86 protein-coding genes and 3 pseudogenes (1 of these 89 cut by a window edge) are annotated in these 115343 nt (G+C 46.1%); 44 read left to right on the plus strand and 45 right to left on the minus strand.

Features of this window, described 5'->3' with window-relative positions; translation table 11 throughout:
- Positions 1-66: the start of a DUF2071 domain-containing protein gene (locus ACNFVB_RS06865; protein WP_430736976.1), read on the minus strand. Its footprint begins 723 nt before the window's first position; only the first 66 of its 789 coding nucleotides appear in the window; its start codon is at positions 64-66; the stop codon falls past the left edge of the window.
- A 348-nt stretch (positions 67-414) separates the two neighbouring features.
- Positions 415-2427 carry a TonB-dependent receptor gene (locus ACNFVB_RS06870; protein WP_430736977.1) on the minus strand — a complete coding sequence of 671 codons (2013 nt, stop codon included), beginning with the start codon at positions 2425-2427 and terminating at the stop codon, positions 415-417.
- A gap of 313 nt (positions 2428-2740) precedes the next feature.
- Between ACNFVB_RS06870 and ACNFVB_RS06875 the strand changes: the two genes are divergently transcribed.
- Entirely contained in the window at positions 2741-3691 is a 951-nt protein-coding gene (locus ACNFVB_RS06875; protein ID WP_430736978.1) for a helix-turn-helix transcriptional regulator, read from the plus strand.
- A gap of 267 nt (positions 3692-3958) precedes the next feature.
- Here the strand turns inward: ACNFVB_RS06875 and ACNFVB_RS06880 are convergent.
- A pseudogene (locus tag ACNFVB_RS06880) lies at positions 3959-4234 on the minus strand (IS3 family transposase); the annotation flags it as partial.
- Between the two features lie 21 nt (positions 4235-4255).
- Positions 4256-5146 (minus strand): LysR substrate-binding domain-containing protein, encoded by an 891-nt coding sequence (locus tag ACNFVB_RS06885; RefSeq protein ID WP_430736979.1) that lies wholly within the window; start codon positions 5144-5146, stop codon positions 4256-4258.
- Positions 5147-5293: 147 nt separating this feature from the next.
- Here ACNFVB_RS06885 and ACNFVB_RS06890 point away from each other — a divergent pair, with 147 nt between their 5' ends.
- A complete protein-coding gene (locus ACNFVB_RS06890) occupies positions 5294-6157 on the plus strand; it encodes a DMT family transporter (RefSeq protein WP_430736980.1) in 864 nt (287 codons plus the stop codon).
- A gap of 183 nt (positions 6158-6340) precedes the next feature.
- Here the strand turns inward: ACNFVB_RS06890 and ACNFVB_RS06895 are convergent, their stop codons facing one another.
- The 6 genes from ACNFVB_RS06895 to ACNFVB_RS06920 form a co-directional block, all read right to left on the minus strand.
- Positions 6341-6670, minus strand: coding sequence for a hypothetical protein (locus ACNFVB_RS06895; RefSeq protein WP_430736981.1), 330 nt, complete (start codon positions 6668-6670; stop codon positions 6341-6343).
- Positions 6671-6969: 299 nt separating this feature from the next.
- Positions 6970-7341, minus strand: a complete 372-nt coding sequence (locus ACNFVB_RS06900) for an MliC family protein (protein WP_430736982.1) — start codon at positions 7339-7341, stop codon at positions 6970-6972.
- Between the two features lie 176 nt (positions 7342-7517).
- The gene (locus ACNFVB_RS06905; protein WP_430736983.1) at positions 7518-8369 is read right to left on the minus strand and encodes a DMT family transporter; all 852 of its coding nucleotides are present in this window, start codon (positions 8367-8369) and stop codon (positions 7518-7520) included.
- A gap of 108 nt (positions 8370-8477) precedes the next feature.
- A complete protein-coding gene (locus ACNFVB_RS06910; RefSeq protein WP_025644264.1) occupies positions 8478-9002 on the minus strand; it encodes a TIGR00645 family protein in 525 nt (174 codons plus the stop codon).
- Between the two features lie 21 nt (positions 9003-9023).
- The gene (gene creD, locus ACNFVB_RS06915; protein WP_430736984.1) at positions 9024-10577 is read right to left on the minus strand and encodes a cell envelope integrity protein CreD; all 1554 of its coding nucleotides are present in this window, start codon (positions 10575-10577) and stop codon (positions 9024-9026) included.
- A 221-nt stretch (positions 10578-10798) separates the two neighbouring features.
- On the minus strand, positions 10799-11218 hold the full coding sequence (locus tag ACNFVB_RS06920) for a hypothetical protein (RefSeq protein ID WP_430736985.1): 420 nt from the start codon (positions 11216-11218) through the stop codon (positions 10799-10801).
- A gap of 142 nt (positions 11219-11360) precedes the next feature.
- Here ACNFVB_RS06920 and ACNFVB_RS06925 point away from each other — a divergent pair, with 142 nt between their 5' ends.
- Entirely contained in the window at positions 11361-12044 is a 684-nt protein-coding gene (locus ACNFVB_RS06925) for a DUF421 domain-containing protein (protein ID WP_430736986.1), read from the plus strand.
- Positions 12045-12088: 44 nt separating this feature from the next.
- Here the strand turns inward: ACNFVB_RS06925 and ACNFVB_RS06930 are convergent, their stop codons facing one another.
- A complete protein-coding gene (locus tag ACNFVB_RS06930; protein ID WP_430736987.1) occupies positions 12089-12688 on the minus strand; it encodes an AAA family ATPase in 600 nt (199 codons plus the stop codon).
- Positions 12639-13382, minus strand: coding sequence for a nicotinamide riboside transporter PnuC (gene pnuC, locus ACNFVB_RS06935; RefSeq protein WP_430736988.1), 744 nt, complete (start codon positions 13380-13382; stop codon positions 12639-12641). Before pnuC ends, ACNFVB_RS06930 begins: the two co-directional genes overlap by 50 nt.
- 287 nt (positions 13383-13669) lie before the next feature.
- Between pnuC and ACNFVB_RS06940 the strand changes: the two genes are divergently transcribed.
- From ACNFVB_RS06940 to ACNFVB_RS06965, 6 genes are all read left to right on the plus strand, one after another.
- Positions 13670-14815: a beta-ketoacyl-ACP synthase III gene (locus ACNFVB_RS06940; RefSeq protein WP_430736989.1), complete on the plus strand. Its 1146-nt coding sequence runs from the start codon at positions 13670-13672 to the stop codon at positions 14813-14815.
- 267 nt (positions 14816-15082) lie between these two features.
- Positions 15083-16174 carry a peptide chain release factor 1 gene (gene prfA / locus ACNFVB_RS06945; RefSeq protein ID WP_105245729.1) on the plus strand — a complete coding sequence of 364 codons (1092 nt, stop codon included), beginning with the start codon at positions 15083-15085 and terminating at the stop codon, positions 16172-16174.
- Between the two features lie 113 nt (positions 16175-16287).
- On the plus strand, positions 16288-17826 hold the full coding sequence (gene lysS / locus ACNFVB_RS06950) for a lysine--tRNA ligase (RefSeq protein ID WP_105245731.1): 1539 nt from the start codon (positions 16288-16290) through the stop codon (positions 17824-17826).
- A gap of 191 nt (positions 17827-18017) precedes the next feature.
- A complete protein-coding gene (locus tag ACNFVB_RS06955; protein WP_430736990.1) occupies positions 18018-19277 on the plus strand; it encodes a hypothetical protein in 1260 nt (419 codons plus the stop codon).
- A 69-nt stretch (positions 19278-19346) separates the two neighbouring features.
- Entirely contained in the window at positions 19347-21254 is a 1908-nt protein-coding gene (gene dnaX / locus ACNFVB_RS06960) for a DNA polymerase III subunit gamma/tau (RefSeq protein ID WP_430736991.1), read from the plus strand.
- 235 nt (positions 21255-21489) lie between these two features.
- Positions 21490-22389 (plus strand): LysR family transcriptional regulator, encoded by a 900-nt coding sequence (locus ACNFVB_RS06965; protein ID WP_105245737.1) that lies wholly within the window; start codon positions 21490-21492, stop codon positions 22387-22389.
- 110 nt (positions 22390-22499) lie between these two features.
- On the opposite strand, the gene ACNFVB_RS06970 is transcribed toward ACNFVB_RS06965, so the two are convergent.
- Both ACNFVB_RS06970 and ACNFVB_RS06975 read right to left on the minus strand, forming a co-directional pair.
- Complete coding sequence (locus ACNFVB_RS06970) at positions 22500-23681, minus strand: aspartate aminotransferase family protein (protein WP_430736992.1); 1182 nt, start codon at positions 23679-23681, stop codon at positions 22500-22502.
- A gap of 42 nt (positions 23682-23723) precedes the next feature.
- Entirely contained in the window at positions 23724-23939 is a 216-nt protein-coding gene (locus ACNFVB_RS06975) for a DNA gyrase inhibitor YacG (protein WP_288995825.1), read from the minus strand.
- Positions 23940-24295: 356 nt separating this feature from the next.
- On the opposite strand from ACNFVB_RS06975, the gene ACNFVB_RS06980 reads away from it, so the two are divergent.
- A complete protein-coding gene (locus ACNFVB_RS06980; RefSeq protein ID WP_430736993.1) occupies positions 24296-24973 on the plus strand; it encodes a DUF938 domain-containing protein in 678 nt (225 codons plus the stop codon).
- A 140-nt stretch (positions 24974-25113) separates the two neighbouring features.
- Here the strand turns inward: ACNFVB_RS06980 and ACNFVB_RS06985 are convergent, their stop codons facing one another.
- Positions 25114-26508: an ABC1 kinase family protein gene (locus tag ACNFVB_RS06985; RefSeq protein ID WP_430736994.1), complete on the minus strand. Its 1395-nt coding sequence runs from the start codon at positions 26506-26508 to the stop codon at positions 25114-25116.
- Positions 26509-26794: 286 nt separating this feature from the next.
- Positions 26795-28132: a phosphoribosylamine--glycine ligase gene (gene purD / locus ACNFVB_RS06990; protein ID WP_430738486.1), complete on the minus strand. Its 1338-nt coding sequence runs from the start codon at positions 28130-28132 to the stop codon at positions 26795-26797.
- 439 nt (positions 28133-28571) lie between these two features.
- Here purD and ACNFVB_RS06995 point away from each other — a divergent pair, with 439 nt between their 5' ends.
- Complete coding sequence (locus tag ACNFVB_RS06995) at positions 28572-33437, plus strand: NAD-glutamate dehydrogenase (protein WP_430736995.1); 4866 nt, start codon at positions 28572-28574, stop codon at positions 33435-33437.
- A gap of 183 nt (positions 33438-33620) precedes the next feature.
- On the opposite strand, the gene ACNFVB_RS07000 is transcribed toward ACNFVB_RS06995, so the two are convergent.
- From ACNFVB_RS07000 to ACNFVB_RS07025, 6 genes are all read right to left on the minus strand, one after another.
- Entirely contained in the window at positions 33621-37550 is a 3930-nt protein-coding gene (locus ACNFVB_RS07000) for an AAA family ATPase (protein WP_430736996.1), read from the minus strand.
- A gap of 64 nt (positions 37551-37614) precedes the next feature.
- Positions 37615-39207, minus strand: a complete 1593-nt coding sequence (locus tag ACNFVB_RS07005; protein ID WP_430736997.1) for an exonuclease SbcCD subunit D C-terminal domain-containing protein — start codon at positions 39205-39207, stop codon at positions 37615-37617.
- Between the two features lie 179 nt (positions 39208-39386).
- The gene (gene cysG / locus ACNFVB_RS07010) at positions 39387-41003 is read right to left on the minus strand and encodes a siroheme synthase CysG (RefSeq protein ID WP_430736998.1); all 1617 of its coding nucleotides are present in this window, start codon (positions 41001-41003) and stop codon (positions 39387-39389) included.
- 246 nt (positions 41004-41249) lie between these two features.
- Entirely contained in the window at positions 41250-41888 is a 639-nt protein-coding gene (locus ACNFVB_RS07015; protein WP_430736999.1) for a phosphoadenosine phosphosulfate reductase family protein, read from the minus strand.
- Positions 41889-41939: 51 nt separating this feature from the next.
- Entirely contained in the window at positions 41940-42530 is a 591-nt protein-coding gene (locus tag ACNFVB_RS07020) for a DUF934 domain-containing protein (RefSeq protein ID WP_192993100.1), read from the minus strand.
- A complete protein-coding gene (locus ACNFVB_RS07025) occupies positions 42523-44208 on the minus strand; it encodes a nitrite/sulfite reductase (RefSeq protein ID WP_430737000.1) in 1686 nt (561 codons plus the stop codon). The genes ACNFVB_RS07020 and ACNFVB_RS07025 overlap by 8 nt, the downstream gene beginning before the upstream one ends.
- Before the next feature lie 355 nt (positions 44209-44563).
- Between ACNFVB_RS07025 and sat the strand changes: the two genes are divergently transcribed.
- Positions 44564-45832: a sulfate adenylyltransferase gene (gene sat, locus ACNFVB_RS07030; protein ID WP_430737001.1), complete on the plus strand. Its 1269-nt coding sequence runs from the start codon at positions 44564-44566 to the stop codon at positions 45830-45832.
- Between the two features lie 124 nt (positions 45833-45956).
- Here the strand turns inward: sat and ACNFVB_RS07035 are convergent, their stop codons facing one another.
- Positions 45957-46469, minus strand: a complete 513-nt coding sequence (locus ACNFVB_RS07035; RefSeq protein ID WP_430737002.1) for a hypothetical protein — start codon at positions 46467-46469, stop codon at positions 45957-45959.
- A gap of 288 nt (positions 46470-46757) precedes the next feature.
- Here ACNFVB_RS07035 and ACNFVB_RS07040 point away from each other — a divergent pair, with 288 nt between their 5' ends.
- The 4 genes and pseudogenes from ACNFVB_RS07040 to ACNFVB_RS07055 form a co-directional block, all read left to right on the plus strand.
- Entirely contained in the window at positions 46758-47855 is a 1098-nt protein-coding gene (locus ACNFVB_RS07040) for a sulfate ABC transporter substrate-binding protein (RefSeq protein WP_430737003.1), read from the plus strand.
- Positions 47856-48060: 205 nt separating this feature from the next.
- On the plus strand, positions 48061-48945 hold the full coding sequence (gene cysT, locus ACNFVB_RS07045) for a sulfate ABC transporter permease subunit CysT (RefSeq protein ID WP_198335798.1): 885 nt from the start codon (positions 48061-48063) through the stop codon (positions 48943-48945).
- Position 48946: 1 nt separating this feature from the next.
- The gene (cysW, locus tag ACNFVB_RS07050; protein ID WP_430737004.1) at positions 48947-49912 is read left to right on the plus strand and encodes a sulfate ABC transporter permease subunit CysW; all 966 of its coding nucleotides are present in this window, start codon (positions 48947-48949) and stop codon (positions 49910-49912) included.
- A gap of 94 nt (positions 49913-50006) precedes the next feature.
- Positions 50007-50726: pseudogene (locus ACNFVB_RS07055) on the plus strand (sulfate/molybdate ABC transporter ATP-binding protein); the annotation flags it as partial.
- Between the two features lie 123 nt (positions 50727-50849).
- On the opposite strand, the gene ACNFVB_RS07060 reads toward ACNFVB_RS07055, so the two are convergent.
- Positions 50850-51167 carry an ArsR/SmtB family transcription factor gene (locus ACNFVB_RS07060; RefSeq protein WP_100749628.1) on the minus strand — a complete coding sequence of 106 codons (318 nt, stop codon included), beginning with the start codon at positions 51165-51167 and terminating at the stop codon, positions 50850-50852.
- Positions 51168-51452: 285 nt separating this feature from the next.
- Between ACNFVB_RS07060 and ACNFVB_RS07065 the strand changes: the two genes are divergently transcribed.
- The 3 genes from ACNFVB_RS07065 (at position 51453) to bfr (ACNFVB_RS07075) (ending at position 53019) form a co-directional block, all read left to right on the plus strand.
- The gene (locus tag ACNFVB_RS07065; protein WP_075100851.1) at positions 51453-51644 is read left to right on the plus strand and encodes a (2Fe-2S)-binding protein; all 192 of its coding nucleotides are present in this window, start codon (positions 51453-51455) and stop codon (positions 51642-51644) included.
- Between the two features lie 330 nt (positions 51645-51974).
- Positions 51975-52463 (plus strand): bacterioferritin, encoded by a 489-nt coding sequence (gene bfr, locus ACNFVB_RS07070; RefSeq protein ID WP_192993110.1) that lies wholly within the window; start codon positions 51975-51977, stop codon positions 52461-52463.
- 73 nt (positions 52464-52536) lie between these two features.
- Positions 52537-53019 (plus strand): bacterioferritin, encoded by a 483-nt coding sequence (bfr, locus tag ACNFVB_RS07075; RefSeq protein ID WP_192993112.1) that lies wholly within the window; start codon positions 52537-52539, stop codon positions 53017-53019.
- 167 nt (positions 53020-53186) lie between these two features.
- Here the strand turns inward: bfr (ACNFVB_RS07075) and ACNFVB_RS07080 are convergent, their stop codons facing one another.
- Positions 53187-54563: a DHA2 family efflux MFS transporter permease subunit gene (locus ACNFVB_RS07080; protein ID WP_430737005.1), complete on the minus strand. Its 1377-nt coding sequence runs from the start codon at positions 54561-54563 to the stop codon at positions 53187-53189.
- A 490-nt stretch (positions 54564-55053) separates the two neighbouring features.
- On the opposite strand from ACNFVB_RS07080, the gene yghU reads away from it, so the two are divergent.
- The 7 genes from yghU to ACNFVB_RS07115 all read left to right on the plus strand — a co-directional run bounded on the left by yghU (position 55054) and on the right by ACNFVB_RS07115 (position 65287).
- Positions 55054-55923 carry a glutathione-dependent disulfide-bond oxidoreductase gene (gene yghU / locus ACNFVB_RS07085; RefSeq protein WP_430738487.1) on the plus strand — a complete coding sequence of 290 codons (870 nt, stop codon included), beginning with the start codon at positions 55054-55056 and terminating at the stop codon, positions 55921-55923.
- A gap of 538 nt (positions 55924-56461) precedes the next feature.
- Complete coding sequence (locus tag ACNFVB_RS07090) at positions 56462-57571, plus strand: DUF1176 domain-containing protein (protein WP_430737006.1); 1110 nt, start codon at positions 56462-56464, stop codon at positions 57569-57571.
- A 480-nt stretch (positions 57572-58051) separates the two neighbouring features.
- Positions 58052-59695: a DEAD/DEAH box helicase gene (locus ACNFVB_RS07095; protein WP_430737007.1), complete on the plus strand. Its 1644-nt coding sequence runs from the start codon at positions 58052-58054 to the stop codon at positions 59693-59695.
- Between the two features lie 262 nt (positions 59696-59957).
- Positions 59958-61202, plus strand: a complete 1245-nt coding sequence (locus tag ACNFVB_RS07100) for a DUF819 domain-containing protein (protein ID WP_207992097.1) — start codon at positions 59958-59960, stop codon at positions 61200-61202.
- Between the two features lie 217 nt (positions 61203-61419).
- The gene (gene uvrA, locus ACNFVB_RS07105) at positions 61420-63978 is read left to right on the plus strand and encodes an excinuclease ABC subunit UvrA (protein WP_430737008.1); all 2559 of its coding nucleotides are present in this window, start codon (positions 61420-61422) and stop codon (positions 63976-63978) included.
- Positions 63979-64034: 56 nt separating this feature from the next.
- Positions 64035-64778 (plus strand): zinc-dependent peptidase, encoded by a 744-nt coding sequence (locus tag ACNFVB_RS07110; RefSeq protein ID WP_430737009.1) that lies wholly within the window; start codon positions 64035-64037, stop codon positions 64776-64778.
- A gap of 143 nt (positions 64779-64921) precedes the next feature.
- Positions 64922-65287, plus strand: coding sequence for a helix-turn-helix transcriptional regulator (locus ACNFVB_RS07115; RefSeq protein ID WP_430737010.1), 366 nt, complete (start codon positions 64922-64924; stop codon positions 65285-65287).
- 174 nt (positions 65288-65461) lie between these two features.
- Here ACNFVB_RS07115 and ACNFVB_RS07120 read toward each other — a convergent pair whose 3' ends face one another.
- The gene (locus tag ACNFVB_RS07120; RefSeq protein WP_430737011.1) at positions 65462-66118 is read right to left on the minus strand and encodes a hypothetical protein; all 657 of its coding nucleotides are present in this window, start codon (positions 66116-66118) and stop codon (positions 65462-65464) included.
- 154 nt (positions 66119-66272) lie between these two features.
- On the opposite strand from ACNFVB_RS07120, the gene ACNFVB_RS07125 reads away from it, so the two are divergent.
- Positions 66273-66773 carry a hypothetical protein gene (locus ACNFVB_RS07125; RefSeq protein ID WP_430737012.1) on the plus strand — a complete coding sequence of 167 codons (501 nt, stop codon included), beginning with the start codon at positions 66273-66275 and terminating at the stop codon, positions 66771-66773.
- Between the two features lie 502 nt (positions 66774-67275).
- On the opposite strand, the gene ACNFVB_RS07130 is transcribed toward ACNFVB_RS07125, so the two are convergent.
- The 7 genes and pseudogenes from ACNFVB_RS07130 to ACNFVB_RS07160 all read right to left on the minus strand — a co-directional run bounded on the left by ACNFVB_RS07130 (position 67276) and on the right by ACNFVB_RS07160 (position 78261).
- Positions 67276-69579: a TonB-dependent receptor gene (locus ACNFVB_RS07130; protein ID WP_430737013.1), complete on the minus strand. Its 2304-nt coding sequence runs from the start codon at positions 69577-69579 to the stop codon at positions 67276-67278.
- Positions 69580-69874: 295 nt separating this feature from the next.
- The gene (locus tag ACNFVB_RS07135) at positions 69875-70849 is read right to left on the minus strand and encodes a siderophore ABC transporter substrate-binding protein (protein WP_430737014.1); all 975 of its coding nucleotides are present in this window, start codon (positions 70847-70849) and stop codon (positions 69875-69877) included.
- Positions 70846-71622 carry an iron ABC transporter ATP-binding protein gene (locus ACNFVB_RS07140; RefSeq protein WP_348548395.1) on the minus strand — a complete coding sequence of 259 codons (777 nt, stop codon included), beginning with the start codon at positions 71620-71622 and terminating at the stop codon, positions 70846-70848. Before ACNFVB_RS07140 ends, ACNFVB_RS07135 begins: the two co-directional genes overlap by 4 nt.
- Positions 71619-72542, minus strand: a complete 924-nt coding sequence (locus ACNFVB_RS07145; protein WP_430738488.1) for an iron chelate uptake ABC transporter family permease subunit — start codon at positions 72540-72542, stop codon at positions 71619-71621. Before ACNFVB_RS07145 ends, ACNFVB_RS07140 begins: the two co-directional genes overlap by 4 nt.
- A gap of 23 nt (positions 72543-72565) precedes the next feature.
- A complete protein-coding gene (locus tag ACNFVB_RS07150) occupies positions 72566-73507 on the minus strand; it encodes an ABC transporter permease (protein ID WP_348548393.1) in 942 nt (313 codons plus the stop codon).
- 343 nt (positions 73508-73850) lie between these two features.
- Positions 73851-75197 carry a putative histamine N-monooxygenase gene (gene basC, locus ACNFVB_RS07155; RefSeq protein WP_430737015.1) on the minus strand — a complete coding sequence of 449 codons (1347 nt, stop codon included), beginning with the start codon at positions 75195-75197 and terminating at the stop codon, positions 73851-73853.
- Positions 75198-75292: 95 nt separating this feature from the next.
- Positions 75293-78261 (minus strand): annotated as a pseudogene (locus tag ACNFVB_RS07160) (condensation domain-containing protein).
- Between the two features lie 89 nt (positions 78262-78350).
- Here ACNFVB_RS07160 and ACNFVB_RS07165 point away from each other — a divergent pair.
- From ACNFVB_RS07165 to ACNFVB_RS07175, 3 genes are all read left to right on the plus strand, one after another.
- Positions 78351-79994 (plus strand): (2,3-dihydroxybenzoyl)adenylate synthase, encoded by a 1644-nt coding sequence (locus ACNFVB_RS07165; protein WP_430737016.1) that lies wholly within the window; start codon positions 78351-78353, stop codon positions 79992-79994.
- A gap of 48 nt (positions 79995-80042) precedes the next feature.
- A complete protein-coding gene (locus ACNFVB_RS07170; RefSeq protein ID WP_430737017.1) occupies positions 80043-80912 on the plus strand; it encodes an isochorismatase family protein in 870 nt (289 codons plus the stop codon).
- A gap of 98 nt (positions 80913-81010) precedes the next feature.
- On the plus strand, positions 81011-82876 hold the full coding sequence (locus ACNFVB_RS07175) for an AMP-binding protein (protein ID WP_430738489.1): 1866 nt from the start codon (positions 81011-81013) through the stop codon (positions 82874-82876).
- A 245-nt stretch (positions 82877-83121) separates the two neighbouring features.
- On the opposite strand, the gene dhbA is transcribed toward ACNFVB_RS07175, so the two are convergent.
- From dhbA to ACNFVB_RS07210, 7 genes are all read right to left on the minus strand, one after another.
- Positions 83122-83880 (minus strand): 2,3-dihydro-2,3-dihydroxybenzoate dehydrogenase, encoded by a 759-nt coding sequence (dhbA, locus tag ACNFVB_RS07180; RefSeq protein ID WP_430737018.1) that lies wholly within the window; start codon positions 83878-83880, stop codon positions 83122-83124.
- Between the two features lie 30 nt (positions 83881-83910).
- Entirely contained in the window at positions 83911-85074 is a 1164-nt protein-coding gene (locus tag ACNFVB_RS07185) for an isochorismate synthase (protein WP_430738490.1), read from the minus strand.
- Positions 85075-85200: 126 nt separating this feature from the next.
- Positions 85201-86058, minus strand: a complete 858-nt coding sequence (locus ACNFVB_RS07190; protein ID WP_193011453.1) for a 4'-phosphopantetheinyl transferase family protein — start codon at positions 86056-86058, stop codon at positions 85201-85203.
- Positions 86033-86803 (minus strand): thioesterase II family protein, encoded by a 771-nt coding sequence (locus ACNFVB_RS07195; RefSeq protein WP_430737019.1) that lies wholly within the window; start codon positions 86801-86803, stop codon positions 86033-86035. Before ACNFVB_RS07195 ends, ACNFVB_RS07190 begins: the two co-directional genes overlap by 26 nt.
- 157 nt (positions 86804-86960) lie before the next feature.
- Positions 86961-88544 (minus strand): ATP-binding cassette domain-containing protein, encoded by a 1584-nt coding sequence (locus ACNFVB_RS07200; protein ID WP_430737020.1) that lies wholly within the window; start codon positions 88542-88544, stop codon positions 86961-86963.
- A complete protein-coding gene (locus tag ACNFVB_RS07205) occupies positions 88541-90151 on the minus strand; it encodes an ATP-binding cassette domain-containing protein (protein WP_430737021.1) in 1611 nt (536 codons plus the stop codon). Before ACNFVB_RS07205 ends, ACNFVB_RS07200 begins: the two co-directional genes overlap by 4 nt.
- A 193-nt stretch (positions 90152-90344) precedes the next feature.
- Complete coding sequence (locus tag ACNFVB_RS07210; protein ID WP_430738491.1) at positions 90345-91484, minus strand: histidine decarboxylase; 1140 nt, start codon at positions 91482-91484, stop codon at positions 90345-90347.
- A gap of 463 nt (positions 91485-91947) precedes the next feature.
- Here ACNFVB_RS07210 and ACNFVB_RS07215 point away from each other — a divergent pair, with 463 nt between their 5' ends.
- Positions 91948-94053 (plus strand): condensation domain-containing protein, encoded by a 2106-nt coding sequence (locus ACNFVB_RS07215; RefSeq protein WP_430738492.1) that lies wholly within the window; start codon positions 91948-91950, stop codon positions 94051-94053.
- Between the two features lie 585 nt (positions 94054-94638).
- Here ACNFVB_RS07215 and ACNFVB_RS07220 read toward each other — a convergent pair.
- The gene (locus ACNFVB_RS07220; protein ID WP_430737022.1) at positions 94639-95685 is read right to left on the minus strand and encodes a hypothetical protein; all 1047 of its coding nucleotides are present in this window, start codon (positions 95683-95685) and stop codon (positions 94639-94641) included.
- Between the two features lie 289 nt (positions 95686-95974).
- Between ACNFVB_RS07220 and ACNFVB_RS07225 the strand changes: the two genes are divergently transcribed.
- From ACNFVB_RS07225 to ACNFVB_RS07250, 6 genes are all read left to right on the plus strand, one after another.
- Positions 95975-97030, plus strand: coding sequence for a LysR family transcriptional regulator (locus ACNFVB_RS07225; RefSeq protein WP_430737023.1), 1056 nt, complete (start codon positions 95975-95977; stop codon positions 97028-97030).
- 278 nt (positions 97031-97308) lie between these two features.
- Positions 97309-98616: an NRAMP family divalent metal transporter gene (locus ACNFVB_RS07230; protein ID WP_430737024.1), complete on the plus strand. Its 1308-nt coding sequence runs from the start codon at positions 97309-97311 to the stop codon at positions 98614-98616.
- 433 nt (positions 98617-99049) lie between these two features.
- Positions 99050-99943, plus strand: a complete 894-nt coding sequence (gene prpB, locus ACNFVB_RS07235) for a methylisocitrate lyase (RefSeq protein ID WP_430737025.1) — start codon at positions 99050-99052, stop codon at positions 99941-99943.
- Between the two features lie 111 nt (positions 99944-100054).
- On the plus strand, positions 100055-101185 hold the full coding sequence (prpC, locus tag ACNFVB_RS07240; RefSeq protein ID WP_430737026.1) for a bifunctional 2-methylcitrate synthase/citrate synthase: 1131 nt from the start codon (positions 100055-100057) through the stop codon (positions 101183-101185).
- Positions 101186-101284: 99 nt separating this feature from the next.
- The gene (acnD, locus tag ACNFVB_RS07245) at positions 101285-103924 is read left to right on the plus strand and encodes a Fe/S-dependent 2-methylisocitrate dehydratase AcnD (protein WP_430738493.1); all 2640 of its coding nucleotides are present in this window, start codon (positions 101285-101287) and stop codon (positions 103922-103924) included.
- 181 nt (positions 103925-104105) lie between these two features.
- On the plus strand, positions 104106-104351 hold the full coding sequence (locus tag ACNFVB_RS07250; protein ID WP_430737027.1) for a type II toxin-antitoxin system Phd/YefM family antitoxin: 246 nt from the start codon (positions 104106-104108) through the stop codon (positions 104349-104351).
- 3 nt (positions 104352-104354) lie between these two features.
- Here the strand turns inward: ACNFVB_RS07250 and ACNFVB_RS07255 are convergent, their stop codons facing one another.
- Entirely contained in the window at positions 104355-104507 is a 153-nt protein-coding gene (locus ACNFVB_RS07255) for a hypothetical protein (protein WP_430737028.1), read from the minus strand.
- Positions 104508-104594: 87 nt separating this feature from the next.
- Between ACNFVB_RS07255 and prpF the strand changes: the two genes are divergently transcribed.
- The 5 genes from prpF (at position 104595) to ACNFVB_RS07280 (ending at position 109753) form a co-directional block, all read left to right on the plus strand.
- On the plus strand, positions 104595-105845 hold the full coding sequence (gene prpF / locus ACNFVB_RS07260) for a 2-methylaconitate cis-trans isomerase PrpF (RefSeq protein ID WP_430737029.1): 1251 nt from the start codon (positions 104595-104597) through the stop codon (positions 105843-105845).
- Between the two features lie 18 nt (positions 105846-105863).
- Positions 105864-106586, plus strand: coding sequence for a hypothetical protein (locus ACNFVB_RS07265; protein WP_430737030.1), 723 nt, complete (start codon positions 105864-105866; stop codon positions 106584-106586).
- A gap of 80 nt (positions 106587-106666) precedes the next feature.
- Entirely contained in the window at positions 106667-108490 is a 1824-nt protein-coding gene (locus ACNFVB_RS07270; protein ID WP_430738494.1) for an ABC transporter ATP-binding protein, read from the plus strand.
- 425 nt (positions 108491-108915) lie between these two features.
- Positions 108916-109536, plus strand: coding sequence for a GNAT family N-acetyltransferase (locus ACNFVB_RS07275; RefSeq protein WP_430737031.1), 621 nt, complete (start codon positions 108916-108918; stop codon positions 109534-109536).
- Positions 109537-109609: 73 nt separating this feature from the next.
- On the plus strand, positions 109610-109753 hold the full coding sequence (locus ACNFVB_RS07280) for a hypothetical protein (RefSeq protein ID WP_430737032.1): 144 nt from the start codon (positions 109610-109612) through the stop codon (positions 109751-109753).
- Positions 109754-109793: 40 nt separating this feature from the next.
- Here ACNFVB_RS07280 and ACNFVB_RS07285 read toward each other — a convergent pair whose 3' ends face one another.
- Positions 109794-110564 (minus strand): SDR family oxidoreductase, encoded by a 771-nt coding sequence (locus ACNFVB_RS07285; protein WP_430737033.1) that lies wholly within the window; start codon positions 110562-110564, stop codon positions 109794-109796.
- Between the two features lie 198 nt (positions 110565-110762).
- Between ACNFVB_RS07285 and ACNFVB_RS07290 the strand changes: the two genes are divergently transcribed.
- Entirely contained in the window at positions 110763-112130 is a 1368-nt protein-coding gene (locus ACNFVB_RS07290) for a DUF2868 domain-containing protein (protein WP_430737034.1), read from the plus strand.
- Between the two features lie 66 nt (positions 112131-112196).
- Positions 112197-113810: a DUF3482 domain-containing protein gene (locus ACNFVB_RS07295; RefSeq protein ID WP_430737035.1), complete on the plus strand. Its 1614-nt coding sequence runs from the start codon at positions 112197-112199 to the stop codon at positions 113808-113810.
- Positions 113811-113814: 4 nt separating this feature from the next.
- Here the strand turns inward: ACNFVB_RS07295 and ACNFVB_RS07300 are convergent, their stop codons facing one another.
- Positions 113815-114852, minus strand: coding sequence for an ArsA family ATPase (locus ACNFVB_RS07300; protein ID WP_430737036.1), 1038 nt, complete (start codon positions 114850-114852; stop codon positions 113815-113817).
- Positions 114853-114904: 52 nt separating this feature from the next.
- Positions 114905-115216 carry a cory-CC-star protein gene (locus ACNFVB_RS07305; RefSeq protein WP_430737037.1) on the minus strand — a complete coding sequence of 104 codons (312 nt, stop codon included), beginning with the start codon at positions 115214-115216 and terminating at the stop codon, positions 114905-114907.
- Between the last annotated feature and the right edge of the window lie 127 nt (positions 115217-115343).

Here is a 115343-nt window from a genome sequence, read left to right on the forward strand (position 1 = left end):
CACATCTATGCCAGTAGGCTCAGGTCTCTCCTGTAGATAATCTTCGAAACGTCTCAGTTGTTGCATACCATCTCCTAAAGTTAGAGTATGATTCTATCAAATTTAGTGCAGTATTTTGCAAAAAAATTTGAAGTGCGCAGGCCTCTCAAGTTATTCAAGTTATGTTCAACTGGAACCCATTAAAAATAAACCCTATTTGTTTTTTAAACAATAAAAAAGGCTGGACTAGCAAGCGCTAATCCAGCCTTTTACTTTTTACTTTATAAAAACCTGAACCGCCCCGATATATCGTAGAGTGGATTACTTGAGTCAGACAGCTTTATCTGACTCAGTAAGACTATCATAGTATCGTCTTTCAAACTCAAAAGGCGACACATAACCAATCTTGATGACATGCCTTAAAACGTTATGGTATTAGAACTTATAATTAATACCCACACGGTATTCGCGACCACGCTCGGCATTCCAGTTGGTTAAGTCGGTAAAGCGCGTGGAGCGGAAGTTGCTTTGGTTGTAATACATTTTATCTGCAATGTTGTTGATGCCAGCGTTGAGGCTCAGGCTGTCATTGTTGAAAGGTTGCCAGTTGGCGAAGACATCGGTGACCCAATATTTTGGCATGGTGCGGTCTTCAGTTTCGCCCGCTTCACGGTATTGGTATTCATCCATGTGACGATGTTTGACACCAATCTCAAGCTGGGGGTCGTCAAACTGATAAGAAACCGACGCAACATATTTGTCACCCGTTGGAATAACGTCGAGGGCATAGCCGTAATATTCGCCATTTAACTCAGGGTCATTGTGCGACATACCAAGATAGGCTTTGATGCCGTTGTTTTGGTAGCCTAGGTTGAGCTCGTAGCCTTGGTTTTTGAGTTCGCCTTGGTTGGCTTGTACGGTGTCGTAGGTGTTGATGTAGTCTTTAAAACGTTGGTCAAAGACGCTTGCGCCTGCCATAAAGCCATTGTCCCCCATCCATTCAATACCGATTTCTGCGTTTTGCGCTTTACCAGCTTCTAAGTCATCGGCAAAGCTGTGTTGGTCGCCATTGGCCAATGCCAGAATTAGAGATTCATAAAGCTTTGGAGATTGGATGGCTTGAGACCAGCTGGCGTTAAGAGATAAGTTGTTATTTACAAACCAAGTGGCAGCAATGCTGGGGCTGACCATGCCATCGCTTAGGTTTTGCTCGGTGTTGTTGGTGATGTCGTAATGGTCGTAGCGTACGCCTGTGATCAGCAAGATGGGGTCAAAGTCCCAGCGCATTTCAGCAAATACACCGTATTCTTCCTTTTCTTCTTCGCCAGTGCCAACTGTATAGGCATCTGCGCTGATTTTGCTGTCTCGATAGTTGATACCAGTGACCAGTCTGTGCGCATCTGTCACTGGGTAGGTGACGGACAGATTTGCCCCTGTGGTTTCTGCTTCAGAGTTTAGCGGGTCTGGAATGCGGGCAGAAAGATTGTCGATTTGTTTACGCTCGTCATCGGTCTTGCTATAAAAAGCATTGGCATCGATATCAAGAGCGTAGATACCACCAATGTCATAGCCTTGATAGGCTAGGTTGGTGGTGTCTTGCGTGGTTTCGGTATCAAAAATGGTCTGGTCGCCGAAGGTGCCGATAAGATTGGGGCGAAAGCCGATGTCACCGCTCATTTGCTCACGGCGATGACTCAGCTCAAGGCGGTTGTCTGGGTTGATGTTCCAGCCAAGTTTTGCCAAATAGCCTTCTTGGTCTATTTCGGTATAGGGCACTTCGTTGCCATCGCCATCTTCGTAATTGTCATTATGAACGATGTTGCCCATGATGATGCCATCAACTGCACCGTTTGAGCTGCGTCCATAAGCGGCTGTCACCCCGTTCCAGCCTTCATTGCTGCTATAGCCGCCACCAATCATTGAGCCAACATCTTTACCAGATTTTAGCATGTCATTGGCGTTTACTGTTGTCATACGAATGGCTCCAGCAGTAACACCAATACCCGAGCTGGCTGCGCCTGTGCCTTTTTCAATGTTGATGGATTTAAGCAAGGCGGGATCAAACATAAAGCGAGATTGATGGTGAAATACTTGCGCACTGGTACTGACATTGTCCACGCTAAAGGTCAGCTCGTTTTCTCCCATATTACGAATGTATAGCTGCTGTGCGACACCGTTGCCACCACTGACGGAGAGGCTGGGTTGGTCTTTTAACACGTCTTTCATGTCGAGAATGGTGCTTTTTTCTATGATTTGCTGATTGACCGTCGGTGTCACACCGCCAGAGCTGGCGGTGACGGTGATGGTGTCTAGAGTGGTGGTTGGTATATTATCATTGCTTAGATCTGTGCTGTCTGATGCTGAAAAGGCAACGGTGCTTAGCGTAGCCAATGAGCCGAACATGAGTGTTTTTACAGCAAAAGAAAGTGGGGTGCGAAGAGCAAGCATGGTCAAACCTCAAAAATATACAGTCAATTTAATGAGAATGATTATCATATAATTTTGTGAAGATTTGTGTCACAATCAGGAAAGAATTGCTATCAAAATCAGGAATAATGGCAAGTTAAAGCAGCGAGTCAAAAAATTGTAGGTATACATTTTCGTCAGTGAAAGACCAGCTCATCAAAAGATGACTGTGTTTGTTGTCAGAGTTTGATGCCGTGCTTTTATGCTGGGTTGATGTTTTGGTGAGATGAGTGGATTAACTGAAAAGTGATATTTAAGACAGTTTGAGATGGATAGAGGTCAGAGGAGCAGTCATATGAGTGTGGCGATTGAGGCACTGCCATGGCAAGACCATGAGTTAGGAAGTATGCACATACGCGAGCTGATAGGTGGGGAGCAGGCAGAGCCTGTCAAAGCGTATCAGGAGAGTTATCAGATAGCCGATGGGTTTACTCTGGTGCGAGAGCAAATGCAAACAGCGACCCCAATTGTGTATCCAGAAATGAATAGCGATGGCTATGTGGGGGTGTGCTTTGCGTTTGCAGATGTGAACAAGACAGATAAACAGATTGCGTTTCCGCATTTATATCATGAGCAAATGAATGTGACCAATGGTTATCATTACCCTGAACAAAAGCACGATGCGCTGAATAAACCTAGCTATTATACTAGCTTGAAGTTTCGTCCTGAATATCTGTGGGCATTACATGAGCAGCAGCCATTGCCCAGTTGGCTATTGCATTTGGTGGATGGCAGTTGTAAGCAGGTTGTGACTCGGATACAAGTGCCGACCAGCTTAAGAGAGCTAGGCTGGCAGATATGTCGCATGCCACGCAGTGAAACGCTCAGTGACTGCATGCGCATACAGGCAAAAGCGCTGTCTTGGCTGGCGATGCTGCTAGAAATACCAGATCAAATCAATCGAAGTCATTACCAGCAGCAAGATGTTATGATAGCAAAGAAGATACAGCAGGCCATTAATATTATTCAAAATGAATTTCATACCGAGCTGACCATTACTAGTTTGGCTAGCCGAGTGGCCTTAAATGAGTGTTATTTAAAAAAAGGCTTTAAAGATAAGACAGGGCTTGGTATTCATGAATATTTAACAGAATATCGTTTAGAACAGTCTTGCCAGCTACTGCGCTGTCGCCCTGATTTAAGCATTAAAAGTGTTGCCAGTATGTGCGGGTATCAACCAAGCTACTTTAGTCAGGTATTTAAATCGAGGTTTGTGATATCACCGAATGATTTTCGCAAACAATGAATACGGTAAAGAGCTCATTATTCACTTCAGCATAACTCGTAAATGTAAATATGGTCTAGGGCGTGTCCCTAATTCAAGCGTTTATGACTAAATGGGCTAAAAATGGCTAAATCTTTGGCAAACGGTGTCAAATATAGTCAATACACTCTAAAAATGTCATAGCGCTACTGGGATGAATTTTGCGCAGCCTCTGGGAACGCAGCACGCAAGTAAAATTTATACCAGTAGCGCGTTTAAATCCATAACAGTTTTACATTCAGCTAACTATAGTCTTTTTTTATTAAACCAATCTACCCACTCAAAGGTTGCTAGTTCAACGTCTTTCATACCGTGCTATTGCTGTTGTAGATACTCGATCACCTCAGACTTATGCAGTCCATTGACCGTTTCAGCCAATGCGTTGTCATAAGAGTCGCCTGTTGTACCAACAGAGGCAATCACGCCAGAATCCGTCATCCTAGAAGTATAGCGAATGGATAAGTACTGAACCCCTCGAGCACTATGATGAGTCACATCTTTGGGATGGTTTCTATCTGCTATTGCTTATTTAGGACAGCCCCTTTTTTAATTACATTGGGATTCCAGCCATTCGCTTAATTTAATAATATCATCCTGATTATTCCTTAATTCCTTACAAACGAAGTAAAAGTTATCCCCTGTTAGAAATTCATGCATTGGAACTCTAACGAGATTTTGTTTATAAGCATCATCCTGCATCATATAATTATTGGTAAGAGTAATACCCAGATTGTACCGTGCGGCTTCTATCGCTAATAGTACATGACTAAAATGATTTATCTTTATATCGCTTGGTAATTCAAATCCGCCTGCCTTACACCATCGCAGCCAATCCTCCGCTGTATTCTCGCTCGTATCTGCATATCTCACAGACAATATTGGATGCCGCCACAATGCGTCAGGAAGGGGTTTATCTCTTATTTTCTTCCAAAGCTTTTGACCACAAACAGGATATAAAGTTTCAGCAAATAAAAACTTACTGATGAAAGCATGTGGAGGAGGATCGACGGTGATATAACAATCGGCCCTTTGCTCATTATAATCAGAGGGATGATTAACCATGTCTAAAGTAAGTTCTATTTCTGGATACTGTCTATAGAAGTCTTCTAGTCGAGGAATCAACCAATTCACTGCGACTGAACTGTACAGAGCTAAGCGTATATGCCCAGGTTTTCCATGTTTAATAATCTGACTACTATCTGAAAGAATACCCAATGCGCGACTCACATCTGTGAAATAACACTCACCAACCTCTGTCAATGAAAAAGTCCGGCCTTGCCTGTAAAACATTACTTCCCCAAGATACTCCTCAAGGATGCGTATTTGGTGACTGACTGCACTTTGTGTCACATTGAGGCTTTGTGCTGCTTTTGAAAAGCTGTTAAGCCGTGCAACGGACTCGAAGCACTGTAATGCACGCAGCGGTGGTAAATCCATTATTACCTCAGTTAATACTAAATATGTTTTATATCATTATACATCATACTCTTACTTGAATATACTGCCTGACAGATCGTTAAATCAGCATAAACCCATGGGGGTTTTAACAGTTTCTGAATTTAGAGTAGGGTGAGGAGGCTAAGAATGCCAAAGATGAGTGTTGCATTTGCCATGACGCTATTGGTACTAGGAAATATCATTGCAGTCTTCTCAGACGCCTTGATAAAGGCCTTGCCCTCTGAGACGGCGGTATATCAATTTATCCTGTTTCGTCAATGCACAGCGGTTTTAATGCTGTTGCCATTTTCCTTAATTAATAAAAAGAACAAGTTATTCAGTAATATAAAATGGCACTTTGTTCGTAGTCACGTGTGGTTATTGGGTGTGATATTCATGGTACTGTCTCTTCAAGCACTGCCTCTTGCGACTGCGAATGCTATTTTTTATGCCGCCCCTTTATTTGTATTACCACTGGGTTTTTTATTTTATAAAGACAGATTAAACTTTCCGACTATCGCAGCCTCTATGTTAGGTTTTGCTGGTATCCTCGTTATTGTACAACCGAAACAGATCAATTTAGGGGCGGTGTTTGCCCTTATAGTGGCGGTAACCATGGCGCTAAACAATCTGTTAGTTCGGAAACTTCCACAACATCATACTGTCTATCAAACGCTACTTTTGACCAATTTATTAGGAATTCCATTCGCGCTTGGTTTGGCTATTTGGGAAGGACAGCCATTTGATTGGCGCTCATTGATTGCGGCCGCCAGTTCAAATATATTCATTTTGATTTATGCAGGTATATGCGTACAGGTGTATCGACACATTGAAGCGTACAAAGTCTCTAGTGCGGAATACTCAGGTTTAATAGGAGCGGTGGGGGTTGGAATCATATGGTTTAATGAAGTACCAAATATGACTTTGTTGGTAGGGTCTGCGCTGATTATCCTACCTTTGATATGGCTAGCTACTCTCGAATCTATGAGGTTTAGACAAAAAACTGGGTAGGATAATAGCTTTTAAAACCTAATCAAGCTGATGTGCCATAAATAATATGAATATTTATTACATTATGCATAATTGAACAAAAATTTTTGGTTATCATTTATCTCGAGAGGTAAAGCTTGAGGGTTTAGCGATGCAAGGTGATGGGTAGGTCGGCATAACGGACATCCCCATCACTACGATTGGCTAATGACCGATATTCTCTGTCAGTACGCCCATACTATGCAAAATAAAGGCAATGACTGCGAGTGCTACGATAAATGGGGTAAATATCCAGATCAAGATATTAATCAGCAATGAAGGTAACAAACCATTAAACAGCTCAGTGTTTGGGGCAAAAAAATTCATCATCGCATCGACGGCCCGTTTGGCAATGGGAAAAAGTACGGTACTCAGGGCCAGTATATAGACATATTTGCTAAAACTGGGATCACTTAGCAGCACCATAAAGTAAAAGCCGACAAAAAAAGCAACGCCCAATGTCCAGCATTTGATAGTGTAGCTTAAATGAATCATAGCAGCCTCCCATATATTCTGATGGATACGTAATAGACGCATCGCAATATATTTATTAATTAGAATATATTATATGTTATATATCGAATATATAAGAGAAGTCAATCATTTTTTATCAAAAAGCACCGTAAAGCCACGTCTTTTTAGAGCGTGGATGTCAGGTATCAGTCATTGTCTCCCAACATTGGGATTGTCTTGATTGCGGTTGGTACAATAAAAAAGAGCCAGTAGCTTCACTACTGACTCTCATCATTCATAAGTGTAAAAACACTAGTCAATACATTATTTATAGTCAATAACTATAGTTGGCAGTTTACTTGATACTGTTGACCATTGTCTGAGGTGATGGTCATAATGCCAAAGTCTGCTTTGGTATGCCAGTCATAGGTGGTCTTTGGGTTTACATTGTTTACATAACGTACGCCAGAGCCTGATACTGCTTGCTCTAACGTGATTTTTGCGTCTTGTAGACCTACTTTTGGCAAGGTGATATTTAGGTTGGCCGCTTGACCATCCGCTGCATAGGCGGCAGTAATCATGCCGTCGTCTTCACAGGTAAATGACTGAACGACTGGTTTGGCAGCAGTGGTTGGGGCAGTGGTGGTCGGAGCGTTGGTTGCACAAGCGGCTAACAAAACGGTAAAAGGAGCAACAGCAAGTAACTTTTTCATAAACGATATTCCTCAAGTTGGTAAGTGAATGTGAGTTGTTATACTGAGCAATATGATACATGCTCGAATGTAATTTCGTGTTATGGTTAGAGTTTACTAAGGTAATTATTTCTGTCTTTTTCGTGATTTGCTAAGTCCTGATCGATTAAGTGATTGAGCGATATTTGGTTTTTTGTTTACACTGTTTTTTTGTTTAAGATAAACACCAGTACCGCCCCTAAGATGACTATACTAGCGATAATAAAGCGTAAACTCAGACTCTCTGACAAAAACAAAACACCTCCTAGTGCTGCGATTATCGGTACACAAAGCTGCACCACTGCCGCTTGAGTACTTTTTAACAAGGGCACAGCCACATACCACATACAGTAGCCGAGGCCAGAAGTAATCGCGCCTGATATGACTGCTAGCACCACGCCTTGCATACTTATCCCAACCCAATGGCTGATAGCGACTATCAACAAAAAAGGGATAGCGACTAGGCTTCTGATAAAATTAAAGCCCGTAGCTCGTAGCGGAGAGAGACAAGCTTGGCCGCGTATACTATAGATGCCCCAAGCGATACCGCTAAGTGCCATAGTCAGAGCGCCTGTAAAAGAAGGTATGGCTACTGAAGGGAGCATCAAATAGACAAAGCCAATCAGCGCGCAAGCTAGCGCGAGCCACTGCAGTACAGTTAGTTGCTCCTTTTGGTAAATACCCCAACCTATCATCGTCAGTTGCACAGCAGCAAATAATATGAGCGCCCCAGTGCCGGTATCTAGATTCACATAAGCAAGCGAAAAACAAAGCGCGTAGACCACTAAACTGACACTACTAAGCCAGCTGCCTTTATCCGCTAAAATAGCAGCAACAGCAGCGTTATTATTGTCAGTGTTAAAGTCGCTGCTAAAAGAAGTCGCGGTTTGTGTCTGATGTTTTAGACGATGAGTATGAAGGGTGATGATAATACCTAAACAAATAGCGCCGCTCAGTAGTCGTAAAATCGTAAAGTTCCAAGGATCGATAGCCCCTTCCATCAATGCCATTCGGCATAGTAGAGAATTGGTAGCGAAAGCGACAAGGGCAATAATAGTATAGAAAGTCGCTGTCAAGAGAACCCTTTAGAATTAGAATATTATAAGTAATGACATTGATTAATGCTTTTTGGTGTCGCCTACGATTTTATCCATGAATGCAAACAATAAACCTGAGAGTACAAAAGCCATGTGAATAATCACTTTCCACATGAGCTTATCAGCATCGAGATCACTCATCTTGCTAGATATATCCATAAACGACTTGAGAAGATCAATGGCTGAAATAGCAACTATCGCGCCTATTACTTTTAGCTTTAGGCCTGAAAAGTCCACTTTGCCCATCCAGCTTGGACGATCGTCGCTTGTGCCCGTATCGATTTTGGAGACAAAAATCTCATAGCCGCTAAAGATAATAATGAGCAATAAACTAGCTACCAAAGAAATATCAACTAGTACCAAGATATCTACAATAACATCAGATACTGGGGCGTCTACTACATAAGTCATCATTCCTACTAGCTTTTGTACGAACTTAATAAATAGCAAAAAGATACCTATTACTAAGCCTAAATAAAACGGTGTCAGTATCCAACGACTATTGAAGATGGTCTTTTCTAAATAAAATTCAATTTTTTTTATCATTGAGGTCTCTTTAGTGTTAGGTCAAGCGATCTTATACCAGTCAATTTTACGGGTCATAACCATCACGCAGGCAAGTAGTATAAAGCAGAATACCGCACCTAACAGTAAATTTAGATCTTCAGTGGTGAGAATGCCATAAAAGGCGGCGTAGAGACCGGCTAAGATAGCGGTAAAGATAACCGCTCGCCTGACACCGCCGAGCACATAATAAGTGTACCAACCGATGAGTCCAACGCAGCTACTACCTGCAATAGCATAAGCTTGCCAAAAAGCGATTTGCTCAGCTAATGGTAATAACAAAACGTAAAAGGTCAATAGCGCGCAGCCTACTAACAAATACTGAATCGGATGGATACGGCTTGATTTAATCACTTCAAATAAAAAGAAAGTGCCAAATGAGATCAAAATTAATAGTAGAGCGTATTTCATGGTACGTTCTGTTTGCAAATAAACATCGTTAGGTTCTGCGAAACTGACCCCAAAGCTATTAAGACGCACGCTATTTAGGTTGCCGTGATTGGTGCTACCGGCAACTTCTTGTACGACGGCTGCTGCCGCCCCATAATCAGCAGGATTGCCACTGTCTAAGCGCGCTCTGCTATCAACGGTGCAGCTATTGTTTGCCGTGCTCAAGCACTGCGATAAATATTGATTATTAGCCACAGTCAGGTACTGGTTTTGCCAGCTAGCAGTAAATCCCTCAGCACTAAAGTCTTTAGTATTCGGCAAAGCTTTACCTATAAAGTTTGGTGCATGCCAGTTGCTTTGCATACTCAGCTCAAAGTTTGAGCCGGTAGGGACTGTGTTTAGGTTACTAATACCGGCAAGCGGTAAATCAATAGTAATATCAATAGCTTGGTTGGCGTTAATATTACTATTTGCGGTATGGGGCAAAGCCGTAGCATTGGCTTTTAATTGCGTTACGGTGTTTTTTGGTAAGGCGACTTCTACGTAGCTTAAGCCGTTGAGCATAGACACGCTTGGATAAGTGGCTTTTAGAGTTTGCTTATCTATTGTGACAGTAGGCAAGGTGGGCACGCCGCGTAAGTCTGATACCGGAATAATGAGCTTAGCTTGCTTCCAGTGCGTGATTGTCTGCTTCGCCATTGTTATAGTGTTATGTACTGCAGTAGTATTCGGCATATCGGTTTGCACATCAGCAGTCTCAATAGACTCTATAGCTGCCTGCGGCTTATAGCTTTGCTTAAAACTGATATCGCCACTATAGCTAGTCGCGTGATAGATGCCGCGCTGATAAGTGTCAGTACTGACGTCAAGGTTTTGAGTCGCCAAGCTTTGCGCCGCAAAAATTGTATCTATGGTTGTGAAGGACGGCGCACATTTATTGGCTTTATTAGTAGCGCTTGTACATTCTGGTGTCGTTGTGACGGGTATGGCGATGAAAGGGGTAATAATCTCTTGCGGGTTGACATGCTGATCGGCGATTTCTCGAACCACGGAGTCAGCATAGTACTGTCTTTCAGTAATAACGCTACTGAACATCGTCAGACCAATGGCAAAGAGCACACAGAGGCTAGCGATGACAGTGAGTTTTATAAATAGGGTTTTTTGCATGCGAACGTCCTCAAGCTGATGATTTGACTAGCGACTCAGATAACAAGTCCGTAAAGTTAAATAACAGCGTAGAGGAGCCATGCTAAAAAGCGGTGCAAGAAAGATGGAAAAATTATGAAAATGAATGGAGGCACTGGTATTGGCAGGTTTTGACGTTGTCTTAATAGCTATCTTTGATAAATAGCCTAAGCAAGATTAGCTTGATTCTTGTAACCATACTGCTACTTGCCGTACTCGTGACATTCTGTCGCCACCGATACGCCGAAACCCTTTGCCATAGTCATTAAGCTCATCCTCAAACCGTGCACTAATAGCCTTGCGCTCGAAAGGACTATCACGTAGATCGTCAGCTGTACTGCCGAAAACAAAATCAGCGCGCCTGTGCCTGTATCTAATGCTGTATATGCAATCGAAAAACACAGCGCATAAACCACCAGACTGATGCTACTTATCCAGCTACCTTTATCTTGTAAAATAGCGTCATCAGTCGCGGTATTTAGATGTAGGTTTTTTTGATGTGGTTTTTGCTGATGCAGCCAGTAGGTGTGCACCGACATCACCACCGCCAAGCTCATCGCGGCACTCAGTAGGCGAAGGGTGGTGAAGCTCCAAGCATCGATATAGCCCTCCGCCAGCGCCATCCTGCAAAATAAAGAGTTTGCGGAAAATGCAATTAACGCGACTATGGTATAAAACGTGGCTTTTAAAAATAATGCCTATAGTGATTGACGCAAGTTTTGCATAAAATAGAGCGTTATTAAAAATAACAACAAGGAACCATTTATGGATTGGGCGAGTATTTTTATTTATGATACCACGTGGGCATTTGTCCTAGAGATATTGGTACGTGTGACTGTGATGTTTGTACTGATTATTACGTTCTTGCGCTTTACGGGTAAGCGCGGCGTCCGTCAGTTATCTATATTTGAGCTGACTATCATTTTGTCATTAGGCTCTATCGCTGGCGACCCGATGTTTACTGAGGATTTACCGATCATCCAAGCGGTGCTGATTATGAGTACCGTCATCTTGCTGTATCGCTTATGTACGTGGGCGATGATGAAGTTTCAGCCGTTTGAAAATTTGCTAGAAGGAAAATCGCTGTATATCGTAGAAGATGGGATGCTGGTGCTCGACAAAATCAAAAAAGGCAAGATGTCGCACGATGAGTTTTTTGCTGAGATGCGTCAGCAGGGCGTGGAGCATCTAGGGCAAGTGCGTACCGGCCTGCTAGAAACCGATGGCAATTTTAGCGTCTTATTATACCCACCTGAGCAAACAGGCTACGGTATGCCGCTTTTTCCTAAGCAGTATCAGCCAGTGGAGCAGGTAGAGTCAGGCGTGCATTATGCTTGCATGTACTGCGGTTATATCGAGCATATCACAACCCCTAATCAAATATGCTCGCGCTGTCAGAATAACTGCAAAAACTGGGCAAAAGCGCTCGATAGCCAGATTGTCAGATAAGCCATACCAGTCATTGTTTTTATTAAAATAGCCTAAGCAAAAATTTACACACAATCAAAATTGTTTAACCACTCTGCTACCTGCATAACACGAGTCTGTCTACCACCACCAATACGTCTAAATGACTTGTGATGAACACTAAGCTGATCTGCAAAGTAGCGGCTAATCTCATCACGCTCATGCGGCGCATCACGCAAATCATCGGCGACCCACGGCGTATCGACCTCAGTCAGTAGTATCAGGTCATAATGATGCGCCAGTGCCGCCTGAGTCAGGGCAAGAGGACAGTCGCCATAGTACCAGTTTGAATAAACCATCAGCTCAAACAAGCTGGTATCACAGAATACATAACGCTGGCCAGCAGGTAGCTGTGCCGCTTGCATTGCGCGTTTGTTCTCTAACTCAATCTGACCTTGCGCGATAGGCAATAAATCCTCCCACGTACAGGTCAGCTGCTCGTTATCCCATTTGGCTTGTAGGTAAGTGCGCATATACTCTGGCACCCAAGGACTGGCAAAATGCGCCGCCAGATCTCGGCACAACGTGGTCTTGCCAGTGCTTTCAGCGCCCAATACTGCAACATTGACGACGGATTTAGGCGTATGCTGTTTGAGGTTGTTTGCGATAGCGTTGTTGCCATTCATAATAAGCCCAGATTGCAATCAGAGTGAAGACTACGTATTGTAGTGCAGTAAAGGTGAGACCTTTATAAAAGTATAGCGGTACGGAGATGGCATCGGCGACGATCCACAATAGCCAGTGCTCAATTTTGCGTCGTGCCATCAGCCACATCGCCATCAAAAACAGCGCCGTGGTTAGCATGTCGGTGTAGTCGATCCACGTAAATAACTGCAGTCCCAGCACGGTACCCTCAAAGCTAAAGCAATTGTTTATCACGGGGCGGAAGTAATACACCAGAGCCACAAAGGCCATGGTGGCCGCGGCCAGACTCGCTAGTATGGGCAAGTCTCTTGTGCTTAGCCGCTCAATTTGGATGGCGCTCTCAGCCTCCTTGAGCGCGCGGTCTTGCTGGCTGGTAGGGTTGATATGGTCTGAAACGGTGTTATTTGCTTTGTTTTTTGACCAATTAATCCAGCCATATAGGCTCATTACGGTATAATAGGCATTGATAAACATATCGCCAAACAGCTGCCACTTCCATAGGAGATAGACAAATATGGCGGTGCTAATCAGGCCGATGGGGAAAACAAGGATGTTGGTTTTGCTGGCGAGCATGACGCTGGCTACGCCAAATACCACCGCAATCAACTCTAAAGTAATAAATAAGGCGGAGTAGTCAGCGTATTGTCCAAACAACCAGTTAAAAATCTCTACCATTAGTATTCCTAAATATAAACGCTTTGACTGTTTGCGAGCGCTCAATAGTCGCATATCACGCCCTGAGCCTCGTAATTATAGCGTAGACGCCCACAAATAAAGGCCGTCTTTGCTTATTTTTCGTCACAAATGCATTATTTGTAACAAAGTATTAGAAAAATAATAATATTCAGGCATAATAAAGGCTCTGATTTTAAGTTTACAGTTATTCACCGAAAGTAAAACATCCTTATTTTTTCACTTTTACGCTTATCCAAGCACTACCGCAGTAGACAAGGAAGCTTATTATGACGACTTGTATCACGGGCACCGGCCTATACGTTCCTCCTTATAGCATCAGCAATGAAGAGCTGGTGGCTTCATTTAACCAGTATGTCGAAAACTACAACAATGAGCATGCCGACGAGATCGCAGCAGAGACTGTGACCGCACTGCAGCCTTCATCAGCTGCATTTATCGAAAAAGTATCTGGCATCAAATCACGCTATGTCATGGAAAAAGACGGGATCTTAGATCCTGAAATCATGGCACCTGTGATTCCTTATCGTAAGCTTGGCGAAGAGCTATCGGTTATGGCTGAGATGGGCGCCGCCGCACTAAAAGACGCTTTAGCGGATGCAGGGCTGGAGGCTAACGATTTGGACGGTATCATCCTTGCGTGCTCAAACTTTCAGCGTACGTATCCGGCAGTCGCCATTGAGATTCAGAACGAAATTGGCATGGTAGGCGGTTTTGCTTATGACATGAACGTTGCTTGTAGTGCCGCGACGTTTGGGTTATCGCAAGCCCACGGCTCTATCATCTCAGGTCTGGCCAAACGCGTAGCTGTGGTCAACGTCGAGATTACCTCAGCGCATTTAAACTGGCGCAACCGTGATAGTCATTTTATCTTTGGTGATGTGGCGACGGCTTCTATCGTCGAAGAGCTAGAGACGCCTAAAGGTTATGAGATTATCAACTCAAAACTGTTTACTCAGTTTTCAACCAACATCAAAAACGAATACGGTTTTATGGATCGCTCCGAGTTTTTGGCGGCGCAGACTGAGATGTATCCTGATATCAAAGAGCCGGTCACGGATAAGCTGTTTTTGCAAAACGGCCGTAAAGTGTTCCGTGAGGTTTGTCCGAAAGTGTCGGAGATTATCACCGAGCATCTAACAGAAAACGAGCTATCAGCGGATGATGTGAAGATGATGTGGCTGCACCAAGCAAATGCCAATATGCTTGATTTAATCTTGCGTACTGTCGTTGGGAAAGAGGCGGACAAAGCCATCGTACCAAGCGTCATCGATGAGTTTGCCAATACCAGCTCAGCCAGTCCGATGATTGTCTTCCATCGCTACAAAGACAAGCTGGCATCAGGTGATTTGGGTGTGATTTGCTCGTTTGGCGCTGGTTACTCAATCGGCTCGGTGCTGGTGCGCAAGGTATAAACGACAGCGATACTGCTAGCACGGCGGCTGATAGTTACTGTTACCTGTTGTTCACTACCGACAACAACAAATAGCTAAGAGCAATCTTGGCTATTTTTTTGTGTCAGTAGGATATGGTATCAAGCTATTGATTTCTATCACTTCTGCTCGGCCGCACAGGCGGTAATTTATGAGTATAATAGGCAGATTGCTGACAGGTTTTAATTTAAACGGAAAAATTTGCTATAATCACTCTCTTATTCCCCTCATTTGATTAAAAGTCCTTTTATGAAAGAATCCTTACGCCTGCGTTTAGACCAGATGGTAGACCGTTATGAAGAGGTCACCGCCTTATTATCCGATCCTAGTGTCATCAGTGACAATAATAAATTTCGTGAGCTGTCTGTTGAGCATAGTGACTTGATGGATATCACCACGTTATGGCAGAACTATGGGCGTGCAGAAACCGATCAAGCAGATGCTGAGGCGATGCTGGCTGACGCCACTGATCCTGACATGAAAGAGATGCTGATCGATGAGATCGACAGTGCTCGTGAAACCATCGCTGAGATGGAAGAGGCGCTCAATGTCATGATGCTGCCCAAAGACCCGAATGATAAGGTACCAGCGTTTTTGGAGATTCGCGCTGGGACGGGCGGCGATGAAGCGGCGATTTTCTCTGGTGACTTGTTCCGCATGTACCAAAAGTATGCACAAAACCAAGGCTGGACTGTTGAGGTGCTATCGGCAAATGAGGGCGAGCACGGCGGCTACAAAGAAATCATCACCCGTGTCTCAGGCACCGGCGTCTATGGACGTCTAAAGTTTGAGTCAGGCGCGCATCGTGTCCAGCGTGTACCAGAAACAGAAAGTCAAGGCCGTGTCCACACCTCTGCGTGTACGGTGGCTGTCATGCCGGAAGTTGAGATTGATGATACAGTAGAGCTCAATCCTGCTGATATCAAGATGGATACGTATCGCTCAAGTGGCGCAGGTGGTCAGCACGTTAACACCACCGACTCAGCGGTGCGCTTGACGCACATACCGACAGGCGTGGTGGCAGAGTGTCAGCAAGAGCGTAGCCAGCACAAAAACCGCGCAAAAGCGATGCAAATGCTGATATCACGCATTCAGCAGGCCAAAGTACAAGCGCAGGTCGATACCGCAGATGAGATGCGTCGTGACCTCGTCGGTAGCGGCGATCGTAGTGAGCGTATCCGCACCTATAACTTCCCGCAAGGGCGTATGACCGACCACCGCATCAACCTAACTCTCTATAAGCTCGATTCAATCATGGAAGGCGATTTAGATGAGCTACTTGATGCGCTACTGCGTGAGCACCAAGCAGACTTGATGGCCAGTATCGGTGGCGGCGATTAATAGCCGCGCGTCGCAAAGATTGATAAGTACCATCTAAACGGGCAGTGTTCTTAGCTGCTCTACTATTATTTTTATGTTTTTTATTTCATTACCTAATCATTTTGAGAAGTATTATGTCAAAGCACAATAATCAAAACCAAGAGCAAGCGCCCACATTAGAAGAATCCAATGAGCTGATTGCCCAACTGCAAGCCAAGCTAGACGCTATCACAGAGTCGGGCAAGCCGGCGTATCCAAACACCTTTAAACGCACAGATTACGCCAAAGATTTGCAAACCGCCTTTGAAGGTATCTCAAAACAAGAAATCGAAGACAACGTCGCAAAAGGCGAAAAAACTCAGGTCAACGTGGCAGGACGCGTCATGTTGAACCGCGGCGCGTTTATTGTCATTCAAGATATGACGGGTCGTATTCAGCTATATGTCGCTCGTAAAGAGCTGGATCCAGAAACACTTGCCACCATCAAATCATTGGATTTGGGTGATATCGTTGGGGTGTCAGGCTATATCGGACGCTCGGGTAAAGGCGACTTATACGTCCATATCGAAGAGTTCACGTTATTGACCAAGTCGCTACGCCCGATGCCAAACAAATTCCATGGCCTCGCCGATGTAGAGGCGCGCTATCGCAATCGCCATCTTGACTTGATGACCAATGAGACCACACGCGATACCTTTATGGTTCGCAGTCAAGTGATCAGTGGTATTCGCAAGTTTATGCTGGGTGAGCGTTTTATGGAAGTAGAAACGCCGATGATGCATCCCATTCCAGGTGGCGCAGTGGCGCGTCCATTTGTGACCCATCATAACGCGCTAGATATGCCGTTATATTTACGCATTGCGCCTGAGCTTTATCTAAAGCGCTTAGTGGTCGGTGGTTTTGAAAAAGTGTTTGAGATCAACCGCAGCTTCCGTAATGAAGGGGTATCGACCCGTCATAACCCTGAATTCACCATGATTGAGTTTTATCAAGCCTATGCTGATTATCATGATTTGATGGATTTGACCGAGCGTTTATTTAACGAATTGGCAATGGATATCTTGGGTACCACAGAGCTTACTTACCAAGGAGAAGCCATCAGCCTAAAAGCGCCATTTGTGCGTCTGTCTATGTCTGATGCGATTGCCAAATACGCCGAAAACTTCGACATGTCACGCATCAATGATCGTGACTATCTGGCAGAGTATGTATCAACAACGCTCAAGCAACCAGTAAAAGACGTGTTTGGTGTGGGTAAACTACAAACCATTATCTTTGAAGAAACGGCCGAGCATCAGCTGCGCCAGCCAACCTTTATCACTGAGTACCCAGCTGAGACTTCACCGCTGGCGCGCCGCAGCGATGACAATCCAGAAATCACCGATCGCTTTGAGCTGTTCATCGGTGGCCGCGAATTGGCCAATGGCTTTAGTGAGCTTAACGACCCAGCAGACCAAGCAGAGCGTTTTCACGGTCAGGTCGCCGAAAAAGACGCGGGCGACGACGAAGCCATGCATTTCGATGAAGAATACATCGAAGCCTTGTCTTATGGCTTGCCACCGACTGCCGGTGAAGGTATCGGTATCGACCGTTTGGTGATGCTGTTTACAGATTCGGCGAGTATTCGTGATGTGATCTTGTTTCCGCACATGCGTCGCAAGCTAGAAAGCTAGAAAGCTAGAAAGCTAGAAAGCTTAATATATGCCGTGCGCTTAGCGGCCAAAAAACAAGCGAAAAGGGCTTTGCTTGCCATCAATCTGTACTGAGACTAAACTAAACATAAGCAGGTTTTTCTGCTTTTGTAAGTTTTTCTACTTTTAAGGAATAGGCTCAGAATTTTAGAGCGCACATTTATAGGGATATTATGGATACTCAGCAAGCTGCCTCTTCAATTTGGCAACAGATGGTTCAGCAAAGCTTTTTGTCACTGTATGAAACTGCAAACGATGACTCACCTACCTCTGATCAGTTTCAGGGGTATGATTTTGTCTTTGAGTTCTCTGACGCGCGTATTTATCTGCTGGTCAATGATGTCATGAGGCAAGCAAGTCAGCATGACATCGATAGCAGCCAAGTTCGCGAATGGCGAAAAGAAGTCGTCAATCAGCTGATCAGGCGTCATGCAGCGCTTTATCAAAAAAACGATAAATCTCTGACAAATAGCGATGTGCAGAGGGATAAAGCCGTGTACTTCATCGGTCTGACGTCGCTTGCAGTCCAGCACCATGCTGGCCGTGCAGAGGCACCGACTTATGCTATTGGCTATGAGTATGGCAGTCAGTTTTTTGCTGAAGACTGCGTGCTAGATTTGGATGATGAGCAAAGTGTCCTGCAGGTTTTTAGTTATCAAAACTTTATCGATATCTTGCGGCAACTGGTGACGCCAAGTGATTTGACCGCCTTTTTAGACTTTCATCGCCGTCAGTTGACGAGTTTTGAATCCTTTCAAGATGAGTCAACGCTGCTGGCGCAGTTTTTGCAGTCGCCAGATTTTCATCAAAGAGCCATCGCTGTACAAGAGCAATTGGTCAAGTATGAGCTGATTGACCAGATTGAGCCGCGCTTACTTAAGGCCACAGAGCCTGGGCAGATGGCTTTTGCGGCGGCTCTAATGGCAGAGATCCAAAAAAACACGGGCATGTGGTATAAGCTGTTTAATGATCTGATTAAAGACGCTTATGAAGCGCAGCACCCGCTACCAAAAGAACAGGTCGATACATTGGTTGATGAATCGATGTATACTTATGCGTGTTTGATAGAAAAAATCCTCGCTTATAGAACCATGGATCAAGACTCACGCTGGAATGGCTATGTCCGCCACGAGCACTCTTATAGGGTGTTTGGTCGTCATTATCTGATGGTGTTTTATGCCCAAGATCCTCATGGCTCGCTAAGCGCCGAGCAGGTGCGCGGTGCACATCAAGATCTGTTGGCGGAGCTCAATGCACAAATGCAAGCGCCTGTGATGGAAGATTTGTTTTTGATCGGTGTCGAGTTTAGACCCTGCGAGGACAGCGTAAACACTGAGGTACATTTGGATGCGTTTTATCAAAGTGGTGCGCTCATCGATGCAAACACTAAGCGCTTATACCAGCAGCTGGCACAGCTAAAAGCCCAGTTATAAATCAGGCGGGCTGTTGATCGCTGGGCGGATGCGCTATTTATCTTTGTATTATTCAAATTGGCATTTATTATGACGCAGCAATATCAAGTTTTAGCTCGCAAATATCGCCCAAAAAACTTTCATGAGTTGATTGGACAAACGCACGTCTCGCAAGCATTGATTAATGCGATAGATTACAATCGTCTGCATCACGCCTATCTGTTTACAGGAACGCGCGGGGTGGGTAAGACGACGATTGCGCGTATCTTATCAAAATGTTTGAACTGCGAGACGGGTGTGACGAGCACGCCTTGCGGTGTGTGTGATAACTGTGTGGCCATCGATCAGGGACGTTTTATTGACCTGATTGAGATTGATGCGGCCTCTCGTACCAAAGTCGAAGACACCCGTGAGCTATTGGACAATGTCCCTTATGCGCCAAGCCAAGGGCGCTACAAAGTGTACTTGATTGATGAAGTACACATGCTATCGACCCACAGTTTTAATGCCTTATTAAAAACACTAGAAGAGCCGCCCGAGCACGTCAAGTTTTTGCTGGCGACCACTGATCCACAAAAACTACCGATCACTATCATCTCACGCTGCTTGCAGTTTGTACTGCGTCCCTTGCCGCAGACGCTACTTAGTGAGCATTTGGCAAATATCTTGACCAAAGAGCATGTGGCTTATACCCAGCCTGCACTTTGGCAGTTGGCCAGTGCTGCCAAAGGCTCGGTACGCGATGCTTTGTCACTGACCGATCAGGCCATCGCTTTTGGTCAAGGTGGGCTTGATGATGCGACTGTTAATGCCATGCTTGGGTTAATTGATTCAGCTGACTTGGTTCGTCTTATCACCGATATCTATAACCATGATAAGCCTGCTGTCGCCGCCCACATTGAGCAGATGCGCACGCAGATGGTCGATGCAACCAGCATGTTTGATGGGCTCGCTGAGCTGTTGCATCAATTGGCTTTGAAGCAGCTGTTGCCTCAAGTGGCGCTCAACGTTAATGAAGTACAAGCACAAGATATTCATACCCTAGCGCAGCATATCAGCCCTGATGTGCTGCAGCTATACTATGAAATCGTTGTGCAAGCGCGTGAAGGGGTCAAGCTTGCAAGTACGCCCATGCAGGCGCTTGAGATGTGTCTACTGCGTCTACTGGCGTTTCGTCCGCTCGCAGCTGATGAGGTGCTGACAGAAACCCCTCCTACGCTGCCGCAGCCGCCTAGTGAGGTGAAAGATTCACCGACAGCTTCTACGGCTGAGTATAATGTTTCAGCAATACCGCTACCAGATGACGATGTAGATTATCAACATGATCTTAGTCAGCAATTGCCGTCAGCTGCTTATGATCCTGAACCGATCGTAGAGCCTGAACCAATTGCAGAGCCTGAACCAATTGCAGAGCCTGAACCAATTGCAGAGCCTGAACCAATTGCAGAGCCTGAACCAATTGCAGAGCCTGAACCAATTGCAGAGCCTGAACCAATTGCAGAGCCTGAACCAATTGCAGAGCCTGACGGAAATAATTCTCAATTGGCTATGACGGCGGATGATCCTCGCACGTTATTGCGTTGCCCACCACAGGAGCTGACTGGCGAGTGGACGCCAGACAAATGGGATTATTGGCTACAGACCGCTCGCGAGGCTGAGAGCTTGGCGCAAGACGAGCTAGCATTGGCGCGTCAGGGCATGATGACTGGGCTGTGTAATGGCAAATCGACCTTTGTGACCAGTGTGGACAGCCGCCATTTACAAGCCACCTTTCAACACTTAGCGGCAAAACTGCAGCAGCAGTTTGAGCAAGCCGAGATCGACCTAAAAATCGACAGCAGTGTCATGCAGGCTGAAGACAAAACCCCAGAGCGCCGTCAACAAAAGCGTATGGTGCAAGCAAAGTCACTGGCAGAAACCAAATTGCTTAACACCCCTGTGATGCAGTACCTACTCGAGCGCGGCGAAGGTAAAATGGGTAAGGTTCAGCTATACTAAACAGTCAAATTTTTTTTGTATTGAAACCGATTAACAGTCTATATGGCTACTAAACACGATTGCTATCCAAAAATATCAAGGCGATGATTGCTATCACCTTGATATTTTTGTTTTTATTAAGAGTGGTGCGTCATTTTAGATAAAAAAGGATGGTATTTAATCACTGTAAGGCACATTAAAATTCGTTATAATAGTTAAGCTATATTAAAAAACCAAATGCAGGTTAGGTGAGAATATGTTGGATAATTTACGCGGTATGGCTGTGTTCGCCAGTGTGGTTGAACATGGCTCCTTTAGTGGCTCAGCCCGTGAGCTTGGTATTACAACCAGTGCAGTCAGTCAGCAAATCCGCTCATTAGAAAACGAGCTGGGTGTGGTGTTATTGCACCGATCTACTCGAAAGCTTAGCTTAACAGAGGCAGGCGAGAGTTTTTATGAAGCGGCAAAAGATGTGGTCAGCGCGGCCGAGCAAGGGCGCATCAAAGTCAATCAATTGCGAGATGAGCTTGCTGGTAGCTTGCGAGTGGCGACCACCCCTGAGCTGGGCGTCAATCATATTTTGCCTGCGCTCTCGACGTGGATGGCCGCCCACGATGACTTGAGCATCACCTATTTGGCAGACAACCATTATATCGACATGATCGACGAGCGCATTGATATTGCGGTTCGTATGAGTCCAACCATCAATGACTCGAGCCTGAGTAGCCATCCATTGACTGATGTACGCCAGTTGCTGGTTGCCTCACCGCAGTATTTGCGTCAGCATGCCAAAATACAAAGCCCAAAAGACCTCAATGATCACCAGCTGATCTGTATCGAAATCATGAAAGACGCCAATCAAATTGATCTGGTTCAGACAGAAACGGGCAAAAAAACCCGCATAAAAATGAACTCTCGTATCTATACCAATAACGTTTTTATGGCGACGACATTGGCCAAAGAAGGCCACGGTCTGGTGCGAATGCTGGAGATGGATGTTAAAAAAGAGCTAGAGAGCGGTGAGTTGGTAGAGGTATTGACCGGTTATCAGCTGCCAAGCTTTGTGCTATATGCCGTTACTTTAAATCGCGAACAGCAGCCCGCAAAAATAACCCGTTGCCTTGAAGTATTAAAGAAGTATTTTCATGCCAACTAAAGCGCGATGCATCATCAGTGCGATGATGGCTTTAGCATAAAAAAGAGCCTATAGGTTTCGATTATCTATAGGCTCTTTTTTTACATGTCACAGTCAATTACTTTATCGCTTTACCATGAGGTCTTTAATAGCTCAATCAAACGATCAGCGACCTGTGCACTCTCATCACGTCTCATATTTAGTGGCGGTAATAAGCGTATCACGTGGCCACCCGTGACGTTGATGATAAGCTTTTGCTCATCGCGTGCACGATCCACCAGCTGAGTACAGTCCATGTCCTCAGGTAACACGACACCGATCATCATACCTGCGCCGCGCGCACTGACGCCATACTGTCCTAGTGCATCGACTAGCGTCTCACGGATGAATTGCCCTTCGGTGACGGCATTATTCATGATGTCAGTATTGGCGAGTACATCATAAACACTATGCACCACACGACTTGCCAGCGGCGTACCGCCATAAGTTGAGCCATGGCTGCCCGCGCCAAACAGCCCATTGGCACGACCACGTACCATACAAGCACCTACAGGAAAGCCATTTCCCAAGCCTTTTGCCGTTGTCAAAACATCAGGGCGGGCATTGCTGTGCTGATAAGCGAAGTATTTGCCAGTACGGCCATTACCGGTTTGTACTTCATCGAGCATAAACAGCCAGTTGTGAACGTCACATTCAGCCTGTAGTGCTTCTAAATAACCAAAGCCATTTGCGGCGGTATTTAGACCACCTTCTCCTTGAATAGGCTCTACCAAGATAGCGCAAATCTCATCGTATTTTTGCGCGGCTTGTTTGATGGCTTCAATATCGCCAAAGGGCACACGGATAAAATCTTCATCTAGAGTGTAAAATCCTTCGCGAGCTTTTGGGTTGGCGGTGGCTGACAACGATAGCAATGTGCGGCCATGAAACGACTGTTCCATGACGATGACTTTTGGACGGGCAAAACCTTGCTGGTGGGCGTATAAGCGTGCAAGCTTTAAAGCGGCTTCGTTTGCTTCAGCACCGCTATTGGCAAAAAACACACTGTCCATCTGCGCGGCGGTGCATAGCGCTTCTCCAGCGCGCTCTTGCCAATCGATACCAAATAAGTTGCTGGTATGAACCAAAGTCGCGGCTTGCTGCTGAATGGCGTCTGTCACTTGTGGATGGCAATGCCCTAGGCCACAAACGGCAATGCCCGTTAGCGCATCTAAATACGGGGTATCGTCTTTGGTATACAGCCAACTGCCTGAACCACGAGTAAAGCTGATTGGTTGACGGTTATAAGTGGGCATCAGGTAAGTTGCAGACATAGTAAACATCCTTAAGATGATAAGTGAGTAAAAAAGTAAGTGTTAGAGCTCGTCAGAAAAAGGCGTAGTTTCTGCAGGTAAGGTGTATTCTTCGTTTGCCCAAGCGCCTAGGTCGATCAGTTTGCATCGACTGCTACAAAATGGCTTGTACTTATTGTCTTGCCAAGCGGTCTGCGTGCCGCAGCGGGGGCAAGGATAAGTCTTGGGAGGCGCACTTGGATTACTTGAATTGGCTGGGTTGGAGGTTGAGTGGGTCATAGTCGGTATACATGCATCCTTAAATTTATGATTGTCAGCTTGGCAAGCGTATGGATCAGTCATCAGCTGATTGAGGTCAATCTAATGCTACCAACATGCGCCCTCAGTCTGCCGAGTAAACAACAAATAGTAAAGAACTTCTAAATATTTGCCAGACCAGATAGCATGAAGGTATCAGTGCTATTTGTTTGATGGTTATCTATCTCAGTTTTATCGATTTTTTGATAAGAAGACATTCCCAAAACAGGGAGGTGGGAAGCATGACTTGCCAGCGTTATATTACTATTGTCGCGGATTGACTATATAATAGCATGTGGCCGAATAATGGCAAAAGACAAATGCTTTAAGGATAGTAGATGACCGAACATATCGAGCTTACGCACCGACAGCAGCGTGCCTTTCAACCAAACAAGCTCTCAGCACCGCGCAGCTTTTGTATTCCTCCAATCATACAACAAACAACAACCCCTGCGCCCTTACTCTTAGAGATTGGAGCGGGGAAGGGCAAGCATGCGCTCAGCTTTGCCGCCGAGCACCCAGACCAGCACTTGATTGCCATTGAGCGTACGCGCAACAAATTCGATGCTTTTGCAAAACTGGCCGAGCGCCAAGCGCTGCCGAACCTAGATGCGATACATGCTGATGCGATCGCCTGGATTGTCCATGCGATAGAGCCGAATAGTATCGCCAAGATATTTATTCTGTACCCCAATCCTGAGCAGCATAACCTCAATCAGCAGTGGTTAAACATGCCGTTTTTTGAGTTTTTATTATCACGTTTGCAGGTAGGTGGAGAGATCATATTGGCCACCAATATTGAGAGCTATATGGATAATGCTGAGCAGCAGGCGACGAAAGTATGGTGCTTACCCAATGAGCGCTACAAGGTACCACAAGATAGCCAGCGTACCCACTTCGAAGTCAAGTATCTGGCGCGCGGTGAGATATGCTGGGAGCTCTGTATGCGTAAGCCTGCCGGCTACAATACCAGATTTGATCAATGGCGAGCGAATCTAAGTACTCATAAAAGTTAAGAATAAATAGCCTAAGTAAAAATAGAGGGCAAAGCTTGCATAAACCTACAAGGCTAAATAAACTATATAAAATAGCCTAAGCAAAAAAATTAAAAAAATAAAACCGCCTCTAAAAGAAGGCGGTCAAAAAATCGCTAAAATTATAAATAAGGCTTTACCAATTTATCAGAATCAGTATAAGCATCTAATACTGTCAAAAATGTATAGGCACCAATAAACTTACGACTGATAAACATAAACTCTTTTGGCGGTAAATTAAATTCAAAAGACTGCATGGCACGGCTAGCCTTTGATGAGAGGCGAGAATGCAGCTTACTATTTGCCCAGATATAGCGGTTGTCAGCATCTAGACATTCCGCTGGAATATCAGGGTTGGTCGCAGGATTGCTAAAGGGTTCGGTGGCTAATAAGAATAGGGCAGCAATATCAGATTTGACCTTTTGACTCATACTATCAAAGAAGTCATAACCAGTCATGGCTCGCATCATGGCCTGATGATCATGGTAATAGCCAGCTTTTAGTAAACCATGGGCGATGGTCAAAAGATGGTTGTCAAACTGACGTATCGCGCCAAAATCTAATAACACCAATTTGTCGATATCGTCTTCGTTTTCACTAACGCGTACCAGATAGTTGCCAAAATTAGGATCTGTCTGCATCTCGCCCCAAACAAAAATCTCTTTCATCATGATTTCGATAGCGGCTTGACCAATGGCGTTACGGCGCTGATGCGACAACTGTTGCAGCGATGTAGAAACCACTGTGATACCTGGCTCATAGGACATGCACAGCAGACGTTTTTTAGAATACGTGCGATTGATTTTGGGTACGATATAACGTGGATCATCTTTTAGACGCTCATAAAAACGCTCTGTCGTGGCCGCTTCTGCTTCGTAATCTACCTCATGATGGAGTAGGTCGCGTATCTCCTCAAACCAAGCATCAAGCGCTCGCGTTTGCGGCACGATGTTACTAACCTTTAATAACTGTTTAAACAAAGCCAAGTCTGAGTTGATGGCATCCGCGACGCCTGGATACTGGACTTTTAGCACGACTTGCTCACCTGTGGCAATAACGGTAGCACGATGTACTTGAGCCAAAGACGCTGTACCGATAGGGGTCGGATCAATCGTCAGCTCGTTTATTTTATCGCCTAACAATGTATGAAGCGTTTGCTCAATCGTTGGCCATGATAGCGTGGCGGTATCATCATTGAGCGTTTGCAGCGCACGCGTAATCTCGGGAGGCAGTATGTGCTCACCATATATTGCGAGCATCTGACCGATTTTGACCACGGAGCCTTTTAGTTTGCCAAGCTCGTTAGCAAGATAGTTTGCTTGTGTCTCCATAAAGGCTTGGTTGCGTGCGGTGCGTGCTTCTTTATTTAAAAACATACCAGACACGCTGTTGCCCGCCCAACGACGCCCAATATTTAAGGAGGTTTTGGCAATCGACATCCGGCGCTCAAACCCTGAGGTTTTTAGGTTATCGATAGAGTGCTTGGTACTAGAGGGTTTAGACGTATCGTGTGCCATAAATATAATCATTCATCCGGTTGCTATTGATTTGCGGGCATAAAACCTACAATACAAGGGAGATGCGATGGTCGGTACAAAATTGTATCATAGAAACCGCCTTGGGTTGATGAGGCGATGCGCTCTGATAGCAGTTACTTTGTAAGCTCAGTACATGAAGCTAGTCATCACAGATGCAGCATAAAGAAAATCAGATCTAGCATGACACTAGATCTGATCAGAGTTGCGATAATAAGCTAAAACATTAAATGGGGTAGGCTAAAGTTGGCCCGTATTTATCACCATTTTATGAGCGGCTGTTTTCGCGAGCGATAGCATGATGACCAATATCACGGCGATACTGCGCCCCATCAAAACTAATCGCACCAGTCACTGCCAACGCCGCTTGTTGCGCGTCCGAAATGCTATCTGCCAAGGCAGTCACGCATAGGACGCGGCCACCGTTGGTCACGACTTCTTTTTGATGATTGGCGTTTTGATCTTGCGCCTCTGCGTCAGAAAACGCGGTGCCAGCATGGAAGACTTTGACTGAGTTGGCATTGTCGGTATCAAGCTTTGGCAAGCCTGCAATGATATCGCCTTTCGATGAGCTTTCAGGATAGCCTTTAGAGGCAATGACGATACCAAGGGCAGGGCGCGCGTCCCATTTGGCAGCACTCGGCAGCTGACCTGCCAGCCCTTGCGCGACCAAGTCGACCATTGATGACTGCAGGCGCATCAAGATTGGCTGAGTTTCTGGATCACCAAAACGGCAGTTGAACTCGATAACATAAGGGTCGCCTGATTTATCAATCATCAGACCTGCATATAAAAATCCGGTATAAGGATGACCTGCAGCTTTCATGGCATCAACCACAGGTTGAATCACTTTTGCCATCACTTTATCATGCACCGCTTGGGTGACGACGGGGGCAGGAGAATATGCGCCCATGCCGCCAGTGTTGGGGCCTGTGTCACCTTCATAGGCGCGTTTGTGATCTTGGCTGGTCGCCATAGGCAAGATGTTGTCACCATCAATCATACAAATAAAGCTGGCTTCTTCGCCCTGCAAAAACTGCTCAATGACCACGCGGCTGCCAGCATCGCCAAACTTGTTGCCTGCCAGCATATCATCGATGGCTTCGTAGGCTTGTTTGATCGTCTCTGCTACGATAACGCCTTTGCCTGCGGCCAGACCGTCTGCTTTAATAACAATCGGCGCGCCTTGCTCATCGACATAAGCTTTGGCAGCAGCGGCATCGGTAAAGCCTTGATAGGCGGCAGTTGGGATGTTGTTTTGCGCCATAAATTCTTTGGCAAAGGTTTTTGAGCCTTCTAGCTGCGCGCAATATGCCGTCGGCCCCCACGCTTTGATACCAGCATCGCGGCAAGCATCGACGATGCCTGAGACCAGCGGTGCCTCGGGCCCAACGATGACCATATCGATGGCGTTGGCTTGACAAAACTCAATCACACCGCTGTGCTCGCCATCGGTGTCATTTAATATGACATTTTGGCATTTGGGCTCTAGAGCAGTACCTGCATTACCTGGTGCGATATAGACATTTTTGACAGTGTCGTCTTTTGCACATTGCCATGCCAGCGCATGCTCGCGGCCACCTGAACCAATCACCAAAATATTCATCATACATTTTGCCCTTAGTATTATTGCCTTTAGTATTCGCCGTATTCAGCAAGAAATGTGAACCATTGACGCACTGTTAAATATACTGCCGTATTCTAACAAAAAAAGCGCAGCGATTGCCATGAGTATCCGCCCGCCAGCCTATATTGCACCATCTGAGTCTAAAACCACTGACTGTTTCATTAGTAAAGGTTATCGACATCGCGCTGATTCATGAAATGATGTTGTACGCTTTAGCTGACGCCTGAGGTGCGTTAAACTGCCATAGATTAACGGTGTTAAGGCTGACTGGCTATATGTTTTTTAACAGACGCATCAAAAATAGAAAATGCACACGAATCAGATATAAAAAACGATAGCGTTATGGACAGCGAAATAGCACAGATTAATAAACTCAATAAATATCAGTATGTTACATATATAAAAAAGGACAAAGGACATGCCAAACTCTCTGAATATCGCCGAAGAGCGAATCAGCCAGATAAGCGATATCGCCACCAGTTATGTACAAAAGGATAAATCGTCATTCGATCGCTTTATTCATAGCTATTATCAGCCGCTCCATCAAGAGACGGCGAAGGATATCAGCAATGCTGACTTAGCTGGCATGGCACTTCATCACTTTACTTTGCTCAAGGCTTATGATGGCAGCAAGCCGCAATTGTCGGTGCTCAACCCAAAGGCCGAAGAGCAGCATTTTCATAGCTCACATACCGTCATTCAAATCGTCGCCTATGATCGCCCGTTTTTGGTCGATACGATTTTGATGAGTCTAGAGTCCGAAGGTATCGATGTTCATCGCACGTACAACATCATTATCAATGTTGAGCGCGACGCTGAGGGAAATCTCACTCACATTCATAACGCGCATGAAAGCGCCACCTCGCACCTATCGATGATTCATTGCGAAATCGCCTATCAGGACAGTGAAGACTTGGCCGCCCTCCAGCAAATGCTACTAAATAAAATCGACACACTCGATACAGTCGTTGGCGACTGGAAACAAATGCGTGCGCAATTGATGGAAGTCAAAAATGAGCTGGCTTGCAAGCCCTTGCCGGAGGTGTTTTATTCTCAGCAAGAGATTCAGGCGTTTTTAGAATGGATATTGGACGATCATTTCATCTTTTTGGGCTACCGCGAGTATCGTCTGGAGGGCGGGCAAGCCATCGAGGTAGATAGTGTCGATAATAAGGACAACGTCAATTCTCATGATAAGCCTGCGGACTTAGATTTGTTTGCGATCGGCAATAGTGGCCTTGGGCTACTGCGCGGCGCGGAGGAAGACAAGCTATCAGAAAGCTTTAGCCAACTGCCCACCGTCCTAAAGCAGCTACTGACCGAGCCGCGCGTCTTGATGCTGTCCAAATCAAGCCGCGTCTCGCCTGTACATCGCCCTGTTTATATGGACTTTTTGGGTATTCATAAGTTCGATGACAGCGGCAAGCTGGTCGGTGAATATCGCTTTATTGGGCTACTGACCTCACAAGCCTATCAGCTCACTGTGCAGCAAATACCGCTACTGCGCGAAAAAGCCAATAAAATCATGGCAATGGCGGATCTACCGCGCGATGGTCACGCCCATCACAAAATGATGCATGTCATCAACACCTTGCCTCGCGATGATCTGTTTCAAGCCAGCGTAGAAGAGCTCTATCCTATCGTCTCTGGCATCAGTCAGCTACAAGACAAAAAAAGCCTGCGCTTATTTAGCCGCGTCGATCATTATCAGCGTTTTGTCTCCTGTTTGGTCTATATCCCGCGCGATAAGTTCAACACTGAGCTGCGTATCAAGGTACAAAACGTATTAAAAGAAGCTTATGGCGGCACATCATCTGGCTTTACCACGGAATTCAACGAATCGGCCCATGCCCGCGTACACGTCCATGTGCGCACCGTGCCAGGTCAAGTAAAAGAGGTCAATACCGCCGCGCTTGAAGACAAGCTCTCAGCGCTGATGCAATCTTGGAGCGACAATTACCAAAAAATGCTGCTAGATAATGTCGGCGAGCAGCAGGCCAATGCCTTAAACCGCCGTTTTATGAGTCATATCCCAGCTGCGTATCAAGAGCGTTTTGATGCGCACACTGGTGTGGAGGACATCAAACGCTTGTCAGGCTTGAGTGATGAGCAGCCGATGATTTGGCACCTATACCAATCAACAGGCGACGCTAGTAATCAGCTACACTTAAAGCTCTACGGCCGCGAGCAGCCAGTTATTTTATCAAAAGTACTGCCTATCCTTGAGAACTTTGGGGTGTCGGTGATATCGGCGCAGACATATGAATTTGACTTGCCAGAGCAGCCCATCTGGATGCAAGAGTATGAGCTTATGCTCGAACACGTGGATGCAGTCAATATGCAAGTGGTGCGCGGTCAGTTTGAGGACAGCCTTAAGCAGATTTGGGCAGGGCTGGTCGAGAGTGATTCGTTTAACGAGCTGGTGCTCACGACCAAGCTAGATACCTTTGATGTGGTGGTGCTGCGCGCCTTATCACGCTATATGGTACAAGCTCGTGCGCCGTTCTCTAGTACCTATATCCAGCAAACGGTGGTCAAAAACAGTGATATCAGTGTGGCACTCGGTAGCCTGTTTGATGCACGCATGAACCCCAAGCATGATGATGAGAATCGTGCCAAAAAAACCGCTGAAATCGAAGAGCAGATCTTATCAGCGCTGGCAGATGTAGATAGCCTCGATGAAGACCGTATTTTGCGTTGGTATTTGGATCTCATCAAAGCCATGGTACGTACTAACTTTTATCAAACCGATAGCGAGGGTCAGCGTAAAGATCGCTTGTCGTTTAAGTTTTTGGCAGCCGATATCCCCAATCTGCCCAAACCCAAGCCCATGTTTGAAATATTTGTTTATTCGCCGCGCGTAGAAGCGGTGCATCTGCGCGGCGGTAAAGTGGCACGCGGCGGTCTGCGCTGGTCAGATCGTATGGAAGATTTTCGTACCGAAGTGCTCGGCTTGGTCAAAGCGCAGATGGTCAAAAACGCGGTGATCGTTCCTGTCGGCTCCAAAGGTGGTTTTATCGTCAAAACCAAAACCATGGCTGATGGCCGCGATGCCTTCCAAGCAGAAGGGATTGCCTGCTATCAGACATTCCTGCGCGGTATGCTTGATGTCACCGACAATATCGTCGATGGACAGATCGTCCCGCCAGCCAACACCGTGCGTCATGACGAAGATGATGCGTACTTGGTCGTCGCCGCTGACAAAGGCACAGCAAGTTTTTCTGATATTGCAAACAGCATAGCAAGCGAGTATAACTTTTGGCTTGATGATGCCTTTGCCTCTGGTGGCTCGGTTGGGTATGATCACAAAGCCATGGGTATCACTGCCCGCGGCGGCTGGGAGTCGGTCAAGCGTCACTTCCGTATGCGCGGCATGGATATCCAAAACCGCGATGACTTTACTGTGGTCGGTATCGGTGATATGAGCGGTGATGTATTCGGTAACGGCATGCTCAGATCCACTCATACTAAGCTGGTCGCCGCCTTTAACCATTTGCATATCTTTATCGACCCCAACCCAGACACTGCGACGTCGTTTGCAGAGCGTGAGCGCTTGTTTGAGATGCCGCGCTCGACGTGGGATGATTATGACAAATCGCTTATTAGCCAAGGTGGTGGCGTGTTTTCGCGTACCGATAAGAGCATCCCTATCAGTGCTGAGATGAAAGCGCTGTTTGATATCAGCGAAGATAGCTTGGCGCCCAATGAGCTGATCAGCGCATTACTAAAGTCGCCTGTCGATCTAATCTGGAACGGCGGTATCGGTACCTATGTCAAAAGTGAAAACGAAACGCACGCCGATGTCGGCGACCGCGCCAATGATGCTGTTCGGGTCAATGGTGGTGAGCTGCGCACGGCGGTGGTCGGTGAGGGCGGCAACTTAGGCTTTACCCAGCAAGGACGTATCGAGTACGCACAGACGGGCGGCCGCATCTACACCGATGCGATCGACAACTCAGGCGGGGTCAACTGCTCAGACCATGAAGTCAATATCAAAATATTGCTTGGCAAAGTCGTTGAGCAAGGTGATATGACCTTAAAGCAGCGTAATGAGCTGCTAGAGTCCATGACGGATACCGTGGCCGAGCTGGTACTGCGCCAAAACTACCTACAGCCACAGGCGATTGAGCTCAGTCATATCCGTGCAGCCGCCAACTTAAGTGATCATCAGCGGTTTATTCAAATGCTAGAGGGCGAAGGTCGTTTGGACCGCGCTATTGAGTATTTACCATCGGATGAAGAGATTGTTAAACGCCAAAAAGCTGGGGTAGGCCTTACCAATCCTGAGCTGGCGGTCGTCTTAGCGTATGGAAAAATGTGGGTATATGACAACTTGCTATTGTCTGATTTGCCAGATGAGCCATATTTTATCAATGAGCTACGCAAATACTTCCCTGATGAGCTGGCGACGCGTTTCTTTGATGAGATGACCCAACACCGCTTGCACCGTGAGATCATCAGCACCTACCTGACCAATAGTGTGGTCAACCGGTTGGGTATCGAGGCGCTATTCCGCCTGTATGAAGAGACGGGGCAGTCACTGGCAACCATCGTGCGCGGTTACGCCATCAGCCGTGATGTCTTTAATATCTCCAAAGCATGGAAAACGCTTGAAGTGTTAGACAATCAAGTGGACGCCACGTTGCTATTAAATCTAGAGCTGCGTCTGCGTGATGCACTAGAGCATGGCGTGGTCTGGTTTATCAATGCCTTTGGTCAGGACTTACAAGTCGCTGATATGATTGGCCGCTTTAGCGACAGTGTGGAAAAACTGACCAAATCTGGCGGGTTTATTGAGCAGCAATTTGCCGAGTATTTGCAAGAAGATGCCACAAGCTTGATGCAAGAAGATTTGGCCGAAAATGATGCGACGATGTTTGCGATGTTGCCATATCACGTGGATGCGCTAGATGCAGCATTGCTCGCTGAGCAATATGATCGCCCTGTCGATGAAATCGCCACATTGTACTTTGAGGCGTATCATGTCTTGCAGCTCGATTGGATGATGGATAATATCGCCACCTTACCACAGCAAAACTATTGGGATCGCCGCGCGCGTCATGCGTTAGTCAATGAGCTGTCACGCAGCTTGCGTATGCTGATGGACGCGATACTCTCAAAACCAGATGCCAAGCAAGCCTTTAGTGAATGGCGCTCGCGTCATCTAGATCAATTGGCAGCAACTGAGGCTGAAATGGATAAGCTTGACGCCATCGATGGTGAGATTGGTTTATCGACATTGTCCGTGCTGATGAGCGAGTTGAGTAGTTTGGTGACAAAATAGGCAATTTGGTAAAGGATGGACACAGCAGTTGCTGCTATCTTTTAGCATTCTTTTAAAAGCCACCGCTGATAATCAGCGGTGGCTTTTTATTGGTTGAACTTAGTTGAGTTCACTCAAGATCAATGATCAGCGTTATTACTCTCAAACCCAATCTTACCTGCCTGCTTATACATATAAAGTAGCCTATGAGTCTTTTTCGGCGGCTGTTTTTACAACTCGGCGACAGCCTTGTCCGCTGATTTGGCTAAAGCCGCCTGAGAGTTTTTCGACCTTAATTTGCGTCAAGATACGATCTTTTAGGGCTTGTACGTGGGAGATAACCCCAATCAGCTTGCCTTCTTGTTGTAAGCTCGTCAAAGTATCGAGTGCGATATCAAGTGAGTCTTCATCAAGCGTACCAAAACCTTCATCCAAAAATAACGAATCGACACGGATATTATGACTGGCCATTTGCGACAGCCCAAGTGCCAGTGCTAGGCTGATGATAAAGCCTTCACCGCCGGAGAGGTTTTTGGTGCTACGAACCTCACCGCCTTGATAGTTGTCAATGACATTCAGCTCAAGCGGGTTGCTGTCATCGTGAATCAGCAAATAACGGTCACTCATTTTTTGCAATTGCGTATTGGCATGGCCAATCATGACTTCAAACGTTAGGCCTTGGGCAAAGGTACGATACTTTTTGCCATCAGCCGAGCCAATTAACATATGCAGCTGCTGCCATACTTGTAGCTTTTGTCTTTGCTCATCAATGGCGATCAGCTGCGCCGCTTGTGTATTTTTTTGCTGCTCGTTGTCTTTAAGCTTTTGATCAATGGCACCAATTTTTTGGTTTAACTCGTCGATGTCTGTTTGTATCTGCTGATATTGGTCAGCAAGGAGCTCTCGGCTTGCATTCGTCATAGGCGCAGCAAGACTTTGCGTCAGTGCTTGCTGCGTACTGTCCAGCTGCAGCTGAGCTTGATGCAGCGCAGTATCAATCGCTACTTTACGTCTATGTAGGGCGTCACGCTCCTCTTTGGGCAAGCGGGCTTTGACAAAAGTGGCTTCATCGACAAAATCGGACGCTATGAGTAAGTCTGTAAAGATACTTTGCTGAGTGTTCAGCGTGGTCGTCGCCGACTGTAGCTCTGTTGCTAGCTGCTGCTCTCTACTCTTTAATTGTTCTAATGCCTGTTGTACGGTATCTAGCTGCCTTTGCGCTACTCTTTGCTTATCTTTAGCAGCATCGACAGCATTGCGTAATTTATTTTCTTCATCATCTGTATCTTTATCTGCAAAAATCTCTGTTCTATCTTGTTTTGATTGTTCGATAGTCTTGACCTTATGAGCAATTAAGCGCTCTAGCTCGTTGAGCGTTGTTTCATCACTGTGCAGCTGTGCTTGCTTGGTTTCAATCTGCGCAGTCAGGCTACTTAAGGTGTTGGTCAGCTGCTGTTGGCTGTTTTTTTGCTCATTGAATTGTTGTTTTAACTGACTTAAAGCGCTGCGCTGTTGCCGCAGTTTTTCAATATGATGGTCACATTCTGCGCTGTCTATTACGGTTTGCTTATCAAAACTATGACCCAACTGCGTAAGTGCGTCAGATAAGTCTGCCGTATTGAGCGCTGTGGTTAAGTATGCTTTATGTTGGTCCATGGGATACTTATTTACCAGGGCTGAAATGGTGCTCAGCAGAGGCGTTAATTCTGAGAAATTAGCAGTGATCTTATCTTTTATCCCAACAATTTTTTGTGAGTTAAGCTTAATGTCAGTTGTCAGGTTGTTAATGTCATGACTGACCACTTGTTGACTTTTTTCATCAGCTTCAATAGTCGTACTGAGCTGTGCAGCAGTTTCAGTTAAATTGTCATATTCGATTACTATGGTTTTAAGAGACTGCTTATGTTCAGTTAGATCGTGTTTGGCGGTATCTAATAAGGATAAGCTAGGCTCTAGGTTCGCAGTAGCCGCATCAATGTTATCGTTTATCTGCGTAAGTGGGTCGATAATTGCTGCGATTGCTTCAGAGTGATTGTTTTTAGCCTCAAATAGCGAGGAAAGGTAAGCCTGAACATCACTATGTAAGGTTTCGGCTTGCTGCTGTAGTGGCGCCAGTTGTTGCTGCTGGTTATTTAGCGTCTGTTTTTTGGTGGCATATTCGATATTGTGTTTTGATAAAGCTTGTTCAAGGTTATCAATAACGGTCTCTAGTTCCGCTATTTGCTGCTGTGTTTGTTGCGTCTTAGAGGGTTGGTGTTGGCTGGTATCCTGGTGACTGCGGTCTAATAATGGATGATGCTTACCATAAGGATGCTCAGTGGCGCCGCAAAGCGGGCAGGGCGATCCATTGTCAAGCTCTGCTATGTAGTCTTCAAGCTTAGCGACCTTTTGTAGTAGATTCAGATGCTCTTGCTTCTCTTGCCGCTTGAGTTTGGCATCTTGAATGTCTGATCGATGATCAGCAATGAGTCCTTCTAAGGCCGTTAACTCTTCATTGAGCGTCGGTAGTGAACGTTTGGTATTTTCGATTTGGTGAGCAAGATCGGACAGCTGCTGTAACTTATAGCTGGCTTGTGCAATCTGAATGTTGATTTGGTCGACTTGCTCTTGCTCATGACGCATACTTGCAAGCGATTGTTTTTCGATAAGTGCCGCTTGCTGCTGTTGTACGCTGGCAAGTTGCTCGCGTTGCTTGGTTATTAATAAACGATCTGAATCTTGTTGCTTAGACAGCTTATCGAAATCAGCTTGTAGCTGACCGGCTCGATGGTCATACGCAAGTTTATCCGTAGTCAAGCCGACATTATCTTTTAGCAGCGTCTTTAATCGGCCACAGCTGCTATCAAAGGTAGCCATGTCTGTATCGAGGTCGTTTAGCTCTTTATAATCATCAAAATACTTTTCTAGACTGCCAAGCTGAGTCTTCGTCTCTTGCTCTGTTTGGCTGTGTCTGGCTATTTCTTGATGTAATCGTTTCTTATTATTGACTAAGTCGTCTTTACGTTGCTTGTCGTTTGCTAAAGAGTGAAATTGCTGTTTTATCTCAGCATCCAATTCGCGTGTTTTTGAAATAACAGGCAGAGTAGTTTGCAGGTTATCTGTTGCTTGTTTTTCAATGGCAGTGATATCGTTTAAATGGGTCGTAACTTGTGCAAGCACTGCTTGCTGAGATGGAATATTACTGAGTAATTGATGTTGTTCACTGCTAAGCCGATTGACCGTCTCTCGGCTATAGCCAAGCTTATGAAACTGGCTGTCAATCTCTAAAGCTTTACTGGCCAGCTCCAAGCGCTTGGCCTCTGGAGTAAATTCTATCTGTGCATGCTGCGCTGCGGAAAAATCTTTTTGATAACTCGCAAGGCTCTGCTGTAGCTGCTCAACCTGCTCCAGCCACTGCAGCTGCTCACTTACGGTTTTAAAGCGTTGGCGCTGCTTACTTTGTTGCTGGTTAAGCGTCTCAAGCTCTGCTGCCAGTCGTTTTTCATCCTCAGGACTCAGTAAAGATAGACTGTTCACGCCTGCCTGTAGTTTGCCAAGCGCTTCTTTTTCAGTACGGTGTCTTTCATGGACATTGAGCGATATTTTGGCATAAATGGCAGTGCCGGTGATTTTTTCCAGTATAGCTGCTCTATCACCAATATCCGACTTCAAAAATGCGGCAAAGCTGCCTTGAGCCAGCATGATGGAGCGGGTGAACTGATTAAAATCCATACCGATAAGGTCTTGGATATAGGCGGATGTCTTGGACTTTTTTTCTTCTAAAATCTTGCCAGTTTTAACCTCACTGATCTCATGTCTAATCGGTAATAAGTTACCCTTGGCTTTTTTATGCGCGCGGTGCTGGTACCAGTAGCATTGATAACGTGTAGAGTCGATCTCGATGATAACTTCTGCTGAGCATTCACCCGTACCTTGGGTCATGATCTCGTTAGTTGAGCCGGTAATATCGCCCAATCGTGGTGTTTGGCTATAGAGTGCTAAACAAATCGCATCTAAGATGGTGGTCTTGCCAGCGCCTGTTTGCCCAGTAATAGCAAAGATGCCTTCATTCAAAAAAGCAGGATCACTAAAGTCAATGTGCCATTCGCCTTTTAGGGAGTTGAGGTTTTTTAGTCGCAGTTCAATCAGTCGCATGAGCAGGTCTTATTTTTAGATAGTTCTATAGAGTAGTTATCAAAGTAGTTGACATGAGCGGCTGTTATTCCGCCTGAGTGTCTTCATGACGCAAGTTATATATGACTTGCTGATAGGCTTCTCGCAGAGCGTTTTTTTGTTCATCTGCGACCTTGTTCAGAAGCAGACAGCGCTCAAACACCTCTTCCTCATCCAAGTCTTGTAGTGTCTCAGAGGTTTGCTGCTGGTTTAGCACTTTATTATAAGTACGGGTGTTTTTTATTTTTAGTACCTCACACCGCAAGCCATCTACCATCGCCTGAATATGCTCACGTAACTCGCTGACCAGCTCATCACCTGTGTAAATCACTTCGAGCCAAACAGACTCCGTGTCATCTAAAGACTGAGCAGTGCTATCAATTGTCTGTTGGATAGACTGTAGATCACCCGAGACTTGTGCCAGTTTTTGAAACGTGGGAATAGGCAAGGAAACGATCTGCATCTGACATGATTTGTCAAAATGTAGTCGCTGCGGTGGCGAGGTCATTTTTGAGTCAACATCATTTGAATTGAGGTCATCAACCTTGCTTTCTTGCTTTACATGGTGTTCGTCTACATTGCTTTTGTCGCGTCCCTCATTGTCTACTGAATCATCAAAGCCAAACAAATCATCCATAAAACCACTCGTCTGATTGGCTACTTTTTTAGCCGCTTTTTCTACCGATGTTTCAATTGTGGCAACTGTACGGGTGATCTGAGGCACATTGCTTGCAATGGTACGAGCAGCGGTATTGTTTGACATTGGTTTTTTATCACTAAACTCGTTTTTTACTGCGCCAAACTGTATGAGCAACACCTGTTTTTGCTGTTGCGCCTCACCAAAACCCATGGCAATCGGCGAGCCTGAATAGCGAATGGTCTCACGGCCGCCGACCCGCTGCGGCACATGCAGGTGCCCAAGGGCGACATAATCAAAACCATCGTCAAACATGTCAGCAGACACCTTACCAAGCGAACCGATATAAAGCTCACGTACGCCGTCATCTTCGGTCGTCGTGCCGCCAGCTGCAAACAGATGGCCTGTGGCGATTATCGGAATGTGACGCTGATGGGATTTTATTAATTGGGCTTGCTTGAGCTTGGCGATACTGGCGACGTTATCATAATGGGCGCGAATGCCTTTGATGACATTGGCGTCTTTGCTGTCCATCGACTCGCCAGCGCTACTGCTACGGACATCACGATCACGCAGATAGGGCACAGCGGCGATGATGCAATGCGGCGCGCCGTCTGTGTCATCTAATACCAAGACCTCATCGTTTAAGTCCTCGCAAGCGGTGCCAATGACATGGACGTTTAGAAACTTAAGCACATGACTTGGTGCGTCCAGAAACGTCGGAGAGTCATGATTGCCTGCGACGATGACGATATGCTGGCAACAGGAGCGTGAGACTCGCCCCAAAAACTCATAATACAGAGCCTGCGCTCGGTTGCTCGGTGTCATGGTGTCAAAAATGTCACCGGCAACAATCAGTACATCGACGTGTTGCTCGCTAATGGTGGTTTCAAGCCAACCCAAAAACGCTGCAAACTCATCATAACGCATACGGCCATAGAGCCTGCGCCCTAAGTGCCAATCGGAGGTATGTAAGATAGTTAAAGGTTTTAAATTTTTCATAGGCGCGGCGCAAACGTGGTATCGGCAAGTGGGAGTGTCATTGAGCGGAAGGGTGTTTATAAGCAAGCTGTCATTCTAGCAAGAATTGCTAGGCTTTGCTGTGCCACCCGCGCATAAAAAGCCCTGCCAATAACATATTGACAGGGCTATATTATAGTCCTTTCGAAATCAAGCAAACATTATCCAATCACCAATTGCTCCAAACCTTCTTCTTGCTGCGCTGCCAAATTAGCGATCATAGAGAGCGCATGGGCTTGCTGGTCTATCGGTTTTTTTGCATCTTGCTCCGTGATAGCTGTTCCTGCACGTAACCAGTTAGTCTCTGTATCGCCGGTATCTTTATTGTGTTTGTTGTACCACGCCAAATCATCATGCAGCGCCACCACATCTCCCATGATAAGCAAGGCGGGCGTGGGCAACTGGTTTTGTTCTTGCAGCGCCACGATACTCTCAAGTGTGCCAGTTAATACTTGCTGATTGGGCATGCTGGCATTGGAGACGATGGCAATCGGCGTCTCAGGCGAGCGGCCAGCGTTTATCAAACCTGTCGTCAAACGTGCCAGTGAATGCAGACCCATATAAAATACCACCGTCTCATCGGTGTTCAAGAAGTTTTTAAAGTTGTTGTTGGGCGTGCCTGCCTTCAAGAATCCTGTCACAAAACGTACGGACTGTGAGTGGTCACGGTGAGTTAAGGGTATGCCAGCATAGCTAGCAGCGGCATTGGCGGCGGTGATCCCTGGTACGACCTGATACGGCACACCATGAGCGCGCAGGCTTTCAATTTCTTCACCGCCACGACCAAAGATAAATGGATCGCCACCTTTTAGGCGCACCACACGCCGACCTTCTTTGGCGCTATTGACCAATAACTCATTGATGCCAAGCTGCGCGACAGTATGGTTACTGCGTTTTTTACCGACAAACACTTTGTCTGCATCACGGCGACAAAGATCCAGCACTTGTGGAGATACCAATGCGTCATAGTAGACAATATCTGCTTGCTGCATCAAACGCAGCGCTTTAAATGTCAAAAGCTCTGGGTCACCAGGGCCTGCGCCAACGATATAGACTTCGCCTACGGGGGGTGATTTTTTTTCTGACTCGTCTGATAGCGTAGGCGTTGTATTTTCCGCAGCATAGGCTTTATCATGAATAGCAGCGGCAGTACTATCTAAATCCGCTTGCAACTGGGCAGCGGCTTCGGTTTCATTACCAACAAACATCAACTGACTGACTTGACCTTCAAAGGCACGCTCCCAAAACTGCCGACGGCCTGTCAGGGTTGGGATTTTACGTTTTACCTCGCTACGAAACTCACCAGCCAGCTTGGCCAGCTTGCCATAGCCTTGCGGAATGAGGGTTTCAAGACGTGCACGTAGTAGACGTGCCAGCACCGGCGCTTTGCCATTCGATGAGATGCCGATGACGATGGGATTACGATCGACGATAGCGGGGAAGATAAAGTCACATAAATGCGGGGTATCAACCACATTGACGGGGATGTTGAGCGCGGTGGCATCAGCGTGAATTTGATGATTAAGCGTCTCATCATCAGTCGCCGCAATGATGACTCGTGCACCTGTCATATAGAATTTATTATAATTTTTATAAATCAGCTCGTGCTTATCGTCTGAGAGCAAGGCTTGTATCTCAGTGCTGATATCTGGCGCTAGAATGGTAATGGCAGCCCCAGCACGGCTAAGCAAATCTGCCTTACGCAGCGCCACATCGCCACCGCCCACGATCAGCACCTTGCGATTTTCTAGTTTAAAAAATAATGGAAAGGTGTTCATAGCATCACCAATTATGTATTCAATGTCGTAAAATATGCTTCCATTATGAGGTATCAGGCGCTACGTCTCATGCAGTGAATTGGCATTAGCATAGTCGTTTTCGTCATATTTATTATAGTTTTTGATGGAATGTAGAATAGAGAAGGGAATAGTGATAAGAGCGTTTGCGACAAAAAGGCTCTCTTACAAGAGTAAAAGAGCCTTTTAAACAGAGCTTTTTAAACGATGAATGACGGTAATGCTTGATTACAACTGCGTATGCAGACCACACTCACGGCTTTCTTCTACCTTAGTTGGATCAAAGTAGTCATGCTCGTTTGGCAAGTTGTGCTCATCTAAGTACACATCCAAATCTGCATCGGTTTTTTCAAACAATGGTGCTACTTTTAGCACGCCGTCTTTTGATAAGCTAAGGACATCAAGACCTTGGCGGAATTCTGTTTGGTCTTTACGAATCGCGTTAAACCATACGTCAGGCTTTAGCTCGTCTAGTGCACGGCGGAATGGCTCAAGTTTCACTTGTTCAGTGAACTCGCCATGTTGCGGGTTGTCAATGCCTGGGATGCCATTCATGGTTGAATCACGGTGTGCAGCGGTTTGTTTTGGAATATACGTCACGACGTTGAGATCAAGATCACGAATCAATTTGTTGGCAAACTGATAGGTCGCATCGGTGTTATAGCCTGAATCTACCCACAATACCGTGATGTCAGGGCGCTGCTTGGCAACCAAATGCAAGATCGCTGACTCATAAGGACGGAAGTTGGTGGTGATGATTGGGTTTTTGGCTTGCGTCAATGCCCACTCAACGATTTGCTCAGGTGATTTACCTTGCAAATCTTGGTTTGCTTGGTCGATATCTAGGTTTGGGTGTAATTGGCTCATAATACATTCCTTAATAATTGTTAATATAAAAATGGTTCTTTAATATCGAGTTTAGGTTTTTGAGAACATCGGTAATGCTGAAGCGTCTCGACCATCATAGCTACTGGCTAGGGCAGTGAAGGCTTGGCTAATATCAGATTTAGCATCATGCTCATTGAGTACAAAGCTAGTAGCACCAGCGCGCAGCAAATAAGCGATTTGATCACGACCAAACGCGCCTGCCATGCGAATATCACCTTCATAACCAAGCTGACGCAGGGTCTGTGCAAAACTAAAACCGCGACCATCCACAAAACTTGGGACATGAATGACGATCAAGTCTTGCGTCAATAAAAAGTCTTTTACATCAGGCAGATCATCAGCATCGGTGTTGGACGTAATCCACACACCCAATCGGCTGCTGTGCTGCTTGAGGATATCCAATACTTGCTCTAGCAAACCGTTTGCCAGTTTTCCATCAGCATTTAATAAATCTGCTAATGGCACAAGTACATCAACTTTTTCTTGTTTGTGTAACAGCTCAAGTAAGGTCAGGTTTGATAACGCGATACCGTCAGGCAGCTGCGCTGTCGCTAGCGCTTGCCAAGTATCTTCGCCACTGATGTCTGCGCCATGGCTATCGAGCACATGATGATTAGCCATAGACCTTCTCCTTAAAGGGGGCGATACCAACGCGGTCAATCACGTCACCAAAACCCTCAACATCTTGTTCGTTAGTGCCGCGTATATCGAGATACACATCTAAAATGGTTTGTAAGGTGCTGGCCACATCATCCGCTGGCACCGCTTTTCCTAAGATTTTGCCTAATTTGGCGTCATTACTAGAGTTACCGCCAAGGCTAATCTGATACCAGTGCTCGCCTTTTTTGTCCACACCCAAGATACCGATATCACCTGTGTGATGATGGGCGCAAGCATTCATGCAGCCTGACATATTGAGGCGAATATCACCAAGATCATACAAGTAATCTAAATCATCGAACTGCTTTTCGATTTGCTCAGCGATATTGTGTGTAGTCGCATTGGCCAGTGAGCAATAATCCCAACCTGGGCAGACAATCATATCGGTTAAGGTGTTGATATTGGCGCGTGCTAAATGCAAATCTGATAGTTGCTGCCACAATTCATAAAGCTCATTGGTTTGCACATCAGCGAATACCAGATTTTGCTGATACGTACCGCGCAACTCACCAAAGCTATAACGATCAGACAAATCGGCAAGCGCATCCATTTGCGCATCACTCAAGTCACCTGATGGCACATAACGACCGTCCACCAGTCCGGCTTTTAAAGAGATTACGACCGCACGGTAACCGTCCACCTTATGTGCCACAGTATTCTGGTTATACCAGTTGGCAAAGTCTTTATCAGCGTTTAGTTGTTGTTGTAGCTCAGACTGTACTGCGAGCGCATCAAATGACTGATAATCAGGCATACTGAAGTAGCTAGCAGCGGTGTCAAAATTGTCATCCGTCAAGGTCAGCGGACCGTCTTTGGTGTGCGCCTCCCACTCAGCTTCTACCAGTTTGGCAAACTGATCGCCGCCTAAGCTGTCGACCAAAATCTTAATACGGGCTTTGTACTTGTTATCACGGCGACCGTGCAGGTTATAAACGCGCAAAATGGCATCGAGATAGCTGAGTAAATGCTCACGCGGTAAGAATTTGCGAATCGTTTTACCAATAATAGGCGTACGTCCCAAGCCACCACCAACGATCACTTCAAAGCCAAGCTCGCCTGCGTCATTGGTAACGACGTGCAGACCCACATCATGTACTTGCGTTGCCGCACGATCCGCTTCGGTACCGATCACTGCAATTTTAAATTTACGCGGTAAAAAGGCAAACTCAGGATGAAAGGTTGACCACTGACGGATAATCTCACAATAAGGGCGCGGGTCAGCGATTTCTTCCTTATGGATACCAGCGTAAGGATCGGTTGTGGTATTACGAATACAGTTGCCTGAGGTTTGGATGGCATGCATCTGTACCGTTGCCAATTCTGCCAAAATATCTGGCACTTCTTCTAGTTTTGGCCAGTTCAGCTGAATATTGGTACGGGTGGTCATGTGCCCATAGCCTTTATCATACTTACGGGTAATCTCAGCCAATTTGCGTAGCTGATAGCTGGCAAGCAAGCCGTAAGGAATGGCAATACGGAGCATCGGTGCATAACGCTGGATATACAAGCCGTTTTGCAATCGCAGTGGCAAAAACTGCTCTTCTGGCAGCTCACCTGCCAAAAATCGCTCAGTTTGGTCGCGAAATTGGGCAACTCGTTCGTCTACTAACGTCTGGTCAGCGTAATTATATTGATACATGACGTAATCTCAGTTTTGTTTTTAGTCTTAAAAGCAGCGATGGCAGCAATCTAATATCTGTGCTCGTAGGTGATAGACTTTACCACAAATCGCAATTTAAACAATTCAGGGTCACATCATATAAGCTTCTATCTATAAACATAAATTCCTTTCAGACATATCCATATCCAAACACAGCATAAATTTTCATAACGAAAGTTAGGTAGCCTATGCTTATCAAATTTAACGCCTGATCGCTAGTACGCTACTTCTTATCTATCGACGGCTTTCTTCTCAGTTTTGTATATTTAATCACTTTCGTATTTTTGCTCATCTCTTCCAACCATTCTTTCTAATAAGAGGTTTTAATAACGATATGTCTCAGACCCAGATTCAGACCCAAAGCCAAACTCAATCTCAATCAAAGCTGGTTCCACCACATGGCAGTGCCGAGCTTAAACCACTGTTGTTAGAAGGCGAGGCACGCGAGCAAGCACTAGAGCTTGCCAGCACCTTACCAACCATTACCTTAAGCTCACGCGAGCGTGGTGATCTGATCATGTTCGGTATTGGCGGCTTTACACCATTGAATGGTTTTATGAATAAAGCCAATTGGCAGGGCGTGGTTGACAACATGCGCTTGCAAAGTGGTGACAATGCAGGTTTGTTTTGGCCCATACCGATCACCTTGTCTGCACCAAAAGCGACGGCGGATAGTTTGAGTCAAGGCGACAAAGTGGCGTTGGTCGCACAAGATGGCGAAGTTATGGGCATCTTGACAGTAGAAGAGACCTATACCATTGATAAAGAACACGAGTGTCAGCAAGTATTTACCACCACAGATCCAGAGCATCCAGGCGTCCAGCAAGTATTGGATCAAGATGAGGTCAATATTGCAGGTAGCGTAGAAGTACTGAGCGAGGGCGAGTTCCCAACGCGTTATCCTGGTATCTATAAAACGCCCGCGCAAACACGTCAAATCTTTGAAGAGAAAAACTGGAAGACTGTGGCGGCTTTCCAAACGCGTAACCCGATGCACCGCTCACATGAGTATTTGGCCAAAATCGCGATTGAGATCTGCGATGGTGTGATGATTCATTCATTGCTCGGCGCACTAAAACCAGGTGATATTCCAGCAGAAGTACGTCAAGAAGCCATCAAAACCTTGATTGATAATTACTTTAAACAAGACACGGTGATTCAAGCAGGTTATCCGCTAGATATGCGCTATGCTGGTCCACGTGAAGCCTTATTACATGCGTTATTCCGCCAAAACTATGGCTGTAGCCATCTGATCGTTGGTCGCGACCATGCTGGTGTGGGCGATTACTATGGCGCGTTTGATGCGCAAACCATTTTTGAACAGGTTGGCAAAGACGATCTCATCACCCAGCCGCTAAAAATTGGCTGGACGTTCTGGTGTAATGCTTGTAATGCGATGGCATCTGACAAGACTTGCCCGCATGACGCGTCTGAACACGTTAAAGTATCAGGTACCAAGCTGCGTAAAGCGCTGTCAGAAGACATGGAAGTACCAGAGAACTTTAGCCGTCCAGAAGTGCTTGAGATACTACGTAACTACTACGGTAGCATCGCTCGTGAAGAACGTGCTGAGATCAAACTCACGGGCGCCTCTGCGGTGTAAACCCTAGCGTGTCAGCATAAAAAATCAGTGCTACATTAATAATAAAAAAGGTGTCAGACTTATGGTCTGGCACCTTTTTGTTTTTATCATTTTTAGCATCTCTCACCGCAGTTAGCGTGAGCTATCAAAACTCTAAATCTTCTACCAGCTTTTGATACTCTCCCGCAAGTGAGCCACCGCCTGAGCAAAAATAATTCAGCGCATATTTATCTGGGCTATCAATCGTCAGCATATTGTCTTTAAATTGAAAAAAGACGGTGCTGTCATTTGCCTGCGCCTCAAAAATCGTACCGTGTGCCGCGTCTTGCCCTCTTAATGTCGCCTTACCATCAAACTGACAAGTCTGTTTTTTGATATCGCTACGTGAGCGAACTTTTATATCGATTTTTCGATCACTCTCTGCACGTACCATCACACCAACCCAGTCATAGCCTTGGCTGCGGTTTTCATAACCTGCATCGGCATAATCGCCAACTACTGCTTGCATCATAGGCGCAGCGGCTTGCTCAGGCTGAGTGATGGGCGTGTTTGGCATGGCGGATGTCACGTTGTTGCAAGCGCTTAAGCTCAACGTGGTGATGGCGGCTGTCGTCCCTGCTGCCAATACACGAGAAAAACGAGTCAAAGATGCGATCATTTAAGTACCTTTTAAGTGAGTAATAAGAGTGGGTAAAGATTTATCAAAGATAGTAGCGCTTAGCGACCAGCTCGTCTATAGCTCAAGCAATACCATAACTTGCTTAACAGTATCTGTTGATGCTTTTATTGTTTCTGTTCTCAGCTGTATTTTATAAACGCTTGATAAGGCTGGCTTTATCCTTTGGTTATTCCCTTTTGGCAATAACATACGCATATTCATCATTAAACATAATAAGATGGCGCTGTTAGCATACTTGCATTACCTAACAGCATCTTTGAGGAAAGTATGACATACGCCGCCCCATATCAACAAAAAAGTAAAACTCGCAGCGCTCTCAGCATTGCAGGCATAGCCTTGAGCTTAGGTCTGGCTGGCTGCAGCAATAATGATGCAGTCGACACCACCGCAAAAGCTGATGATACGGCGGCTGCAGAAGGTCAAAATATCGAGCTGCTCAACGTCTCTTATGACGTTGCCCGTAATTTTTATAAAGATTATAACCCACTATTTGTAGAGCACTACAAAAGCGATCACCCAAATAGCACCATCACCGTCAAACAGTCGCATGGCGGCTCAAGTAAGCAAGCCTTGTCAGTGGCCAATGGTCTACAAGCCGACGTTGCCACTATGAACCAAGGCTCTGATATCGAGCTACTAGAAAAAGAGGGTTTGGTTGAGTCAGACTGGGAGAGCAAATTCCCTGATAATGCCGTACCTTTTACCAGCACCATCGTGTTTTTGGTACGTAAAGACAATCCAAAAGGCATCAATGACTGGGAAGATTTGACTCAAGACGGTCTTGAGATCGTTATGGCCAATCCAAAAGTCACGGGCAATGGTCGCTATGCCTTCTTAGGCGCTTATGGTTATGGTCTGCATGCGTTTAATAACGAAGAAGCACCAGCCAAAAACTACGTAAAAGAGATGCTCAAAAACGTCAAAGTCTACGAAAACGGTGGCCGTGCAGCAACCACAACCTTTGTGCAGCGCGGTATTGGCGATGTATTAGTGACCTTTGAAAACGAAGCCAACTTGGCGGCGACTGATTTTGGTGCCGGTCAAGTGGACATCGTCTATCCAAAATACTCGATCAAGTCAGAAAGCCCTGTGGCCATTGTAAAAGCCGTCACGGACAAAAAAGGCACCACTGATGCAGCAAAAGCCTACTTGGACTATTTGTGGAGCGAGCCGGCCCAGCAATTGGCTGCTGATCTATACTTGCGTCCGAGCGTACAAAGCGTACTCGATAAAAACAGTGACAAACTGCCACCGGTTGAGACTTTCCGTCCAAATGATGTTTTTGGTTCATGGGATGAGATCATGGGCACTTACTTTAGCGACAATGGCGTCTTTGATCAATTAGCGATCAACGCACCGCAGTAAACAGTAAGCACTGCAGTAAACAATGAGCAGCGCAGCACCTAGAGCGATACTCTAGTGCAAGAGAAGCCGTGGTAAACAAAAAAAGGACATGGTCATCTACACCATGTCCTTTATACCGTAAGCTCAGCTGACCCAGCATAATTATTATTAAGTAGATTGCTCAATATTTTGTTACGTACCATTCGTTAGGCAATAGGACATCACTATGAGTGCAACCGCTTCATCCGCCCACAAAGCCCCTGCCAAAAAAGGCTGGCTGACCCGTATGCGTCAGCGCAACGTGCTGCCAGGGTTTGGGCTGAGCATGGGTATCACGGTTTTTAGCTTATCGCTACTGGTGGTACTGCCGTTTGCCATGATGGCCTATACCACGACGCAAATGGGCTGGACGGGATTTTGGCAGGCCATCAGCCAACCACAGGTGACGGCTGCGATTAAGCTGAGCTTGTGGATGGCGTTTGCAGCGATGCTGACCAATATGGTGTTTGGTACCTTGGTCGCTTGGGTGCTAGTGCGTTATGAGTTTTGGGGCAAATCCTTAATCAATGCCTTGGTGGATCTGCCGTTTGCGCTGCCGACGGCGGTGACGGGTATCTCGCTTGCTACCCTGTACGCGCCCAACGGCCTAATAGGTCAATGGTTTGCCAAGTTTGATATTCAAGTGGCCTTTACACCTTTAGGTATTTGGCTGGCTTTGGTGGTGGTCAGCTTTCCATTTATCGTGCGGGCGGTGCAGCCGGTACTCGCTGAGCTGTCGGTTGAGTTTGAAGAGGCAGCGGCGGTACTGGGTGCCAATCGCTTGACCACGTTTTGCAAGGTGATCTTGCCTGAGATGATGCCAGCCTTACTGATGGGCGCTGGAATGATGTTTGCCCGTGCGACAGGTGAGTATGGCTCGGTGATCTTTATCGCCGGCAACATCCCGATGGAAACTGAGATTTTGCCGCTGATTATCATCAGTAAGCTCGAGCAGTTCGATGTTGGGGGCGCATCAGCCGTGGCACTATTTATGTTGCTGATTTCATTTACCATCTTATTGACCATCAATATCGCACAGTGGAAACTGTCTCGCCGCGTAGGAGCTCGCTGATATGCAGATATCCAATAGCTATGATTACCAAAGCAATCCTGCGACCAAAGACACACCGTGGATACGTCGCACTTTTATTACCATTGCTGTGCTGTTTATGGTGGTGATGCTGGTCGTGCCGCTACTTGCGGTGTTTTATGAAGCCTTTAAAAACGGCTGGCAGCTGTATGTTGCTTCTTTGGTCGATCCTGAGGCCTTACAAGCGATCAAGCTGACCTTGATCACTGCCGGCATCGTGTTACCGATCAATATGGTGCTGGGTATTGCAATTGCTTGGCTGGTGACACGTTATCAGTTTAAAGGTAAGCAGCTGGTCACCACCTTGCTTGATTTGCCATTTTCGGTATCGCCTGTGGTCGCAGGCCTCATGTTTGTGCTGTTATTTGGTCTCAACTCTACTGTGGGCGGCTGGCTTGAGAGTATGGGTTTTCAGGTGATATATGCGGTACCAGGCATTGTATTGGCGACATTGTTTGTCACCTTCCCATTTGTGGCACGTGAGCTGATACCGCTGATGCAGACGCAAGGCGACAGTGAGGAGCAAGCGGCGCTGACATTGGGTGCGAGTGGTTGGCAGACTTTTTGGCATGTCACCTTGCCCAATATCAAATGGGCGCTGCTTTATGGTTTGATTTTGACCAATGCCCGAGCGATGGGTGAGTTTGGTGCAGTCAGCGTAGTGTCCGGTCATATTCGCGGTGAGACCAATACCATGCCGCTGCTGGTCGAGATTGCTTATAACGATTATAATTTTACCGCCGCTTTTGCCTTATCAAGCCTGCTTGCGGCACTGGCATTGGTGACACTACTGATTCAGCAGGTCATGACCAAGATGCAAGCGCGCAAATTTGCCAAATCGGTACGTCTCGCGGCTGCGTCTGAGCTACCAGTGAGCGCCAATGCTACCAATGCGGCTGACACCTATAAGACGGCGGCGCAGGCAGCTAAGAGCTCGAGAAATGTGTAAACAACTGACGGCCTATACGAAAGATTGATTACCACAACGCTGTCGCCAGCATAGACGCTGCCACGATAAGCAAAAGTGAATAAGAGACACGATTATGAGTATTGAGATTCGCAACGTTAATAAAAAATTTGGCAGTTTTACCGCCTTAGACAATATCAATATCACCGTACCAACTGGTAAACTAACCACTTTGCTTGGGCCCTCAGGCTGCGGTAAGACCACCTTGCTGCGTATCATCGCAGGTCTTGAATACGCAGATTCTGGGCAGATATTCTTTGATGACTTGGATGTGACCAACACCCCGGTACAAAAGCGCCATATCGGCTTTATGTTTCAGCACTATGCATTGTTTCGCCATAAAAACATCGCCGAAAACGTCGCTTTTGGCTTGACATTGTTACCAAAAAACAAGCGTCCTAGCAAAGCCGATATCAATAAGCGTGTAAATGAGCTATTAGAGTTGGTGCAGTTGCCCCAAGTCGCCAACGCCTATCCGCATCAGCTCTCTGGTGGACAGCGTCAGCGGATTGCGCTGGCACGAGCTTTGGCAGTCAAACCCAAGTTATTATTGCTTGATGAACCATTTGGCGCACTCGATGCTAAGGTGCGTAAAGAGCTGCGCACGTGGCTAAAAAACATCCACCATGAGCTGGGTATCACCAGCATCATGGTCACTCACGATCAAGAAGAGGCAAGGGCGGTGTCAGATGAGATCGTGGTGATGAACCAAGGACGAGTAGAGCAGGTAGGCACCTCAGAGGCACTGATACACCAGCCGGCCAATGCCTTTGTCAGTGACTTTTTAGATTTGGCTTAATCGGATACGGCAAACACGCCAGTATCTGCACACCAGTTGGTGCATAAGCTATAAAACGCCATAAAAAAAGACCTATACAATTATAGGTCTTTTTTTATGGCGTCATGCCCATCTTATCTACTAGGCAAGCTTCATATCTGCATCCAACGATGTCTGCTCATGCGTGATCTCTAAGATCTCTTGACACCACTCTGGCAAGTCATCGGCGACCTCGTACCACATCCAAGTCCCGTCACGCACACAGCTTAGAATACCCAGTTTTTTTAGATGATTTAGATGGCGTGAGATGGTTGGCTGCGGCTGATCCAATATCTCAACCAACTCGCCCACACAGCGTGCTTCTTTTTTAAAAAGAATTTGAAATATTTTTAGACGAGTCGGATCAGATAAGACTTTAAACAAATCAATAGGTCGTATCATAAAGTTATTATCAGACATAGCATAATTCCAATAGGGCGTTGTTAATAGGGGGTCAATATAACAGCAGTCGTCAATAAAATCGATTAAAAATTGAGCTAAATTACAGTTCGTCGTTAATTTACTACCTTTGATACCATTCGGTTACATCGATACTTGTATTCCGTTACATGAATTTATTTTTCAAAATATCTGTCTGTATTTATTTACTGCGTAGTCAAAGATAGGGTGATAAATACAGCAAACACTATTGAAAATGATAATAGTTATCGTTATGATATACCCATCACGTAAAGGAGCCAATCTATGTACGTATGTATCTGTAATGACGTAAAAGACAAGCAAATCAAAGCAGCGATCGCTTCGGGTGTCGATACGCTCGAAGGCCTAAAAGACACGCTGGATGTGGCGACTTGTTGCGGCTGCTGCGAGCCTATGGTCAATGACTTCCTAGACGAACATCATGCCAAGCTCGATGCGCTGGCTTATGCAGTGTAGGGTAGCACCAGAAACTACCCCATTTTGTCCTGCGTATACCTCTTGCACCACCATCCTTTCACGCAATTTCTACCTCACGTACTGCCTCTATCTCACATACTGGTTGATGACGCACTCATCAGCCATGCTAGTTAATTATGATTCTCAATTAGCATCTTATTCTTAGTTCATAACATTACAAGCGCTAGCACCTCTATATGCTACTATATCTGTCTGATATTGTAAGAAGTCTGACGGACTTTAATCTTTACTAAGCAGTTTACCAATAACGCTTTTATTATATGCAATATTGTGAATTTAACCTGCGAGACAACAATAGGAGTATGGGTGATGATAGGTAGCCAGAAAGTCATTGATTATTTAAATTTTTTATTGGGCGGCGAGCTTGCTGCGCGTGATCAGTATTTTATTCATTCAGAAATGTATGCTGAATGGCACTACGGCAAGCTATACGACCGCATCCATCATGAAATGGAAGATGAGACCCTGCACGCGCAGGCCATTATCCGCCGTGTTTTGATGCTTGGCGGCACGCCAAAGATGAGCGTTGATGGGATCAACATCGGTAGCACCGTCCCTGAGATGCTACAGTTTGACCTTGATTTAGAGTATCAAGTACAGCAACACCTAAAAGACGGTATTGCGCTGTGTGAAGAAGAGCACGACTATGTCACCCGCGAGATGTTGGTCGAGCAGCTGAAAGATACTGAAGAAGATCATGCACATTGGTTAGAGCAGCAGCTGCGCCTTATCGATATGATCGGTCTGCCAAACTATCTACAAAGCCAAATGGCAGAAGTGTCTCCTGATATTGTCTAGTATCGTCACAGCTATATTAAGCTGCAATATTTAAAGCACGTATCATAGATTAAATAGAGTAGGGAGAGAAAATATGAAAGGGGATAAAGAGGTCATTCGCGCCTTAAATAAAGTACTCGGACAGTCACTGATTGCCATCAATCAGTATTTTTTACATGCGCGTATCGCTCGTCATTGGGGGCTTGAAACATTAAACGAGCATTTTTATAAACAGTCTATCGCTGAGATGAAGTGGTCGGATGATTTGATTGCGCGTATCTTATTATTAGGCGGTCTGCCAAACTTACAAGATTATGGCAAGATGTTCCTTGCAGAGGACGTGCCTGAGATGATTGAGTGCAACCTGCGTTTAGAAAAGCAAAAATTCACTATTATCACTGAGGCAATTACCTTATGTGAAGAAAAGCGTGATTATGTATCACGCCAGCTATTGGTCACGCTAAAAGATGGTAATGAGGAATATGACGACTGGCTGGAGACTCAAGAAGACTTGATACAAAGTATCGGGGTTGAGCGTTATATTCAGTCACAAATGCATGACGACGACGCACCGTAATTAGCCACTCTTGACTGACACTTGCCAGCTTGTTTTTTGAGTATCTTTTAAGATATATCAAAGGACATGCTGGTATTTTTATGTCTATAAGACAGGTGTTTATAATGATAAAGCGCTAAGACAACTATCGATTGCTTGTTGCCTGTGAGACGTACCTAAGATAAGCCCTAATATAAACCGCGACCATCTTCAGGCTTGAGCCGTAAAAAATACAACCCTGATAAAATGGTCAAAATCCCCAGTATCCAATAAGTCGTTTGAAACGCCGCCAGCGTGTCTAGTCCAAAGCGCTCACGTAATAGGTTGAGCACCGCCGCCCCAAAGGCAATACCAAAGCCAATTGCTAGCTGCTGATTGACTGCCATGAGGCTATTGCCGCTACTGGTCTGCACGCCTTCCAAATCACCAATGGTAATGGTGTTCATCGCGCTAAACTGCATAGAGTTACACGCGCCCATCAAGATAAGCAGCGGGATAAACCATAACCAATTATCAGGGTCGTTAAACTGCGCCAATAAGATGATGAGTATACCGATGAGCAGGGTATTTAACACCAAAACTTTGCGATAGCTAAAGCGCTGGATGATTTTGCTGACCCAAGGCTTGATACCGATAGCACCAATGGCGATAGGCGCAAGCAGCCAGCCTGCCTGCGAGGGCGAATACTCAAACACCACTTGTAATAACAGTGGCAGTAAGAACGGCACAGCGCTGATACCCAAACGGGTAAATAAATTGCCCGTGATACCGATACGAAAAGTACGAATATCAAACAGACTCAGTGGAAATAAAGGCGCGGGGCGGCGTTTGGCATGTGCCACATAAGCGCCTAGCAATACGCTGGCGGCCACCGCTAGCAGCAGACCATACATGCCGCGGCCTACCTGCGAGCCAAACTCTACGGCGAGAGTAAACCCACATGCCGCAGCGGCAAACAGCCCAAAGCCTAGCCAATCAAGGCGCTGGGTGTCTTCAAACAACGCAGGCACCAGTTTTTTGCCCATAACAAACCCTAAAACACCCATCGGGATATTGATCAAAAATATCCAATGCCAACTGGCATACTGGACGATATAGCCGCCCAGCACCGGCCCCACGAGCGGCGCGACCAAGGCCGGTATCACGGCAAAGTTCATGACAGTTAGTAGCTTGTTGCGCGGATAAGACTTGACCAAGATTAGGCGCGCAACAGGCGTCATCATCGCCCCGCCAACCCCTTGTATCACCCGTGAGCCTATCAAAAAATCCAACGTGGGCGAGGCTGCGCACAGTAGCGAGCCAATAGAAAAAATAACAATGGCAGTCAAAAAGATACGCCGCGTACCGTATTTGTCCGCCAAAAAGCCACTGATAGGAATAAAAATCGCCAACGTCAGCGCATAACTGATCACCGCCCATTGCATTTTTAGCGGCGACTCGCCGAGAGCTTGTGCCATCTGCGGCAGCGAGGTATTTAAAATAGTCGCGTCTAATATCTGCATAAACAGCGCTACCGCTAACACGTAGGGTAGGTATTTATCTTGCATTGGGGTTAGCGTTACCATGTGACTCTCATTGGATATTGGGTGTTAATCAGCAAATGATCGGTTTATTCGCGAGCGAAGCAGCCACAGCCGATAAGTGGCACAAGCTGGGTAGTATAAGAAACAGCGGCATATAATAACAGTGAATCAAAGTAACGATAAATAGCAACGATAAACAGTAGCAATAAAAGAAGGCGATAAAAAACAGACATCACCGCACAAAAAGCAACCATCAAAAACTGCATCAACCGCATCCAGAGCTGACCACAAACTTAGAGCCTAGGCGCTGGCATGGTCACCTGGTATGGTCAAAAAGCGCTTATTTACAAGAGAGGGCTTTAATATCAGGGCAGAGTGTCGTTATAGTAATGACTGATACATCTTAAATAAAAACAGCCGACACCCAATGGATAGATAATAGGCACTGAACAACCAATTAACCACCTAGGGACTAATACCTCAGTACCAATAAATAATAGGCATCAATAATGATCGATAGTAAGGAGATATGATGAAACAAAACAATCACCACAGCACGCATGCTGATAACAACAGCACAAGTACAGCAAACGACGCCTACGTTCCGCCCAAAGTATGGGTGCAAGACAAAGACAATGGCGGCAAGTTTGCCAGTATCAATCGGCCAACCGCTGGCGCGCGCCACGAGCAAGTGCTGCCGGTGGGCGGCGCGCCGTTGCAGCTGTATTCACTCAACACCCCTAACGGCGTCAAGGTCAACATCCTCTTAGAAGAGCTGGCTGAGCTGGGCGTCAAAGGTGCTGAGTATGATGCGTATAAAATTGATATCTCTGAGGGCGATCAGTTTGGCTCCGGGTTTGTAGACATAAACCCAAACTCAAAGATTCCCGCCTTGGTCGATCGCTCGCATGATGAGACGGACGAGCCTATCGCTATCTTTGAGTCGGGCGCTATCATGATGTATCTGGCCGAAAAGTTTGGCAAGTTTATTCCGCTATCTTTAGGCCAGGCGCGCGCCGATTGTCTGTCTTGGGTCATGTGGCAGATGGGCAGTGCGCCTTTTTTAGGCGGCGGGTTTGGGCATTTTTACGCATATGCACCTGAGCCTTTAGAGTATCCGATCAACCGCTATACGATGGAGACCAAACGGCAGCTTGATGTGCTAGATAAGCATTTAAAAGACCACAGCTATATGTGCGGTAATGATGACAGCGATTACAACATCGCTGATATGATTATTTGGGCATGGTATGGACAATTGGTGCTTGGCAAGCTCTATGATGCGGCTGAATTCTTACAAGTCGATGAGTATAAGCATGTCAAACGCTGGGCTCAAAATATCGCTGAGCGTCCAGCGGTCAAGCGCGCTGCAGACTTGAGCTTAAAACCTATCAATCAATAACCGTATTTATACCAGTCACACAGGGTATGTCGGCATATCGATTTTATGCCAAATTGATTATAGTTAGAACAATAGGGCTGATAAGTCATCACTTATCAGCCCTATTTTCGATTTTTTGATACTTAATATGCTGTTTTAGATATCGCTTGTCATTCTACATTCATATATGTTTATATTGTAATAGCAGTATACTTATCTAATTACACAATGGTACATTAGTACAACAGATAGAAACATTAATACGTTAAGATAGCATGTCGCCACATTTATAACAGATGCGTAGACATCGTCTATTAATTAATGGATAGTGACTATGAAGGATGATACCAAGCTAGGAGACTTTAGCAACTCCTGCCAATCTCAGCAGCGGCGTATATTACATATGTGTATGTTACATAGCAGCGAGCAAGACAGCAGACCAAACCCTGTGGCTGGCATGACTGGTCTTATGATAGGTAGTGAGTTGCCTATATCCAAACATTATCTCATTCCTAAAACAATAAAACCTTTTAAAAAAATAACAAAGATACTTTTATTTATGATAAAAAATACCCTCTCATTTTCTCAGTTTATTCATATTCCTATACCCTTGGTCGCTGCTATCGGTGCTGCTGCCGTTAGTACAGCCAGCATGGCGGCAGGCGGCGGTATCGAGTTTACCAGTCAAGACTGGCAGGTGGCTTGTGATAACACCCGCACTTGCCGGCTGGCAGGCTATCAAGCAGAAAACAACAGTGAGTTTCCAGTCTCGGTGCTACTAGTACGCCGCGCTGGGGCAAATGCAGATGTCGATGGCAAGATCAAGCTGGGCGGCGCTAAAGAAAGCTCCTCAAAGGCATTGATGCAGCTTGGCAGCCGTCACCGTATATCACTGCTGATCAATGGCAGAGACTATGGCGAGACTCGGCCTTTTTCTGCTGCCGCTGGCAACGCTGAGCTGACCGCCACGCAAGTCAATGCGCTATTAGAGGCATTGACCAAAACGAGTAAGATTGAGCTGGTTTTGCGCAACTCCCGCTGGCAGTTGTCGGATAAAGGGGCCAGCGCTGTCATGCTCAAGGCCGATGAGTTTCAGGGGCGAGTAGGGACACCGAGCGCTTTTATTAAGGCTGAAGGCGCCGCTAAACCCAATAGCAGTGTCTTGGCGCCCAAGCCTGCGCCAAAGCTAAGGTTTGTCGCTCCCAACCCGAAAGCTGTGCCCAGCGGCCAACGAAAATTCGTCATGAGGTCGTCCCAGCTTGCCGCGCTGATGAAAGAGACCTTAAGAGATGCTGATCGTGACTGCCCAAACTTAGATGATAAGTCGCCATGGCGGGTCAGCCGCTTAAACAACTCTCAATTACTCGCGCAGCATGATTGCTGGGTGAGCGCCTATAATGCAGGCAGTGGCGTTTGGGTCATTAATGACAAAAAACCTTATAAGCCGACCTTGGTGACCACCAGTGCCACCAGCTATGACAAAGGCAAGCTAAGCTCGGTACAAAAAGGCCGCGGCATCGGCGACTGTATCAGTCAGGTTGATTGGCTATGGACGGGCAGGGCATTTGAAAAAAGCCATGAAAGCACCACAGGACTGTGCCGTATGATCGAGGCGGGCGGCGCGTGGCAGCTGCCAACCTATGTCACGGAGGTAAAAATAGGCAAATAATAGCTACAGATAGTTTTTTATTGTGCTATACTACGTCGCCACGAAAGTTTAGGCTTTTGTGAATTATGAGATTGATAACATCGCCTGCGATTTTGGGTCTAGGATTGACCATGAGTAATTGTTGCCGATGATTTTGTGTACTTAAATAACGTTTTTATCGTTATTTTTGACTCATATCTTATCTACTGAATCATCACTATGGTTTGGATTGGTTGTTGTTTTCGATTATCTGCTTTGGACAAAGCATTGATAATACGCTGATAGCAAGCAAGGATAAGACACTCGGCACTACCACCAAAATACGTCAGACAGCACGCATGCATTTATGATAGAAGCTTGGCTTGAATTGCTTAGCTTCTAACGATCGATATTGTTATATGATTCGATGGTAGCTCATAAAGGCGGTGTGGTGAACGGTTATCAGTGGTATGCATCAAGCTTGCTGAATGTACAGCATCTTATACTTACCCAAGGATTCTCATGACTGATATCTTATCTGCCATCGCCGCTGAAAACGGCATCATCGAAAGCACCGATACACCAAACACTGACACCTCTAACACTGACGCTACTGCTCAAGCAGCAACAGACGCGGCCTCAGAAGACAAAACAACCTTTAGCGATCTTAATATTGCCAAGCCGATTTTGACCGCGCTTGATCGCATCGGTTATACCAATCCAACACCTATTCAAGAACAAGCCATTCCTTTTGCCCTACAAGGCCGCGACCTATTGTTGTCTGCGCAAACCGGTAGTGGTAAGACCGCCGCTTTTGTTATCCCTGTACTCGATCGCCTAAGCCGTGCCACCAGCTTTGATAAGCTCACCAAAGCCCTTATCCTAACGCCAACGCGCGAGCTTGCTCAGCAGGTGCATGACAGCGTGCGCACGTACTCAAAAGACATGCGCGGTTTGTTCTGCGTGCCCTTGGTCGGCGGCGCGCCTTACAACGGTCAAATCACCGCCCTACGTAAAGGTGTACAGGTCATCGTCGCCACGCCTGGTCGTTTGCTTGACCATATCAAAGCAGGCCGTGTGGATTTATCAAACCTTGAAGTGTTGGTACTAGATGAAGCGGACCGTATGCTTGACATGGGTTTTGCTGATGACATCAGTGATATCTTAAGCGCCGCGCCAACCGATCGTCAGACGATCATGTGTTCAGCCACTTGGGATGGTCCTGTCGGCAAAATCGCTGCCAGCTTTACCAAAAACCCTGAGCGCGTGTCTATCAAGGTAGAGTCAGCACACATCGAAGAAAAAGTGTACTACTGTGATGATTTTGATCACAAAAACAGATTGCTTGATAAAGTGGTTTGCCAACCAGAGATGGATCAAATCATCATCTTTGCGGCGACCAAACGCAGTACAGAAAAACTGGCCAAATCGCTACAAGAGCAAGGCCACAAAGCCAGCTTTTTACATGGAGACTTGCCGCAAAGCAAGCGTAACCGTATCGTGCAAGACTTACGTAATGGCAAATGCAAAATCCTAGTAGCGACTGACGTTGCTGCCCGTGGTCTTGACGTGCCAGCCATCTCACACGTCATCAACTACGACTTACCGCGTCAAACAGAAGACTACGTGCATCGTATCGGCCGCTGTGGCCGTGCAGGTCGTACCGGTGTCGCCATCAGCCTATGCAGTATGGATGATCGCCCACAGTTAAACGCCATCAACCGCTACTTAGATCGTCAGATGGAAGTGTGCGTCATCGAAGGCATGGAGCCTAAGAAAACCTACGTACCAAGCGAAAACAAAGGACGCGGGCGTGGCCGTGGTCGCGGACGCTCTAACGGTGGTGGTCAAGGCCGTGGCCGCTCAAGCGGTGGTTATGCTGGCAAGTCTACTGGCGGTGGCCGTGGTCGCTCAAACGATCGCGCAGCAACAGGCCAGCGCGCCAGCAATGATAGTGGATACCAAGGCCAAGGTGCTGGCAAGTCACGTGATTCATCAGGTAAGCCAAAAGACCGTTTTGGTGGTAAACCATATCAGGGCAAGCGCGGTGACCGTGCAGCTACAGGCCGTGGTCGTCCAAGTGGTAGTCAAGGCCGCCCAGCGGGTCGCTCTGATAGCCGTGGCCAAGGTCGTCCAAACGGCGGCAACCGTGGTAAAAACTCGTAATACAGCGCCATAATATTGCTGGCGTTGATGACACTGTGATATATAGCGGTATAAAGCTCGCCCAATAACAAAAAAGCCAGATACGTGTTATCTGGCTTTTTTGTGGCTATAGGTAAGGACTAAATGGTGTTGGCCATTTAATAACCACCCATCATCAAACAAATAGAATAAACGCAGGTGAATGCAGGATCCTTGCTTGCACCTATTTTTTGCCTTGTCTATACTGACGGGCTTTGATCAATCGTACACTCGGAGGCCTCTGATGCCCGCCACCTCAAGTTTAGCAATCGATAGCCTGCCATTAGCCTTTGGTATTATCATGGCCATTATCGGTTTGGTGTTTTATACCCAAGGGCTGCCGGGTAAGTTCTGGCGACGTTTTTATGCCGTACTGCCCGGTATCGTTCTGTGCTGCTTTATACCCGCAACGCTTAACAGCTTAGGGGTTTTTGCAGACGGTGTTGGCTCGCAGATTTATGGTTTTACCGCCACCTACCTGTTGCCAGCAAGTTTACTCCTGATGACGCTGTCGATGGATGTGCCCAAGATATTGGGACTAGGATGGAAGGCGATTGCTATGTTTTTTGCTGCCAGTATCGCCATTATCATCAGTGGTCCGATCAGCTTAGGCATCGCCAAATGGGTGTCGCCCAGTATGTTTAGTGATGACACCTTGTGGCGCGGGTTTTCGGCGGTCGCAGGAAGCTGGATCGGCGGCGCGGCTAACCAAGCGGCGATGAAGGAGCTATTTGGGGTCAGTGATGACTTGTTTGGCATGATGATTCTGGTCGATACCACCAACGCTTCGCTGTGGTTACTCGCGATACTTATCATGGCTAAACACAGCGATAAAATTGATAAATTGTTAAAAGCTGATAGCAGTAGTATCGACAAAGTCATCACCGCAGTTGAGAGCTATGAGCGCCACCATGCGCGGCCTGCGACTTTAAATGACCTCATGGTGATGTTTGGCCTGTGCTTTGCCATGGTGGGTGTGGCGCACTTTTTGGGCGGGCAAATCGCAGGGTTTTTTGCGCCTTATAGCTGGGCGGTGCAGTACAGCTTTGCCAGTAGCTTCTTTTGGATGGTGGTCATCATTACCATCATAGGAGTGATCTTCTCTTTTACCAAAATTCGCCGGCTTGATCATGTGGGCGCCTCCAAAATCGGTACAGTATTTATCTTTGTACTTATCGCGGCTATCGGCATGCAAATCAATCTAGCCGGTATTGTCTCGCAGTGGCGCCTGCTACTTATCGGTCTACTATGGATGAGTATTCACGTTGTCATTATCTTTGCTGTCGCAAGGCTCATTCGTGCGCCGTTCTTCTTTTTGGCCGTGGGCTCCAATGCCAATACAGGCGGCGCATCCTCAGCCCCGATTGTCGCTACCGCCTTTCATCCATCACTCGCACCAGTTGGGGTGTTTTTGGGTATTCTTGGTTATGCGGTCGGTACTTTTGGCGGCTATATCAGCACGCAGATGATGCGGCTGGTGGTGGGCTAAGGTTAAAAAACTCCTCTGAGCTGTCAATCTTAATTAAAAAGAGCGTGCTAAGATATTTTCTTAACACGCTCTTTTTATGTCATTTAGGTATAAAGTTATCGTTTTGTCTCTCTATGCTATGAATACGTAAGCTTAGCTCTAGCCTACAGCCAAGGTGTGTTAACCTCTCGGTAATCAAACCTTATAATAATAATGAGTTAACAGGAAAGACTGTGGTATGGCCAAGTACAATAACAAAAACTCCCACGACCCTTATAGCGCTCCCAATCACCAGCGAAACAAGCAACCAAACAGCCACGTTCAAGTCCGCGGCGCACGTGTGCATAATCTAAAAAACGTCGATGTTGATTTGCCACGTGATGCGCTGGTGGTGTTTACGGGTATATCAGGCTCAGGGAAGTCATCGCTGGCGTTTGGGACTTTGTTCGCCGAATCACAGCGGCGTTATCTGGATTCGGTGTCGCCGTATGCAAGGCGTCTGATCGATCAAGTGGACGAGCCAGATGTCGATGCCATAGAAGGCCTGCCTCCCGCAGTCGCCTTACAGCAGCAGCGGGGCACGCCTTCTGTACGCTCCTCCGTTGGTAGTGTCACGACCATATCAAACGGCTTGCGGATGTTGTACTCACGAGCTGGCGAGTACCCAGCAGATCAAGACATGCTCTACGCCGATGCATTCTCGCCCAATACGCCAGATGGTGCTTGCCCAAGATGTTCGGGTATTGGCCGAGTGTTTGATGTGACCGAAGAGTTGATGGTGCCTGATGGTAGCAAGTCCATTCGTGAGCGGGCGATTGCATCGTGGCCTGGCGCTTGGCAAGGACAAAACCTAAGCCGAATATTAACCACGCTTGGCTATGATATCGATACGCCGTGGCACAAATTGTCCAAAAAGTCTCGCGACTGGATTTTGTTTACCGATGAGACGCCAACGGTCCCGGTCTATCCTGAATACGATGTGGCGCAGACGCGTGCTGCGATTGAAAAAGGAGAAAAGCCCAATTATATGGGAACATATATCAGCGCCAAAAACTTTATCCTAAATGCCTTTACCACCACGCAAAGTCCACGGGTCAAAAAACGCGTCTCGCAGTTTATGCAAATCTCTGTATGCCCAGAGTGCCACGGTAAAAAACTCAAAAAAGAATCGCTATCAGTAAAGTTTGCAGGGCTGGATATCGGCGAGCTGTCACAGCTTACCTTAACCGATTTGGCATTGACGCTGGAAAAAACAGCGCATACAAAAATCGAAGATGACACCCCCAACCGTGAAAAAGCCATCGTCTCACAGCGCATTGCTAGCGATATATTAGCGCGTGTTGAAGCACTAACGAGACTGGGCTTGGGTTACTTGTCGCTTGAGCGCACCACGCCAACACTATCGCCTGGTGAGCTACAGCGATTGCGATTAGCGACGCAAATACGCTCGCAGCTGTTTGGTGTGGTGTATGTGCTTGATGAGCCATCCGCAGGCTTGCATCCTGCCGATACGCAAGCACTGTTGGGGGCATTGGATGAGCTTATCGCCGCTGGCAATTCAGTGTTTGTCGTCGAGCATGATGTGAGCGTTATTCGCCATGCCGATTGGGTAGTCGATGTCGGACCCAAGGCTGGCACGCATGGCGGCGAAATTGTCTATAGCGGCCCTGTAGAGGGTTTGCGTCAGGTCACTGAATCAACAACCGCACAATATCTCTTTACCGATAAAGAGACGGCGCACAAAAAACCGCTTAGAAAACCTAGCGCTTGGCTAAAGCTTGCTGATATAGAGCGTAACAACATCCAAGGGTTAAGTATTGCGTTTCCGCTAGGGGTGATGACTTGTGTCACTGGCGTATCGGGATCAGGTAAATCAAGCTTGGTCAGTCAGGCGCTGGTTGAGTTAGTTAATGAAGCCTTAGGGAAAGAAGTGGTTACCCAAGCTGCAACTGATGAAGCGGATTTACTAGAGCAGGAGTTTGAGACGGTCACTAAAGGCCAAATCATTGCTGGTATGGACAAAGTCAGCCGCCTTATTGATATAAATCAAAAAGCCATTGGCCGTACGCCGCGCTCAAACCTTGCCACCTATACAGGGCTGTTCGATGATGTCCGTAAATTATTTGCGGCAACGGCGGAGGCCAAAGCATGCGGTTATGATGCGGGACGTTTTTCCTTTAACACACCAAAGGGTCGTTGCCCCAACTGTGAAGGCCTAGGGTTTGTCAGTGTTGAGCTGCTATTTTTGCCGAGTGTTTATGCGCCTTGCCAAGTCTGTCATGGTCAGCGCTATGATAATGACACGCTGGCGATTACTTACCGAGATAAAAACATCGCTGAAGTGCTGGATCTCACGGTAGAATCTGCTTATACGTTTTTTGATGGAGAAGCCTCGATATTACGTGCTTTAGATGCTCTCTTGCAAGTTGGTCTTGGCTACTTGCGTCTGGGGCAGCCAGCAACTGAACTGTCGGGCGGCGAGGCGCAGCGTATCAAGCTTGCCACCGAGCTACAACGTACCCAGCGTGGCGATACGCTTTATATCCTTGATGAGCCGACCACTGGCTTACATCCTGCCGATGTGTCGATGCTGATGGCGCAATTAGATGCGCTCGTCGAGGCAGGCAATACCGTCATTATGGTTGAACACGATATGCAAGTGGCCAGCAATAGCGACTGGATTATCGATATTGGGCCGGGAGCAGGGGATGCAGGCGGGCAAGTCGTTGCTCAAGGTATACCTGAGGATGTGGCAACATCAAAGACCAGCCAAACTGCACCGTTTTTATTGATATAGCGTTAATTGGCGCAGTATTATCATCATTGCATATCGTTTAACGTTAAGGAACAACCATGTTTGGCATGATAAAAGACTGGCGTGAGCAGCGCATACTAGACAATAGTGAGTTTACCAAGGCTGATTGGCGGCAAGCTGCCAAGCGCATTGTGATACTTGATAGACTAAATGAGGACGAAAGGAGCCGTCTGTTTGAGCTGGCGACGTTATTCTTAGATGAAAAGTCGATTACCGGCGCGCAGGGCTTTGAGATTACCGATAAAGTCAGACTGTCTATTGCCTTGCAAGCTTGCCTACCGATTCTAAATTTAGGGCTGGAATGGTATAAAGGCTGGTCTTCAGTCATCATCTACCACGGCTCATATAAAAGTGAGAGTACCACTGTTGATGAGTTCGGTATCGTTCATGAGGGCCAGCAGCATCGAAGCGGAGAGGCGTGGCAGCGTGGGCCTGTGATACTGTCATGGAAGGATGCCAAGCACTCAGGCGAGTGTGACGGTCACAATGTGGTCATTCATGAGTTTGTGCATAAGCTCGATATGTTAAATGGCCGCGCCAACGGATTTCCGCCCATGCACCCTGATATGGATCCGGCGCGCTGGACGAAAATTATGAGCCGTGATTTTGAAGATTTTCAAAATCATCGCAAGTCAGGACTGGATCGCTATGGTGCGACCAATCCAGCGGAGTTTTTTGCAGTGCTTAGCGAGGTGTTTTTTGAGACCCCGCAAAAGCTATTCGATGCGTATCCTGATATTTATGACATTATGGTGAAGTTTTTTCAGCAAACACCGCTGTAGTCTTTATAGCAAAACCGTCAGTCATAGATGTACTCATCATATCAATGTTAATATAAACAGCAAAACACGCATAAATTCGGCAGCCCAATAAGTTTTTGGGATTTTTGTAGCATGCCAAGCTGCTAAACCTGATTGTTTTGACATTGAGTGCACCCAAAGAGGTGATGATGAGTGAGATGTCAGCGATACAGTCTGTGCATCTCAAACGTATCGAGCATTATGTGAATTTAAATTTAGCAAACCCTGATTTGAGCCCAAACACCGTCGCTGCAGCTTGTCATATTTCTATTAGATACTTGCACAAACTCTTTGCCAGCTTGCCTTATAGCTTTTCGGAATGGGTCAAGATGCTGCGCTTAAAGCAGGCCAATCATATTTTAAAATCAAAGAGCTATGTCACCATTGAAGAAGTCGCTTATAGGGTCGGCTATGGCGACCAAAGTTACTTTTCTCGCATTTATAAACAGTATTTTGGTTATCCGCCTCGAGATACGCCCAACACGGGATAACAAGGTATTATTAACGCTAAACTGAAATACTTGAAAAATAAGCAATAACATAGTCTTTTATATTTATAAATACGAATATATGGTATAAAGACAGCAAAAAAGGGCAGGGCATCATGGTTGAGCGTCAACATGTCAACATTCTGCTGTTTTAGCCACTATTTGCGTATAAATGCACTAAGTCGTCCACTGGTCAGTGATAACGGCTACCAGATAACGCTTACCTTGATAGTCATCAAACACCAAGCGCAACACCCGCCAGTCTAAACCGCTGTATTCATCACTACCTTTATAGTAAAACTCAACGACATCAGAGTTTTGATATATTTTATTTAGGTTATTGATGCTATTGCCACTTTTTTGAAACTCATTGATGCTAAGGGTAGCGTCATTAAAGGTTTTGGCCTTTACCCAAGTGTTTAGGTACTCTGGTAGCGGTATAATTAATGGCTCACCAGTGCCGTCACGTTCACCCCAAGTAAAGCGGATTTTGGACTGCTGCAAATACTGAGCATACTGTTCACGGCTAAAGACCTTATCGGACTCAGGGCGCACATAGGCATACATGGAGAAACGCACACCACGGGTAGGATGAATGTCTTTGGTGATTCTGGCATAGTCGTTATTGGCAAGTGCACGCTGGATGCGTAACGCTTGCTGTTTGAGCGTTTGTTGGCTCATGTCCGTGGTTACGGGGGTGTTGGTGGATTGCGCCGATGCATTTATAGTGGACTCAGCTGAGGATTGACAGCCTGTTGCTGCCAATACAAAGGCGAACATACCACTTGTCATTATCGAAAAATAAGGGGGCTTTAATGCTGCAAATAGGGTCATATTATGTCCTTATGATAGCCATTACTGGGAGTATGCAAAGCGACAATTGCTAATCATCTCAACCTGAATGATACGATAAGACAGCACAGTCCTCATATGAGTGTGATGTAATGGTTAATATCTATTTGTGTAAAAAAATAGGGTAAATTGACCCATGCAGATTATTAAACCATTGATACCCATACTGATATCGCTCGCGACAGGATTTGCGACGTTTGCTCATGCAGCAAGTAATGTTACAAAGAGTAATACGACAACAGGCGCGCAGATATATAACGCGCAAAAACTACAAACCATTCGCCAGATGTATGAGCAAGACATCCGTAATGAAGGGATGGATAATCCAGTTGTCCTGCAACAATACGCCAATACAGCGCTGCAAAACGCTATGCAGTTAGAACAAACATATTTTGAGACAGCGCAAATGTCTTGTCATGTGGGTTACGATGTACTATGGAACTCACAGGATCCTGATTATCAGCAAGACAAGCAGTTTGCTATCACCGATAAAGGGCTGGTTAAAGTTAGCTTGGCACAAGGCGGCGATGTCTATTATGATTTGACTTGTGATAATAAAAATTGCCAAGTGGCGGACGTGATATTAACTGATCAAGGAAAATCGCTGCGTGAGCATTTGCTAAAAGCTTGCCGTTAGTTTGAGAAAAGTATGGTAATGGATTGGTTTGGTGACGGATTGATGATTTGCTGGGAGCATCAATAGAAAGTAACGTAAGTAAAATCGTCGAATCAGTATGTATAAAAAGCTTATCGGCAACCTATTAAAAGCATTGGTTTGTTTTCGCATAATGTATATTATGTTAAATAAGGTATATGTGGTAATAATTTCATAAAACTATAATCTTATAAAGATAGGTTTGCGCTGATAACTATTGAATCTTTGCAGTCTCATGGTTTGTAGCGGCATAATACCTACACATTAGTTAGATTAATCTTGACTTCATAGATCAAAAAAACCCTACATGCTATAGTCAGTTCAATATCATTTCGATACAAGGAAACCGAGTGCAAGCGATACATTAGTATGCTTAGCGAGGATGACGATGTAGCGGATTTATATAGACTTGGCTATATTACTTATATAGCACGCAGGGCTGAGTCTTCAGCAGTTATACAATGTCGAAAACCTTCGGCTCAAATCAAAAATCCATCGTTGCTGATAGCAAGAATGTACGCGGTCCACCTATGGCCAAATCGTTGTAATGTGCCGTTGTCCAATAGGCCTTATTCATCACGTTTTCGACACTACCGCGCAGTGTTAGTGGTTTGTCATTAACAGAAGTCAAATAGCGCGCACCCACATCATATATAGTGCGACCTGGTAATGATTGAATATTGTCATTTTCTAGGTATTGTTTAGATACCGCATTTGCATTTGCGGTTAGCGTCAAATTTTCTACCAAAGGTAAATCCCACTCTACGCCGACTTTAGATTGCCACTTTGGTACACCAGCCGCTTGTTTACCCTCATTGACCCCATCATTCATTTCAGTTAACTTAGCATCAATATAGCTAATACCGCCCATTAATCGTACATTTTCAGCAGGCGAGCCAAAAAACCCCCACTCCACGCCTCGATTACGCTGAGCGCCAGCATAAGAAAAAATATTGGTGTCGGTATCTGTATAACTGTTCGGTTTTTCGATTTCATAAGCACTTAAGGTATGAGAGAAATTACCAAGATCGATTTTTATACCGACTTCTTTTTGTTTGGTTTTATAAGGCGCAAATATCTCGCCAGCATTTTCTGCATCTGTTGGTGCTGTAGCGCCCTTACTCAACCCTTCTATATAATTTGCATACAAAGATGTCTGGTCGGTTATCTTTACTACTAGCGCCCCTGACGGCGTTATGGCATTTTCATCATATTTCGTACCTGTTGATAACAAGCCGCCTGTTTGTTCTGTTTTTAGCTGTTGATAGCGAGCCCCCAAGGTGAGTTGATATTTATCCTGATCAAACGATAACGTGTCTGCAATGCCATAACTGGTCAATTCTGTGTCTGTCGCAGTTAAAAGGGGCGGATTTAGATCTAAGTCAGGTCTGGATCCCCACATAGGGTCGTAGATATTGGTATCAACACTGACACCACGGAATCTTGCCGCATATAAATTGTATTCCTCTTCATAGCGAGTGGCATTGACTGCTATTTGGTGATCAATACTACCCGTTTGGAAATTACCATTTAGGCCGACTTCGAACGACTTTCTTTCGTTGTCGTCACCCACGTATCCAACGGTGGTACTGATATCTCCATCAGTATTAGATATCTGAGCATTATCTGCACTGAGTCCGTCATAATTCCATTTGGTTACCCCCATGGAGGCATACGTTGTCAATTGGTCATTGATATCAAATTCAGCGCGTCCTATGGCCCCTTTGGTTTGAGTCTCAAAATAGGCCCAACTGGGATTTAATAATGTATCTGGATCTGGAACACTAGGAATATCAACACCTGATGCTAATGTAACTCCTCGAGTCGGCCCATCCACATGGTCTGTTGTCGTATAAAGGTCGGCGGATACTCGTGCACGCTCACCGCGCCAGTCCAGTGCAATAGCTGCTGATTGCGCTTGCTTTTCTTGATCATCAACGGCGCTATCACCCTCTCTATAAGCCCCATTTACACGAAAACCAAATTGCTTGTCTTCACCAAAGCGGCGACCTATATCGACATGCGCGCCCAGTTGTGAGTCTGATAGATATCTAGTGGTCAGCTGTGTCAGCGGCTCATCCCCTGCTCGTTTGGTGACTAGGTTGACAGAACCGCCGATAGAGCCGTTGGGAGACATGCCATTGAGCATTGCTGATGGACCTTTAAGCACCTCAACACGCTCAAACATTTCAGGTGAGCTACGATAGTAAGGTGCCATACCAGTCAATCCATTGACGGTCACATCATTACTACTCGACGCAAAACCACGAATATAATAACTTTCAAGACTCTCTCCACTGGCACCGCTGGTATAAACAGCGGGATCCGTTGCAGCAATAACATCGGTAATATCTACCGCTTGTTGGTCAGCGATGAATTTATCGGTGTAACTGATGGCACTAAATGGCGTGTCTAAAAAGTCTTTATTACCCAAAAATCCCATATTATTGGTGTATGTCACCTGCCCGCCAGCATAGTTAGAGTTCTCCTCAACGTCAGCTTCAACCGTGATTGCTGGTAGTGTGACCGTTGGTAGGTCTTGATCCGCTTCTGTGCTCTGGTTTTGTGCAGTAATGGTCATATCAGTGGCTTGTGTACTACTGACTGGCGTACCGTTGGTCTGGGCATAAGCGGCGGGCATGCCCAAAAATACAGTACCAGCAGCTGCCCCACATAAAAGTGCCAGTTTTGCTGAGACAAAATAATTGAGAACAAAAAATGGTTTGTGCTCTGTGAAAGATTGCTTGACGTTGGGGTGTTGGCTTGAATGTTGTTGAAGTTGAGACATAGCGATATCCTGTCGTTTTGATAAACAAATAAGTATTAAGTTAATAAAAAATAATGATAATAAAAATACAAATGATAACTATTTACATAAAGAAGCTAAAAAATAACTTATTTTAGCTTCGATTGAGCAACTAGCCTGCCTTTCTTGGCAATACTAATTATCTGATATAGTCAATCCACTATAAAAGCGTTACAGCGTTAACCTCGCTTGAAATATGACATATACATCTGTACTCAGTTGCCTTGTACTACTCTTAAATTAGATCAACGATAGTATCCGTGATACATTGATGTCTTTAAGAGGTCGTCTGATAACCCTTTAACACATCATCCATCATAATGTTCAACGAGGTCGGACTGGCTGCAGTGATATACCATGCATCGGCATCAACAAACACAACGTGGCCGTTTTTCCATGCTTTGGTTTGACGCAGTAACGGATTGCTCACGTCATCAGGGCTGATGGTCGCGCGATGCTCCATAACCGCAGTACGGTCGACGATATAGATGATGTCAGGATCTGCTTGCTGTATAAACTCACTAGAAATAGGCTGACCGTGCAGGCTGGTATCGTCAAGTGTGCTTGCTGGCTTGACACCTAAGTCATTAAAGATAAAACCATAGCGAGAATGCACGCCAAAATTACTAAAAGCCCCATTGTTATGCAGTACCACCAGCGCTTTTTCTGGGCGATTTTTTGTTACTGCTTGTACGTCTTGCACTCTTGCTTCTAGCTGCGCGACCTGCTCTTTTGCCAATGCTTCTTTATCAAAAATCTTACCCAAGGCTAATAAGTGATTTTCAACATTTTTGACATGATGCGCCTGACTGTCATTAAAACTCACATCGAAGTGTAGCGTTGGTGCAATCTCAGACAGCTCTTGATAGTTTGCTGCATGTAGCGGAGTCATCAAAATAAGGTCAGGATGTAGCGCATATATGCGTTCCATATTGGGCTGAACAATGGCGCCCAGATCCTCTATATCCGCATTTTGTTTGTATTGAGCCAAAAAATGTGGCACGTAGTCTTTGACCATACCTGCAATCGGTACACCAAGCTGGTCTAGAAAGTCAGCTTCGTTCATATCGAGCACAGCAACCCGCTGCGGACGATGATCGAGCACGGTCGTACCAAGTTCATGCTCGATGGTGATGGGCGTCTTTAGCGTCTGCGACGCTGCAGGCTCGTGAGATGTTTTTTCACAGCCTTGTAGAGGCATAGATGCCATGATGGCAAGCATCCACACCCAACCTTGTTTTCTTACATTCATATACTCACTCCTGATAAATTAAAGTAATTGCACAAACAACCACGCTCACTACAAATAATCTCAAACTCAAGATCATACAACTCGCTTAAGTTGCTTTCTGTCACCACCTGCTCAGATGAGCCACTAAAACTCAGTGTCCCATTTTTTAATGCTACGATATGATCTGAATAATTGGCCGCAAAATTGATATCGTGAATCACCAAAATAACTGTCCTACCCTGTTCATCACATAAACGCCGTAGCGCTTGCATAATGCGTACCGCATGCTTCATATCCAAATTATTCAAAGGCTCATCCAGTAACAACACATCCGTCTGCTGAGCGATGGTCATTGCCAAAAAAGCCATCTGCCGTTGACCACCACTCAATTCATCCAAATAAGCATGGCGCAAGGGCGCTAACGCCAAAAACTCAATCGCCTCATCAATGATACGATGGTCTTCTGCCGTCAATACGCCGCGGCTATAGGGAAAGCGCCCAAACGAAATCAGCTCCTCCACCGTTAAGCGCAGATTGAACCCGGGCGACTGACGCAGAGTGGCGACGTGATGAGCGTACTCAGAGGTGCGAATATCACTAATGTTACGACCTTCCAATAAAACCTCACCGCCACTTGGTTCTAACAGTCTGGCCATCACCATCAATAGCGTGGATTTTCCAGCCCCATTAGGGCCAATCAAAGAGGTCACTCCGCCTTTAGGAAAAGCCAAACTGATCTGAGAGAGCACACTTTTGTTGCCATAGCTTTTATACACATTGTTAATCGTAATCATGTAAACCCTCTAGTACGAACCGTCAGCGCTAGAAAATAAATCCCACCCACAAGGTTGACAAGAATACTGACGCTGGTTTTGTAATTAAAGACATGCTCAACAAAAATCTGAGCCACTAAAAAGATAGCAATCGTAATGGCGCAGGCCATTGGTAACGTGACCTTATGACGGTTACTACCTGCAAGCACATACGCGATATTGGCAACAAACACCCCCATAAATACCGTCGGGCCAATCAAGCTTGTGGATACTGCCACCAAAATAGCAATGAGTGCTAAATATCGTTTAACATACTTGGTATGACTCACCCCAAGGGACTGTGCCTGCTCACAACCCAAAGCCAGTACATCTAATATCGGCAAGGTTTTGCGACCAACCCACAGCGCGGTTGTAACCGCAAGCACTCCATAAAACAACGTCTCAGGCTGAGAGCGATTGAATGAGGTATAACTCAAACCCTGAAAAACAGAAAACTCGCCCGGGCTGATACGCAATTGAATAAACTGAGTCACCGTGCCAATGACCATGGTCAGTACCAAGCCAAATAACAGCAAGGTGTAAACATCGTTTTTACAGCGTGGAAACAGCCAGTGGTGCAGTGCCCACGAATACGCCAGCATCAACGCGATAGAGACTATAAAGTTGCCGCTCACCCCCAAAAACAATAGCCCTTGTGTGCCCATCAAAAAGAGCAATAGCACTTGAAACAATAGATAAACCGCTTCGTATCCCATGATCGAAGGCGCTAAAATCCGATTGCCCACAATCGTCTGAAAAATGATGGCTGAAAAAGCCAAGCAAACACTACCCAAAATAATGGTGACCAAGCGAATCAAGCGCTTAGGAATCAAATAATCAAAATCCAAACCTGAACCAATGAATAAAAAGATAAGCGCCAAAACGATAATCAATACAAACATCGTCCGAAACTTTGTGGTTACCGTCATCTGACACCCCTCATAATCAGCATGAGGAAAACCACGCCACCAAGCCCGCCTGCCGTAAGACCAATAGGCACCTCAAAAGGATAAATCACCAGCCTGCCAAACACATCACACAGCAGCAGCAGACATGCACCGCCTAGCGCCACAATGGGCAGCGTTCGCGACAGGTTTTCTCCATACTTTAGTGCCACCAAATTGGGTACGACCAACCCCACAAAAGGTATCGCTCCGATGGTGATGACTGACGCGGCGACGGTCACTGACACCAGTATGAGACCCAAAGCGGCAGTAGTGACATAACTTAGCCCCAAACTGGCCGCCATCTCCTCACCCATACCGACCACCGTAAAGCGATGCGCGTAGACATAAGCGAGAATGATAATGGGCAAGATAATATAAATCAGCTCATAGTGACCTTGAACCACCCGCGAAAAGTCCCCCAATAACCAGCCTTGCATACTTTGCAAAATATTGTGTTGGTAGGCATAAAACTCAGCGATGGCGCTGAGCACACTGCCATACATCAAGCCAAGCACAGGAATCAGCACAGAACGCTTAAGCTGAATGCGACTGATGATATAAATAAAAATCAGACTCGCAGCAAAACAAAAGCCCAGCGCAAACATCATCTTACTGCCCGTACTCGCATTAGGAATCATCGTCAGTGACACTAAAATGCCAAGTTTGGCGGCATCCATTCCCCCTGACGTTGCAGGCTCAACAAATTTGTTACGCACGATATGCTGCAAAATAACGCCACTGACTGACAGCCCTACCCCTGTCAGTATCAGCGCAATCAGCCGTGGTATACGACTGGCCGTGAGCGTCAGCCATGCGTCCGTAGAAAAAGAAAATAATTCCGACCACATTATCTGTTTGGTGCCAATCATAAGAGAGGCCAGACATAACGTGGCAAATAAAACCGATAACCTAAATATCATGAAAAATCTGCTGCGCTTGAGAATAGAGTTTCACTCATAAGCGTCAGTGGTAACAAAGCAGTGTTAGTGATGCGCCAAACGACAGCTATTGTCATCAACGACAAAAATATCGCTGTAAATATAGCCATACTTAGCAGATGTTTGGCACCGTCTAACAAAATTCAGCTGTTTTAACACATCTTATCGGCATCATCAGACCGATACAGACATGCCCCACTATACTTATAATAAAAAACAGAAAAAAAACTGTGCTTATCGTCAGTAAGACAGCACCCCCATTGATTCACCACCAAACACATAAGTGGTTTACTTCTTTATCTTGATCAACATACCCTAAGCGTCATCACCGATCTAAGAGCGCATCTTCAGGAATACCATACGTTTGAAAAGCCGTGCCGCTCGCAATGCGATACGCCTCGCGACCCAATAACTGATTGATAATCACTGCATTGCGATTGGCACCAATACCCAAATCTGGAGAACCGACCCCTTGTTGGAATATTTCTGAATTTTGTATAAATATTCGTCCCAAACCTGCATCACACCTAAGTGCCGTAAAGTCTTCTTGCACTATAAAATCCTCATTACTATCCGTTGCCAGTACCGACCCTTTTAATTGCGTCAGCCATTGTGGCCAGTCATGCACATAACCGACAGCAGCAATCACGGCGTCTGTCTCTAGGGCAAAGCGCTGCGCTAGTTGCGTGTGCAAACACTTGATCTCAAGCGCCCCTGATTGGACATTTTTTGCAATAGCTTCTACTTCGCAGTTGGGATGTAGTGATAAACCCGTAGGCTTGCCACCGATGGAACGCTCATACAGCAGATCATATATATCGGCGATGGTTGAGTAGCTGATTCCTTTATATAACAGCCCTTGATTCCCTGAGATGTCACGGCGTTTTTCTCGAGACAGGCTTTGGAAGTACTGCATATAAGCGGGTGTAAAGCACTCTTGACCAAGCTTTGAGGATTCCATAGGATGAAAGCCTGCTGAGCGGCTGATCCAGCGAACGCCCGCCCCTGCGGCAACTTTCGTAGGCGTCAATGATCTTAGCAGTGCCAGTACACATTCAGCCGCACTTTGTCCTGAACCAACGACGGTCACTTTTTGGCATTGCGCTAAGGCTTGTTGTAAGGAGGCAAACTCTGCCGCATGCTTGACCAAGGGATGATTACTTTCGGACAGCCATTTGGGTATATTTGGTCTTGTACCAATACTAATGGCCAGATTGGTGCTGCGATACTGTTTTTTCTCTCCTTGTGTTTTTCCTCCTGATGCTGATGTACTGTCGACGACAAAGTGATCTTGCTTGGCATCATAAGTGACATTGTCAACATGCTCACCAAAATGGCAGCTGGGTAACTGCGTGGCGGCCCAGCGGCAATAGTGATTGTATTCAACGCGCGGGATTAAAAAGTGCTCATAGTAATAAAACTGGTATAAGCGGTCATGCTGATGCAAATAGTTTAAATAGCTCAGCCTATGACATGGATCTGCCATCGTGACAAGATCGGCAAAAAAAGGAACTTGCAGCGTCGCACCAGACAAAAGCAGTCCTTTATGCCACTGAAACTCGTGCTTACGCTCTAAAAACTTCGCCTGAATAGTATGATGCTCTAAGAGCAATGCCGCCAAGCCCAAATTAAAGGGTCCAATACCAATAATGTCGGCAATTTTTTTATTCATTGTGCATAAACCCTTAATGTCAAACGATTCCAATATTCAATAGTGCTGATTTTTAAGCAGCGGCATGTCTCTTTTGCAGCGCTTTGTTGCGCGTGCTACCCAGTCTTTAAGAGCCGCTGCACCTCGGTCACATCGCGGCAATGCAGTAGCTGCGCTGGCGAGAGCTGCACGGCATAAGTATCATAAAGGCGCTTTGAGATGGTTTTGAGGTGCTGAGGACGCAGACCAATGGTCATAAAATTCATGGTTTTATCGACAGGGGTATCACTCACCTGACCGATGGTATCCAAGTAAATATCAAATAGGGCTTGCTGACAAAACGTGGTAGTCACATCAGCGTTTTGCTCTGTAGCGACAGGCAGATATGACGAGACATCAAAGTGAAAGGCTTGTGAGGCAACCATTTGATGTATCGCGGTATCGATAGCCTGCAACAAGCAGTCAATGGTCTTGGTGGCAATGGCTTTGGGCACATGATCGATATCAAACACGAGCGCGCCATCACGCTGGGTGGTAAAGCGAATGTCAATCGCGACCTGCGGCGTTTGGGTTAATCCACGCTCTAAACGCATTGGCGTATCTGCTGTAAGAACTGGCCAAGACAAACCATTGGTAATCACGATAGGCAACACAGGTGCGGCATTGAATTTTTCAAAGAGCAATCGCGCCAAATCTACTCCTGAAAATGACAAATGCTGTAAGCTTTCGAGCACATCGACTTGCAAACTTGAAGCTTGCTGAATGAAGTTTTTTGTACCAACTGCCCACTCAACCGCTATAAACGTGGAGTTATTGACTAGCGTCCCTGTGTATAAGGGTAAAACAGGCACCGCAACCACGATGGATTGCTGTACCTGCACTTGTGTCTGCACTTGTGAGAGCAGCTCTAGGATAAGCGCCATAATCACAGAGTTTTTAAACAGCCCTTGTTTTGCCCCAATCTTCCCCAATTGCCGAAACGTATCTGCTGGTACGACCAAACTGCGGCGCACAAAATGGGCAGCGCCCAGCTCATTTAATGGTCTGATCCATGGCAATGCAGGCACATTGGTAACGACAGACAGCTTTTGTACCCAATAAGCCATATCCACTGCACGAGACGCCGCTTTAGATTCAGCTGTAGCAGGCGTGTCTGTTGTCACAGTGGGCATCGTCATATATGTGGTGGTAGACGGCGCTGCCAACAGCTCAAGCATTAAAGACGCGATCGCACGGCCATCAAGAATGAGCGCATCAAAACGCATAAAGAGGCGCAAAAAGCCATCTGTTAAATGAAAAGCCGTGATGTTCCAAGGCGCGCCCTGCAAATCAAACATCTGGTGCGTATACGTCTCTCGATAAGACTGTAGATAGGTAGTGGCTTCTTGAGCTGAGAGGTGGTGCAGATCAATCTCTTGTAGATTGATACAGAGATCATGACACACATACTGAGTCAATGTGGTCACATTGATATGAGTGCGCAGACTCTCATGCCGCTTAACAATATCCGTCAAGCGCTGCTTGAGCACAGCCATATCCATACGACCATAGTATTCACGAAACTCCTGCATGGCAACGCCGCCAAGCGGTAGCTGCGTCGTACGACCAAGTAGATAGGCTTCTTGTATCGCGGACAATGGCTGCTCGTCAGTCATTATGGTTTTGTGATCGGCTGGCTGCTCAGGTTGATAAATAATGCCTTTGGGCAGTTGATTAAACATCATATCCAGAACAGCAGGATTTTGACCGACTTCTCTCAGTAAGCCGATAAATGAGTGAAACAGCGCAGTGACCCATGCCAGTGGTAATGTGTCTAGACGTATGTCCCAATTCACCAGTACGCCATTCTCCACACGTACCACCTGAGCATCCAAGGCAACCTGCGGACCTTGAGATGTTGTCCATGTCATTTCACCAAAAGCTTGTTTGACACTTTCAGAAAACAGCACCCCTTGTGGTAAATCCAAAGCGGCAGTAAACACCACAGGCGTCTGCTGGGCAGCACCATGATAGCGAGATAAATCTCTCATGATATTGACACCCGCATAATGGGTATGGTCTAGCAGCTCAATCATTTGATCAGCCACATCTTGACAAAGCGTACCCAAGGTTTTGGCTGCCGCTGTGTCTATATTGACAATGACAAAATTAGAAAAATCGCCAATACACTGGTCAATATTCTCTACCACAGGCGCGCGCCAAAAGGTTGGAACATTGAGCCTAAAGAAAGTATCTTGGGTGGCCTGACACAAGGCAAAAGCAAACAAACCAAGCATCATGCTAGAAAAAGTGATTTTTCGCTGACGTGCCAGCTGCCGTAACGCTTGGTATTCTACGCTTGTCAGCTGCTCACTGAGACAATGACTCTGCGCCGTTTTTGCTGCGTTATTACTCACTGGCAATGAGGGCATTGGGGCGATATCTGGAAGACGCGCCCGCCACCATGCTTTGTCTCTATGATGGCGCTGCTTGATGCTTGCATCTGCTTGCATGGCTTCATGCCAATCAAAAAAGCAGACAACAGGCGTAGCAGTGGTGACTATGCCTTGATAACACGCCGCCAACTCCTCTATCAACTGACAAAAGCTGGAGGGATCGACCGCGATCATATCTGTGTCAATATGCAAACGAAAGTTTGATTGATTGAGCAGACTGATGGAGTACCTTGCCGTTTGACCACTGGTCAGATCCAGCTGCTGGTGCGTCCATTGCTCACGTTTATCTTGCAAATACTGTATTTGTTTTTGGGGAGTTAGCACGCTTAAATCATCAATTTCAAGCAGGGTTTTTGGTGCAGATGCAGCAATAGTAGCAATGCCATCTGAGCTGAGGCGCATTCTCAAGATAGAGTGCTTCAAATGCATATGCTGTAAGGCCGACTCTAGCTTTTGTAAATCAATTGATTGCCCATCAAATTCAACATAAAGATGGGCAGCCACCCCACCTAAAAACTCAGATTCGCTGATACGACCAAACCAGCAGGCTGCTTGCATGGGAGTTAATTCACTCATGATGTGCTTACTCAGTTGACAAAATAATATATATGAGGCACTGTATCACAAATGATAATCATTAGCATTAACATTTACAAACAATAATTGATGATTGTTGTTTTATTGCCCTGATATTTTTTTTCACTATGACGTAGCACCGTTTCGCTAAGGTTTTGACAATATGATTAAACCGCTTATTAAATTTTATCCTTGGCCAAAAAACAGAGCGCAGCACTATATAACCCAAGGCTATTGGATCAATGAACCACTGACACATATCCTGTCTCAGCGCTATGCCAGCGACCCTAAAGCGACGGCGCTGATCTGCGGTGATCGTCAGCTCAGCTATCAAGCGTTAGATGACTTATCTACCCATCTAGCCCATCGCATCAGCGCTCAAGGTATTGGCAAAGGAGACACCGCCTTGGTGCAGCTGCCCAACACGGCTGAATTTTATATTGTTTTTTTTGCGCTATTAAAAATAGGTGTCGTTCCCTTAAATGCGCTTTATTCCCATCGGCAGCATGAGCTACGTAGCTTTTGTCAGCAAATTAAACCACAGTTACTTATCGTGTCAGCGACTCACGAGGTGTTTAAAGACGATGACTTTATTAATGAGCTTCATGCTACTGATCTGAGCCCGCAGCTTGTCTTAACCCTGAATGACGCTGCAAATACGGCAAGTAAATACAGACTGGAGACATGGATAGCAGCCAGCGATATGGTGGATGCTGACGATGCGCATCCTGTGCTCTACTCGCCTACCCCCGCCGATGAGGTGGCTTTTTTTCAGTTGTCCGGCGGTAGTACGGGCACGCCCAAGCTAATCCCGCGTACACACAACGACTATTACTATAGTGTCAGAGCGAGTGCTGATATTTGCAGACTGGATACTGATACGCGGCTGCTTTGCGCGCTACCGGCACCGCACAATTTTATGATGAGCTCTCCTGGCGCGCTTGGCGTGCTGTATGCAGGAGGCACAGTCGTTATGGCACCTGATCCTGAGCCCTTAAAATGCTTTTCAATCATTGCGCGTTATGGGGTCACTATGGCGTCACTAGTACCAAGTGCGGTCGTGGCGTGGATAGAGCAAGCGCCCAAACATGCAGCACAGCTGAAAACCTTGCAGCTGATACAGGTCGGCGGGGCAAATTTCTCTGAGACGCTCGCACGAAAAGTGCCTATAGTATTTGGCTGTGCTTTACAGCAGGTTTTTGGTATGGCTGAGGGACTGGTGAATTACACTCGCTTGGATGATGCTGATGAGCAAATATTCACTAGCCAAGGGCGACCGATAAGTCCAGATGATGAGGTGATAATTGTTGATGAGCAAGGCAATCCTGTCCCAGAGGGTGAGGTGGGCATGCTGACCACCCGCGGGCCTTACACTTTTTGCGGATATTACCAAAGCCCTGAGCACAATGCCAACGCATTTGATAAGAATGGCTACTATGCCTCTGGCGATTTGGTACAGCGCACCCCTGAGGGCAATTTGCGCGTTGTGGGGCGCGTCAAAGACCAGATCAATCGTGGCGGGGAAAAGATCGCTTCTGAGGAAATTGAAAACCTCATTCTTGCGCATCCTGATGTGTTAAACGCCGCGCTCATCGCCATCACCGACCCGCGACTTGGTGAAAAAAGCTGCCTCTACATCATCTCTCGTGACCCTAATATCAAAGCATCAACGCTACGGCGTTATTTACTAAACACAGGTATTGCTCAGTACAAAATCCCTGATCGTTTCAAGTTTATTGAGTCTATGCCCTTAACCGCCGTGGGCAAAACCGACAAAAAAGCCCTGCGTACTCTTCAATTACTTTAATGATTTTATGACCATCCCAATACTTTCAAATTCAATAGCGAGCCTTGTATGACCATCAAACCCCTCTCCGACTACCCCATGCCGCAGCCTGAAAGCTACCCCGCCAATAAAGTAAATTGGCAACTCGATGCCAAACGAGCCGTACTTCTAATCCATGACATGCAGCGTTATTTTATTAATTTTTATGAGACGGACAGTACACTTATCAATACCTTGATCCAGCATTTAACACGCCTGCGCCAATGGGCTTATGACAATGGCGTCCCTGTGGTATATACCGCCCAGCCTTATGAGCAGCCAGAGGAAGACCGCGCCCTACTCAATGCCATGTGGGGCGAAGGCTTGCCAGCATCGACAGCCGATCAGCAACCCATTGTCGATCCGCTCACCCCAGCTGACACAGATACCGTCTTGACCAAGTGGCGCTACAGCGCGTTTGCCCGCTCAGACTTGCAGGCGCGTATGCAAGGCTGGAACCGTGACCAGCTTATTGTGGGCGGGGTTTATGCCCATATTGGCTGTATGGTGACCGCTATAGATGCGTTTATGAGTGACATTCAATGCTTCTTAGTCGGTGATGCGGTTGCTGACTTCTCAGAAGCGGAGCATCGCATGGCATTACAGTATGTGTCTTCGCGTTGTGGTCAAGTGCTAAATACCGAGGCGATCGTTGGGGCAAAAACGGACAAGACCACCAAACAGTGGCTTCATACCCGAGTTGAGCAGTTCATTGAGGAAGAGGAAGAGATCGACCCTGAGGAGAATTTAATTGTCTACGGGTTAGACTCGCTTAGGATCATGCAGCTTGCCGCCGAGTTTAAAGGATATGGCGTTGATATTGGTTTTGAAGAGATTGCACGCAATCCAACCTTGTCTAACTGGTGGGATTTGATACAACAGCAGCAAAAGTCAGCCTAAATAGTTCCCCTAGATAAAAGGATATAAAGAACGTGAGTGATGACCATCTAGAGGGTGTTTATACTCCCAACCAAGACGCTGCATTTGCAAACGTCGTATTGCATGACTATCTTGCTGCGATTAAGACCAATATATTGGTCACACCGCCAGATAAGACCGCGCTTATTTTTGCTGATCAATCGATCAGCTATCATGAGGTGGGGCATCATGTTGCAGCAATAATGACCATCTTTAGGCAGCAAGGTATTCGTGCTGGGTCTGTTGTGGCCATTTGCTTGCACAAGAGCCCTGAACATGTCTATACCACGATTGCATGTGCCTTAATGGGTATCGTTTGGCTGCCTGTTGATATACAAGCACCGCGCTCAAGGATTGACTACTTACTGACCAATAGTCGGGCCGACTTTGCCGTCAGTCAGGGGCCACTATCGCCGCTGTCTGGTATTCAAATAACGATCATTAATATTGATACCGCGCGCGGTCATAACGAACCGATAGATCTGCGTGACTGGTCTTGTGCCTATGATTTAAGCCGCCGCCCTGCCTACTATCTCTATACTTCGGGTAGCACAGGAAAACCAAAATGTGTGGTCTTAAACAATCAGGCAACCGCCAATGTCTTGCAACAAACCATAGCACACTGGGACATCACTCATAATGATGTTTGTATGGCTATCACGCCTTTTCATCATGACATGTCTGTATTCGATATTTTTGCGCCCCTATCAGTGGCAGCGACGTTGGTCATCCCAACTACCGAGCAGCAAAAAGATGCGGGTGCATGGGCAACATTGATCGCCAAACATCACATCACACTGTGGTGTAGCGTGCCTGCCATTGTCGATATGTTATTGACGGTGAGTGGTCATGATCAAATCAAGACCCTGCGCTTAATTGCCCAAGGCGGTGACTATATCAAGCCATCTATGATTGCCCTGCTCAAACAGACCTTGCCCCAAGCACGGCTGTTTTCTTTAGGCGGGCCGACAGAAACCACCATTTGGAGTATTTGGCATGAGATCCTTGACGACGATCAACACACCATTCCATACGGGAAGGCCTTAGCACACAACCAGTATCACATTCTAAATGAGCAGCACGCGCCTTGTGAGGCTGGTACTATCGGCACCATGTATATGTCTGGCATCAATTTATCAAATGGCTACTTATTGGATGGAGAGACACATCACAATGACTTTGTGCCTATTGAAACGATAAATGGCGGTGTGGTCATGGCCTTTAAGATGAGTGATTTGGGTTATTATCGAGATGATGGTGCAATCATATTTTCAGGACGCAAGGCAGGCTATCTCAAGGTCAAAGGCGTACGCATTGCAGCATCTGAAGTTGAAAATTCATTATCTAGCCATCCTGCCATTCATCATGCCGTAGTGATCAGTTGCACAAACCCTACCACCGATATCAATGAGCTGGTGGCGCTTTATACCATCGACAATATCGACAATACGCATGACATAAGCAATACCAACCGCGTGTCCAAGCAACAGCTGGGCGCTGTTGATCTAAGAGTCTATCTAAAAGATCAGCTACCAAGCTCGCACATTCCCTCTAAGTTTTTATTAATAGACGACATACCGCTGACAGCGAACCACAAAGTCGATCGCAACAAGCTATTAAGCCTAGCACAGGAACGATTATCTATAGCGCCAACATCTGTAATAATGCCTGTCACAGCGGGCATACCCACTGATCCCAGCCTGTCAGCAGAAGTGATTGATACCATCTTGACCTTATTCAAAAGCCATCTACCCGAGCATCAAACGCAAATGCTGAGGGGCGATACGCAACTGTTTGCTTTAAACCTAAAACCCAAACAGCTGATGACCATTGCCACACAGCTGTCACAGCAGCTGAATGTCTCACTTGATTTTTATTCACTGGTGGCCTGTAAAACACTGGGTGAGGTAATGACAAAAGTACAGCTTGCTTTAGACCGTCCATAAAGCTGCGCTACATAAAGAGGATCTAAAAAGGGTTTACCGCAGTAAACCTTTTTTAGATCCTCTTTATCTTTTTTATGTCTTTTTTAAGTGCTCATATAGTCTATCCATTTTAAAAAGAGTACGGTTCTACTGGGGTAAATTGTACGAAGCATCTGTCACGCTTGCGAACAGCCAGCGAGGAAAATTTATACCAGTAGAACATGATGACCGTACCACTTTTATTTTGGATTAACTATACCACCGTGCTAGCACCCTAACGTCGCACCACCATCCACCACCAGATCCTGCATGGTGATGTGTGACGATTGATCGCTTATAAAAAACATGATCGCGTTGGTGATGTCTTTAACCTGCGCTATTTTTTGTAGCGGTATGCCAAGTTTATACTGTTGAAGACTGCCTGTAATGGTGGTTTGCTCGCCATTGTCATCTGTCCATAGCTGCGTTTGCATCGCCGTCCCCGTGGATCCTGGTGACACCACATTGGCTCTGACACCATATTCAGCCAGCTCTAATGCGACGGTCTTTGTGAAGTAAGTCAGCGCCGCTTTTGATGCTCCGTAGGCAGACATATTGATACGCGGCATCGTGGCGGCATTGGATGACACCACAACGATACTGCCACTGCGTTTTTCTTTAAAATAAGGCGTCAATTTTTGGCAGAAGTGAAAAAAAGAAAACACATTTACCGCAAAGGTATCCAGCCAATCTGTCGATGGTATATCATCGTGCTGTCCCAAATGTAGGACACCTGCAACATGAATGAAATAGTCAGGAGGACTGACCGTTAATAGTGTCTCGCATAAATGTACAATCTGTTGTTCATCTCGAATATCGCAAATGTGTACCTGCTGTTGTAGTGCAGCGGGCAGTTTGTCTTTGGTCTTATCGATACCGATGACCTCAACATCCTCGTTCAACAGGCGCTGCATCACATCTGCGCCAATGCCTTGATTGACGCCCACCAGCCACGCGGTTTTTTTTGTCACAGTGTGGTTTGTCATTATGCTGCTCCTTAAGTGGGTTTGAGTGGTTTACGCGCTGGTGTCACAGAGGCGTAGTATGGTTTTCATTTTGTCTTCTGTCTCACGCCACTCCGACTCTGGGTCAGACCCTTCGACGATACCAGCACCCGCATACAATCGTAATTTTTTATCATTCAGTAGCCCGCAACGAATGGTGACGAGCCACTCGCCATTGCCTTCTGCATCCATCCAACCCACCAAGCCTGTGTAATAGCCGCGCTCATACCCTTCATGCTGCAATATAAAATCTTTGGCCAATTGCGTTGGTGTACCACACACTGCGGGGGTTGGGTGTAGTTTTAATGCCAAGCTCAAAGCGTTGGGCGCCGCTTTTTTTAGTGTGCCTTGTAATATTGAGGACAAATGAAACATGGTCGAGGTTTCAAGCACTTCTGGAAACTCAGACATACTCAGCGTCACACAGTCTGCCACCAGGTTGCGCGATATATTTTCGACAACGATTTTATGCTCGTGCTGATCCTTGATCGACTCATGCAAGGCTCGTTGGTTTCTTTGATTGTGCTCTAAGCTATCACGCTTGGGTCTAGAACCCGCTAGAGGATTGCTCTTAACGAGTCGATCATTTTTAGACAATAGTAACTCTGGGCTCGCCCCTAGTAGGTACTGCTGATTGTCTACGGGGATTACAAAGTTATAAGCGGTTGGGTTCTTATCTAGCAAGGCGTCTAAATAAAAGGCTAGGTTCTGCGACTCATCAAAACTAACATCCACTGCTTGTGACAGTACTATTTTTGTTAGCTCTGTATTTTTGAAAGTCTCTAACGCATAGTTGACGGTTTTTTTAAACTTATCTTGATCCACCAGTAAAGTCTTGTTCTTGATGTGCGTCTCGTTTTTTATCAGATCAGCTTTCAGATCAGATTTTTTGGTTTTTTTGTCCGACTTATCGTAGTCACTATAAAAATTTAATACCGCGTCATTTCTGATATCAAAAGGAATAGCAGCAATTAAGATTGGATTTTTATCGCCATTATTTTTCATCTCTTTAAAACGATCAGCAATACGCTGATTAAAATGCACCGTATCTGCTGCAGGTGTCATTAGCGTCTGCGAAAAATGCTTGCCGATCAGGTGATACTCCTTTGTGGAAAAGCAGGCAGAATATGATTCATGATTCGTCGGTGTTTCTAAATAGTGTTGTAAAGACATAATTGATATCTCACTGTGGTTATTGATGCATCGATCATTATTGCTACTTACTTTTCTTAAATATTAATAATAGTAATTTTGATAATTATTATCATTTGTAAATTATAGGCGGTACTTGTTTTGATATCTCTAGGATAGAGAGCAGATGGTGATGATATGCTGCCCTGTCATCACCCATTGCACCTGCATCACCGTTTGGGTCAGTCCGTTTGCTTGTACCTTCTGCGTGCCATCAATGATGGTAAAAGTCATAACCTCACCAGACACGCCTATATACTCAAACGCTAAAAAACTCAGTAATATATTGTATTTGGCGTATATCGCCTTAATGAGACTCTCTTTAGCAGAAAATATCATTAAATAGATATAATGATTTGGATGTATGCCACACAAATACTCTAGCAGTGTCATAGTTTCTTGATGATTTAAAAAAGCATGATTATTTAAACAAGCATAGTGCTGAGGCTCAGCACGATCAAAGCAAACCTGATGCTCAAAACAGACATTGTTTATTTTGGCCTCAATATCCACCCCTATAGCACTACAATTCTGCATAGATGATTGCCGATAAGCGCAACAGATCGCCGTACACGATGTTTTGTCACCTGTGTGGCTAATACTTCCCGTCATGCCATCTGGCCATAGCGGCTCGCCATACTTTCCTTTTAATACGGTAAAATGAGCCAAGCCCAACGCCTGTAAGGCAAGCTTTGCCGCCAAGCGCCCTGTCAAAAAATCCAGCTTTCGCTTTGTGGATACGCGGGTTACTGCCTCTGGTAAGTCAATATCAAAACAAGCATACGCCGCCTCTATCGCAAAATTGGCGGTCAATACACTCACAGACAACTGATGTATTTGGTGATGCGCGAGCACTATGGTGTGATACGTCAGCCGAATATGCTGTTGTATGTCACTCAGCGCCCGCGCATCTTGTGCCAATAAAGCACTGGTGTCCGATACCTCACGCTTTATGGTGTGGTAACGCATACAGCAAATCCTCTTCTATTTTTTTTAGCATTTGCGCACGCGATGACGGATTTAAAAAATAAAAATGATCGCCTGTCAGTGCATGACACCCCAAAAAAACCTCAGAATGCGCCTGCCACGCTTGCATCATCGCCTCGTCTTCGATATCTGGATCATCAATACCATAAAATACAATTAAAGGCGCGGTTAAGGGCGCAGGTGTATTGGTTAACTGCTGACAGATAAGCTGGTCACTGACAGAAAAATCATTACGAATAATGGTCAAGAAATAGTTCAGCGCTGCTGTATTTTGTAAAATCTCAGATGGAAAATTATTATAATGCGTCAGTTTTTCGATAATCTCATCATCCGTTAAGTGCTGCCTGCCACAGATATGTTGTAAATATTGCGGCGTTGGGCGACTGCTGACCACCACCAATGCCAGCAATCCAAGCGCATCCTGTGTGCGCAGATGATCGATCACCGTCCACAACAAAGCGCCACCGACACTATGTCCAAATAAAATATAAGGCATGTCTTTATAGGACATAATCGTCTGAGCAATGTCTGCCGCCAATACATTTGGATCATTAACCAAGGGTTGCCCCGATCTGCTACCATGCCCCGGATACTCTATCGGTATGACTTTTATATGGCGATGTTCACAGGTCTTGGCCATTATCGGCTGCCATGCGCGATAGATCGCAGAGCTGCTGCCGGCTGGTGGCAGACAAAACAGGTGATAACAGTTATTCATTGACGTCATATTTACCCAGCTTTATATCTCTATGTTTCATCATCTATAGTGTCTGTGTTCAAATAAAGAAGCGAATACAGTAGCGAACCGCACAAAAGAAAAATAACTTTTAATCAGGCGGTTTTATAGCAGCGTCTCTTTTTATTTAGATTCGACTATATCAGACCTATAAGGCGATAGATTGTGTCGGCTGCCAGATCGTCGCATCACGATGTGTCACAAAAACCACCGTAGCAGACAAGGCGCGAATGCTATCGGCAATACCTTTTTCGATTTGTTCATCTAAAGCCGATGTCGCTTCATCTAATACTAAAATGGGCGCTTTTTTGAGTAATGCGCGTGCCAGTGCGACGCGTTGACGCTCTCCTCCTGATAAAGCCGCGCCTTGCTGACCCACGGACTGATGTATCCCCTCAGGGGTACGATCAATCACAGACTCCAGCCTCATTTTTCGGGCAATGCTGTCAATCTCAACGTCTGATGCTTGCGGATTGCCAATACGGATATTTTCAGCCAGAGTGCCTGTAAATACGATGGGATCTTGAGGGACATAGGCGATATGCGCCGCCAGATCTTCATATGCCATGTCATTGATCTTTACGCCGCCGAGTAAAATATGACCGTGTTCAGGGTCATCAAAGCGCATCAATAACTCAAGCAAGGTACTCTTACCGCTGCCGCTCACACCCGTAACCCACACTCGATTGCCTTCTGGGATATCAATATTGATGTCTTTTAAGACAGATGCATGACTTACCTGACGTATACTGAGCTGATAGTCAGCAGGAGCAGATTTGAAAAGGGCGGGCTCAGGCAGCGTTGGTGTATTGATCGCCTGCTGATAATTCTGCAAAGAGGCTTTTAAATCGTTAATACCCAAACCTGCCACAGCCAGTTCACCAAGTGGAGCGGCTGCACGACCGACCAAAACCAGTACTGCCAAGATCATTACCGCACTACTGCCACCTGTGATAATGAGATAAGCGGCCATACCAGCTATAGGTAACACGGTAGCTAGGTTTGAGACAAACACAGCCATGGCGGCAGCGTGGTTGGTGCTTTTTAAGGTCTCTTCTTGAATACACCAGCGCTGCTCAATACGGGCGATGGCGCGTTTGGGCCCTGCCGCTGTTCTTAATAACTCAATATGATCTACCAATTCAAGCGTGGCTTCTGCGGTGCTGGCTTCTGCCTTATGCCGATTATTGTCAGCACGACTTAGCGCCCGCTGTGATAAAAATTGGACGATCAGAGACAATATCAATAGCGCCGCCGCCACTAATGCTAGCGTCAACCCTGCAACCACGCCGATTCCAAAGATTAAGAATAAGGGGATACAGGGCGCATGCAAGAACTTTTGTAGCTGATGCGCGGGGATACTCATAAATCCTGGTATACCTTGACCAGCAATGGTTGCAACCTGAGCACGATGCTCATTGGTAAACCAAGACAGCTTGGTACGCGAGAGAGCTTGACCCAGCGCCGCGTACAAGTCACCCGCCAGTCGCACACCAGTTAAGTAACCTGAACGATTGACCCATACGGTAGCAAGAATGGCGGCACAAGAGGTGATTAAGACCCATTTGGGCGACCATTGATTGACAATACCTAGTGCCAGCGCGGTATAAGCAATGGCTTCTAAGAAAGCAACCGCGATCCAGCCTACCCCTACTGTCACCAATCGTCTACGCGCAATCGCGGGCAATGACGGTGTCGGCTTTTTGTGTGGTGTGTCTACGGTAATACTCATGACAAGCGCTCCAGATCAGTATTGGGTATCAGCTCTAGTCGAGCATCTGTTTGATCGGCCAATGCCTTATCATGCGTCACCATAATGATGGTCTTTTCTCGATTGTGTGCTTCATCTAGCAAGGCTGTTAGCACTTTTGTAACCCTCGCCTGATCCAGAGCGCTGGTCGGTTCATCAAGCAAGATGATAGGTGCTGATGATAAGAATACGCTGGCAAGACCGATACGCTGACGTTCGCCGCCTGAGAGCGACTGAGCATCAACGCTCAGATCCACGCTCAGCTGAGCGCACTCTAATGCCGCATGAAGCTCGTGATCTGTAGCGTTCGGGGCAAATAGTAGTAGGTTGTCTTTGATGGTTGCAGGCAGTACATCACCCCCTTGCGGTACGAACAATACAGCGTTATGTCTGGTGTGTTCATCCAGCTTGGCTATGTTTGTGTTTGCCAGCTGCACCTGTCCGGCGTGCAATGGCTCAAAGCCTGCCAGCATACGCAGCAGCGTCGTTTTACCCACGCCGCTGGGCCCTGTGATGGCAGTGACGGCATTTGTCTTAAATGTATGCGTCAGCCCATCAATAATCTGGACATTGTCGATCACCATCTCAGCGTCTGTAATTTTTAGCGCGAACGGCGCTGATAGCTGCGTTATTTGACCCTTGGGTAATATGGGTTGTTGTAATAATGCAATCAGCCGACTTGCCGCGGCTTTACCAGCGCCAACATAATCCAGCCCATGCCCCAAACGTAATGCGGGACTGACAACGGCAAGACTGAAAAACAAGATCGTGGCTAGCACTGGGGTGTCGTAGTCATAAGCAATCAGATAAGCAATCGCAAATGTCGCTACCGCTTGTAGCAGTGCCACGGCCATACCTGCGAGCGTCGCCACTTTACTCACCCACATGACCAAGCTGTCTGTAAAGCGCTTGGTAGCATCATGATAAGCTGCCAGCGCCCCCGACTGTTGACCATAGATACGATTGACGCGGATACCACGTGCATAGTCATCTACAGCGGAGATAACCTCGCCCACCACCTGCATGCGCGCAGCACCATCACGCGCTGTCACGCGCGGCACAATGACCAGATAATATAAAGACGCGATCACACCTGGGAGTAAGACCCATAGCGCCACAGGGCCTGCCACACTCACCAATATAACAATAGATACCAGCGGTAAAATCGCAAAGCTTGTCACCTCTGAGGGCAGATGCGCCACCATATGATGCAGCGTCGCAATATCTTCTGACACCAAGCGCCGCAAGGACTGATCGCCTTGCTTGGATAATGTGCTGGCAGGCAATCGGGTCACGTGATTGGCCACTTGCCGCCGCAATCTTGCAGAAAACGCCGCTTCTGCATCATGAGCCAGCGCCGATGCGGCGGCGGCAAACAAAGCGCCTAGCAACCACAGCCCCACAGCCGCAATCACCCACGATAATGCGATATCATCGATTAATTTGACCAAGCACCACAGCGCCCCAAGCATGGCCAGACCAGATAAGGACGAGGACAACACGCCAATAGAGAGCTTGGGGAGTGCAGGACGTAAAGCAGGCATGATTACAGGGTCAGTCATCAAGCTGCGCAATGTTAACTTGCTCATTGATTCCTCCGATGACCGCGGTTGGTTTGTTCCATAAATTAAATCCAGCGCGCTTATTTACCAATATGATTGGTTGTCAGCATGATTAAAAAAAGGTAGCGGTCAATAGGTTTGATCGCTTTGTATTCAAGGTTAGGTAGAGCAGTGATACTAAGATTAAGTGGTACTAAGATTAAGTAGTACTAAGACCGCATTAGCTGAGCTGTAAACGCTCTTGTAAGCTTGCAACCACATCTTTAATCAAAGCATCAATCTTATGACTGTCTTTATGATGCGCGGTCGCAATCAGATGGGCATGATCCTCAGAGACAGCAAGACCATGCTTTTTCCACACGGCCTCAGCGGGGCACGGAAACACCACAGTGATAGAGTTAGTGTTGCGCCATGCATCAATCCCCGCTTCTTGGAATTGATCAACCGCGTATTGAGCCATGTTCAGACAGTGTTGAATACGTTGCTGCCACTGCTGTGGTGAACGATTATGAATAGCCGCCCACATAAATAGCACGGAGTGACCATTTCGAGAGCCACTAATGGTTTGATCGCGGGCGCAAATATAGTCGATATCTACGGCGATACGATCGACGTTTTTACGCTTTGCCACCACAATACCGCATGGCACAGGCGAGCCAATCATTTTATGTCCAGACACACTGATAGAGTCGATACCATCGCCAAATGAAAATGGCTGCGGACAGTCCACAAAAGGCAAAATCATACCGCTGAGCGCCGCATCTGCATGCAAATAGTAGTCCTGACGACGGATGCCAACGTGCTCTAATTGCTGTTGAATGATTTTTATATTGTCTACCGCCCCTGACATGGTCGTACCAATATTGGCGAAGATGATAGGGTTTTTGTCCCCATTGCGCTGTACCTGATGAATCAAATCATCGTAATCCATTTCGCCATTGTCTGAAGACGCAATAACACACGACTTCATACGCAGCAATTTGGCAATTTTTAAGACTGAATAATGTGTCTCTTTGGAGTAGTACAACGTGGCATGGGGAAATAGCTCTCTTGCTAAATAGCAGCAGAACATGTTCCCTTCTGTCCCACCATTAGTGACATAGCCCCAGCTGTCCTCAAAAGGTACTTGAAACAAATCGGCATAGTAATTCATCACTTCTTTTTCAAATGCAAATGAGTTCAGCGCATAGTTACTGGGTGCGTCCCAGTCGCCGCAGTTGTTGAGGGAAAAATTAAAAAATCGATACAAAGCAGAATAGTCGAAGTCTGCAGATTCAGGATAGCCAACATTAAAATACTGATTTTTTAGGCAATAATGCCAAAAATCATTAAGACGTTCTTGACAAGTAACAGATAGCATCACATTCATTCCCACCAAAGACTGGGTTACATATGGTTGTTTTTTACGAATAATAGTCAATTAAAGTATGTTCTATAATATTAGATACGTACTTATAGACTATTAGTCACCGCTACATTTTTTTGTCAATCAATTATGAGTAAAGGCTTTGGAGCCTTGTCATGAATAGGCTATTTGGGTATGGCTGAATTCACACTCTTGACAAGAGTTCTGATTATAATGATAATGATAATGATAATCAACCTCATTTAAAAATTAAGATCCTGATTGACTTATCAGCGCTTAGATCGCTGGTATATTTTGGTACGTTTTATTTGTGCATACCCTCTTTACATATATACCTCTTAACATAAATGAGGTTTTTATTAATTTTTATTCAATAGGACAAATCATGTTGGCACAAAATTCTACAGTACACGTACAGCCGCCTATGCCAGTCAGCGACTATGAAGAGCATATTTGGATGCTACAATTACAACAACCTGAACAGGTTATTCGACATAGTGAGGCTTGGCGGCTGAGTGGCGATATCGATGAGGGGGTATTACGCCAAGCGATTAAAGACGCTATAGAAGAGATACCTGATTTAAATGTCAGATATCGTTTTAGTGATGATGGGGACTTGTATAAATACCAATATGAACAATCTGAGTGCTGCTTACAGACGGCTAGCGTGGCTACTACCGATATCCCTACCTATATATCCAAGCTCAAGGATATGCCATGGAATGCGGCGCTTAACCCGCCTTTTAATTCATTTATTGTACATACTGAGTGCGATACTGTGCTTATATTGGCGCTGCATCCCATAGTTGATGAGACTCATCAACTGGCAGACATTACTGGTATCATACAAAACCGCTATCATCAGCGGATGCCGCAAGATGCTACTCTGAGCTGGACAGCCATTGAAACGCCAGTATCCACACACAACACACAAAAAAGCGCCTCAGAGCAGGCGCAAAATCAAGAAGCGCGTACTGCCATTATTCTTGGCGAATTTCGCGCCGCGCTGGCAGAGCCTGAGATGACGGCAGCAGATGATTTCTTTGATTATGGCGGTCACTCCTTATTGGCCACCCGTATTATTGGCAAGCTTGCCCAGTCTCATGGTATTGACATTGGCTTTAACGATTTTTTTAAATCACCCTCAGCTGCCGCTCTTGCCAAGCATGTGAGCGTCAATACAACGGATCACACGGCCGAAGCACCAACAGCAGCGACTGACGCTGCTGTCTTTCAAGAACAAGCACCGCTGACATTGGCGCAGCAGTTTTTGTGGCATGCTTATACGGCCTATGAGTTTAGTCCGATATACAATCTACCCTTTGCTATCGCTTTTTCTGAGGCGGTCGATGAACAGATTCTCTATCAAGCTTTTAGCGATATCATCGAACGTCATGCCAGTTTGCGTACGACCTTTCACACACAGAACGATGTAACGCTACAGCGCATTGTACCTGTCTCAGAGCTGAATCAATATCAATGGTTTTGGTTTAGTGAGGACAGTCAAGGCGTCACCCTAACTGATGAAGCCAATTACCAATTTGACCTCGCCTCTGAGCTGCCATTAAGGATTCGCTTTTTGCAAAGCCCAGCATCTGAGCCACAAGTGCTGTCCTTACTGATACATCATATGGTCATTGATGAGTGGTCATTAAATACCATCATGGTAGACCTCTCTCAGGCTTATTTATCTAGAGCGCTACATCAAGAGCCGCAGTGGGAGGCAGCCGCAGGTAATATCAATGATTTTGCGCTATTTCAGCAACAGCAAGGGATAAACCAGCAACATGTCAATTATTGGACAGATAAGCTGCGTGACGCCCCTAAGGGATTTTCGCCGCCTGACTCAAGTGCCACTATCACGCCAAATGAGGTATCAACCAACGCACAATGCATAGAGCTGGATCTTGGTACAGAGGCCTATCAGACAATATCCGCCTTTGCTCGGAAACATGGGTCATCCTTATTTGGGGTTATATATACAGCGATCGCCCTGTCTTTGCACAAGCAAAGTGGGTTAGAGGATATCGTTATTGGTACGTCCGCCTCTGGCAGAACCGATGCCGAATTTTTCGATACAGTTGGTTATTTTACAACGATGGTCGCACATCGTATCCAATTCGATACTGAGCAATCTGTTGAATCGCTACTCAACGATATTACCTTTACCATCAATGACTCTATGCGCTATGCAGACATCCCGATTGATATTATCCAAAAATCACTGGGGATGTCCCCTACCGATGGCCTACTCTTTGATGTCTATATACACATTCATTCAAATAACGCCTTAAATGGTACGTTAACGGCTCCTAATAATAAAGCGATAAACTATCAACAAATACCACCGAAAAAAGACATTTCGATGTTTGGGCTGCATTTTGAGATTATGGATGATGTATTTGAAGAAGATCAGCATGCTTTGCGCATAGTGACCACTTATCAACAAGACCGCTATTCTACGGCGCTGGTAGAGAGTATTTGTGACAAAATCAGTCAGATATTAGCGATACTAAACACGACCAATGGCAGTGATTATAAGCTCGGTCAAGTGCTACTCTGATGTGATTTAAGAGCGCAAATTTACACGCGATTTTTGATATATTGGTATATGCAAACTTCGTCATAATGGTGCTGTGTTTTTCAATGCGATTGGCGATAAATCATACCAATCGCCCAGTTAATGTCATTTGATTCTTTCTCATTCATTAAAGACGCAATACTCACTGTCCTTACAAGATCACCCCAAAAATTTCTGAATTTAGAAGAACAGTGGCTAATATCGTAGAAGGCAAAGATTCTTGCTTGCTTGTGATATATGGCCTGTGCTCTATTCATGACTGTAATACTGGCACTAAGTATGCACAGCGCCTGAGATAGCTATCTGATAAAGTAAAAAAATACTCATAGTCATGAGAAGCTACTTTGAAAAGCCGCGTACGATTTTTGGCTGGTTCATGAACCAATCTGCAATATACCTGTGCTATTCTTTTATTTTAATATGCTTCCTCGTGAACCTCATTTCAGGTAGCCATAAGTTAAATAAGGTCTATAAAATACTATGTCAGTGATTATATTAGCGCTTACTAGACATTGCCTTGTTAAGCACTGTATGGTCAGTCCACCCTACAAGGAACATCATCAATCATTAATCATTGGTCTCGCGGTACAAGGTGGTTTGTGATTCATTTTTAAATTCTTCGTAAGTAATCACAGGCTCAGCATCCAACTCAGTATCCAAATTCTCATCCTCGCTGGTTGAGGCAGCATTGTTTTGACTTTCGTCAGCTGGCTGCTCGGTTGTGGCGATTTCGTCTGGTTTATCTGAGCTAAGTGCTGCAGCAGAGTCGCTTGGCGCTATATGATCAGCAGTTGCACTGGTGTCTGTCATCGCATCTTGCTCTTGCTGAGTCGCTACAGCCACAGTGCCCGTGGTTACTGTATCGTCATTATCAGGGGTTGTGGCTTCTGTACTTTGTATAGGGTTGTCTTTTGTATCGCTAGAGAAATAAGTGATGGCGGCATAACCCAGCACGGCCGCTGCCAAAAGTACTGAGCCGATACCGATAATGAGTGTTGATGGTTTGCGTTTACTTGCCAGCGCTTGCTCGTCTTGAGGATCGATACTTTGACTTTGAGAGTCGGTACTTTGATAGCTGCTAGCCTCAACCTCTGTGCTGGCAGCCGCTTGACGATCCTGTGGTTCATGGTCGTCGATGTGATGCTTTGGCGCTACGCCGCTATCTATTTCTACAATATCTGCGCTAAATAAACTGCCCGTCTCTTTGTCGGTATCTACCCCACCCTCAGGCGTTGATACACTGTGAGAGGTCGTACTATCTGGCTCAGAAAAGTCCAGCGTAAAATCAAGTTTGTCGTTGTCGCGCTCAGTATCTGGTGCCGCAGCTGTTGGGTCGTTTGGCGGCTGTTTTGGCTGGCTGTCATGCTTATCTTGACTGGCAAACCATTGTAGCTCTTCGTCGGTCAGCGGCTCATAAGCAGGCAGATGATGTGCGCTTTTTAGAGGCTCTAGTTTTTTATGAGGCTCAGGGTGCTGCACGCGGTTCAAAAAACGCTTGTAGATATCACCATTGCGCTTGTCTCTGCGATTTTTAGCATTGGCAATCTTTTTTGCCAACTTTGTGTCAAGCTTTGCTTCAAGATCAATACTACTGTCATTATTTATATCGTTCATAGAATGATACCGAGCCAGTTATACTATTACCATTAGATAAAGGATGATACAGTTTATTTGCCAAATGTAACAGCACCGTTACGGCCAATATAATTGCCTACTGCTCTATCTTCAAGCACAATTTGTAGGTTTTACCTATTTACCCTTACAGGGCGCACTTGACAGGGCGCGCTTGATTTTTTCAAACGTATGATGGTTCTTTCATCATGTCAGGCACGTTGCCAACGTTTTAAATCAAACGATTAAAATACAGTATAAAGACAACAATAGATATAACAGGCACTCAGATATGGATTTAAAACAACTGAAGGCGTTCATTGCGATTGCAGATCTACGCAGCTTTAGCGCAGCGGCAACCCAGACAGGTTTGTCGCAGCCAAGTCTGAGTCGCCTGCTCAAACAGCTTGAGACAGAGATGGGGGTGGTGCTCATTGATCGTTACCATCGGCCGCTGCATTTGACAGATGCGGGGGCGTTTTTTTATGAAAAAATCAGTGCCGTACTGACAGAGATAGAGACAGTCACCAGCATGACTCAGCGCTTATCTATGCCCAGTAGCACACTCAATATCGGCTTTGTGCCATCGGTGCTGTATGGGCTACTACCCGACATTATCGCCACCCTAAAGCAGTCAAACCCTGACATCGATGTCAATCTAAAAGACATCAGCTCTTATCAGCAGATCGATTCCCTAAAATCTGGCGAGATTGACATTGGTTTTGGGCGCTTTGCTCACCAAGATCCTTGGATTCAGCAGATACTCCTACGTCATGAGCGCTACGTGGTGGCCTTGCCCAAGGCGCATCCGCTCGCGCAGGTGCGTGCGCAGCGTTTGATCGATTTGGCAAATAACCGCCTGATTTTATACCATCAAACACACCTGCCGATAGCCACCACAGTATCGACAGCTTTTTCGTCATCAAAGCCTAAGTCGCCGGCCACTTCTCCAATAGATACCGATTCTGCAGCTCAGCAGCATACGTCATTGGACTCTCAAGCGCCGCTAGGACAAAACGAGCCGACCACCGAGCCGCTGCTGCATTTATTTGCCCAATACGGTGTATCACCATTTATGACCACGACAGTGAGTGACTTACAAGTAGCGCTGGGCCTAGTGGCGGCAGGCGAAGGGATCACGCTGGTGCCTGCCAGCCTAAGCACTGTCCGTACCGAGCAGATCAGCTATCAGCGCCTCATTCACGAAAACGCCACCTCCCCTATTTATTTACATACGCTCAAAGACTGCGTCCATCCAAGCATCCCCGACCTACTCACCGCGACGTATCAAGTGTATGAGCAGCGCGGTATCACCTATCGACCACAAAAATTTGCCTCGATGCCTTAAATTATCAGATATCGAACGATTATTATGTTATAAAGAACGACCAAAAAAATTTGTCCAAACTCTTGATATTTATATGCAATTATGCTAACTATCGAGAATGGGCATGCAAACAATTAGTAATAATTATTAGAATAATCATTCTCCTGAACAGCTTCGGTGTGCTAAAGTCGATAAAAGATGAATCGTTTTATTAAAAGGTAATAAAACATTCATGACCGTTCATTGGCAGACTGACACAGGTAAGTGATGATTTGCCGTTCAAACATCTCGAGGTATTCATGTCCACACAACCACTCAACAACTCTCGCATTGCAAGCACCGACGCGACCGACAGCGCAACCGATGAGGCGCAGCAGCCCAAGGGCTTTAGCTGGCGTATCTTTGGCCCAGGTATTTTGATGGCGACGGCCGCTATCGGCGGCTCGCATCTGATCTCATCAACGCAGGCTGGCGCGATATATGGCTGGCAGCTTGCGATCATGATTATTTTGGCCAACGTCGTTAAGTATCCGTTTTTTCGCTTTGGTACTGATTATGTCTATGATACAGGTGAGAGTCTGATTGCTGGCTATGCCAAGCGCTCAAAGGTCTATCTTTGGGTGTACTTTATCCTATCTATCTTGTCTGCCGTCATCAGTACCGGCGCTGTGTCACTGATTGCTGCGGTGATATTAGGCTTTATGCTGCCCGCCTCTCTTGGTCTATCGACGATGACGTTATCGCTCATCATCGTGGCCGTATCGTGGTTCTTTTTGATTGCAGGTCACTATAAGTTACTCGATGGCGTGACCAAATGGATCATGATTGCTCTCGCGACGGCTACCGTTGCGGCGGTCATCATCGCTGCTGGCAAGCCGACCGTGATGGCGGCTGACTTTGTTGCCGCCTCGCCATGGAATTTGGCAACACTAGGCTTTATTGTGGCGTTGATGGGCTGGATGCCCGCGCCATTAGAGTTTGCTGCCATTACCTCTATGTGGACCTCTGCCAAGGTCAAAACCGATCATACGACCCACCGTCAGGGCTTGCTAGACTTTAATGTCGGTTACTCAGTATCTGCGATTTTGGCGCTGTTTTTCTTATCACTTGGCGTGTTTGTGCAGTACGGCTCAGGACAAGAGATTGAGCTGGTTGGCGGCGCTTATATCAATCAGTTGATCAACATGTACACAGCGACCATCGGTGAGTGGTCGCGGCTGCTGGTCGCCTTCGTCGCCTTTATGTGTATGTTTGGCACCACCATCACCTGTGCCGACGGTTATGGCCGTGCCAATGCAGAGTGCTGGCGTTTGCTCAAAGGTGAAAAGGAAATCAACAAAAAACAAGTCGCGTTTTGGACAACTTATGCCATCGGTGGTGGTTTGGTAATCATTACCTTCTTTACAGGTCAGCTCGGCGCGATGCTCAAGTTTGCTATGATTTCCGCCTTTGTCTCAGCGCCCATCTTTGGCTGGCTCAACTACTCACTGGTGAAAAAGCATAAAAAGCTCTCAGCTGGCATGAATGCTTGGTCGATCGCTGGGCTTATTTTCTTAGCCAGCTTTGCGTTGTTGTTCTTAGCCAACCTAACCGGTATGTTTGGCTAGAGAGCATAAAAGCACCTCTTTCTTAAGCGAATAAGGCTCAAGCCATAAAAGCCCTTTTAGCATTTTTAGTATTGCTATTAGGGCTTTTTTTGGCGACTAGATAACGCCCCTGCTCCTTTGCTTTGTCAAAGCCTGCCAGCGTAGATATTATTGTAAATAAATGTAAATAAAACCTCGCCGGTACTTTAATGATTTAAAGGATATAAATAATAAATCAAAGAAATAATGACTTTTTGGATAATGCTATTTGAAATACGAATATATTTAGTTTTATTTCACTGTTAAATTAGCAATATTTTATAAATCTAGCTTAGCGGGGTCTTTGCATCGGTAGATATTTGGGTATAATCAAAAACTAATACGATCAACCTCACTTTTTACTTTTTATACTCAGTGTTTTGCATAAAACGATAACAAGGACAAGGACCCCCACATGACTTCTTTATCCGCTGGCGCACGTTTTCGCCAAGCTTTGGCTCAAAAAAACGACCAAAACCAACCCTTACAGATCGTCGGTACTATCAACGCCTATACCGCGATGATGGCGACCCAAGTCGGTCATCAGGCCATCTATCTATCAGGCGGCGGCGTGGCCAATGCGTCTTTTGGCTTACCTGATCTGGGCATGACCAGCCTTGATAATGTGCTAGAGGATGCGCGCCGTATCACCGACGCGGTAGATACGCCGTTATTGGTCGATATCGATACTGGTTTTGGTGGCGCTTTTAATATCGCCCAAACCATCAAAAAAATGGAAAAAGCGGGCGTGGCTGCTGTACATATCGAAGACCAAGTGGCACAAAAACGCTGCGGCCATCGCCCAAACAAAGAAATCGTCAGTATCTCAGAGATGGTCGATCGCCTAAAAGCGGCTTTAGATGCCAAAACCGACCCTGATTTTGTGGTCATGGCGCGCACCGATGCGTTATCGGTTGAAGGGTTAGACGCGGCGGTTGAGCGTGCCGTTGCTTTTGCTGAGGCCGGCGCTGATATGATTTTTGCAGAAGCGTTAACCGACATCGAGATGTATCGCAAGTTTACCGATGTGCTCGATATCCCTGTACTGGCCAACATGACAGAGTTTGGCCAGACCGATCTATACACCACCGATCAGCTATATGGAGTGGGTGTCGATATGGTGCTGTACCCTTTATCTGCTTTTCGCGCGATGAACAAAGTCGCCCTCAATGTCTATCAGCATATATTAGATGACGGCACACAAGAAAACGTCGTCGATACCATGCAGACCCGCATGGAGCTATATGATTTCTTGAACTATCATGAGTTTGAGCAAACACTAGATAAATTGTTCGCGGATAATAAGTAAGCACCGATTAATAAGTGTCAATCAATAAGCATCTATAATAAGTGCTTATCACTATGACATCACCCTTTTCGTCAATTACCCAAACAAGCCACCTAAAAAAGGAATTCAACCATGGCAGCACAAAAAGAATTATCAGGCGCAGGCCTACGTGGTCAAGTCGCAGGCAAGACCTCGCTATCGACAGTTGGCAAATCAGGCTCAGGTCTGACCTATCGCGGCTACGATGTCTCTGAGCTGGCGGACAAGTGTATCTTTGAAGAAGTGGCGTATTTGCTACTGTATGGCAACTTGCCCACCCAAAGCGAGCTTGATGCGTATCAAGCCAAACTCAAAAAAATGCGCGGCCTACCGCAAGCGCTAAAAGACGTACTCGAGCGCATTCCAGCGGACTCGCATCCTATGGACGTACTGCGTACAGGCTGCTCGATGCTAGGTAACCTTGAGATGGAAACCGACTTTGATCAGCAAAATGATAAAACCGATCGTATGCTGGCGGTGTTCCCATCTATCATCAACTACTGGTATCGCTTTAGCCATGACAACGTGCGTATCGAGACCGAAACGGACGATGCTACTATCGGTGGGCATTTCTTGCATCTACTCAAAGGCGAGAAGCCAAACGAGCTACACGAGCGCGTGATGAATGTCTCATTGATCTTGTACGCTGAGCATGAGTTCAATGCGTCTACCTTTACCGCCCGCGTTTGCGCCTCAACTCTATCTGATATTCACTCTTGTATTACCGGCGCGATTGGCTCCTTGCGGGGTCATCTGCATGGCGGCGCGAATGAAGCAGCGATGGATATGATCGAGGGCTTTAGCTCACCTGATGAGGCCGAAAAAGAGATGATGGCCATGCTGGCGCGTAAAGATAAAATCATGGGCTTTGGTCATGCGATCTATAGCGAGTCGGATCCGCGTAACGTCGTCATCAAAGGTTGGTCTGAAAAGCTGGCGGCTGACGTCGGTGATGAGGTGCTATACCCAGTATCGGTACGCTGTGAAGAAGTCATGTGGCGCGAGAAAAAACTGTTTTGTAATGCTGACTTTTTCCATGCTTCAGCCTATCACTTTATGGGCATCCCGACCAAGCTGTTTACGCCCATCTTTGTCTGTTCACGCTTAACTGGCTGGGCGGCGCACGTGTTTGAGCAGCGCGCCAACAACCGTATCATTCGCCCAAGCGCGGAATATACGGGCGAAGAGCTGCGCCCAGTACCGGACATCGGCGCGCGCGGTTAATTTTCTTAAATAACAGCGATTTTTAATAACCCTTCTTAGTAAGGATGATCCGTCATGACAGACAACAAACAGCCATTAACGCAAGTTAATCCGCAAACCATGAACGATAAGTACAAAAAACCCTTGCCCGGTACCCAGTTACATTACTTTGATGTCGAGCAAGCGGTCAATGAGATCGAGCCTGGTGCTTATGCCAAGCTACCTTTTAGCTCAAAGGTGTTATGCGAAAACCTCGTGCGTCGCTGCCCACCTGAGGATTTGACCGAGGCGCTAGCGCAGCATATCTACCGTAAGCAAGAGGTCGACTTTCCTTGGTATCCTGCCCGCGTGGTATGCCACGATATCTTAGGTCAGACCGCGTTTGTCGATTTGGCAGGCCTACGTGATGCCATCGCAGCGGAAGGCGGTGATCCTGCCAAAGTAAACCCCATCGTACCGACGCAGCTGATTGTTGACCACTCATTAGCCGTAGAGCATGCTGGTTTTGAAGAAGATGCGTTTGAAAAAAACCGTGCCATCGAGGAGCGCCGTAACGAAGACCGTTTTCACTTTATCAACTGGTGTCAGTACGCCTTTGACAACGTCAACGTCGTACCGCCTGGTAATGGCATCATGCACCAAATTAACTTAGAGAAAATGTCGCCAGTGGTACAAGTGGTTGCCGACCAAGACGGCGATGCTATCGCCTTCCCTGACACCCTAGTCGGCACCGACAGCCACACCCCGATGGTCGATGCGCTTGGCGTTATCTCTATCGGTGTCGGCGGCCTAGAAGCCGAAAGTGTGATGTTGGGCAACCCTTCATACATGCGTCTGCCAAACATCGTTGGCGTTGAGCTAACAGGTAAGCTGCAAGAAGGCATTACTGGTACGGATTTAGTACTAGCGATGACGGAATTTTTACGCACTGAGGGCGTGGTGTCATCTTATTTAGAGTTCTTTGGTGAAGGTGCACGAAACCTGACTGTTGGTGATCGCGCCTCCATCTCTAATATGACCCCTGAATATGGCGCTACTGCTGCGATGTTCTCTATCGATGAGCAGACCATTGATTACTTGCGCCTCACCGGACGCTCAGAGCAACAAATTAAAATCGTTGAAGCTTATGCCAAGCAAGTTGGCCTCTGGGCTGATGGCCTAAAAGAGGCTGAGTATGAGCGCGTACTACGCTTTGATTTATCAAAAGTGGTACGCAACATCGCAGGGCCGTCACGTCCTCACGCTCGCGTATCGACGACCGACCTTGTCAAGGAAGGCATCGCCCACGGTGAAAATGAAAAACTACCAGAACCAGAAGATGGCCAGATACCAGATGGTGCCGTCATTATCGCTGCGATCACCAGCTGTACCAACACCTCAAACCCGCGCAACATGGTGGCCGCTGGTATCGTCGCCCGTAACGCAGTGGAAAAAGGCCTCATTCGTAAGCCTTGGGTGAAGTCCTCACTAGCCCCTGGCTCAAAAACCGTTAAGCTGTATTTAGAGGAAGCAGGGTTGCTACCTGAGCTACAAAAGCTAGGCTTTGATGTTGTGGCCTTTGCCTGTACCACTTGTAACGGTATGAGCGGCGCGCTGGACCCAGATATCCAGCAAGAAATCATCGATCGCGACTTATTTAGTACCGCTGTGCTATCGGGCAACCGTAACTTTGATGGTCGTATCCATCCGTATGCCAAGCAAGCGTTCCTCGCCTCGCCGCCGCTTGTGGTTGCTTATGCTATCGCAGGCAACATCCGCTTCGATATCGAAAAAGACTCACTGGGCAAAGACCAAGACGGCAACGATGTGTATCTAAAAGATATCTGGTTTGACGATGCGGAGGTCGACGCTATTGTCAAATCAGCGGTGAAGCCTGAGCAGTTTAACCAAGTGTACATCCCGATGTTTGATGAAGCCAAAGCGCAGGCAGGCCGTAATGAAGCGTCGGTCATCGACCCGCAATATGATTGGCGTGAGATGAGCACTTATATCCGCCGTCCACCGTATTGGGAAGGCAAGATGGCGAAGAAAAACACCCTAAAAGGCATGCGTCCACTAGCGGTACTTGGTGACAACATCACCACCGATCATATGTCACCATCTAATGCGATTATGGGCGACTCTGCGGCTGGCGAGTATCTTGATACTATGGGTCTGCCAGCGGAAGACTATAACTCATACGCCACGCACCGCGGCGATCACTTAACCGCGCAGCGCGCCACCTTTGCCAATCCAAAACTGCTCAATGAGATGGTACGTGACGAAGACGGCAACGTCATTCAAGGGTCACTTGCGCGCGTGGAGCCAGAAGGTCAAGTCATGCGTATGTGGGAGGCGATCGAGACGTATATGAATCGTGAGCAGCCACTCATCATCATCGCAGGTGACGGCTATGGCCAAGGCTCTAGTCGTGACTGGGCTGCCAAGGGCGTGCGTCTTGCTGGCGTGGAAGTCGTCGTGGCTGAAGATTTTGAGCGTATTCATCGTCAAAACCTCGTCGGTATGGGCGCTCTCCCCGTACAGTTCAAACAAGGCACCAACCGTGAGACGCTAAATATCGATGGCAGCGAAGTGTTTGATCTCGAAGGTGAAGTATCCGCTGGTGGCGAGATGACGCTAGTGATTCATCGCAAAGACGGCACAGTCGATAAAGCGCCTGTTATTTGCCGTTTAGATACCGCTGATGAGGTGAAAATGTATAACTCTGGCGGTATGCTGCAGCGCTTTGCCAAAGAGTTCTTAGCGGGTGAAGTGGCTTAAGTATCACGACTATTAATTAATAAATGAGCCGATGCTGTATAGAGATATGGCATCGGTTTTTTAAGCTTATAATCTCAAACTATTTGAAGTTGGCGTAGGCTGGGTTTTTAACCTAGCATCACAATTTTGCAGAGTTACTATAGATTGTATTTTATTAAAATTTTATATTAAGAAAAATATTATGAAAGTTATCAGCTTTACAGACGCTAATAAAGACTTTAAAGCCGTTTTAGATACGGTGAATAATGGTGCCGATGCAGTAGTCATAAATCGTCAAAAAGATAATGATGCGGTTGTTATGTCGAGTGCTCATTACAATGGTTTGATAGAGACGCTGTATTTATTAAAGTCATCTGCTAATGCTGCCCATTTGGCTAAGTCTGTTGAGCAATATGAAAGTGGCAAGTTAAATTCTAAGACTAAATAATATTTACCCAGATTTGTAAGGCTCGACCCGACCAGCCTCGACTTCATCTTTAGCGATGAGTAATTGACGCACAAACTCATAAGACAAGTCAGGGTTATCTTGCATAATACGTTTAATTTTAGCTGAGCTTTCGCTAGGATTATTGTCTCTATCCATGATGACCTCTATCTTTAGCTACTTTATCTCTATTTATATCACCAATAATACAGAATCAAATCATAATTATATTAAGGACTCCTAGTAATGACACAAGCCACCCAACCCAAACCAAAATTCGCCCCGCAAATCTCCGTCCCTGCCACCTATATGCGTGGCGGCACGTCAAAAGGCACGTTTTTTAAATTGTCTGATGTGCCTGAGCGATGCCAAGTCGCTGGCGAGGCGCGTGATAAGTTTTTGCTGCGCGTCGTCGGTAGCCCAGATCCTTATGGTAAGCAGATTGATGGTCTAGGCAATGGTAGCTCTAGTACGTCAAAAACGGTGATTTTGTCTAAAGCGTCGCGCACCGACCATGACGTCAATTATTTATTTGGACAAGTTAATATCGCAAAGCCCATGATTGATTGGGCAGGTAACTGCGGTAACTTAACCGCCGCAGTTGGTGCCTGTGCCATTAATATGGGTCTAGTTGATGCCGACAAAATTGCTAATAGTATCGATGACAATGCTGAAAGCGGGATTTGTGAAGTGCGTATTTGGCAAGAAAATATTGGCAAGACCATTATTGCTCATGTGCCAGTCTATAAAGACGCAGATGGCAAGGTGCAAGTACAAGAAACCGGCGACTTTGAGCTTGATGGCGTCACCTTCCCCGCTGCTGAGGTCAAAATTGAATTTATCGATCCTGTTGATTCTTCTAGTGATATGTTCCCGACCAACAACCTCGTTGATGACTTTGATGTCTCTGGTTGTAGCCTCGATAAAGACAGCGTCAAAGCGACCTTTATCAGCGCCGGTATCCCCACCATCTTTATGAAAGCGGAAGACTTAGGCTTTAGCGGTACAGAATTACAAGGCGATATTAATAGTAATGACGAACTATTAGCCAAGTTAGAAAAAATACGTGCGCGTGGCGGCGTGGCGATGGGATTGTTTACCGATGAGTCTGAGGCGCAAAGCAGTCAGCATATCCCCAAAATTGCGTGGGTCGCTCCTGCACAAAGCTATACCTCGTCAAGTGGTAAAGAAGTTAATGCAAATGATATCGATTTAGTGGTTCGCGCGATGAGCATGGGACAGCTGCATCATGCGATGATGGGTACCGCAGCGGTCGCCATTGCAGCAGCGGCCACCACGCAAGGGACATTGGTCAATGAGGCGGCTGGCGGTGGCGAGCTGTCTGAGGTGCGTTTTGGTCATCCTTCAGGAACGCTACTGGTCGGCGGTAAGACCGAACAAGTCGACGGCCGCTGGCAAGCCAAAAAAGTGTCGATGAGCCGCTCAGCCCGCCGTATTATGGTTGGAGAAGTTTTTGTACCGGCGGATGCGTTTTAACTGATCGGGAAGCTTAATATGATTGAAGATATATATTTGAAGGAACAACTCAAAGAGTCATTCCTTATTATTGACTCTTGTTTAAAATCTTATTATGAAAATAAACCATATATGTATAAGCCTCTTGCCGGTCAATTACGGATTTTATTTTGTGATTCAAATAAAAGGAGGGATAACTCTCTGCTTCCAAGAGTTTTTCCAAATATAGAATTAAATGCTTTGGAGAATATAATCTGGGATGATAATGAAAGCTCTTCTGTACAAATAATTCAAAATCCTGACAATACTAGCAGAATTGCTACTATGCCTTTCGAATTAATGCAATATAACAACGGATTGGTAATTCCAAATTTTATATTCGCTAAGCAGAAAAAAATGTTAGATATACCAACGTGGGTTGAACAGTATTTAACTCATCACCCTACGACTCTACAAGTCAGAGATGTTATTAAGAATATAGCTGATAAAGGTGGCGGTGCTCATGTAGACTCTAACCCTTCAGCCAAGCAACGATATATGAACAAGATGACACCTTTTGGTCGTCAATACGGAGAAATGTTTATCGTAGCGATGGCTAGACTAGCACAACGAATGGGGGAAGATATTTTTGATTATAAAGGCTTTAGACCTTCTGTTGAATTAAATCTTGAACCTTATATTTCACATAAGTCAGTAATAATGGCTCACAGTGATTACTCTAATGCCATTACGAATAATTTAAAAAAAATAAATCAAATATAGCTTTAGTAGAGATTAATTTTTTATATTATCTAATAATATGTAAGCCAATTATGCCAACCTCTCCCCAACCTCGCCGCGTGATGTTAGACAAAAAGCCGCCAGTCAAAAAGACTGAGCGGCGCGCTTTATTGTGGAATATCCTCAAAAAGCTGGCGGTGTTTGCCGCGCCTTATAAGCTTTTAATCATTACCACGCTGATCTTGACCGTACTTGGCTCTTTTACCGCGCAGGTCAATGCTTTTGTGTTGCGTTATGCTGTCGATACTTTGACTGAGATTGCCACACTTGCCGAGCCTTGGGAAGCGGGCGTACGTATGCTTGGCATTATCAGTGCGGTACTACTGACCAAAGAGATACTGTCGATATTTATCTCTTTCGGTCAGCGTTTTTTTGGCGAAAAAATCCGTATTAACTTGTCGAGGGATTTATCACAAAAGATTATCGAGCGTATTTTGACTTATCGCATGGCGTTTTATACCAGTAGTGAAAACGATAGCGGTAAACTACAAACTCGTATTGATTATGGGGTTAGTAGCCTAACAAGTTTGGTGCAAAACTTCTTTATCGATATGCTACCGCTGTTTGCCAGTGCCATTGTCTCGCTTATTATTATGTTCTCGACCAACTTTTGGATTGGTCTGGTTGGGCTGTTTATTATTCCGATTTACTTTTTTATTAGTCAAAAACAAGCCAGACGTCTGCAAGGGTTTCGTCGGCAAATGCGCGGCTTTCGCGAAGCCAAAAGCGGACTGGTTATCTCGCTTATCAACTCAATTAGTGTGGTCAAATCCTTTGTCCGCGAGCCTATTGAAGCGCAAAAGCATCTAAATATTCAAAAAGAGATGACGGATAATCAGCTGCGTATTCGCAGTATTGGCTTTATCTATGATGCGGTGAAAACCTTTATTGAACAAATCGGCATCGTAGTCATCATCTTGCTGACTTCTTACTTTGTCTTGCAGGGCCAAATGACCATTGGCATGATTTTATTTCACGTTATGCTATTTCAAAACGTCGCCGCCCCTATTCGCCAGCTGCACCGTATCTATGATCAGATTAATAATGCTTTAACTTATGCTGAAGGCTTTTTTGATATCTTAGAAGATGATAAGCAAGTTGAGAATATCGACGGCATCAGTAGCAAAGATCTAAAGGGTCATATCGAGTTAAAAAACGTCGACTTTACTTATCCCAACGGTACCCAAGCGCTAAAAGATGTCAGCTTTGAGATTCGCCCTAACCGTATCACCGCGCTTGTTGGGCTTAGCGGCGCGGGCAAGAGCACCATTATCAATCTATTAGTCAAATTTTATGAGCCAGATGCTGGCATGATTTGCTTAGATGGTCATAATCTAAAGGACTGCGATACTCATGACTTACGTCAGAATATCGGTCTGGTATTACAAAGTAATCATATCTTCTCAGGCACTATTAGTGAAAACATCCGTTACGGCGATATGAATGCGACTATGGATGACATTATAGTTGCAGCAAAAAAGGCTTCGATTCATGAGCAAGTGATGCAATTAGCAGACGGTTACGAGAGTACGGCCAAATCGCTATCGGGCGGTCAGCAGCAGCGTATTGCGCTGGCACGTATGTTCTTAAAAGATCCACCGATTGTATTTTTGGATGAGCCAACGGCGAGCCTCGATGCCATCGCCAGTCAACAGGTCAAAAAAAGCTTAGATCTTATCAAAAAAGATAGAACGGTAATTATGGTCTCGCATAACATCGCGCAGATCATTGACGCTGATGATTTGGTAGTGATAGAGAACGGTCAAGTGGTTGAGACTGGGACGCATGAAATGCTCTATGATAAAGGCGGTAAGTACTATGAGATCTTTAGCGCCATGTCCGATAGTTTAAATCTAGATAAGATCAGTCAGACGATTCAGGGTTAATGTCTTATAGATTATTGCAAAAAATACGTTTTAATAATAGGGCGTGTTGAACATTCAACCATGGCACTGACAGAGGCTATTTTTTAGACGATTCGAAGGTAAAAATAGTAAGCTTAGTCGCTCTAAGCGTCTATTTTTACCAATGAAGCGGCAAAAAAGAGTCCTGTCCCTACGGCTGATGCTAAAATTGTTCCATACTGCGTTGCAAATCTAGCTAAGGCATCTGCATTATCGTCGCTTTGCGCCTTGTCTGAAACAATTTTAGCGATCAGCAGTGCCTATTTGTGAATGTTCAACACGCCCTAATCTAAGCGACGTCGTAGGCTGGTGCTTTTAGCCTAGCACCATAAACCCAAAAGCATTAAAAATGCGCCTTCATTCAAACTCATGATTATCATCTCATCATTTGCAAAAGCCAAAATATTATGACCACCCAATTTTCTATAAAAACCTTTGATGAGTTAACCTCCGTCGATATCTACCATATTCTAAGAGCGCGCTCGCAGGTGTTTGTGGTGGAGCAAAACTGCGCTTATCAAGATATGGATGAGCTTGACTTTGATTGTCTGCATCTCGTCGCGCATCAAAACGAAGCGCTCATTGGTTACTGCCGCATTATTCCGCCTGAATACAACAGGCTCAGATCTAACTTGAGCGCCGCCGATACCGATTCGCTTAATACCGCTATGTCAGCTATTGGTCGCGTACTGGTATTATCAGAGCATCGCGGTCAAGGCATAGCAAGACAGATGATGATTCAAGCTATCGCTCATTGCCGCAAAAAATATGGCAAAAAGCGTCCTATTATTATCTCCGCACAGACTTATTTGCTCAGCTTTTATCAGTCCTTAGGGTTTGTTCCTGAAGGAGATTACTACCTTGAGGATAATATCGAGCATGTAAAGATGGTGCTGCGAGTGGCCAAAAAGAGCAAAGTTAAAAAACCGCCGTCAGGAGGCTCGGGGGTGGCAAGTAAGGTTTTGGGTGTGCTGCTTTTACTCTTTAGCCTGATGTTTGTCGCAGGTCTGATTTATTTGATGACATAAGATAGCCATTTGTTGAATCTAAGCTGTCGAGTATCCTATCGGCCATAAACGTCGCCGCAAAGAAGGCATTCCAGTGCTAAAAGCCAAGTTTCGCGCCAGTTTGGCCACACGTTTTATTGACAGTCACTGTGCCGATATCTTTGCGCTATGTGATGATCAAAGCCGCTTAGAGCAAACACCGGTCAATGAATTTATGGATTTATTTGTCGCCGATTAATGATTTGACGTTTTTATCAATCACCTGTGTTACCTATCTTTTACCAAGGGATCGACTCACCTGCCCAATCGACAAAACCACCAGATTGAGCAGCGCTCATCGAATCAAGCACGGCGAGTAAACGCGCCGCACTATAGGCAGGCGTGAACAGATTTTCGTCCGCCACATTGCCCTGAAAAGGTGAAGACAGTTGGGTATCAACCGTACCTGGCTGCATGACCACCACGCAGACGTCTTTTAAGGAGCGTGACCATTCAATACTTAAGTTTTTCATTCCCATATTGAGCGCCGCTTTACTCATACGGTAGCTGTACCAGCCACCAAGCCTATTATCACTGATACTGCCCACACGCGCCGATATGGTCGTAAAAATGGCAGGGTTGTCCGCACTACGTTCAGATTTTGCGAGTAATGGCTTGATATGCTTGGCAATCAGTAGACTGGCTAAGGCATTAATCTGCATACTCTGCAAAAAAAAGTCCGTCTGCATCTGCCGTAGCGCTTTTTCTGGCTGATTGTGTGGCGTATGTAATAAGCCGACACAGTTAATCACCCAATCAATATGAGTGGTTTGTTGCTTGATATCAGCAATGGCTTGTTCGATACTATCCTCATCGCTCACATCCATCGATATCCAATACAAATGATCTGCCGCAAAGTCAGGCTGACTTTTGTGATAAGTGGCATATATCTTGGTATGTGCTGTATCAGTATCGCTTTGCTCATTAGCAGTCTGTTGTAATAGCTCTTTCACAATCGCCCGACCGATACCACCGGTGCCACCAATGACCAAATAATTTTTTTGTTTCATAATACCGCCCTTATGGTTATCTGTATTATAGGCTGCTGCTTATCTTTATTTCTCCATTTATTTTGGCGCATTTATTTTACATATACTATGAGAAAACGCTAAAAATAACCGAAGTCACCGCCATACGATATAGGCTACAATAATCACTCACACAATCAAACTGATGATTGTTGACCAACGCTTTTATACGGATATCTTATGCTATCACCCCAAGACCAACTGACTGAGCTGGTGCGCACGCTTGAGACGCAGCAGTATGTCTTTGCAACCGACCCACTACTTATTACCGAAAAGCTGCAAAGCGAAGATGGCACGCCTATCCAAAAGCTGCACCGCCGCGCCTCACGTATTGATAGTAACGGTGCGCTGGCAGGGGTGCTCGGCAAGATTGATGGCCGCATCAAGGGTATCATGATAGTCATGAGTGTGGTGTGGTGCATCTCAGGGTTTCTAGGACTGTTTACCCTACTTCAGACCAATGTGGTTAATTTCTTTTATGTGCTGGTCTGCTTGCTTGGCTTTCATACCATTATGCTCTTAGGCTGGCTTGCGATGACGCTCATCAATCAAGGCAAACAGTCGTCCAATTGGTTTGCCAGTTTTGTCAGTCCCAGCTATCTTATTCGTGGTAAAGACGATGTGACCAAAGCAGCCATTGACTTGTACGAGCGTCAACTACAGCACAGTGGTATGCGCTGGTATTTGGGGCGTTTTAGCCATCAATTATGGCTCGCTACCTTGACGGGTATGCTGCTGGCCATTGTGTTTTTATTGATCGTGCGTCAGTACAGCTTTAGCTGGGAGTCGACCTTACTGTCTGATCAGGCGCTTATCACGTTGACTCAGATACTCGGCTGGCTGCCAAGCTTGGTAGGGTTTGACGTGCCAGACAGTACCGCTATCGCCCAAAGCCGCATGGTGACTGAGGCGATGCCGCTGTCTGCCGCGCGGCAATGGGCGGGGCTGCTGGTAGGAAGCTTGCTGATGTATGGTATCGTACCTAGAGCAATCGCTTGGGCGTTTTGTGCGTTGATGTTTCGCCGCAAAAAAATGCGCCTAGATATCAAGCAGCCTTATTATCAAAAAATTTTGAATTTTTGGCAGCGTCATGTGGTTGATGCTGATGATTTTAAAGAAGCACCCGCTCCTGTCGCGCCAAAAGCGACGGTCAGCACTGGTAAAAAACTGGTGGCCCTACTCGAGTATCCAGCAAAGCAAGACAACTGGTGGCTTGGGGGTCTTGATGCCGATATTAATGATAATAGTGAGATAGAGGATTTCGGTATCGTTGATGACCGCGATGATATGGAGCGCTTGACAAGCTATCTTGATAAGCACCCCGTGCAAGTATTATTAGGCGTTCATAGTAATGCGCTGCCTGATCGCGGCACCCTGCGCAAACTCGATCGTATCGCAGAGCATGCGGCAGACGGGCTTATTATCCAGCTGCTTGGTGATGGCACTTTGGCGAAAGACTCGGTGCAGACGATAGCAAACCAAGACACTCGCTATCAACAGTGGCAAACCGCGCTTGCGGCGCGAAACATTGGCCTAATGGACAGTTAGTCACGTTTTTTGGTATTTGCACAAAAGCGCTAGCGTTTATATATATGAATAATACGGAAACATAAAATGGATAATAATAAAACCAATGGTCAGCCCGTCGGCCTATTTGCCGACAAAGCCCTAAAAGACGAGCCTCATGTAGGGTATGTAAAGGCCGCGCCAACAGCATCTACGCAGACTCACGCCACTGAAAAATCAAACGACTTGACAGCGCACGCTGGCAAAAAAACAACCATCGCCAGTGGCGAAGCGCTGAAACTGGCAGTCGTTGGCCATACCAATACAGGTAAAACCTCTATCCTGCGCACACTATTACGTGATGTTTATTTTGGTGAAGTCAAAAATGAGGCGGCCACCACGCGTCATGTGGAGCAAGCCAAACTCACAGACAGCCAAACCGGTGAAGACTTGGTCATACTATATGATACCCCTGGCCTAGAGGACGCTTCAGGGCTGATGGATTGGCTAGAAGACAATACGGCCAGTCGCCGTGATGGCATTGAGCGTTTGCAGCAGTTTTTGGCCGCAGATATTGCCCAAGGTGGTGATGCCCTAACGAGCAGTGGCGGCAATGACGACTATAGCCAAGAAGCCAAAGTGATTCGGCAGTTGCTGGCAAGCGACATGGCCATTTATGTCGTCGATGCGCGTGAGCCGGTACTCGGTAAATACAAAGACGAGTTGGCTATTTTATCGTGGGCGGCGATACCAGTGATGCCAGTATTTAATTTTACCGACAGTCAGGATGCCAATATCGATGAGTGGCAAACGATGCTGGCAAGACGCAATCTGCATATATCGACGCGCTTTGATTCCGTCGCCTTTGAATTTGAAGACGAGATGCGCCTATGGCAAAATCTCGCCACTATGCTCACTCACTCGGAGATGCTTGAGCAACTGATGACGCGTCGAACAGAGAACTGGGCGCAGCTGTATGATGAAGCCAATATCATCATTGCCGACTTTTTATTAAATGTCGCCGCTTTCGTTTATGAAATCAATGAAGATGATGACCCAATGCCCATACTTGCACAAATGCAAGAAGCGGTGAGGCAAAGCGAACGGGCGATGCAGCACAATTTGCTCAATTTATATAAGTTTTATGATAATGCGGTAGCAGCCACCCCACTTGAATTACAAGCGTACCAGCAAGATCCTTTTGACCCTGAGCTGCTCAAAAGCTATGGTATTCGCACCACATCGGGCGCGGCAGCAGGTGCACTATTAGGCTTGGGTATTGATGCGGCGGCCCTTGGCACGACGTTGGGATTCGGCGCTGCCATCGGTAGTATCGCAGGTGGGTTATTGTCTAATACCAGTAGCATCGCTGATAAAATCACTGGGGTAAAGCGCTTATATATCGACCCTGCCACTCTAACCTTACTCGCCACGCGTGCGATAGATTTGCTTACCGCCCTGCGCCATCGCGGTCATGCAGCAACTGATGCCACGCAATTGCTGTATAAAGGGGAAAAAACCAATATTGAGCAAGCGTTAGATGACGACGGCCATACCGTCACACCATGGCCGACACACAAACTACCAAGCGAGCTCAAAAAAGCGCGCGGCAAACCGCAGTGGTCATCGCTTAGTAGCGGTAAATCCGAGCAGGCTCAGCTATTACGTGCCGATATGGCGTGGTCGCTGGCGAGCAAATTACAATCACGTGAGTCTGAGTGACCAGCTAGCATGAAGCCTCTAGCAAGGTACTTAATGCATCTGTACCGCGTACGTCTGTCTTTTGCAAATAGATTGGGTATAGCGAATAATTGCGAAAACTGCTTTCAATATCTTGCAGTAGCTGTTGCTGGCGCTCGGCGCGATGCTGCCAAAACGCATCCGCCTGCGTCGGTTTGATTAGTTGATTGACTACTATCGCCGCTGGCGGCAGTTTACTGTCCTCTAATTGTGAGACAGCGCGTTTGGTCTCAGCCAGTGGTAACACGTCGGCGGTCATTACCAAGACAATCGCCGTTTGGCCACGGTCATGCAGCAGTAGGCCTGCTTGACGAAACAGTGCTTTGCGTTTTTCTAGTACTGCTACCGCTTGCTCCCAGCGATCAGATTTTTTTGCAGCAAATGGATTTGGCACATCATGATCGCTGTTTTTTTGACCACCACTACCACGCGTTTGCTTGTGACTGTCTAAATGGTTCGCCACCGAGCGCAATTTGGCTTGCCGCCTTTGCTGAGCAAGTAACCCATCTGTCCATGCACCCATCATTTCTGGTAGTACTAGCAACCGTAGCGTATGCCCTGTCGGTGCAGTATCAAAGATAATATGCTCATAGCCTGCATCAGCCGCTTCGACTAAATGCTGACACATGGATTCGAGCATGGCGGCTTCTTGTGCACCGGGTGCCGACTTAGATAGACGCAGGTGCTCACGAATTTTTGGCATCATATCCGGATTGGCATAAGCACTGATGGTACGCTCAACTTGGGCAAAATGCGAATCAACGATTACATCAGGATTTAATTCAATGGCATCTAAATAATGTGATATTGCTGTTTTTGCGTTATTAAGCGGTGTATCCAACACGTCGCCCAAGCTGTGTGCTGGATCGGTTGAGACAATCAGCGTCTTTTGCTGCTGGCTTGCGTAATAACTGGCAAGTGCGGCGGCAGTAGTGGTTTTTCCCACACCGCCTTTACCGCCGATAAATATAATCGGTTGTGCTTTTAGTTGTTCTACTAATGTATGTAGAGGATGTAATGCCATATTTTTATCTCATTTCTTATATTATTTTTATTTTTCAATCATAAATAAACGATTAGCAGCAGCCAACATGGTCAAATGGGCATCTATCCATACCCATGCGCGTGTGCCATTCGTGAAAGTTTTCTAAAAATAACGGCTGTAACTCTAAGGTATAAAAGCTGGCAGGATTATCAATACCGAGGCTCTCTGCAAACATCATCAGCATAAAAAAATCTTCTTCGTCACGCGCTGCCCGTGCCATCGTTTGGCGATATGGTGCATGATAAAACTCATTTAGTCCTGCCACAAACCGTTGCCACCATGGTTGAGTACTCTCTGGTGATTGGGCGTTTTCTATATCATTTGATGTGTTTTTATTTTCCATAATTCGCTTATACCCTACTTATTTCTTATTACCTATCATGCCTAGTCGATACAAAAAACGCCAGCAATTGCTGCTAGCGCTTTTTATTTGATAGAAGGTTTTGATGTAATAGACACTCAAATCTGTT

Origin of the sequence: Psychrobacter sp. VH5 (assembly GCF_050572635.1) — a bacterium.
GTDB classification, from domain to species: domain Bacteria; phylum Pseudomonadota; class Gammaproteobacteria; order Pseudomonadales; family Moraxellaceae; genus Psychrobacter; species Psychrobacter celer.

Coding starts and splice junctions, on each gene's coding strand:
- ACNFVB_RS06870 (WP_430736977.1), bottom strand. CDS start 2,427: ATGCTTGCTCTTCGCACCCCACTTTCTTTTGCTGTAAAAACACTCATG.
- ACNFVB_RS06875 (WP_430736978.1), top strand. CDS start 2,741: ATGAGTGTGGCGATTGAGGCACTGCCATGGCAAGACCATGAGTTAGGA.
- ACNFVB_RS06885 (WP_430736979.1), bottom strand. CDS start 5,146: ATGGATTTACCACCGCTGCGTGCATTACAGTGCTTCGAGTCCGTTGCA.
- ACNFVB_RS06890 (WP_430736980.1), top strand. CDS start 5,294: ATGCCAAAGATGAGTGTTGCATTTGCCATGACGCTATTGGTACTAGGA.
- ACNFVB_RS06895 (WP_430736981.1), bottom strand. CDS start 6,670: ATGATTCATTTAAGCTACACTATCAAATGCTGGACATTGGGCGTTGCT.
- ACNFVB_RS06900 (WP_430736982.1), bottom strand. CDS start 7,341: ATGAAAAAGTTACTTGCTGTTGCTCCTTTTACCGTTTTGTTAGCCGCT.
- ACNFVB_RS06905 (WP_430736983.1), bottom strand. CDS start 8,369: ATGGCATTGATGGAAGGGGCTATCGATCCTTGGAACTTTACGATTTTA.
- ACNFVB_RS06910 (WP_025644264.1), bottom strand. CDS start 9,002: ATGATAAAAAAAATTGAATTTTATTTAGAAAAGACCATCTTCAATAGT.
- creD (WP_430736984.1), bottom strand. CDS start 10,577: ATGCAAAAAACCCTATTTATAAAACTCACTGTCATCGCTAGCCTCTGT.
- ACNFVB_RS06920 (WP_430736985.1), bottom strand. CDS start 11,218: ATGGCGCTGGCGGAGGGCTATATCGATGCTTGGAGCTTCACCACCCTT.
- ACNFVB_RS06925 (WP_430736986.1), top strand. CDS start 11,361: ATGGATTGGGCGAGTATTTTTATTTATGATACCACGTGGGCATTTGTC.
- ACNFVB_RS06930 (WP_430736987.1), bottom strand. CDS start 12,688: ATGAATGGCAACAACGCTATCGCAAACAACCTCAAACAGCATACGCCT.
- pnuC (WP_430736988.1), bottom strand. CDS start 13,382: ATGGTAGAGATTTTTAACTGGTTGTTTGGACAATACGCTGACTACTCC.
- ACNFVB_RS06940 (WP_430736989.1), top strand. CDS start 13,670: ATGACGACTTGTATCACGGGCACCGGCCTATACGTTCCTCCTTATAGC.
- prfA (WP_105245729.1), top strand. CDS start 15,083: ATGAAAGAATCCTTACGCCTGCGTTTAGACCAGATGGTAGACCGTTAT.
- lysS (WP_105245731.1), top strand. CDS start 16,288: ATGTCAAAGCACAATAATCAAAACCAAGAGCAAGCGCCCACATTAGAA.
- ACNFVB_RS06955 (WP_430736990.1), top strand. CDS start 18,018: ATGGATACTCAGCAAGCTGCCTCTTCAATTTGGCAACAGATGGTTCAG.
- dnaX (WP_430736991.1), top strand. CDS start 19,347: ATGACGCAGCAATATCAAGTTTTAGCTCGCAAATATCGCCCAAAAAAC.
- ACNFVB_RS06965 (WP_105245737.1), top strand. CDS start 21,490: ATGTTGGATAATTTACGCGGTATGGCTGTGTTCGCCAGTGTGGTTGAA.
- ACNFVB_RS06970 (WP_430736992.1), bottom strand. CDS start 23,681: ATGTCTGCAACTTACCTGATGCCCACTTATAACCGTCAACCAATCAGC.
- ACNFVB_RS06975 (WP_288995825.1), bottom strand. CDS start 23,939: ATGACCCACTCAACCTCCAACCCAGCCAATTCAAGTAATCCAAGTGCG.
- ACNFVB_RS06980 (WP_430736993.1), top strand. CDS start 24,296: ATGACCGAACATATCGAGCTTACGCACCGACAGCAGCGTGCCTTTCAA.
- ACNFVB_RS06985 (WP_430736994.1), bottom strand. CDS start 26,508: ATGGCACACGATACGTCTAAACCCTCTAGTACCAAGCACTCTATCGAT.
- purD (WP_430738486.1), bottom strand. CDS start 28,132: ATGAATATTTTGGTGATTGGTTCAGGTGGCCGCGAGCATGCGCTGGCA.
- ACNFVB_RS06995 (WP_430736995.1), top strand. CDS start 28,572: ATGCCAAACTCTCTGAATATCGCCGAAGAGCGAATCAGCCAGATAAGC.
- ACNFVB_RS07000 (WP_430736996.1), bottom strand. CDS start 37,550: ATGCGACTGATTGAACTGCGACTAAAAAACCTCAACTCCCTAAAAGGC.
- ACNFVB_RS07005 (WP_430736997.1), bottom strand. CDS start 39,207: ATGAAAAATTTAAAACCTTTAACTATCTTACATACCTCCGATTGGCAC.
- cysG (WP_430736998.1), bottom strand. CDS start 41,003: ATGAACACCTTTCCATTATTTTTTAAACTAGAAAATCGCAAGGTGCTG.
- ACNFVB_RS07015 (WP_430736999.1), bottom strand. CDS start 41,888: ATGAGCCAATTACACCCAAACCTAGATATCGACCAAGCAAACCAAGAT.
- ACNFVB_RS07020 (WP_192993100.1), bottom strand. CDS start 42,530: ATGGCTAATCATCATGTGCTCGATAGCCATGGCGCAGACATCAGTGGC.
- ACNFVB_RS07025 (WP_430737000.1), bottom strand. CDS start 44,208: ATGTATCAATATAATTACGCTGACCAGACGTTAGTAGACGAACGAGTT.
- sat (WP_430737001.1), top strand. CDS start 44,564: ATGTCTCAGACCCAGATTCAGACCCAAAGCCAAACTCAATCTCAATCA.
- ACNFVB_RS07035 (WP_430737002.1), bottom strand. CDS start 46,469: ATGATCGCATCTTTGACTCGTTTTTCTCGTGTATTGGCAGCAGGGACG.
- ACNFVB_RS07040 (WP_430737003.1), top strand. CDS start 46,758: ATGACATACGCCGCCCCATATCAACAAAAAAGTAAAACTCGCAGCGCT.
- cysT (WP_198335798.1), top strand. CDS start 48,061: ATGAGTGCAACCGCTTCATCCGCCCACAAAGCCCCTGCCAAAAAAGGC.
- cysW (WP_430737004.1), top strand. CDS start 48,947: ATGCAGATATCCAATAGCTATGATTACCAAAGCAATCCTGCGACCAAA.
- ACNFVB_RS07060 (WP_100749628.1), bottom strand. CDS start 51,167: ATGTCTGATAATAACTTTATGATACGACCTATTGATTTGTTTAAAGTC.
- ACNFVB_RS07065 (WP_075100851.1), top strand. CDS start 51,453: ATGTACGTATGTATCTGTAATGACGTAAAAGACAAGCAAATCAAAGCA.
- bfr (WP_192993110.1), top strand. CDS start 51,975: ATGATAGGTAGCCAGAAAGTCATTGATTATTTAAATTTTTTATTGGGC.
- bfr (WP_192993112.1), top strand. CDS start 52,537: ATGAAAGGGGATAAAGAGGTCATTCGCGCCTTAAATAAAGTACTCGGA.
- ACNFVB_RS07080 (WP_430737005.1), bottom strand. CDS start 54,563: ATGGTAACGCTAACCCCAATGCAAGATAAATACCTACCCTACGTGTTA.
- yghU (WP_430738487.1), top strand. CDS start 55,054: ATGAAACAAAACAATCACCACAGCACGCATGCTGATAACAACAGCACA.
- ACNFVB_RS07090 (WP_430737006.1), top strand. CDS start 56,462: ATGATAAAAAATACCCTCTCATTTTCTCAGTTTATTCATATTCCTATA.
- ACNFVB_RS07095 (WP_430737007.1), top strand. CDS start 58,052: ATGACTGATATCTTATCTGCCATCGCCGCTGAAAACGGCATCATCGAA.
- ACNFVB_RS07100 (WP_207992097.1), top strand. CDS start 59,958: ATGCCCGCCACCTCAAGTTTAGCAATCGATAGCCTGCCATTAGCCTTT.
- uvrA (WP_430737008.1), top strand. CDS start 61,420: ATGGCCAAGTACAATAACAAAAACTCCCACGACCCTTATAGCGCTCCC.
- ACNFVB_RS07110 (WP_430737009.1), top strand. CDS start 64,035: ATGTTTGGCATGATAAAAGACTGGCGTGAGCAGCGCATACTAGACAAT.
- ACNFVB_RS07120 (WP_430737011.1), bottom strand. CDS start 66,118: ATGACCCTATTTGCAGCATTAAAGCCCCCTTATTTTTCGATAATGACA.
- ACNFVB_RS07125 (WP_430737012.1), top strand. CDS start 66,273: ATGCAGATTATTAAACCATTGATACCCATACTGATATCGCTCGCGACA.
- ACNFVB_RS07130 (WP_430737013.1), bottom strand. CDS start 69,579: ATGTCTCAACTTCAACAACATTCAAGCCAACACCCCAACGTCAAGCAA.
- ACNFVB_RS07135 (WP_430737014.1), bottom strand. CDS start 70,849: ATGAATGTAAGAAAACAAGGTTGGGTGTGGATGCTTGCCATCATGGCA.
- ACNFVB_RS07140 (WP_348548395.1), bottom strand. CDS start 71,622: ATGATTACGATTAACAATGTGTATAAAAGCTATGGCAACAAAAGTGTG.
- ACNFVB_RS07145 (WP_430738488.1), bottom strand. CDS start 72,542: ATGTTTGTATTGATTATCGTTTTGGCGCTTATCTTTTTATTCATTGGT.
- ACNFVB_RS07150 (WP_348548393.1), bottom strand. CDS start 73,507: ATGATATTTAGGTTATCGGTTTTATTTGCCACGTTATGTCTGGCCTCT.
- basC (WP_430737015.1), bottom strand. CDS start 75,197: ATGAATAAAAAAATTGCCGACATTATTGGTATTGGACCCTTTAATTTG.
- ACNFVB_RS07165 (WP_430737016.1), top strand. CDS start 78,351: ATGATTAAACCGCTTATTAAATTTTATCCTTGGCCAAAAAACAGAGCG.
- ACNFVB_RS07170 (WP_430737017.1), top strand. CDS start 80,043: ATGACCATCAAACCCCTCTCCGACTACCCCATGCCGCAGCCTGAAAGC.
- dhbA (WP_430737018.1), bottom strand. CDS start 83,880: ATGACAAACCACACTGTGACAAAAAAAACCGCGTGGCTGGTGGGCGTC.
- ACNFVB_RS07190 (WP_193011453.1), bottom strand. CDS start 86,058: ATGCGTTACCACACCATAAAGCGTGAGGTATCGGACACCAGTGCTTTA.
- ACNFVB_RS07195 (WP_430737019.1), bottom strand. CDS start 86,803: ATGACGTCAATGAATAACTGTTATCACCTGTTTTGTCTGCCACCAGCC.
- ACNFVB_RS07200 (WP_430737020.1), bottom strand. CDS start 88,544: ATGAGTATTACCGTAGACACACCACACAAAAAGCCGACACCGTCATTG.
- ACNFVB_RS07205 (WP_430737021.1), bottom strand. CDS start 90,151: ATGAGCAAGTTAACATTGCGCAGCTTGATGACTGACCCTGTAATCATG.
- ACNFVB_RS07210 (WP_430738491.1), bottom strand. CDS start 91,484: ATGCTATCTGTTACTTGTCAAGAACGTCTTAATGATTTTTGGCATTAT.
- ACNFVB_RS07215 (WP_430738492.1), top strand. CDS start 91,948: ATGCTACAATTACAACAACCTGAACAGGTTATTCGACATAGTGAGGCT.
- ACNFVB_RS07220 (WP_430737022.1), bottom strand. CDS start 95,685: ATGAACGATATAAATAATGACAGTAGTATTGATCTTGAAGCAAAGCTT.
- ACNFVB_RS07225 (WP_430737023.1), top strand. CDS start 95,975: ATGGATTTAAAACAACTGAAGGCGTTCATTGCGATTGCAGATCTACGC.
- ACNFVB_RS07230 (WP_430737024.1), top strand. CDS start 97,309: ATGTCCACACAACCACTCAACAACTCTCGCATTGCAAGCACCGACGCG.
- prpB (WP_430737025.1), top strand. CDS start 99,050: ATGACTTCTTTATCCGCTGGCGCACGTTTTCGCCAAGCTTTGGCTCAA.
- prpC (WP_430737026.1), top strand. CDS start 100,055: ATGGCAGCACAAAAAGAATTATCAGGCGCAGGCCTACGTGGTCAAGTC.
- acnD (WP_430738493.1), top strand. CDS start 101,285: ATGAACGATAAGTACAAAAAACCCTTGCCCGGTACCCAGTTACATTAC.
- ACNFVB_RS07250 (WP_430737027.1), top strand. CDS start 104,106: ATGAAAGTTATCAGCTTTACAGACGCTAATAAAGACTTTAAAGCCGTT.
- ACNFVB_RS07255 (WP_430737028.1), bottom strand. CDS start 104,507: ATGGATAGAGACAATAATCCTAGCGAAAGCTCAGCTAAAATTAAACGT.
- prpF (WP_430737029.1), top strand. CDS start 104,595: ATGACACAAGCCACCCAACCCAAACCAAAATTCGCCCCGCAAATCTCC.
- ACNFVB_RS07265 (WP_430737030.1), top strand. CDS start 105,864: ATGATTGAAGATATATATTTGAAGGAACAACTCAAAGAGTCATTCCTT.
- ACNFVB_RS07270 (WP_430738494.1), top strand. CDS start 106,667: ATGTTAGACAAAAAGCCGCCAGTCAAAAAGACTGAGCGGCGCGCTTTA.
- ACNFVB_RS07275 (WP_430737031.1), top strand. CDS start 108,916: ATGACCACCCAATTTTCTATAAAAACCTTTGATGAGTTAACCTCCGTC.
- ACNFVB_RS07285 (WP_430737033.1), bottom strand. CDS start 110,564: ATGAAACAAAAAAATTATTTGGTCATTGGTGGCACCGGTGGTATCGGT.
- ACNFVB_RS07290 (WP_430737034.1), top strand. CDS start 110,763: ATGCTATCACCCCAAGACCAACTGACTGAGCTGGTGCGCACGCTTGAG.
- ACNFVB_RS07295 (WP_430737035.1), top strand. CDS start 112,197: ATGGATAATAATAAAACCAATGGTCAGCCCGTCGGCCTATTTGCCGAC.
- ACNFVB_RS07300 (WP_430737036.1), bottom strand. CDS start 114,852: ATGGCATTACATCCTCTACATACATTAGTAGAACAACTAAAAGCACAA.
- ACNFVB_RS07305 (WP_430737037.1), bottom strand. CDS start 115,216: ATGGAAAATAAAAACACATCAAATGATATAGAAAACGCCCAATCACCA.